100 protein-coding genes (2 of these 100 running past the window's edge) are annotated in these 114,964 nt (G+C 68.2%); 64 read left to right on the top strand and 36 right to left on the bottom strand.

All coding sequences use genetic code 11. The features are described 5' to 3' along the window. From N440_RS09330 to N440_RS09280, 11 genes are all read left to right on the top strand, one after another. Positions 1-1,846, top strand: the end of a protein-coding gene (locus tag N440_RS09330) for a nitrate reductase subunit alpha (protein ID WP_133934868.1). It extends 1,898 nt beyond the left edge of the window; 1,846 of the gene's 3,744 nt are visible here — the last part of the coding sequence; its start codon lies off the left edge, out of view; its stop codon occupies positions 1,844-1,846. Continuing rightward, complete coding sequence (gene narH / locus N440_RS09325) at positions 1,846-3,390, top strand: nitrate reductase subunit beta (RefSeq protein WP_008268109.1); 1,545 nt, start codon at positions 1,846-1,848, stop codon at positions 3,388-3,390. Before N440_RS09330 ends, narH begins: the two co-directional genes overlap by 1 nt. Continuing rightward, positions 3,390-4,070 carry a nitrate reductase molybdenum cofactor assembly chaperone gene (narJ, locus tag N440_RS09320; RefSeq protein WP_049457435.1) on the top strand — a complete coding sequence of 227 codons (681 nt, stop codon included), beginning with the start codon at positions 3,390-3,392 and terminating at the stop codon, positions 4,068-4,070. Before narH ends, narJ begins: the two co-directional genes overlap by 1 nt. After that, on the top strand, positions 4,067-4,774 hold the full coding sequence (gene narI, locus N440_RS09315) for a respiratory nitrate reductase subunit gamma (protein WP_006449390.1): 708 nt from the start codon (positions 4,067-4,069) through the stop codon (positions 4,772-4,774). Before narJ ends, narI begins: the two co-directional genes overlap by 4 nt. A gap of 3 nt (positions 4,775-4,777) precedes the next feature. Continuing rightward, on the top strand, positions 4,778-5,677 hold the full coding sequence (locus N440_RS09310; RefSeq protein WP_133934867.1) for a peptidylprolyl isomerase: 900 nt from the start codon (positions 4,778-4,780) through the stop codon (positions 5,675-5,677). A gap of 23 nt (positions 5,678-5,700) precedes the next feature. Continuing rightward, positions 5,701-7,032: a nitrate/nitrite transporter gene (locus tag N440_RS09305; RefSeq protein ID WP_133934866.1), complete on the top strand. Its 1,332-nt coding sequence runs from the start codon at positions 5,701-5,703 to the stop codon at positions 7,030-7,032. A 139-nt stretch (positions 7,033-7,171) separates the two neighbouring features. Next, the gene (locus tag N440_RS09300) at positions 7,172-8,386 is read left to right on the top strand and encodes a coproporphyrinogen III oxidase (RefSeq protein WP_133934865.1); all 1,215 of its coding nucleotides are present in this window, start codon (positions 7,172-7,174) and stop codon (positions 8,384-8,386) included. Between the two features lie 11 nt (positions 8,387-8,397). Then, positions 8,398-9,174 (top strand): helix-turn-helix domain-containing protein, encoded by a 777-nt coding sequence (locus tag N440_RS09295; RefSeq protein WP_008265167.1) that lies wholly within the window; start codon positions 8,398-8,400, stop codon positions 9,172-9,174. A 19-nt stretch (positions 9,175-9,193) separates the two neighbouring features. Further along, on the top strand, positions 9,194-9,937 hold the full coding sequence (gene modA / locus N440_RS09290) for a molybdate ABC transporter substrate-binding protein (RefSeq protein ID WP_133934864.1): 744 nt from the start codon (positions 9,194-9,196) through the stop codon (positions 9,935-9,937). A gap of 3 nt (positions 9,938-9,940) precedes the next feature. Then, positions 9,941-10,624 (top strand): molybdate ABC transporter permease subunit, encoded by a 684-nt coding sequence (modB, locus tag N440_RS09285; protein WP_006449309.1) that lies wholly within the window; start codon positions 9,941-9,943, stop codon positions 10,622-10,624. Next, entirely contained in the window at positions 10,614-11,282 is a 669-nt protein-coding gene (locus tag N440_RS09280; protein ID WP_133934863.1) for an ATP-binding cassette domain-containing protein, read from the top strand. Before modB ends, N440_RS09280 begins: the two co-directional genes overlap by 11 nt. 108 nt (positions 11,283-11,390) lie before the next feature. Here N440_RS09280 and N440_RS09275 read toward each other — a convergent pair whose 3' ends face one another. The 6 genes from N440_RS09275 to N440_RS09250 are packed head-to-tail and all read right to left on the bottom strand — an operon-like array spanning position 11,391 to position 17,541. Continuing rightward, positions 11,391-12,191: a class I SAM-dependent methyltransferase gene (locus N440_RS09275; protein WP_133934862.1), complete on the bottom strand. Its 801-nt coding sequence runs from the start codon at positions 12,189-12,191 to the stop codon at positions 11,391-11,393. Next, positions 12,188-12,964 carry an ABC transporter ATP-binding protein gene (locus N440_RS09270; RefSeq protein ID WP_133934861.1) on the bottom strand — a complete coding sequence of 259 codons (777 nt, stop codon included), beginning with the start codon at positions 12,962-12,964 and terminating at the stop codon, positions 12,188-12,190. Before N440_RS09270 ends, N440_RS09275 begins: the two co-directional genes overlap by 4 nt. Beyond that, a complete protein-coding gene (locus N440_RS09265) occupies positions 12,961-13,968 on the bottom strand; it encodes an iron ABC transporter permease (protein WP_243831319.1) in 1,008 nt (335 codons plus the stop codon). The genes N440_RS09270 and N440_RS09265 overlap by 4 nt, the downstream gene beginning before the upstream one ends. Before the next feature lie 8 nt (positions 13,969-13,976). Beyond that, entirely contained in the window at positions 13,977-15,014 is a 1,038-nt protein-coding gene (locus N440_RS09260) for an ABC transporter substrate-binding protein (RefSeq protein WP_133934859.1), read from the bottom strand. Beyond that, positions 15,011-15,553 (bottom strand): DUF2478 domain-containing protein, encoded by a 543-nt coding sequence (locus tag N440_RS09255; RefSeq protein WP_166671550.1) that lies wholly within the window; start codon positions 15,551-15,553, stop codon positions 15,011-15,013. The genes N440_RS09260 and N440_RS09255 overlap by 4 nt, the downstream gene beginning before the upstream one ends. Positions 15,554-15,555: 2 nt before the next feature. Further along, the gene (locus tag N440_RS09250; protein WP_133934857.1) at positions 15,556-17,541 is read right to left on the bottom strand and encodes a TonB-dependent receptor; all 1,986 of its coding nucleotides are present in this window, start codon (positions 17,539-17,541) and stop codon (positions 15,556-15,558) included. Positions 17,542-17,724: 183 nt separating this feature from the next. On the opposite strand from N440_RS09250, the gene N440_RS09245 reads away from it, so the two are divergent. Further along, positions 17,725-18,528 (top strand): TOBE domain-containing protein, encoded by an 804-nt coding sequence (locus N440_RS09245; RefSeq protein WP_133934856.1) that lies wholly within the window; start codon positions 17,725-17,727, stop codon positions 18,526-18,528. Between the two features lie 88 nt (positions 18,529-18,616). Here N440_RS09245 and N440_RS09240 read toward each other — a convergent pair whose 3' ends face one another. The 4 genes from N440_RS09240 to N440_RS09225 form a co-directional block, all read right to left on the bottom strand. Continuing rightward, the gene (locus N440_RS09240; protein ID WP_133934855.1) at positions 18,617-20,146 is read right to left on the bottom strand and encodes a sulfite reductase flavoprotein subunit alpha; all 1,530 of its coding nucleotides are present in this window, start codon (positions 20,144-20,146) and stop codon (positions 18,617-18,619) included. Further along, positions 20,143-20,571, bottom strand: a complete 429-nt coding sequence (locus N440_RS09235; protein WP_133934854.1) for a PAS domain-containing protein — start codon at positions 20,569-20,571, stop codon at positions 20,143-20,145. Before N440_RS09235 ends, N440_RS09240 begins: the two co-directional genes overlap by 4 nt. Before the next feature lie 185 nt (positions 20,572-20,756). After that, complete coding sequence (locus N440_RS09230; protein ID WP_133934853.1) at positions 20,757-21,071, bottom strand: AzlD family protein; 315 nt, start codon at positions 21,069-21,071, stop codon at positions 20,757-20,759. Continuing rightward, on the bottom strand, positions 21,068-21,802 hold the full coding sequence (locus N440_RS09225) for an AzlC family ABC transporter permease (protein WP_133934852.1): 735 nt from the start codon (positions 21,800-21,802) through the stop codon (positions 21,068-21,070). The genes N440_RS09230 and N440_RS09225 overlap by 4 nt, the downstream gene beginning before the upstream one ends. A gap of 126 nt (positions 21,803-21,928) precedes the next feature. On the opposite strand from N440_RS09225, the gene N440_RS09220 reads away from it, so the two are divergent. The 15 genes from N440_RS09220 to N440_RS09150 all read left to right on the top strand — a co-directional run bounded on the left by N440_RS09220 (position 21,929) and on the right by N440_RS09150 (position 48,653). Next, the gene (locus N440_RS09220; protein WP_008265929.1) at positions 21,929-22,393 is read left to right on the top strand and encodes an Lrp/AsnC family transcriptional regulator; all 465 of its coding nucleotides are present in this window, start codon (positions 21,929-21,931) and stop codon (positions 22,391-22,393) included. A 570-nt stretch (positions 22,394-22,963) separates the two neighbouring features. Then, the gene (locus tag N440_RS09215; protein WP_133934851.1) at positions 22,964-23,644 is read left to right on the top strand and encodes a TonB C-terminal domain-containing protein; all 681 of its coding nucleotides are present in this window, start codon (positions 22,964-22,966) and stop codon (positions 23,642-23,644) included. Between the two features lie 16 nt (positions 23,645-23,660). Beyond that, a complete protein-coding gene (locus N440_RS09210) occupies positions 23,661-24,191 on the top strand; it encodes a sigma-70 family RNA polymerase sigma factor (RefSeq protein WP_006449274.1) in 531 nt (176 codons plus the stop codon). A gap of 69 nt (positions 24,192-24,260) precedes the next feature. After that, entirely contained in the window at positions 24,261-25,241 is a 981-nt protein-coding gene (locus N440_RS09205; RefSeq protein WP_133934850.1) for a DUF4880 domain-containing protein, read from the top strand. Positions 25,242-25,299: 58 nt separating this feature from the next. Then, entirely contained in the window at positions 25,300-25,851 is a 552-nt protein-coding gene (locus N440_RS09200; protein ID WP_133934849.1) for a hypothetical protein, read from the top strand. Positions 25,852-25,970: 119 nt separating this feature from the next. Further along, the gene (locus N440_RS09195; RefSeq protein ID WP_166671549.1) at positions 25,971-26,555 is read left to right on the top strand and encodes a hypothetical protein; all 585 of its coding nucleotides are present in this window, start codon (positions 25,971-25,973) and stop codon (positions 26,553-26,555) included. A gap of 57 nt (positions 26,556-26,612) precedes the next feature. Further along, positions 26,613-27,050 carry a type II secretion system major pseudopilin GspG gene (gene gspG / locus N440_RS09190; RefSeq protein ID WP_008268276.1) on the top strand — a complete coding sequence of 146 codons (438 nt, stop codon included), beginning with the start codon at positions 26,613-26,615 and terminating at the stop codon, positions 27,048-27,050. 9 nt (positions 27,051-27,059) lie between these two features. After that, entirely contained in the window at positions 27,060-27,965 is a 906-nt protein-coding gene (gspK, locus tag N440_RS09185; RefSeq protein ID WP_133934848.1) for a type II secretion system minor pseudopilin GspK, read from the top strand. Then, on the top strand, positions 27,962-29,125 hold the full coding sequence (gspL, locus tag N440_RS09180; RefSeq protein ID WP_133934847.1) for a type II secretion system protein GspL: 1,164 nt from the start codon (positions 27,962-27,964) through the stop codon (positions 29,123-29,125). The genes gspK and gspL overlap by 4 nt, the downstream gene beginning before the upstream one ends. After that, positions 29,122-29,649: a type II secretion system protein GspM gene (gene gspM / locus N440_RS09175; RefSeq protein ID WP_133934846.1), complete on the top strand. Its 528-nt coding sequence runs from the start codon at positions 29,122-29,124 to the stop codon at positions 29,647-29,649. The genes gspL and gspM overlap by 4 nt, the downstream gene beginning before the upstream one ends. Next, on the top strand, positions 29,646-32,033 hold the full coding sequence (gene gspD, locus N440_RS09170) for a type II secretion system secretin GspD (protein WP_133934845.1): 2,388 nt from the start codon (positions 29,646-29,648) through the stop codon (positions 32,031-32,033). The genes gspM and gspD overlap by 4 nt, the downstream gene beginning before the upstream one ends. Next, positions 32,030-33,463 (top strand): type II secretion system ATPase GspE, encoded by a 1,434-nt coding sequence (gspE, locus tag N440_RS09165; RefSeq protein ID WP_133934844.1) that lies wholly within the window; start codon positions 32,030-32,032, stop codon positions 33,461-33,463. The genes gspD and gspE overlap by 4 nt, the downstream gene beginning before the upstream one ends. A 7-nt stretch (positions 33,464-33,470) precedes the next feature. Then, positions 33,471-34,670, top strand: coding sequence for a type II secretion system inner membrane protein GspF (gspF, locus tag N440_RS09160; protein ID WP_133934843.1), 1,200 nt, complete (start codon positions 33,471-33,473; stop codon positions 34,668-34,670). A 217-nt stretch (positions 34,671-34,887) separates the two neighbouring features. After that, a complete protein-coding gene (locus N440_RS09155) occupies positions 34,888-36,024 on the top strand; it encodes a substrate-binding domain-containing protein (RefSeq protein WP_133934842.1) in 1,137 nt (378 codons plus the stop codon). A gap of 233 nt (positions 36,025-36,257) precedes the next feature. Beyond that, on the top strand, positions 36,258-48,653 hold the full coding sequence (locus N440_RS09150) for a filamentous haemagglutinin family protein (RefSeq protein WP_133934841.1): 12,396 nt from the start codon (positions 36,258-36,260) through the stop codon (positions 48,651-48,653). A gap of 219 nt (positions 48,654-48,872) precedes the next feature. Here the strand turns inward: N440_RS09150 and N440_RS09145 are convergent, their stop codons facing one another. Genes N440_RS09145 through gspH form a run of 3 tightly spaced genes read right to left on the bottom strand, consistent with a single transcriptional unit; the run spans position 48,873 to position 50,289 of the window. Beyond that, on the bottom strand, positions 48,873-49,487 hold the full coding sequence (locus N440_RS09145) for a prepilin-type N-terminal cleavage/methylation domain-containing protein (protein ID WP_049457027.1): 615 nt from the start codon (positions 49,485-49,487) through the stop codon (positions 48,873-48,875). Next, the gene (gene gspI / locus N440_RS09140; RefSeq protein WP_133934840.1) at positions 49,484-49,846 is read right to left on the bottom strand and encodes a type II secretion system minor pseudopilin GspI; all 363 of its coding nucleotides are present in this window, start codon (positions 49,844-49,846) and stop codon (positions 49,484-49,486) included. The genes N440_RS09145 and gspI overlap by 4 nt, the downstream gene beginning before the upstream one ends. Next, complete coding sequence (gspH, locus tag N440_RS09135; RefSeq protein WP_133936010.1) at positions 49,843-50,289, bottom strand: type II secretion system minor pseudopilin GspH; 447 nt, start codon at positions 50,287-50,289, stop codon at positions 49,843-49,845. Before gspH ends, gspI begins: the two co-directional genes overlap by 4 nt. A gap of 103 nt (positions 50,290-50,392) precedes the next feature. Here gspH and N440_RS09130 point away from each other — a divergent pair, with 103 nt between their 5' ends. Next, entirely contained in the window at positions 50,393-50,866 is a 474-nt protein-coding gene (locus N440_RS09130) for a general secretion pathway protein (protein ID WP_208322803.1), read from the top strand. A 34-nt stretch (positions 50,867-50,900) separates the two neighbouring features. Here the strand turns inward: N440_RS09130 and N440_RS09125 are convergent, their stop codons facing one another. After that, entirely contained in the window at positions 50,901-51,236 is a 336-nt protein-coding gene (locus tag N440_RS09125) for a hypothetical protein (RefSeq protein WP_133934838.1), read from the bottom strand. A 201-nt stretch (positions 51,237-51,437) separates the two neighbouring features. On the opposite strand from N440_RS09125, the gene N440_RS09120 reads away from it, so the two are divergent. The 6 genes from N440_RS09120 to N440_RS09095 all read left to right on the top strand — a co-directional run bounded on the left by N440_RS09120 (position 51,438) and on the right by N440_RS09095 (position 58,216). Beyond that, a complete protein-coding gene (locus N440_RS09120) occupies positions 51,438-53,051 on the top strand; it encodes a ShlB/FhaC/HecB family hemolysin secretion/activation protein (protein ID WP_133934837.1) in 1,614 nt (537 codons plus the stop codon). Positions 53,052-53,089: 38 nt separating this feature from the next. Further along, positions 53,090-54,874, top strand: a complete 1,785-nt coding sequence (locus N440_RS09115) for a MotA/TolQ/ExbB proton channel family protein (protein WP_133934836.1) — start codon at positions 53,090-53,092, stop codon at positions 54,872-54,874. A 10-nt stretch (positions 54,875-54,884) separates the two neighbouring features. After that, positions 54,885-55,298 carry a biopolymer transporter ExbD gene (locus N440_RS09110; protein ID WP_005409874.1) on the top strand — a complete coding sequence of 138 codons (414 nt, stop codon included), beginning with the start codon at positions 54,885-54,887 and terminating at the stop codon, positions 55,296-55,298. 39 nt (positions 55,299-55,337) lie between these two features. Then, a complete protein-coding gene (locus N440_RS09105; protein WP_053449910.1) occupies positions 55,338-56,000 on the top strand; it encodes a cell envelope integrity protein TolA in 663 nt (220 codons plus the stop codon). Positions 56,001-56,042: 42 nt separating this feature from the next. Further along, positions 56,043-57,788 (top strand): putative porin, encoded by a 1,746-nt coding sequence (locus tag N440_RS09100; protein WP_133934835.1) that lies wholly within the window; start codon positions 56,043-56,045, stop codon positions 57,786-57,788. A gap of 98 nt (positions 57,789-57,886) precedes the next feature. Continuing rightward, positions 57,887-58,216: a hypothetical protein gene (locus N440_RS09095; protein ID WP_008264586.1), complete on the top strand. Its 330-nt coding sequence runs from the start codon at positions 57,887-57,889 to the stop codon at positions 58,214-58,216. A gap of 28 nt (positions 58,217-58,244) precedes the next feature. Here the strand turns inward: N440_RS09095 and N440_RS09090 are convergent, their stop codons facing one another. The 3 genes from N440_RS09090 to N440_RS09080 form a co-directional block, all read right to left on the bottom strand. Then, the gene (locus N440_RS09090) at positions 58,245-58,643 is read right to left on the bottom strand and encodes an OsmC family protein (protein ID WP_133934834.1); all 399 of its coding nucleotides are present in this window, start codon (positions 58,641-58,643) and stop codon (positions 58,245-58,247) included. Positions 58,644-58,704: 61 nt separating this feature from the next. After that, positions 58,705-59,385, bottom strand: coding sequence for an isochorismatase family protein (locus N440_RS09085; RefSeq protein WP_133934833.1), 681 nt, complete (start codon positions 59,383-59,385; stop codon positions 58,705-58,707). Between the two features lie 75 nt (positions 59,386-59,460). Continuing rightward, positions 59,461-60,327: a pirin family protein gene (locus tag N440_RS09080; RefSeq protein ID WP_133934832.1), complete on the bottom strand. Its 867-nt coding sequence runs from the start codon at positions 60,325-60,327 to the stop codon at positions 59,461-59,463. A gap of 151 nt (positions 60,328-60,478) precedes the next feature. On the opposite strand from N440_RS09080, the gene N440_RS09075 reads away from it, so the two are divergent. Continuing rightward, positions 60,479-61,405, top strand: coding sequence for a LysR family transcriptional regulator (locus N440_RS09075; RefSeq protein ID WP_133934831.1), 927 nt, complete (start codon positions 60,479-60,481; stop codon positions 61,403-61,405). 26 nt (positions 61,406-61,431) lie between these two features. Here N440_RS09075 and N440_RS09070 read toward each other — a convergent pair whose 3' ends face one another. From N440_RS09070 to N440_RS09055, 4 genes are read right to left on the bottom strand one after another with little or no spacing between them, the layout of a single operon-like run. Continuing rightward, positions 61,432-61,755 carry a DUF2149 domain-containing protein gene (locus tag N440_RS09070; protein ID WP_133934830.1) on the bottom strand — a complete coding sequence of 108 codons (324 nt, stop codon included), beginning with the start codon at positions 61,753-61,755 and terminating at the stop codon, positions 61,432-61,434. Beyond that, complete coding sequence (locus N440_RS09065; protein WP_075678079.1) at positions 61,755-62,231, bottom strand: MotA/TolQ/ExbB proton channel family protein; 477 nt, start codon at positions 62,229-62,231, stop codon at positions 61,755-61,757. The genes N440_RS09070 and N440_RS09065 overlap by 1 nt, the downstream gene beginning before the upstream one ends. Further along, a complete protein-coding gene (gene cobN, locus N440_RS09060) occupies positions 62,228-66,133 on the bottom strand; it encodes a cobaltochelatase subunit CobN (protein WP_133934829.1) in 3,906 nt (1,301 codons plus the stop codon). The genes N440_RS09065 and cobN overlap by 4 nt, the downstream gene beginning before the upstream one ends. 2 nt (positions 66,134-66,135) lie before the next feature. Further along, complete coding sequence (locus tag N440_RS09055) at positions 66,136-68,079, bottom strand: TonB-dependent receptor (protein ID WP_133934828.1); 1,944 nt, start codon at positions 68,077-68,079, stop codon at positions 66,136-66,138. A gap of 185 nt (positions 68,080-68,264) precedes the next feature. Between N440_RS09055 and N440_RS09050 the strand changes: the two genes are divergently transcribed. The 10 genes from N440_RS09050 (at position 68,265) to N440_RS09005 (ending at position 79,317) form a co-directional block, all read left to right on the top strand. Beyond that, the gene (locus N440_RS09050) at positions 68,265-68,768 is read left to right on the top strand and encodes an RNA polymerase sigma factor (RefSeq protein WP_014037388.1); all 504 of its coding nucleotides are present in this window, start codon (positions 68,265-68,267) and stop codon (positions 68,766-68,768) included. 82 nt (positions 68,769-68,850) lie between these two features. Then, the gene (locus N440_RS09045; protein WP_133934827.1) at positions 68,851-69,807 is read left to right on the top strand and encodes a FecR domain-containing protein; all 957 of its coding nucleotides are present in this window, start codon (positions 68,851-68,853) and stop codon (positions 69,805-69,807) included. Between the two features lie 182 nt (positions 69,808-69,989). Further along, positions 69,990-73,112 (top strand): TonB-dependent receptor, encoded by a 3,123-nt coding sequence (locus N440_RS09040; RefSeq protein WP_133934826.1) that lies wholly within the window; start codon positions 69,990-69,992, stop codon positions 73,110-73,112. 53 nt (positions 73,113-73,165) lie between these two features. Next, a complete protein-coding gene (locus tag N440_RS09035) occupies positions 73,166-73,930 on the top strand; it encodes a Slam-dependent surface lipoprotein (RefSeq protein WP_053449902.1) in 765 nt (254 codons plus the stop codon). Positions 73,931-74,020: 90 nt separating this feature from the next. After that, complete coding sequence (locus N440_RS09030; RefSeq protein ID WP_133934825.1) at positions 74,021-75,475, top strand: porin family protein; 1,455 nt, start codon at positions 74,021-74,023, stop codon at positions 75,473-75,475. 117 nt (positions 75,476-75,592) lie between these two features. Beyond that, positions 75,593-75,997 carry a response regulator gene (locus N440_RS09025; RefSeq protein ID WP_133936009.1) on the top strand — a complete coding sequence of 135 codons (405 nt, stop codon included), beginning with the start codon at positions 75,593-75,595 and terminating at the stop codon, positions 75,995-75,997. 9 nt (positions 75,998-76,006) lie between these two features. Continuing rightward, the gene (locus tag N440_RS09020; protein WP_133934824.1) at positions 76,007-77,593 is read left to right on the top strand and encodes a PAS domain-containing protein; all 1,587 of its coding nucleotides are present in this window, start codon (positions 76,007-76,009) and stop codon (positions 77,591-77,593) included. Positions 77,594-77,664: 71 nt separating this feature from the next. Beyond that, positions 77,665-78,006, top strand: coding sequence for a type II toxin-antitoxin system prevent-host-death family antitoxin (locus N440_RS09015; RefSeq protein WP_049457044.1), 342 nt, complete (start codon positions 77,665-77,667; stop codon positions 78,004-78,006). A 3-nt stretch (positions 78,007-78,009) separates the two neighbouring features. Beyond that, on the top strand, positions 78,010-78,636 hold the full coding sequence (locus N440_RS09010) for an AAA family ATPase (protein WP_133934823.1): 627 nt from the start codon (positions 78,010-78,012) through the stop codon (positions 78,634-78,636). A gap of 63 nt (positions 78,637-78,699) precedes the next feature. Further along, on the top strand, positions 78,700-79,317 hold the full coding sequence (locus tag N440_RS09005; RefSeq protein WP_133934822.1) for a hypothetical protein: 618 nt from the start codon (positions 78,700-78,702) through the stop codon (positions 79,315-79,317). A gap of 84 nt (positions 79,318-79,401) precedes the next feature. Here N440_RS09005 and proP read toward each other — a convergent pair whose 3' ends face one another. Together proP and N440_RS20550 are read right to left on the bottom strand one after the other, a co-directional pair. Next, complete coding sequence (gene proP, locus N440_RS09000) at positions 79,402-80,889, bottom strand: glycine betaine/L-proline transporter ProP (protein WP_053449897.1); 1,488 nt, start codon at positions 80,887-80,889, stop codon at positions 79,402-79,404. Between the two features lie 190 nt (positions 80,890-81,079). After that, positions 81,080-81,208 carry a hypothetical protein gene (locus N440_RS20550; protein WP_008265219.1) on the bottom strand — a complete coding sequence of 43 codons (129 nt, stop codon included), beginning with the start codon at positions 81,206-81,208 and terminating at the stop codon, positions 81,080-81,082. A gap of 182 nt (positions 81,209-81,390) precedes the next feature. Between N440_RS20550 and N440_RS08995 the strand changes: the two genes are divergently transcribed. Further along, the gene (locus tag N440_RS08995) at positions 81,391-81,807 is read left to right on the top strand and encodes a host attachment family protein (RefSeq protein WP_133934821.1); all 417 of its coding nucleotides are present in this window, start codon (positions 81,391-81,393) and stop codon (positions 81,805-81,807) included. 5 nt (positions 81,808-81,812) lie between these two features. Then, a complete protein-coding gene (locus N440_RS08990) occupies positions 81,813-82,136 on the top strand; it encodes a thioredoxin family protein (protein ID WP_006448591.1) in 324 nt (107 codons plus the stop codon). Between the two features lie 18 nt (positions 82,137-82,154). Here N440_RS08990 and N440_RS08985 read toward each other — a convergent pair whose 3' ends face one another. The 3 genes from N440_RS08985 to N440_RS08975 form a co-directional block, all read right to left on the bottom strand. Further along, complete coding sequence (locus tag N440_RS08985) at positions 82,155-82,751, bottom strand: NUDIX hydrolase (protein WP_133934820.1); 597 nt, start codon at positions 82,749-82,751, stop codon at positions 82,155-82,157. A 76-nt stretch (positions 82,752-82,827) separates the two neighbouring features. Then, positions 82,828-83,073: a hypothetical protein gene (locus N440_RS08980; protein WP_008267939.1), complete on the bottom strand. Its 246-nt coding sequence runs from the start codon at positions 83,071-83,073 to the stop codon at positions 82,828-82,830. Positions 83,074-83,488: 415 nt separating this feature from the next. After that, entirely contained in the window at positions 83,489-85,180 is a 1,692-nt protein-coding gene (locus N440_RS08975; protein ID WP_243831316.1) for an autotransporter outer membrane beta-barrel domain-containing protein, read from the bottom strand. A 543-nt stretch (positions 85,181-85,723) separates the two neighbouring features. Here N440_RS08975 and N440_RS20350 point away from each other — a divergent pair. Together N440_RS20350 and N440_RS08965 are read left to right on the top strand one after the other, a co-directional pair. Continuing rightward, positions 85,724-86,032, top strand: a complete 309-nt coding sequence (locus tag N440_RS20350; RefSeq protein WP_166671524.1) for a hypothetical protein — start codon at positions 85,724-85,726, stop codon at positions 86,030-86,032. 153 nt (positions 86,033-86,185) lie between these two features. Continuing rightward, positions 86,186-88,537, top strand: a complete 2,352-nt coding sequence (locus N440_RS08965; RefSeq protein ID WP_133934817.1) for a GH92 family glycosyl hydrolase — start codon at positions 86,186-86,188, stop codon at positions 88,535-88,537. Between the two features lie 382 nt (positions 88,538-88,919). Here the strand turns inward: N440_RS08965 and N440_RS08960 are convergent, their stop codons facing one another. After that, a complete protein-coding gene (locus tag N440_RS08960; RefSeq protein ID WP_133934816.1) occupies positions 88,920-90,302 on the bottom strand; it encodes a sensor histidine kinase in 1,383 nt (460 codons plus the stop codon). Continuing rightward, positions 90,295-90,969, bottom strand: a complete 675-nt coding sequence (locus N440_RS08955; protein WP_053449888.1) for a response regulator — start codon at positions 90,967-90,969, stop codon at positions 90,295-90,297. The genes N440_RS08960 and N440_RS08955 overlap by 8 nt, the downstream gene beginning before the upstream one ends. Positions 90,970-91,031: 62 nt before the next feature. Between N440_RS08955 and N440_RS08950 the strand changes: the two genes are divergently transcribed. The 4 genes from N440_RS08950 to N440_RS08935 all read left to right on the top strand — a co-directional run bounded on the left by N440_RS08950 (position 91,032) and on the right by N440_RS08935 (position 97,630). Continuing rightward, positions 91,032-92,279 carry a TolC family protein gene (locus N440_RS08950; protein ID WP_133934815.1) on the top strand — a complete coding sequence of 416 codons (1,248 nt, stop codon included), beginning with the start codon at positions 91,032-91,034 and terminating at the stop codon, positions 92,277-92,279. Continuing rightward, on the top strand, positions 92,276-93,448 hold the full coding sequence (locus tag N440_RS08945) for an efflux RND transporter periplasmic adaptor subunit (protein WP_133934814.1): 1,173 nt from the start codon (positions 92,276-92,278) through the stop codon (positions 93,446-93,448). Before N440_RS08950 ends, N440_RS08945 begins: the two co-directional genes overlap by 4 nt. Beyond that, positions 93,445-96,516: a CusA/CzcA family heavy metal efflux RND transporter gene (locus tag N440_RS08940; protein WP_133934813.1), complete on the top strand. Its 3,072-nt coding sequence runs from the start codon at positions 93,445-93,447 to the stop codon at positions 96,514-96,516. Before N440_RS08945 ends, N440_RS08940 begins: the two co-directional genes overlap by 4 nt. Positions 96,517-96,736: 220 nt before the next feature. Beyond that, positions 96,737-97,630 carry a LysR family transcriptional regulator gene (locus N440_RS08935; RefSeq protein ID WP_133936008.1) on the top strand — a complete coding sequence of 298 codons (894 nt, stop codon included), beginning with the start codon at positions 96,737-96,739 and terminating at the stop codon, positions 97,628-97,630. Here the strand turns inward: N440_RS08935 and N440_RS08930 are convergent. From N440_RS08930 to N440_RS08910, 5 genes are all read right to left on the bottom strand, one after another. Continuing rightward, positions 97,590-98,996, bottom strand: coding sequence for a heavy metal sensor histidine kinase (locus N440_RS08930; protein WP_133934812.1), 1,407 nt, complete (start codon positions 98,994-98,996; stop codon positions 97,590-97,592). The genes N440_RS08935 and N440_RS08930 overlap by 41 nt on opposite strands. After that, positions 98,993-99,691 carry a heavy metal response regulator transcription factor gene (locus N440_RS08925; protein ID WP_133934811.1) on the bottom strand — a complete coding sequence of 233 codons (699 nt, stop codon included), beginning with the start codon at positions 99,689-99,691 and terminating at the stop codon, positions 98,993-98,995. The genes N440_RS08930 and N440_RS08925 overlap by 4 nt, the downstream gene beginning before the upstream one ends. Before the next feature lie 45 nt (positions 99,692-99,736). Next, a complete protein-coding gene (gene copD / locus N440_RS08920; protein ID WP_133934810.1) occupies positions 99,737-100,621 on the bottom strand; it encodes a copper homeostasis membrane protein CopD in 885 nt (294 codons plus the stop codon). Positions 100,622-100,631: 10 nt separating this feature from the next. After that, a complete protein-coding gene (gene copC / locus N440_RS08915; RefSeq protein ID WP_133934809.1) occupies positions 100,632-101,009 on the bottom strand; it encodes a copper homeostasis periplasmic binding protein CopC in 378 nt (125 codons plus the stop codon). Between the two features lie 116 nt (positions 101,010-101,125). Then, positions 101,126-101,977 (bottom strand): helix-turn-helix domain-containing protein, encoded by an 852-nt coding sequence (locus N440_RS08910; protein ID WP_133934808.1) that lies wholly within the window; start codon positions 101,975-101,977, stop codon positions 101,126-101,128. Between the two features lie 188 nt (positions 101,978-102,165). On the opposite strand from N440_RS08910, the gene N440_RS08905 reads away from it, so the two are divergent. Continuing rightward, on the top strand, positions 102,166-104,298 hold the full coding sequence (locus tag N440_RS08905; protein ID WP_133934807.1) for a TonB-dependent receptor: 2,133 nt from the start codon (positions 102,166-102,168) through the stop codon (positions 104,296-104,298). A 110-nt stretch (positions 104,299-104,408) separates the two neighbouring features. Here the strand turns inward: N440_RS08905 and N440_RS08900 are convergent, their stop codons facing one another. Beyond that, positions 104,409-104,885 carry a MerC domain-containing protein gene (locus N440_RS08900; RefSeq protein ID WP_133934806.1) on the bottom strand — a complete coding sequence of 159 codons (477 nt, stop codon included), beginning with the start codon at positions 104,883-104,885 and terminating at the stop codon, positions 104,409-104,411. Between the two features lie 32 nt (positions 104,886-104,917). On the opposite strand from N440_RS08900, the gene N440_RS08895 reads away from it, so the two are divergent. The 8 genes from N440_RS08895 (at position 104,918) to N440_RS08860 (ending at position 111,565) form a co-directional block, all read left to right on the top strand. Continuing rightward, entirely contained in the window at positions 104,918-105,451 is a 534-nt protein-coding gene (locus N440_RS08895) for a DUF2796 domain-containing protein (protein ID WP_133934805.1), read from the top strand. Beyond that, a complete protein-coding gene (locus N440_RS08890) occupies positions 105,448-106,143 on the top strand; it encodes an ATP-binding cassette domain-containing protein (protein WP_133934804.1) in 696 nt (231 codons plus the stop codon). Before N440_RS08895 ends, N440_RS08890 begins: the two co-directional genes overlap by 4 nt. Further along, a complete protein-coding gene (locus N440_RS08885; protein WP_133934803.1) occupies positions 106,136-107,389 on the top strand; it encodes an ABC transporter permease in 1,254 nt (417 codons plus the stop codon). The genes N440_RS08890 and N440_RS08885 overlap by 8 nt, the downstream gene beginning before the upstream one ends. A gap of 2 nt (positions 107,390-107,391) precedes the next feature. Further along, entirely contained in the window at positions 107,392-107,952 is a 561-nt protein-coding gene (locus tag N440_RS08880) for a DUF3299 domain-containing protein (protein WP_133934802.1), read from the top strand. Beyond that, entirely contained in the window at positions 107,942-108,568 is a 627-nt protein-coding gene (locus N440_RS08875) for a DUF3299 domain-containing protein (RefSeq protein ID WP_133934801.1), read from the top strand. Before N440_RS08880 ends, N440_RS08875 begins: the two co-directional genes overlap by 11 nt. Continuing rightward, complete coding sequence (locus tag N440_RS08870) at positions 108,568-109,314, top strand: hypothetical protein (RefSeq protein WP_133934800.1); 747 nt, start codon at positions 108,568-108,570, stop codon at positions 109,312-109,314. The genes N440_RS08875 and N440_RS08870 overlap by 1 nt, the downstream gene beginning before the upstream one ends. A 153-nt stretch (positions 109,315-109,467) precedes the next feature. Continuing rightward, entirely contained in the window at positions 109,468-111,000 is a 1,533-nt protein-coding gene (locus N440_RS08865; RefSeq protein WP_133934799.1) for an MFS transporter, read from the top strand. 4 nt (positions 111,001-111,004) lie between these two features. Next, positions 111,005-111,565 (top strand): TetR family transcriptional regulator, encoded by a 561-nt coding sequence (locus N440_RS08860; RefSeq protein ID WP_133934798.1) that lies wholly within the window; start codon positions 111,005-111,007, stop codon positions 111,563-111,565. A 121-nt stretch (positions 111,566-111,686) separates the two neighbouring features. Here the strand turns inward: N440_RS08860 and N440_RS08855 are convergent, their stop codons facing one another. Beyond that, positions 111,687-112,577 carry an AraC family transcriptional regulator gene (locus N440_RS08855; protein ID WP_133934797.1) on the bottom strand — a complete coding sequence of 297 codons (891 nt, stop codon included), beginning with the start codon at positions 112,575-112,577 and terminating at the stop codon, positions 111,687-111,689. A gap of 106 nt (positions 112,578-112,683) precedes the next feature. Here N440_RS08855 and N440_RS08850 point away from each other — a divergent pair, with 106 nt between their 5' ends. Beyond that, a complete protein-coding gene (locus N440_RS08850; RefSeq protein ID WP_133934796.1) occupies positions 112,684-113,220 on the top strand; it encodes a carboxymuconolactone decarboxylase family protein in 537 nt (178 codons plus the stop codon). Positions 113,221-113,322: 102 nt separating this feature from the next. Here the strand turns inward: N440_RS08850 and fdhD are convergent, their stop codons facing one another. Further along, a complete protein-coding gene (gene fdhD, locus N440_RS08845) occupies positions 113,323-114,168 on the bottom strand; it encodes a formate dehydrogenase accessory sulfurtransferase FdhD (protein ID WP_133934795.1) in 846 nt (281 codons plus the stop codon). Positions 114,169-114,413: 245 nt separating this feature from the next. Between fdhD and N440_RS08840 the strand changes: the two genes are divergently transcribed. After that, positions 114,414-114,964: the start of an FdhF/YdeP family oxidoreductase gene (locus N440_RS08840; RefSeq protein ID WP_133934794.1), read on the top strand. Its footprint extends 1,735 nt past the window's final position; only the first 551 of its 2,286 coding nucleotides appear in the window; its start codon is at positions 114,414-114,416; its stop codon lies beyond the right edge, outside the window.

Here is a 114,964-nt window from a genome sequence, read left to right as displayed (position 1 = left end):
CGATGCCAGCAAGTACAGCGGCAGCCTGGCCGATCTGAACCTGCGCGCCGTGCGCATGGGCTGGTTGCCCTGCGCGCCGCAGCTGGACCGCAATCCGCTGCAGCTGGTGCGCGAGGCGGACGCAGCCGGCGTGGCCCCGGCCGACTATGCGCTGGGCAAGTTCAAGGACGGTTCGCTGGACTTCGCCTTCGCCGACCCGGATGCGCAGCAGAACCACCCGCGCATGATGTTCATCTGGCGCTCGAACCTGCTTGGTTCGTCGGGCAAGGGCCACGAGTACATGCTGCGGCATCTGCTGGGCACGCGCCATGGCCTGCAGGGCAAGGACCTGGGCGAGATGGGTGCGATCAAGCCGGAGGAGGTGAAGTGGCGTGACGAGGCACCGGAAGGCAAGCTGGACCTGCTGGTCACGCTCGACTTCCGCATGTGCACCACCGCGCTGTACTCGGACATCGTGCTGCCGACCGCAACCTGGTACGAGAAGGACGACCTCAATACCTCGGACATGCATCCGTTCATCCATCCGCTGTCCAAGGCGGTGGACCCGGCCTGGGAATCGCGCAGTGACTGGGAGATCTTCAAGGAGGTCGCCCGCACCGTGAGCGAGATGGCGCCGGGTGTGCTGGGCGTGGAAAAGGACCTGGTGCTGGTGCCAACCCTGCATGACACCCCCAACGAACTGGGCATGCCGTTCGGCGTGGCCGACTGGAAGAAGGGCGAGTGTGAGGCCCTCCCGGGCCAGACCATGCCGTCGATGACGGTGGTGGAGCGCGACTACCCGAACCTGTACCGCAAGTTCACCTCGCTGGGCCCGTTGCTGGACAAGCTGGGCAACGGCGGCAAGGGCATGAGCTGGGACACCAGGCACGAGGTCGAATTCCTCGGCAAGCTCAACCACACCGTGCACGACGAGGGCGTCAGCCACGGCCGCCCGGCCATTTCGACCGCGATCGATGCGGCCGAGGTGATCCTGCACCTGGCGCCGGAAACCAATGGCCACGTGGCAGTGAAGGCCTGGGAGTCGCTGGGTACCTTCACCGGCCGTGAGCATACCCACCTGGCGGTGGGCAAGGAGCACGAGGCGATCCGCTTCCGTGACATCCAGGCGCAGCCGCGCAAGATCATCTCCTCGCCGATCTGGTCGGGGCTGGAAGACGACAACGTCAGCTACAACGCCGGCTATACCAACGTGCACGAGCTGATTCCGTGGCGCACGGTGACCGGTCGCCAGCAGTTCTACCAGGACCACGAGTGGATGATCGACTTCGGCGAAGCCTTCATGGGCTACCGGCCGCCGGTCAATACGCGCACGGTGGAGCCGCTGTTGAACCAGCGCCCGAACGGCAACAAGGAGATCGTGCTGAACTGGATCACCCCGCACCAGAAGTGGGGCATCCACAGCACCTACAGCGACAACCTGATCATGCAGACGCTGTCGCGCGGTGGCCCGATCGTGTGGTTGAGCGAGGATGACGCGCGCAGTGCCGGCATCGTCGACAACGACTGGATCGAGCTGTTCAACGTCAACGGTGCGATCGCCGCGCGTGCGGTGGTCAGCCAGCGCGTGATGCCGGGCATGGCGATGATGTACCACGCCCAGGAACGCATCATCAATGTGCCGGGTTCGGAGATTTCCGGTACCCGCGGCGGCATCCACAACTCGGTGACCCGCATCGTGCTCAAGCCGACCCACATGATCGGCGGTTACGCGCAACTGGCCTACGGCTTCAACTACTACGGTACCTGCGGCACCAACCGCGACGAGTTCGTGATCGTACGCAAGATGGACAAGGTCGATTGGCTTGATGGCGAGGCCGTGCCGGCCGCCGCCAAGGAGGTGGTGTGATGAAGGTCCGTGCACAGATCGCGATGGTGCTGAACCTGGACAAGTGCATCGGCTGCCATACCTGCTCGATCACCTGCAAGAACGTCTGGACCTCGCGCGAGGGCGTCGAGTACGCCTGGTTCAACAACGTGGAAACCAAGCCGGGCATCGGCTACCCGAAGGAATGGGAGAACCAGGACAAGTGGAACGGCGGCTGGGTGCGCACCCGCGCCGGCAAGCTGGTACCGCGTGCCGGCGGCCGTTGGCGGATGCTGGCCAAGATTTTCGCCAACCCGGACCTGCCGCAGATCGACGACTACTACGAGCCGTTCGACTTCGACTACCAGAACCTGCACACCGCCAAGGACAGCCAGCACCAGCCCACCGCGCGGCCACGCTCGCTGATCAGCGGCGAACGCATGCAGAAGATCGAGTGGGGCCCGAACTGGGAGGAAATCCTCGGTTCGGAGTTCAGCAAGCGCTCGCGTGACTACAACTTCGACCAGGTGCAGAAGGAAATCTACGGCGCCTTCGAGAAGACCTTCATGATGTACCTGCCACGCCTGTGCGAGCACTGCCTGAACCCGGCGTGTGTATCGGCGTGCCCGTCGGGCGCGATCTACAAGCGCGAGGAAGACGGCATCGTGCTGATCGACCAGGACAAGTGCCGTGGCTGGCGCATGTGCGTGTCGGCCTGCCCGTACAAGAAGATCTATTACAACTGGAAGAGCGGCAAGTCGGAGAAGTGCATCTTCTGCTACCCGCGCATCGAGATGGGCGAGCCGACCGTTTGCTCGGAGACCTGCGTGGGTCGCATCCGCTACCTGGGCGTGATGCTGTACGACGCCGACCGCATTGCCGAGGCTGCCTCGGTGGCCGCCGAGAAGGACCTGTACCAGGCCCACCTGGACATCTTCCTGGACCCGAACGACCCGGCGGTGATCGCTGCCGCGCGCAAGGAGGGCATCCCGGACAGCTGGCTGGACGCGGCCAAGCAGTCGCCGGTCTACAAGCTGGCCATCGACTGGAAGCTGGCGCTGCCGCTGCACCCGGAATACCGCACGCTGCCGATGGTCTGGTACGTGCCGCCGCTGTCGCCGATCCAGTCGGCGGCCGAGCGTGGCCGGGTGGGCATGAGCGGCGAACTGCCGGACGTGGCCTCGCTGCGCATCCCGATGCGCTACCTGGCCAACCTGCTGACCGCCGGTGACGAGGCGCCGGTGGTGCGCGCGCTGGAGCGGCTGATGGCGATGCGTGCCTGGCGCCGGGCCAAGAACGTGGACGGCGTGGAAGACACTGCGGTGCTGGAGCAGACCGGGTTGAGCATTGCCCAGGTGGAAGAGATGTACCGCTACCTGGCCATCGCCAACTATGAGGACCGTTTCGTGATTCCGACCGGCCACCGCGAATATGCCAACGATGCCTTCGGCGAACGCGGCGGCTGTGGCTTCACCTTCGGCAACGGCTGCAACGGTGACAGCCCGGCCGATCTGTTCGGCCAGCGCAGCACCAGCACGTTCGTGGTGGACAAGGGGCCGAACCACCGTCGCAAGGAGGTGGTGTGATGAGCGTGCTCAAGCTGGTCGGGGTGCTGCTGGACTACCCCCGTGAGGAACTGTGGCAGCACGGCGAGGAACTGCTCGCCGCCTGCGACGACCCGGCGCTGAGCGCCGCCCGCCGCCAGCAGCTGCGCAGCTTCGTGCAGCAGCTGCTGGGCACCGATGCGCTGGATGCGCAGGCCGCCTGGCTGGCCAGTTTCGACCGTGGCCGTTCGATGAGCCTGTTGCTGTTCGAACACATCCATGGCGAATCGCGCGACCGTGGCCAGGCCATGGTCGATCTGGTCGAGACCTACCGCCGTAACGGCTTCGAGCTGGACGCACGCGAGCTGCCGGACTACCTGCCGCTGCTGCTGGAGTTCCTGGCCCATCGGCCCGGCAGCGAGGCCCGCGAGTGGCTGCACCACATCGGCCACATCGCCGGAATGCTGGCTGCGCGCGCCGCCGAGCGCGAGCTGCCGCACCGGGTGCTGTTCGAGATCCTGGTCGAAGCCGGCGACGGCAAGGCCGATCTGCAGGCGCTGCGCCAGCGTGCCAGTGAAGAAGTCCGCGACGATACCGCCGAGGCCATGGACCGCTTGTGGGAGGAAGAGGCGGTGCGCTTCGGCGCCGAAGCCCCTGCCGAAGACTGCAAGCCGCCCGTGCGTTCGCCGGCCCGTCCTTCGCATCGAGAGGTCCAGCCATGAGTTACTCCCTGCATCAATTCGCCTTCCAGTACTACCCGTACATCGCCGTGGCGGTGCTGCTGATCGGCAGCTGGGCCCGCTATGACAAGGCCATGTACACCTGGCGCACCGGCTCCAGCCAGATGCTCTCGGACAAGGGCATGCGGATCGGCAGCAACTGCTTCCACATCGGCATCCTGGCCATCCTCGGTGGCCATCTGGTCGGCCTGCTGACCCCGCATGCGGTGTACGAGCACTTCATCACCTCCTCGCAGAAGCAGATGCTGGCGATGGTGGTCGGCGGTGTGTTCGGCGCGCTGTGCTTCATCGGCATCAGCATCCTGCTGGTGCGCCGCCTGTTCAATGCGCGTGTGCGTGCCACCGGCAGTTTCGGCGATACCCTGGTGCTGGTGCTGCTGTTCGCCCAGCTGTGCCTGGGCCTGTACAGCATCCGCATTTCGGCCGGCCACCTGGACGGCGGGGTGATGGTGCAGCTGGCCGAATGGGCCCAGCACATCGTGACCTTCCGTGCCGGGGCCGCCGACTACATCGAGGGTGTCAGCTGGGTCTACAAGATGCACATCTTCCTGGGCCTGACCCTGTTCCTGATCGCGCCGTTCACCCGCCTGGTGCATGTGTGGAGCATTCCGATCAGCTACCTGTGGCGGCCCTACCAGGTGGTGCGCCGGCGCCAGGCCACGCTGCGCTACGGGCCGCGGGAGTAAGCCATGGGCAGCCTGCCGAAATTCCTGCCGATCACCGTGATCGACTCCGCCGCACCGGTGCCCGCCGAGGCGCATTCGCATCACCACGATGCGGCGGAGCAGGGGCCGCGTTCGCTCGGTCAGCCGGCACCGTGCCGGCTGTTCGTGGACGAGACCGCCATCAGCGAGGCCGAGATCGCCCGCGAGATGCAGCACCATCGGGCGATGCGCCCGGAACAGTCGCGCGCCGAGGCGGCGCGTGCACTGGTGGTGCGCGAGTTATTGAGGCTTGAGGCGCAGCGGCTGGGGCTGCAGGCGCCCGAGGGTGGCCGGGTCAGCGATGAAGAAGTGCTGATCCAGCAACTGCTGGAAGATGCGATCGAGGACCGTGTACCGACCGACGAGGACTGCCGCCGTTACTTCGAGCAGAACCCGGAGCGCTTCCGCTCGCCCGATCGCGTGCGCCTGCGCCATATCCTGCTGGCCGCACCGGCCGACGACGTGGCCGGGCGGTTTGCCGCACGCACCGAGGGTGAGCGGCTGGTGGGACTGCTGAAGGAATCGCCGCACCTGTTCGCCGATTTCGCTCTGCGCCATTCGCGCTGCCCCTCCAGCAGCGAGGGCGGTGACCTCGGCTGGCTGCAACGTGGCCAGACCACGCCGGAGTTTGATCGCCAGGTGTTCCGCCTGCGCGAAGGCCTGGCTGGCTTCCCGGTGGAATCACGCTGGGGCTACCACGTGGTCTGCGTCGATGCCCGCGAGGAAGGCCAGCCGCAGCCGTTCGACGCGGTGCTGCCGCAGCTGCGTGATTACCTTGAACTGCAGGTGCGCCAGCGCGAGGTGCAGGCCTACCTGTTGCAGCTGCAGGAACGCTATCCGGTGCGCGGGCTGGAAGAGATCGAAGCTGAAGCGGATATCGGCTGACCCACCTTGAACGAGGAGACCCCATGAACCAGGCTCTTGCCCCCGCCAGTGCCGGGCAGCAGCAGCGTGCGCTGTGGCTGAGCACTTTCGCTTTTACCGTGTGTTTCGCCGTGTGGATGATCTTCTCGATCATCGGCATCCAGATCAGCCAGCAGCTCGGACTGAACGACACCGAGTTCGGCCTGCTGATCGCCACCCCGGTGCTCACCGGTTCGGTCAGCCGTGTGTTCCTTGGCATCTGGTCCGACCAGTTCGGTGGCCGCAAGGTGATGGTGCTGGTGATGCTGTGTGGCGCCGTGGCCACCTGGATGCTGACCTATGCGCAGACCTACACCCAGTTCCTGTTCGCTGCGCTGTGCGTGGGCATCGCCGGTGGCAACTTTTCGGTCGGCGTGGCCTACGTGTCGAAGTTCTTCCCGGCCAGCAAGCAGGGCACCGCACTGGGCATCTTCGGTGCCGGCAACATCGGTTCGGCGGTGACCAAGCTGCTGGCGCCGCTGGTGATGGTGGCCGCCGGCTGGACCATGGTGGCCAAGGTCTGGGCGGTGGCGCTGGCCGTCACCGCCGTGTTGTTCTTCCTCTTCAGCAAGGAAGACCCGTCGCTGGAACAGCGCCGCCGCGAAGGCGTGAAGCCGGTGCCGTTCGCCGAACAGATGGCGCCGCTGAAGAATCTGCAGGTGTGGCGGTTCTCGCTGTACTACTTCTTCGTGTTCGGCGGCTTCGTGGCACTGGCACTGTGGCTGCCGCACTACCTGGTGGGCGCCTATGGCATGGACGTGGGCACCGCCGGCATGCTGGCGGCGTGCTATTCGATCCCGGCCAGCCTGTTCCGCGTGGTCGGTGGCTGGATGTCGGACAGGATGGGCGCGCGCCGGGTGATGTACTGGACCTTCGGTGTCTCGGCCATCTGTACCTTCCTTCTGGCCTACCCGGACACCGAGTACGTGGTGAAGGGCATCCACGGCCCGATCCACTTCCACCTGGCCATCGGCGTGGTGCTGTTCACCGTGCTGGTGTTCGTGCTGGGCTTCTTCATGTCGCTGGGCAAGGCCGCGGTCTACAAGCACATCCCGGTGTACTACCCGGATCGCGTCGGCGCGGTCGGTGGCGTGGTCGGCATGATCGGCGGCCTCGGCGGCTTCATCCTGCCGATCGTGTTCGGTGCGCTGAACGATGCGCTGGGCATCTGGAGCAGCTGCTTCATGCTGCTGTTCGTGCTGGTGGCCGCTGCACTGGCCTGGATGCATTTCGCCATCCGCCGCATGGAGCGCCGCCACTTCCCGCAGATCGACCGCGAGACCGACCTGCCTGAAGCCATCGATGCCGCCGCGGTCGATCGTGCGCGCGGCAGGTGAACGCGGTTGCCGGCCAGCGGCCGGCCCGACCGTGTGTGTGAAGGGGTAGTGCCGGCCGCTGGCCGGCATGAATCCGCGGATGCGTCGCGCTTGATTTCAATCAGGGCAACGCGAGGAGGGACGCCCGAAGATGTCTGCCATGAGCTTCCACGTTGACCAGAGTGAGGACACCGCGCTGCAGGCGGCATTGCTGCGGCAACCCCGGCATGTGCTGTTCCCGCCGGCTGACCAGTTCAGCACCGGCTTCGGCGAAAGTGGATGGCGCGCCGCGGTGCGCGCCAGCAACGAGCACCTGATCCCGCGCGGCCTGACCCTGGGTTTCCAGGCCGGCCGCGGCGGACGCGAGGTACCGCCGCAGGCCTATCTGGAGACACTGCTGCTGGCGTTGCGGTTGCAGGCCGATGCACTGGCCGAGGACCGCGAGGTGGTGGCCATGGTCCTGCAGCTGGGGCTGGCCGAAACGCTGCCACCGCCGCAGCTGGGCCAGCTGCTGGACGCGGTGCCGCAGCATCTGCGCACCGTGGCACGACCCCAGGTGGAGGTGCGGCTGGATGCAGGCAGCGCGTTGTCACCGGCACAACTGCGTGCGCTGGGGTGCACCCGCCTGAACGTGATCGACCGGGCCGACGCGCCGGGGCCGACCCTGCTGGCGCAGGCACGGCAGGTGGGCTTCACCGCGCGTTACTACCAGTTGCGGGTGCCAGCCTGCGAGGATGCAGGCTTCATCGAACGCCTGCATGAGGTGCTGGCCGAAGCGCCCGAGCGCGTGCTGCTGCCGGCACCGTGCGCGTTGCCGCAGCATCCGTCCGCCGCGAACTGGCTGCAGGCCTGGCGCCTGCTGCGCGCAGCGGGCTACGAGGCGATCGGGGGCGATCACTATCAACGGGGTGACCTGCCGAACCCGCACGGGCCTGGCGATGGCCAGCGCCACTGCGACCTGGCGGGCGTGCCGCGCCGTGACCGCAGCGATTTCATCGGCCTCGGCCTGTCTGCCTGCAGCCAGATCGGCGAGGTGTTCTACCGGCTGGAGGACGAATGGGATCAATGGCGCGCTCGGCTGCAGGCCGGGCACATCGGCGTGTCTGCCGGCCTGATCCTGTCTGAAGACGAGCGGCTGGCGGCCGAGGTGGCGCAGAGCATTGCCTGCGACCACGCGCTCGATGCCGCCGCCTTCGAATGGCGCAACGATGAACCGTTCGAGGAGTGCTTCGCCGCACAGCTGCCGGCCCTGTCGCCATTGCTCGCTCGCGGCTGGGCGCAGTGGGACGCACGCGTGCTGCGCCTGGCCGAAGAAGGTCGCCTGCTGTGGCGTATGATGGCTGCATGCTTCCGGCCGGCGGCCGCCATCGCTTGAGTCTTGCCTCGATGTCTCCGAATCCGCCCTCGCATGGCCGCCTTCGCCAGGCGACACCGAATCCCGCCGCTGCCGACGACGGCGACGCACTGCATTTCTGCAGCACCTGTGCGTTCTCCGATGCCTGCATGTCGCAGGGGTATGACAAGACCGCGCTGGGTGACCTGCATGTGCTGGTCGACCATGTCGGTCCGTTCCATGCCGGTGACTACATCTTCCGTGCCGGCGAATCGTTCGATTCGATCGCGGCGGTGCGCGCGGGCATGGTCAAGACCTTCGTCGATGACAGCCAGGGCAATGAGCAGGTGCTGGGCTTTAGCCTGCCAGGTGAGGTGATCGGCCTGAACGCGATCCATGGTTCGCGCTTCCCCTGCAATGCGGTCGCGCTGGATACCGTGCACCTGTGCCGCATCTCGTTCCCCAAGTTGAGCCTGCTGGCCACGCGCATGCCGGGGCTGCAGGCCAAGCTGTTCAGCCTGCTCAGTGCGGAGATCGGCAAGGTCGCCACGCTGGCGGCCAACCACCGCACCGAGGAGCGCATGGCCGCGTTCCTGCTGGACATGTCCGAACGTTATGCACGGCGCGGCTTCTCGGCCACGCGCTTCAACCTGACCATGGCGCGGACCGAGATCGCCAACTACCTGCGGATGGCGCCGGAAACCGCCAGCCGCGTGCTGCGCCGCCTGAGCGATGATGGGATCATCGCGGTGAAGCAGCGCGAGATCCTGCTGTTGCAGCCCGAGCGCCTGGCGGCGCTGGCGGTGGCTGACGAATCCGATCCGAACTGAACCTGGCCGGGAGCCGACCATGAAACGAGCGGGACTGTTGTTGCTGGGACTGCTGGCCACGATGCCGGCCTGGGCGGCCGACCTGACGGTGTCGGCGGCATCGAGCCTGACCGAGAGCTTCCGGGAGCTGGGCGCCGCTTACGAGAAGGCACACCCGGGAACCAAGGTCGATTTCAACTTCGCTGCCTCGGGCGTGCTGCTGCAGCAGATCAGCCGCGGCGCGCCGGTGGACGTGTTCGCCTCCGCAGATGAAACCACCATGGACCAGGCCCAGCAGCAGGACCTGCTGGCGGCCGGCACCCGCGAGGTGTTCGCGGTGAACGCGCTGTGGGTGGTGGTGCCGCCGCAGGCCACGGCCGCGCCGCGCAGCTTGAAGGACCTGGCCGGCGCCAGCGTGCAGCGCATTGCGCTGGGCAACCCGGACAGCGTGCCGGTCGGCCGCTATGCCAAGGGCGCGCTGGAGAAGGCTGGGCTGTGGCCGTCGGTGCAGGGCAAGACCATCACCACGCAGAACGTGCGCCAGTCGCTGGATTACGTGGCGCGTGGTGAAGTGGACGCCGGCTTCGTCTACGCCACCGATGCGCAGGCGATGCCTGACCGGGTGCGCCGGGCCTTCGCGGTGCCGGTGTCGGGGCGCATCGCCTATCCGCTGGCGGTGACCAAGGCCAGCGCGCAGCCGGTCGAGGCCAAGCGCTTCACGGCGTTCGTGCGTTCGGCACAGGGCCAGGCGATCCTGGCCAAACACGGGTTCGGCAAGCCCTGAGGCATGGATCTCGACTGGAGCGCACTGGGGTTGTCGCTGAAGGTGGCCGGTTGGGCCACCGCGATCAACCTGGTGCTGGGCGTGGCGCTGGGCGCGCTGCTGGCGCGGCGGCGCTTTCCTGGCCGTGAGCTGCTGGATTCACTGCTGACCCTGCCGATGGTGCTGCCACCGACGGTGCTCGGCTATTACCTGCTGGTACTGATCGGCCGCAACGGCCCGATCGGCGCATGGTTGCAGTCGTGGTTCGGCATCAACCTGGTATTCACCTGGCAGGCCGCGGTGATCGCGGCGGCGGTGGCCTCGTTGCCGCTGGTGTTCAAGCCGGCCCGCGCGGCGTTCGAGGGCGTGGACGGGCAGCTGGAGCAGGCCGCGCGCACGCTCGGCGTGTCCGAAGCGGCGGTGTTCTTCCGGGTCACGCTGCCGTTGGCCTGGCGAGGCATCCTTGCCGGCCTGCTGCTGGCCTTCGCGCGCGCGATGGGCGAGTTCGGCGCGACGCTGATGGTGGCCGGCAGCATTCCGGGCCGCACGCAGACGCTGTCGATCGCCATCTACGAAGCGGTACAGGCCGGGCAGGATGGCAAGGCCAACGCGCTGGTGATCCTGACCTCGGTGGTCTGCATCGTGATCCTGCTGCTGGCCGCACGGCTGGTCGGCGGGCGCCGCCGGGAGCTGCGTGATGTGGCTTGACCTGCGGGTGCAACGGCGCCTGCAGGCGGCCGGACAGGATTTCGTGTTGGACGTGTCGCTGCAGTGCACGCAGCGGCAGGTGGTGCTGTTCGGGCCCTCGGGCGCGGGCAAGAGCCTGACATTGAAGGCGGTGGCCGGGCTGCTGCGGCCCGGCCAGGGCCATGTGCGCGTGCAGGGGCAGACCCTGTTCGATGCGGCCACCGGCATGGATCTGCCGCCGCAGCGTCGCCGGCTGGGCTATGTGTTCCAGGACTACGCGCTGTTCCCGCACCTGAGCGTGCGCCAGAACGTGGCCTTCGGGCTGCAGAAGGGCTGGTTGAATCCACGCAGCAGCCAGCGCTTCGAGCCGGTGGAGCAGTGGCTGCACGCTTTCCGCATCGACACGGTGGGCGATCTGCTGCCGTCGCAGATATCCGGCGGCCAGCGCCAGCGCACCGCCCTGGCGCGTGCCCTGGTGACCCAGCCGCAGGCGTTGCTGCTGGACGAACCGTTTTCCGCGCTGGACCACGACCTGCGCCAGCACCTGCGCCAGGAACTGGAAACGGTGCTGGACAAGACCGGCATCCCGTTGCTGCTGATCAGCCATGACCCGCAGGACGTGGCCGTGTTCGGCCAGCAGGTGGCCCGTGTGGTGGACGGCCGCATCGTCGGCGAGTGACGCGTGATGGGCGCACTGGCGATGGTTGGTTGCCTCTGATGGTAGTGCCGGCCGCTGGCCGGCAACCATGAAATCCGTAGCAGCCGGCCAGCGCCCGGCGCTACCGGGTCATCCGTTCGTCTCCCACTGGATGAACGCCCAGCGCCGTGTCGGTGCCATGCCGAAACGATGCTGCGGTGAGCGTGCATGCCATGCGCGCACGCGCGCCTCCTCATCCGCATCCAGCGCACCGAACAGCTCCACGGCCTGGCGCACCAGGCCGTCGGCATCCTGGGCGACGTCGCGCACCGATTCGGGCAGGTAATCCACCTGCGGCGAGCGGCCCATGTCCAGCAGCATGTTGATCGGGTAGCGGTGATCGGGCATCGGCACCCAGTCGCGGCCGAGCAGCTCGGCCAGCTCGGGCACGCCGGCACGCGGGCCGGTGGCGAAGGTGATGCAGGCGCGCTGGCGGGCGTGCGCGTCCAGCCTGCGCAGCGCTGCCTCAAGGTCCGGCACCATCAGTGAGCGCGAGGCAATGGCAAGGTCGCAGCGCGGCACGGCGTGCCAGTCATCGGTCCACGACAGCGGCCACGGGGTGATATTGGAGACGCCGTCGCGCGCGATCGCGGCGCGCAGGCCGTCGAGCATGCCGCTGCTGTAGTCCAGGGCATGCACGTGCTGCACCTGTGCAGCGATGGGCAGGCTCAGCAGGCCGGGCCCGCAGCCGACATCCAACACCGTGGCCACACCACCCAGATCAAGCCGGGCCAGGAAGGCGTCGCTGTAGTCATCATGGCGGCGCTTCCAGCTGGTCTGCGCGGCGCGCGCATCCCAGGCACTGGCCGGCTTGGCCTGGAAAGCACAGGCCAGCAGGTGCTGGCGATAGCGCGCGGCGTGGTCGATCGGGGTGGGTAGCGGTGTACTCATGGGGAAGATCCAGAAGCGGACAGGGCGGCAGCGACGCGTGCCGCATCGACGCCATACAGGGTGGCGAGGCGTTCGGGGGTGGCGATCTCCTGCGCAGGGCCCAGCGCCTGCAGGCTGCCCGCCGCCATCAGTGCGATGCGGTCGGCCACCTGCAGCGCGTGCTGCGGTTGATGGGTGGACAGCAGCACGCCGATACCGCGGTCGGCCAGGCGACGCACGGTATCGAGGATGCGCAGCTGGTTACCGAAGTCGAGGCTGGCGGTGGGCTCGTCCATCACAAGCAACTGCGCCTGTTGGGCCAGCGCACGCGCGATCAGCACCAGCTGACGCTCGCCGCCACTGAGCGTGGTCACCGTGCGTTCGGCGAGCGCATGCAGCCCCAGTTCGCGCAGGCACTGCTCGGCAATGGCTTCATCGGCACGCCCGGGGGCGGCCAGCAGGCCCAGGTGCGCGGCACGCCCCATGGCCACCACCTCGCGCACGCGCCAGGCGAAAGGCATGGGTGAGGCCTGCGGCACATAGCCGATGCGGCGAGCGATGGCGGCGCGGTCATGCGCGCGCAGCGGCGTTCCCTGCAGCTCCACCTCGCCGCGCACAGCGGGCAGCAGGCCGAGCAGGGTGCGGAACAGGGTGGTCTTGCCACAACCGTTCGGGCCAAGCAGGCACAGCACCTCACCGGGGTGTACCGACAACGCGAACGGCGCACCCAGTGCCACGCCGGCATGGCCAATGACCAGTCCTCGCGCTTCCAGCAACGGCGCGTTGCCGCTCATGGCCGACGCTCGCTGCGCGCCAGTACCAACAGGAAGCAGGGCACGCCGACAAACGCGGTGAGGATGCCGAGCGGCAGTTCGATTGGCGCCAGCGTGCGCGCCAGCGTATCGGCCGCAAGCAGGAAGCTGGCGCCGAGCAGCAGGCTGGCCGGCAACAACCGACGGAAGTCGGCGCCGACCAGCAATCGCGCGATGTGCGGAACCACCAGCCCCACCCAGCCGATGATGCCGGCCAGCGACACCGCTGCCGCCGTGCACAGCGTGGCCGCGGCGATCAGTGTCCAGCGCAGCGGCGTGACCGCTACGCCCAGCGCGCTGGCCTCCTCGTCGCCGAGGCCGAGCAGGTTCACCCGCCAGCGCAGCAGCACCAGCGGCAACAGCCCGATCAGCAGCAGCGGTGCGGTGACTTTCAGGTCATCAATGACCACCGCGTTCAATCCGCCCAGCAGCCAGAAGGTGATCGACGGCAACTGCGTGTACGGATCGGCCAGCAGTTTCAGCAGCGAGATACCGGCACCAAGCAGCGCCGACACTGCAACACCGGCCAGCACCAACACCAATACCGGATCGTGCCGCCGCACCAGCGCCGCCACCAGGCAGACCAGGCCGACCGCACCCAGGCCGCCGGCAAAGGCGATGCCCTGCACCAGCAGCATCGGCAGGCCGAGGAACAGGCCCAGCGACGCGCCAAGACCCGCGCCCGCGGAGACGCCGAGGATGTCCGGCGACACCAGCGGATTGCGGAACATGGCCTGGTACGCCGCGCCAGCGGCGGACAGCACCGCGCCGATCAATACGGCGGCCAGCACGCGCGGCAGGCGGATGTGCCAGAGCGCCGCCTGCACCGCAGGCGCGGGGGGATCACCCATGCCGAACAGCTGCCAGCCGATGGCGTGCAGCAGCGCCGCCGGTTGCACCGGGAACTGGCCGACCGAGAACGCCAGCAGCAGCATCGCCAGCAGCAGGCTCCAGCCACCGGCATGCCAGGCCCAACGTGGAAGCATGCGCATGCTCAGGCGTTCGCCTGCAGGCTGCGCGCAAGCGCGGCGGGCAATGGCTGGCCCCACAGCAGCTGATGCAGCGCGCTGATGCGGTCGCGCAGGGCGGCAGGTGCCAGTGCGGGCGTCGCGCCGGGATGCAGCCTGGACAACAGCCAGGGCAGGCCGGGCAGGCGATTGATGCCGGGCGGGCCATCCAGCCATCCGAACGGCAATACCGGCGCGCAGTGCAGGCGGCGATCGCGCACAGCGCGCAGGGCGCGCCAGCGCGGATCCTGTGCTGCCCGTGCGGCGAAGCCGGCATCCTGGGTCAGGATCACGTCCGGGTCCCAGGCCAGCAGTTGTTCGAACGAAACGCGGGCCAGGCCGCCGGCACCGGCACTGGCCGCCACATTGCGCCCGCCACAGAACTCGATCACTTCGGTATTGATCGAGCCGGCCAGGCCGCTTTCCAGGCCATCGCTGCCGCGCCCGTAGTACACGCTGGGCCGCGCCGCCTCCGGCCGCATCGCCAACACCTCGCGGACCAACGCCAGCTGCGCCTCGGCGGCCTGCGCCAAGGCTTCGCCGCGTGCGGCCACGCCAAGCAACCTGCCGAGGTGGCGCAGCTGCGCTGGATGATCAGGCAGGCGCCCGGCAATCAGCTCGAAGGGAATCGCGGTCTGCTTCCAGACCCGCTCGGCCGAGTCGCGGTAGTTGGCATCGAAGTCACCGGCATCCAGCACCAGGTCCGGCTGCATCGCAAGCAGGCGCTCGAGGCTGACCGTACTGCCGCGCCCGGCCAGGCGGCCGACCACCGGCAATGCGCGTACGACCGCCGGCAGCTGCGCCAGCGCGTCGGGCGAGACCTTCATCGGCCAGCCCAGCAGGCGCTCGGGCGCCACCGCGGCCAGCAGCACCGCGGCCGGTGGACCGGCCGCGAACACGCGCCTGGGCGTGGCCTTGGGTGCGCCCAGCCGCAGCACACGCTGTGCCGGCATCGCCAGCAGCTCGGCACTGGCGATCAGCAAGGGCGCGAGCGCGAACGCCTGCAGCAGGGCGCGCCGCCTCATGCGGCCGCCTCGGGTGCTTTGCGGCAGGCATCCCACCAGGCCTGCACGGCCGCGTCCTCGGCGGGCAGCTCGATGGCCATGCCGCCGGTGAACTGCCGCCACGCGTCGAGGTAGGGCAGCTTCACCGCGGTCAGCAGCGGAATGCCCGCCAGCATCAGCGCCAGCAGCTCATCGGCCATGCCGCCACCTTCAGATTCCAGCGTGCCGAAGCGGTTGGCGATGGCCAGCTCCGCACGGTCCTGCAGCGCCCGGCGCAGCACCACGCTGGCATCGGCGATGCCACCCGGGTCGAGGTTGCAGCCACAGGACGCCGGGCCCAGCGCCTGGCTGATCGGGTAGCGTGAAGCGGGATCGGCCACGTCCATCAGCGCCATCCGCTTGCCGCCGTTGGCCGCGGGCTCGTGCGGCAGGTGCACCAGCCCGCGCACGCGATGTCCGGCGGCCAGCTGGCGCGCGGCGAAGGCGGCCAGCAGTCCATCGGGCTCGCCGCTGTGGTCATGCACGATCGCCGCGATGCGCGGTGTCGAGGACGCGGTCATGCTCAGAACCTCCAGTTGGCATTGGCGAACCAGGTACGCCCCGGCATCGGGTAGCCGTCGGCCAGTTCGTACCATCTGTCACCGATGTTGCGCACGCCGAGGTCGAAATCCCAGGCCTCGCGCGGGCTCCAGCTGGCCTTCAGGCCGGTGATGCCGTAGCCGGGCAACGCGCGTACCGGTCGCGCCGCGTCGGCGTAGCTGACCTTGCGGCCCTGTTCGGCTTCCAGCGTGGCCTGCAGCTTCCACTGCGGCAGCAGCTGCCAGCCCACCGCCATGAACAGCCGCTGGCGTGGGCTGTCGAGCAGGGCCACGTTGCGGTCCTGCAGGTTGGTGCGGCGCAGCCAGGTGTAGCTGGCCTGCAGGTCCCAGTCGTCGCCGATGCGCTGGCGCAGGCCCAGTTCCACACCCTGGTGGCGGGCCTTGCCGATGTTCTGCGCCTGGTTGCAGGTGCTGCCGCCGCACTCGCGCGACGCCACGACCGCGTTCTGGATCAGGTCATCGATGCGGCTCTGGAACAGGGACGCCTGCAGTTGGCCGCCTTCCCACCAGCGGCCACGCAGGCCCACTTCGAAGTGGGTGGCGTGCTCGGGCTTCAGGTCCGGGTTGGGCAGGGCCGCGCCCATGCGCGCCGAGTAGCGGTCCTTGATGGTCGGGAAGCGCGTGCGCCGCGCGGCGCTGGCGTACCACTGCTGGTCCGGTGCCAGCTGCTGCACGTATTCCACTACCGCATTGGTGGCATCGGTGCTGCCGGTCGGCCAGAAGTACACGCGCTTGGCGTCGCGCCGGTCATGGCCGATACCCACGCGCAGGTGCGAGGTATCGGTCAGTGCGATGCGGTCCTCGATCGCCACCGAGGTGGTGACATCACGGAAGTCCTTGGTCGGCGAGTGCGGGTTGCGTTCGCTGTGCTGGTCTTCCTTGTAGTGGATCGCGAACTGCAGTTCCTGGCGCGGCAGCGCCGTCGTGGCCAGGGTCACCGAGCCGCCCACGGTGCGGTCATCGTAGATGCTGGGGAAACTGCTGTTGTCCATCGCTACCTGGTAGGTGCCGTCGGTATAGGCGTCCAGGCCATTGCCATAGGTATCGCGGTAGACGCGGGTGCGCAGCGTGGTGTGCTCGCCCAGGCGGGTGTTGCCGATGAAGTACAGGCTGTCCTTGTCCCACCACGGCCAGCGCCAGTAGCGGATGCCGCTGCGCGCGGTGCCGGTGTAGACCGGGTTGTCCTTCTCGCCATCCTGGCGCGCGTAGCCGATCGCATACTCGTCGCCCTCGCGTGGGGTATAGCCGAGCTTGAACGACAGGCGACGGTCGTCGCGCGACGCGTTGCGGCGGTCCTTGCCGGTGTCGGTGGGCACCCGCTTGTAATCGACGAAGCCCTTCGGCAGCGGGAAGTCATCGGCCTTCAGGACCGATGCGCCCAGCTGGAAGTACCAGTCGCCGCGGCGGCCGCCAAGATTGACCGCCGCCTTGCGCTCGCCACCGTCGGCGATGCCCAGGCGCACATCACCTTCCAGCGGGCGCTCGGGACGGCGGCTGACCAGGTTGATCGCACCGCCCAGGATGTTCGGCCCGTACAGCAGCGAGGCCGCGCCGCTGGCGACCTGGATCTCGGCCAGGTCGAAGGTGGTGAAGCGGCCGAAATCCACGTAGCCGTCGTAGGGCACGTAGAGCGGAATGCCGTCGAGGAACACCGGCACCTGGCGGGCATCGAAGCCGCGCAGGTAGACCATGTCCTCGTTGCGCGAGTTTCGCGCCAGGCTGACGCCCGGCAGCACGCTGACCGCATCACCGACCGTGTTGCGGTCCAGCTGCTGTATGCGCTCGGCGTCGAGGCTGCGTTCGGCCACGGTGGGCGAGGTGCCGCGTTCGGCATGCACGTCGATTGTGCCCAGGGTGAATACCGGTGGCGGCGAGGCGGTGTCGGCCGCGGTGGCGGCCAGCGGCAGCAGCAGGGCAGACAGGGGTAGAACGAAACGACAGGTACGCATCCTCGCGAGTCCTCGGGTTCGTTATATCCAAGATGATATAACGGTTGGCAGGGGTCAACTTGATGACCGACCCGGGGATTCTCGGCGCCGGCCGGCGCGGCCACCTTGATCGATATCAAGCCCGGTGCAGGGGGGCGACGCCGTACACTGGCCGTTCGCGCGCAACGCAGGAAAACGAGCACGATGAGCGAGGCCGGGCCACCGTTGGAGCTGCAGGGCAACCTGTGGCTGAGCATTGCCGGACAGAGCGTGGGGGGCCGCGGGCGCTTCGCGCTGCTGGGCCTGATCGATGCCTGTGGCTCGATCAGCCAGGCCGCCAAGCGCATGGGCATGACCTACAAGAACGCCTGGGATGCGGTGGATGCGATGAACACCGCCGCCGGCGAGCCGCTGGTCGTGCGCAGTGTAGGCGGCCGTGGCGGAGGGGGTGCGCAGCTGACCGAGCGCGGCCACCAGCTGATCGCCCGCTTCGAAGAGGTCGAGCGCGCGCACCGCACCTTCCTGCAGTCGCTGCAGGCCACCCCCGGGCTGGACGAGGATCTGGCCCTGATCCGGAGAATCGGCATGATCACCAGTGCACGCAACCAGTTCCATGGCCGGGTCAGCGCGCTGGCCACCGGTGCGGTCAACGACGAAGTGCAGATTGAAGTGGCGCCGGGGCTGGCGCTGGTGGCCACGATCACCCACGGCAGCGTGGAAGCATTGGGGCTGGCGGTGGGCGTGCCGGCGTATGCGCTGGTGAAGGCCTCGTCGGTGATCGTCGCGCAGGGGGAGGGACGTTATTCGGCACGCAACCAGTTCAGTGGCACGGTGGAACGGCTCACCGAGGGCGCGGTGAACGATGAGGTGGTGGTGGACATCGGCCATGGCTGCAGTGTGGTGGCGGTGATCACCCGCACCAGCACCGCAGCGCTGGAGCTGCGCGAAGGCAGTACGGCAACGGTGCTGTTCAAGGCCTCGAGCGTGATCGTCGGCGTGCCCATGTAGAGCGGTCTTCGGCAGTGCCGGCTGCCGGCCGGCAGATTCATGGTGCGAAGCGTAGCCGGCCAGCGGCCGGCTCTACCCGATCGACGGATCAATACAGCTCGCAGTGCGTGCGGCCTTCGCCCCGCAGTGCGTCCCAGTGCCCGGCGCCACCGATGGCATCGATGGCGTCGCGCACCGCGCCTTCAAGGTGGCGCTTGTTGCCGCACAGGTACAGATGCCCACCGCGGGCCAGCACATCGTGTACCTCGCTGGCACGCTGCTGCAGCACATGCTGCACATAGACCTTGTCGGCCCCATCGCGCGAGAACGCCGTATGCAGGCCAGCCAGCGCGCCGCGTGCGTGCCAGTCCTGCAGCTGCTCGCGATAGAGGTAGTCGTGTTCGCGATGCTTCTCGCCGAACACCAGGTGCACTTCACGTTCGCAGGCGGTCGCCTGCAATTCCTGCATCAGGCCCATCAACGGCGCGATGCCGGTGCCGGTGCCGACCAGCAACAGCGGTGCTTGCCCGGTATCGGGCAGATGGAAGCCCGGATTGGAGCGGCAGTACACACGGGCGTGGTCGCCGCCGTGCAGCAGGCTGCCGGTGGCGGTGCCAAAGCGCTCGCGGCCACGCAGGGTGTAGCGTACCTCGCGCACGCACAGGCTGAGCTGGTCATCGCACGGGTGCGAGGCAATCGAATAGGCACGCGGCAGGCGTGGCGACAGCAGCTCGCGCAGGCGCGCCAGCGGAATGCTGTCCGGGGTGGCGTGATCCTGCAGTACGTCCAGCAGGTCCAGGCCGTGCAGGTACGCCTCCAGTTCGCGCTTCTGGCTGACCTTCAGCAGGCCCTTCAAGGTTTCGCTGCCACCGAGCCGGGCCAGTTCGCGCAGCACGTTCTTGCCCAGCAGGCGCAGCTCGCGGTCGTGCAGGGTGGCCACGGCGCCGGTGTCGCCGTACCAGTTGGCCAGCGCCTGCAACAGTGCAGGGTCGTTCTCTGGTACCACGTGCAGGGTGTCACCGGCCCGGTAGGCCATGCCGCTGCCGGCAATGTCCAGCTGCAGGTGCCAGGCCGCGGGATCGCTGCTGTTCAATCGGCGGCGTTCAACGATGCGCGCGGCAAAGGCGTTGTCTTCGCCATAGGCGGTCACCTGCAGGCGCAGGTCCTGGCCGGCGGCGGGGTTTCCGTCCAGCACCTGGCCGAGCACCGGCTGCCATTGCTGGAAGAACTGCTCGTAGCCGAGATCGGCATCCACGCGGTGCAGCAGCGGTTGTGCCTGACGCTCGCTCAGTGCGGCATCCAGGGCCTTGGTGAAGCCACAGAAGCGGGGGTAGCCGGTATCGCCAAGCCCGAACACCGCATAGCGCAGGCCGCTCAGCGTCGGGGTCTGGCGCAGTGTTTCGAAGAACTGCTCGCCGTTGGCCGGCGGTTCGCCGTCACCGAACGAGCTGGAAATCGCCAGCAGCACATCGCCGTGGCCGAGGCTGGCCACGTCGATGTCGTTGAAGGGAAGCACCTGCGGCGCGTGCGGCTGCAGGTCCGCGCCCAGGCGCTGGGCCAGGGCGCGGGCATTGCCCGACTCGGACGCGAAGCCCACCAGCAGGCGGCTGATGGCGGTGCTGGTCGGGACGGCGTTCACGCGGCCTCGTAGAAGTCGTCGAACTTTTCCTTGCTGAACTCGACCAGGTCGTAGTTCTGCATCAGGTCGTTCACCACGCGGCGGATGCTGATGTACGAGGTGATGTTGCCGTCGGCGTCGAACAGCGGCTGCACGGTGGTGTCGACCACGTAGAGCACGCCGCCCTTGCCTAGGTTCGGCACGATGCCGGTCCAGGTCTTGCCGGCCTTGATCGTGTCCCACATGTCCTTGTAGACCGCCTTGGGCACGTCGGGGTGGCGCACGATGCTGTGCGGCTGGCCGATCAGTTCTTCGCGGGCGAAGCCGGTAAGCGTGCAGAACAGATCGTTGGCGTAGGTGATGTTGCCCTGCAGGTCGGTGGTGGAGATCACCATGACGTTCTGCAGGGCGTTGAGGAGCTGGGCGTTGTCGGGGGTGTAGCTCATCGCAGGGTCCTTTTGGATGCCGGAAACGCCGGCGTGTTCGGGTCCTGCATAGAAATACGCCCGCGCAGCGGCGGGCGATTTGATATTGGTCAAGTGACCGACGGGATCGGCTGCGACCGGGTGTCGCAGGGAGTTACCTGTGGAGCCGGACATGGGCTCGGCTCCACCCAGGAAGGCCGAGCGCGTCAGCCCATCAGGTAGCGCAGTACACCCGCCGAGACCACGCCGATCAGCACCGTCGGCAGCATCGACAGGCGCGTGGCGGCCAGCAGGGTGATCGCCAGTGCCGCCAGATCGGCCGGCTTGTCGGCGACGAAGTCCGGTGCGATCACCGAGATCAGCACGCAGCCGGGTGCGGCTTCCATCACCGTGACCGCGCGCTTGCTCAGCGTACGGTTGCGCAGCGCCAGGAATCCGACGATGCGGGTGAGGTAGGTGGCGGCTGCCATCAGCACGATGGTCAGCACCGAGGACCAGTGGATCAAGCCATTGAAGATCATGCTGCCTCCTCCGCCAGCAGCCAGGCCGCCGCGAGGCCCGCCAGCGCACCGCTGGCCACGTACCACGCGCCGGGAACCAGCAGGTAGGTGGCAGCGGCCACCACCAGGCTCACCAGCCACGGACGCGCGGCCTTCATGCCCTGCCACATGCCGCGCAGCAGTACCAGGAACACGGCGGGGAACGCCATGTCGAACCCGTAGGCGTGAATGTCACCGAGCATCGGGCCGATGATCGCTCCGAGCGCGGTGCAGGCCACCCAGACCGTGTACAGGCCGGCCGAGACGCCCAGGTAGTAGGCAAGGCTGAAGCCGAGGGCGCGGCGGCGTGCGTCGGCCACGCCCATCGCCCAGCTCTCGTCGCACATGAAGAACAGCGCGGGCAGCACCCGGCGGCGCGGAAGGTGCTGCAACAGCGGTGCCAGGCTGGCACCCATCAGCAGGTGGCGGCTGTTGACCAGCGCGGTGATCGCCACGATCAGCGCGATATGCGGCGGCGAGGTCCACAGTTCGACCGCGGCGAATTCCGAGCCGCCGGCAAAGTTGAGGCCGGTCATCAGAAGTACTTCAAGGGCGGTCAGGCCCTTCTGTGCGGCCTGGGCGCCGAGCACCAGGGCGAAGGGAATGAAGCCGATCATCACCGGCACAGCGGCGCGCAGGCCGCGCAGGAATTCGGCACGCGGGGCGGTGTCGCAGGCGGCGTCAGGCAGGGGGAGGGTGGTACGGGCGTCCATGGAACGACACAACTGAGTGGGGTGGCCCATCCTAGCGGCCTGATCGCGAAATCGGGTTGCGTTGATGCCACTGGATTGGTGAGGATTGGAATTTCATGCGGCCTGTGTCGCCAAGGGTGGAATTTCATGCAGTACCAGCTCGACAATCTCGATCGGCGCATCCTCGACGCTCTGCAAGGCGACGGGCGCCTGCAGAACCTGGAGCTGGCGCGTCAGGTGGGCCTGTCGCCGTCGGCCTGCCTGCGCCGGGTGCGGCTGCTGGAGGAAGGTGGCTACATCGATCGCTACGTGGCGCTGCTGAACGAGGCCAAGGTCGGCCGGGGGTTCACCGTATTCGTGCGGGTGTGGCTGCGCGGGCAGGACGAGGACACCACCAATCACTTCATCAACAGCATCAAGTCTTTCCCGGAAGTACTTGAATGCCATCTGATGGCCGGTGACTGCGACTTCCTGCTGCGGGTGGCGGTGGCCGACCTTGATGCCTACCGGCAGTTCCAGATGCAGCACCTGAACCGGATTGCCGGGGTGCAGAACACCAAGACCGAGATTCCGATGCAGCGGATCAAGCAGACCACCCGCCTGCCGCTTTGAGGGCTGGGGGCTGGCCGGGTTGCACCCGGCACCCGCGGTCGTGCCGGCCGCTGGCCCGCACCCCAGGAGCAACAGCAACAGCGGCTTCCTGGGGGGACGGGGCGGCGTGGCCAGGCAGGACACGCCGTAAACCCATCCATGGGGGCTCGATGGCGCCATCCATGGCGCCAACGGTCCTGCCTGGCCACGCCGCCCCGCCACCTGACAGTTTCCTGCGATGTGCCGGAACGGCACGAGCTGCTCTTGGCGAGTGTCGACCTTAGCTGCTCCTGGTGGATGTCGACCTTAGCTGCTCCTGGTGGGTGCCGACCTCAGCTGCTCCTGGTAGGTGCCGACCTCAGCTGCTCCTGGTGGGTGTCGACCTTGGTCGACACGCTTTGGTCGGCATGGGGCCGCGTCCCGTTGCTTCACAGCGGGCTCCGCACAGCCGGGCTCGCTCTCGGCCATGGGCGCTGGTCATCGCAATGACATGTGCTGCCGGTACGGTTTGAACCCGCTTGCTGGTCGCGCGGGCCGGGGTTCCGGTCGTACCGCGCGTGCACTGCAGCTGCTGTCGCTGCCGAGGGTCATGTGTTCTACGTCAGGGGGCTGAATGGACACCATGCGGTCAGAACTTGGAGGGTGGCCATCGCCGCATGGCTGCTGCTGTCCTTCGCGGCCGCCGCACAGGACGGTGTTCATGCCTACGACATCCCGGCGCAGCCGCTGGAGCTGGCCGTCGAGCGCTTCAGTGTCGTCAGCGGGTGGTCGGTGATGTACCCGGGTGACCTTGCCGCCGGGCGCAGCAGCCATGCACTGCGTGCCAGCCTGCCGCCCATGGCAGCACTGCAGGCGTTGCTGCAGGACACCGGCATCGAGGCCGAGGTGATCGGTGAGCAGCGCGTGGTGCTGCGCCGGGGCGCGCCATCCGCGAATGAAATGACACCAGGCAGCGAACCTGCCGACGCCGAGCGGCGCCGTCGCTATGGCGACGTGCAGCAGCGCCTGCGCGAGGCGTTCTGTGATGACCCGGGCATCGCGCCGGGTCGTTATGCGGCAACGCTGCGCTTCCGCATTGACAGCGACGGCCAGGTGCACGCGCCCGAGCTGGTATCCGGCACCGGCAATGCAGGCCGCGACGCGCGCCTGCTGCAGGCGCTGGCGCAGCTGGTGCTGGCACCTGATGCCGCTGCGCTGCCGCAGCCGGTGACGCTGCAGATCCGACCTTCCGGCATCGACCACGACTGTGGCCGGCGCTCGCCCCTTCCATGACTTCAAGGATTCGAACATGAGCAACGGTACGGCTGGGGCAGTTGACCTGATGGACCACCTTCTAGGGGCCTATGACGAGCTGAAGCGGCGGCTGGTGCGTAAGCTGGGCTCGGAGGAGCTGGCAGGCGATGCGCTGCAGGATACCTGGATGCGCCTGAGCGCCCGCCGCGATCGGCTGGACGCGGTGCAGAACCCGGCGGCCTACCTGCTGCGCATGGCGATGAACACCGTGATCGACCGCCAACGCGCCGACCATCGGCTGCTGAGCCTGGATGAGGTGGATGCGCTGATGGACCTGGCCGATCCGGCGCCGGGCCCGGCGCAGGCCGCGGAACTGGACTTCGCGTTGCAGGACATGGTCGCCCTGCTGCAGCGCATGCCCGAGCGCCGCCGCCGCATCCTGCTGGCGATCCGCGTCGATGGCCTGCAGCAGCGGGACGTGGCCGAGCACCTGGGGGTGTCGCTGCGATTGGTGCAGCGCGAACTGAAGGCGGCCCAGGACTACCTGGCCGAGCGCAGCGGGCAGGGGCGCCAGGTGCGGTTCTGAGCGCCGGCATCCGTCTACACTTTGACGCCGAGCAGAACCCCGCAGCGTGCGGGTCCGGCATGAGCCCCCATGGACGCTGACGATCGCCCGCAACGCCCGCTGGATGCCGTCGAGCGTCAGGCCCATGCGTGGGTGGTGCGGCTGACCTCGGGCGAGGCCACCGCCGCCGATGGGCGCAGGTTCCGCGCGTGGTGCGACGCCGATCCCCGCCATCGGGAGGCGTTTGGCCGTGCACGCCGGCAGTGGGACCAGGTGCGGCTGGCGGGCGAGCAGCTGCCCGCCGCGGCGCGCCAGCCGGTCGCGCCGGGCCGTGCACAGCGCTGGAGCCGGCGTGCCTTTCTTGGCGCTGCGATTGCCGCGCCGGCCAGCCTGGTGGTGGTCGCCGCGATCCGCCCGCCGCTGGGCCTGTGGCCGCCGGTCACGGCAATGGCCGCCGATTTCCACACCGGCACCGGCGAGCGCCTGCAGATCACGCCGGTGCCGCAGCTGAAGATCGATCTGGATACGCAGAGCAGCCTGCGCCGTCGCGCCGCCGCCGATGGCGAGGGCTTTGAGCTGGTGCAGGGCCAGGCCGCGATCGAAACCCGGGCCGGGCTGCGCCTGGCGTTGTTTGCCGGGCCGGGCTGCGTGATCGCCGACGAAGGTGCGGTGCGCCTGGACGTGCGCAACACCCACGGCCAGGTGCGGGTCACCTGCCTGCACGGCAGCGCCCGCATCGAGCACCCGCAGGGCCGCCTGCAGCTGCAGGCGGGGCAGCAGACCCGCTACGACGAGCGGCTCAGTGGCGTGGTGGCCGAGGCGGTGGCCTCGGAGGTGAGCGCCTGGACCGAGGGCATGCTGGTGTTCCGCCGCGCGCCGCTGCGTGAGGTGGTGGACGAGATCAACCGCTACCGCCGCGGCAGGATCGTGCTGGGTGAATCGGCGTTGGCGCGTGCGCCGGTCAGCGGCCGCTTCCGCATCGATGATCCGGACGCGGCCCTTGAACAGCTGCGACAGTCGATGTCGCTGGATCTGCGTCGCTTTCCGGGTGGCATCGCCGTCCTTGGTTAGATGATGACGCTGGCCCCGCGCTTCACGCAGGGCCGTTGCAAGCAAGGAGAGGCCTGGGGTGCGCAACGAGACCATCGGTGTGCTGGATCTGCGTCGCAATCTGTCGGCGTTGCTGGAGACCACCCAACGACGACCGTTGATGGTGCATCGCTATGGATCACCGTGGGTGTGCGTGGTATCCGAAGCGCAATGGCAGCAGCAGGCGGTGCTGCTGGAGTTCGATCCGCAATCGCATCCGTTGGCGATGCTGCTGCGCCTGCAGCAGCAGGTACTTCCGCTGCCGGAGGCGGGTGCGCTGGCATCCGCGGCGATGGCAAGGGCGCTGCTGCTGATGGGCATGTACGCAATCGATGAGCTGGCGCAGCTGCACGACCAGGTGCAGCACCATCGGCTGTGGCACTGGTTTGTGGCTGGCGGCCATGGCGTGATGGAGGGCTGGCAGCTTTCGCCGTTGCGTGCTGCGATGGCGTCATGGCTGGATGACGTGGCGATGACCGATGCGCTGGCGGCCTTCGCGCAACGCAGCGAGGTGGCCGTGCTGGCGCGTCGCTGTGGCGGCGACGTGCCGCGCCTGGAGCGCGAAGCCTGCAGGCGGATGACGCTGCGATGACGCCGATGATGAAGCGCTACGCAGCGCACAGAGAAGCATTCGCGCTGTCGCTTCATCCGCCCTGCCGACGTCTTTCCTGAGTACGGCGCATCACGCGTCGCAGAACGCAGGCGATGCCGATGGCAGACAGTCGCAGTGTCACCATGCTGGAACTGGACCGGCACCTGAGCCAGACGCTGGAGCAGGCACGGCATGCGCCGATGAACGTGCAACGCTATGGACGCTCGTGGGTATGGATGCTGTCCAGCGATGCGTGGGCGGATGCAGCGCGTTGGGCAGCCCAGGACAGCAGCGCGCATCCGTTGTTGGCCCTGCGCAGGGTGCTTGATGCGCAGTTGCGGCCCTGGCCCGAGACCGTCATGAACCTGCTGCCGTTTGATGCAGGCGATACGCGCGCGCTGCAACGCGCCGCGTTGCTGGTGGTGCTGCGCGATCTGAACAGCGCGCAGCGGGTGTTTGATGATCTGCGCTACCACCAGGTCTATCGGCTGTTCGTTGGCCTCGGCCACGGCACGGCATGGTCGCCGATGCAATGCGTGCGGCTGCTGCAGGCATGCGCGCAGCCGCTGCTGCGTGCCTGTATCGAAGACACGCTGGGCGAAGTGCCTGCACCACTGCTGGAAGCCGCGTGCGTGCCTGCAATGCGCGCAATGCCACAGCAGGTGCAGGCACTGCGAATAGCAGGCGGATGTTTATCGTACTGACACATGCACCGCTGACCATGGCGCAGCGGTCTCTTCCAGGATGACGGGGGCGGAACAATGGCAAGGCAGGTTCGTGGTCGCTGGGCTCGGCAGCAGGGTTTCAGCCTGATCGAGATCATGGTGGTGGTGGTCATCATTGGCATCCTCGCCGCCTTGATCGTGCCACGCTTGATGGATCGTCCTGACCAGGCGCGCGTGGTGGCGGCGCGGCAGGATATCGCTGCGTTGATGCAGGCATTGAAGCTGTTCAAGCTGGACAACGGACGCTACCCCACTGCCGAGCAGGGGCTGAAGGCACTGGTGACGCCACCGCAGGGCGGCGGCGCAATGCCGGTGACGCCCTATCTGGACCGCCTGCCGAATGACCCGTGGGGCCATCCCTACCAGTACCAGATTCCCGGCACCCACGGCGACATCGATGTGTTCTCGCTGGGCGCGGACAGCAAGCCGGGCGGCGAGGCCGGCAATGCGGACATCGGCTCCTGGCAGCTGTGAGGCCCGCCGATGGCAACCCGGATGCGTTCGGTGTCGTGCGCCGGCCAGCGTGGCATGGCGGTGATCGTGGCGATGCTGGTGGTGGCCCTGGTGGCGGTGATCGCCACCGCGCTGCTGACCCGGCAGTCGGCGCAGCTGCGCATGCTGCGCGGCGACCAGCTGCGCGCGCAGGTACGCATGACCGTGGACGCCTCGCTGGAGCGCGCGGCACAGCAGCTGCGTGAGGACGCACGCGAGCAGGTGACGACGGTGCGCGGCGGGCGCTGGGCGCGGCCGCTGCAATCGCAGGTGCCGCTTCCGGTGCAGCTGCAACTGGTCGATGCGCAGTCGATGTTCAACGTGCGCAACCTGCTGGCACACGGCAGGCCGGACCCGGACGCACGGCACGCGTTCATCACCCTGTGCGCCGGGCAGGGGCTGGGGCAGGGCGCCTGCGCCGCTGCGGCCGAGCACATACAGGCGCGCCTGCGCGATGGCGACATCCAGGCGCAGGCGCCACTGCCGCGCGAATCATTGATCGAGCAGGCCTTTGCGGGGTCGGATCCGCTGGCCGTACAGGCGCTGGCGCGGCGCACCGTGGTGCTGCCGGCGCAGACCCTGGTCAATGCCAACACCAGCGATCTCAGCGTGCTGCAGGCGGTCACGCCCGAGGTCGAGCGAGGGCGCCTGCAGGCGCTGCTCGGAGAGCGTGACGGTGGCCACTGGCTGCTCAATCGCGGTGACATCGCCAATCGACTCCAACTGAGCAGCGCGCAGATGGCCCTGGTGCCCCTTGGCATTCATAGTGAGTGGTTTCTCGCCGTCGGCCAGGTACAGGCCGACGGCCAGGCGGTCGACTTCCGGGCACTGATCTGGCGTGAGTACCGCGATGACGGTGTGCGCGTGCAACGCGTGTGGACGAGGATCGGCGCATGAGCATGCAGTTGAGGATCTGCCTGCCACCGCTGGAGCGCCTGCGCACCGACAATGAGGTCGATTGGGCGCTGCTGCACAAGGGCGCCGTGCAGGCGCATGGTCGCGGGACGCTGATGACACTGGGCCAGCGCCATCCACAGGCCGAGGTGCTGGCCTGCCTCGATCCGCACGATCTGATCCTGCTGGAGCTGCAGCTGCCGCCACTGACCGGGCGCAGGCTGCAGGCTGCATTGCAGGGCGAAGTGGAAGCGATGCTGCTGGACGACCTGCAGGAGGTGGCCCTGGCGCATGGCGCGCAGGCCGACGACGGCAGCGTGCCGGTCGCCTGGCTGGGCCAGCAGGCGATGGTGCAGGCACAGCAGCTGCTGGAAGCGTGCGGCCTGCGGCTGCGGGCACTGTACCCGACGCCGCTGCTGCTGCCGTGGAACAGCGGGGAAGCGACGCTGCGGGTCTGCGGCGAGCACCTGCTGGTGCGCAATGGCCGCGATCGAGGTGGCGTGCAGTGGTGCGGCGGGCGTGACGCGGGCGCGGTGATGCAGGCGCTGGCGGCGCGGCTGCAGCAGTCCGGCGTACAGGCCGTGCAGTGGATCGGCAGCGTACCGTCCACGTGGCCGGAAAGCCTGCCTGCAACGGCGGTCGCGCAGGAACTGCAGGCCTGCGGACCGCTGCCGGGGTGGTCTCTGCCTCTGCCCAGTGCGGCCCGGAAGCGGCCGCGGCTGGCGATCGGGCTGGCATTGGCCGCGGTGCTGCTGGCGGCACTGGGCCTGCAGCTGCAGGTTTCGCGTTGGCGCAGCGAGGGCGAGGCGCTGCAGCAGGACATGGCGCGGCAGTTCAGCGCGCGCTTCCCCGAGATCACCGACGTGGTGGACCCGGTACTGCAGGCGCGGCGTGCGCTGGCCACGCCAGCGCCGATGCCGTCGTTGCCGGCGGTGCAGCGGCAGGTGGCCAGAACGCTGCAGGCGATTCCGGAACTGGGCGGCCAGGTTCGCGGCCTGCACTACCAGCCGGGCCAGCTGGACCTTGAACTGGACCCCGATGTGCAGGCGCTGGCCGACGACGCGCAACGGCTGCAGCAGTGGCAGCAGGCAGCCCAGGCGCAGGGCCTGGAGCTGGCACGCGCGAACGATGGGCGCCTGCGCGTGAGCGGGGGCGACCGGTGATCACACCGACCCTGCGCCGGGGTGCGGGCCTGGCAGGCCTGCAGCAGCGCTGGCAGCGCCTGCCGCCTCGTGAGCGGTTGATGCTGGGCGTGATGATGGGCGCGCTGCTGATGGCAGGCCTGTGGTCGTTCTGGCTGGAGCCGCTGCTGAAGCAGCGCACGCACTGGCAGGCAGAGCTGCCGCGGCTGCAGGCACAGGCCACCGCACTGGCGCCGCTGTTGCGCGCCCGCGAACGTCAGCAGCAGGCCCGGGATCAACGCCCGACGCTGGCCGGGCTGCGCGAACGGATCAGGTCCGCTGGCCTCGCCGAAGGACTGCATATCGAAGCACGCGACGGGCGCTGGCACCTGCAGGTGCAGGGCGTGCCCGCCGACGCGCTGTGGAACTGGCTGCTGCCGGTGCTGGCCGATCCGGCCATCGAACTGCAGCAGCTGCAACTGACACGTACAGGGGATGCGAACATGCCGGTGGCACGGATTTCCGGAAACATCGTGATGGCGCCCGCTGCGGGTGGTCATTCATGAGAGCGACGCGCAGTCTCGCCTGCAGCAGCGCGCTGGCCCTGATGGTGGGCATGGCGCATGTTCCGGCTGTGGTGCTGGCGCAGGACGCCCGCGATGAACCGGTGCAGTTGAACCTGGTGGATACCGATATCGGTGGCGTGCTGCGCATGGCAGCGCGCTTCACCGGCCGCCAGTTCCTGGTCGACCCGCGGGTGACCGGCAAGATGACCGTGGTCTCCGAGGGGCCGGTCAGCCGTACCCAGGCCTACCAGCTGCTGCTGGGCGCGTTGCGCATGCGTGGCTTCGCCGTGGTCGAGAACGGTGGGGTGAGCCGGGTGGTGCCACAGGCCGACGCCAAGCTGCTCGGCGGACGCGTCGGTGCGGGTGGCGCCGGCGGCGAGGTGACCACGCGAACCTTTGCGCTGCGCTACGAGAACGCGGCTGCACTGGTGGCGGTGCTGCGGCCGATGATCAGCCCGGACAACCCGATCACGGCCAACCCGGGCAACAACACTCTGGTGATCACCGACTACGCCGACAACCTGGAGCGCATTGCGCGGGTGATCGCCAGCGTGGACACCCCGGCTGGCGTGGACACCGATGTGGTCAAGCTGCAGCAGGGCATTGCGGTGGACGTGGCGGCGATGGTGGCGCCGCTGCTGGATGCACAAGGCGCCGAGCCGAGCCAGAAGGTGGTGGTGATGGCCGATCCGCGCAGCAACAGCGTGCTGCTGCGTTCCAGCAGCCCCGGTCGCACGCGCCTGGCGCGGCAGTTGGTGGAGAAGCTGGACAAGGCCCAGGACGAGTCCGGCAACCTGCACGTGGTGTATCTGCGCAACGCCCAGGCCAACCAGCTGGCCGGGGTGCTGCGCGGCGTGGTGGCCGGGCAGAGCGATGCACCGGCAATGGGCAGCAACGAAGGCATCACGCCGCTGCCCGGCGATGCCAGCCGCAGCACGCCGTCACAACCGTCGCAGGCGCAGGCGCAACAGGCAAAGGCCGGCGGCAATGCGCTGGAATCACAGCGGCTTGATCCCAACCGCCGCGACCCGATCGAGGCCGGCAGCACCGGCTTCAGCCAGAACGGCATCTCGGTGCAGGCCGACGTGGCAACCAACACGCTGCTGATCTCGGCCCCCGAGCCGGTGTACCGCAACCTGCGGCGGGTGATCGACCAGCTTGACCAGCGCCGCGCGCAGGTGCTGGTGGAAAGCCTGATCGTGGAGGTCAACCAGACCGACGCGGCCGAACTGGGCGTGCAATGGATGCTGGGCAATGGCCGCACCTTCGGCGGCACCCACTTCGGGGGAACCACGGGTGGCAGCGGGCTGAACACCGCCGCGCGCACCACTCTGGACGTGCTGCCCAAGGATGGCCTGAAGATCGGTGTCATCGACGGCACCATCAACCTGCCGGGGGTCGGCCAGATCCTCAACATGAAAGCACTGGCCAATGCGCTGCAGAGCCGGGGCGGTGCCAACATCCTGTCCACGCCCAACCTGATGACGCTGGACAACGAGGCGGCCAGCATCATGGTCGGCCAGACCGTGCCGTTCGTCAGCGGTCGTTACGTGACCGACGGCGGGGGCGGCAGCAACAACCCGTTCCAGACCATCGTGCGCGAGGACGTCGGCCTGAAGCTGCGCGTGCGCCCACAGATTTCCGAGGGCGGCACGGTGAAGCTGGACATCTACCAGGAAGTCAGCAGCATCGACGCGCAGAGCGCCAGCAGCACGGCCGGCATCATCACCAACAAGCGTGCACTGGACACCAGCGTACTGCTGGACGATGGCCAGATCATGGTGCTCGGTGGGCTGCTGGAGGACAGCGTCAGCCATGGTCGCGATGCGGTGCCGGGGCTGGGAAAGATCCCGGTGCTGGGGGCGCTGTTCCGCAGCGATACGCGCAAGCGCGCCAAGACCAACCTGATGGTGTTCCTGCGCCCGCACGTGGTGCGCGACCCGGCCGCCGGGCAGCGTCTGACCCGTGACCGCTACGACTACATGCGCAACGCGCAGGCCGGTGCACAGCCGGCGCAGAGCTGGGCGCTGCCCGCGCTTTCCGCGCCGCAGCTGCCGCCGCAGGATCTGCCCGTGCTGGGGCAGGGCAATGTGCGCGATGGCCAGGGCCAGCCGTTGCAGAACACCAGCCTGGCGGCGTTGTATCCCGCAGGCGAGAGTGATGCACAGCTGGTGCAGTTCGCGCAGGGGCTGGACGTGGCACGCGCCAGCCAGGGCGTGGCGCAGGCACGGGCGCTGGGATTGCGGGCCTATGCCGAGGCCACGCCGGGCGGGAATGGGCAGCGCCTGCGGGTGCGGCTGCCACGCGATCCGTCAAAGCTGGACCCGGCCTTGCAGCAGCTGCGCGGGCTGGGCTACACGCCGGAACTGGTGATCGGTCCGTGAGCACGACCGCGCCGTTGCCGTATGCCTGGGTGCGCAGCCATGGCGTGATGCTGGCCGAGGCCGGCGGCGAGCCGGTGCTGCTGGGTACTGCCGAAACCGCCGCCTGGGCGGTGGCCGAACTGCGCCGCCGGCATGGCCCGCTGCCGTTCCAGGCGCTGGATGCCGCCGCATGGCAGCAACGGCTGGGGGAGCAGTATCGCGACGGCGGCGATGCCGCAGCGGTGGTCGGTGCCGCTGAAAGCGAAGTGGATCTGGACCGCCTGATGCAGGACATGCCCGAGGTCACCGATCTGCTGGACGCGCAGGACGATGCGCCGGTGATCCGGATGATCAACGCGCTGCTGGCGCAGGCCGCACGCGATGGTGCCAGCGACCTGCACATCGAGCCGTTCGAGACCCATTCGGTGGTGCGCTACCGGGTGGATGGCACCCTGCGTGACATGGTGCAGCCACGCCGTGCACTGCATGCGGCGCTGGTGTCGCGCATCAAGATCATGGCGCACCTGGATATCGCCGAGAAGCGCCTGCCGCAGGACGGCCGCATCGCGATCCGTGTCGGTGGCCGGCCACTGGACATCCGCGTGTCCACGGTGCCGACCGGACATGGCGAGCGCGCTGTGCTGCGCCTGCTGGAAAAGGATGCCGGCCGCCTGCAGCTGCAGCGGCTCGGCATGGCCGACGACACCCTGGCGACCTTCACCGGGTTGATCCGGCAACCGCACGGCATCGTGCTGGTGACCGGCCCGACCGGCAGCGGCAAGACCACTTCGCTGTATGCGGCGCTGGGCCAGCTCGACAGCAGCACCAGCAACATCCTGACCGTGGAAGATCCGGTGGAGTACGACTTCGCCGGTATCGGCCAGATCCAGGTCAATGCACGCATCGGCATGAGCTTCGGCACCGCGCTGCGCGCGATCCTGCGCCAGGACCCGGATACGATCATGATCGGCGAGATCCGCGACCTGGAAACCGCGCAGATCGCGGTGCAGTCCTCGCTGACCGGCCATGGCGTGCTGGCCTCGCTGCACACCAACGACGCGATCTCGGCGGTGACCCGCCTGGCCGACATGGGTGTGGAGCCGTTCCTGCTGGCCTCTTCGCTGCGCGGCGTCCTGGCGCAGCGGCTGGTGCGGCGCCTGTGCACCCAGTGCCGACATGCAGAGGTGGATGGCGAGGGCCGTACCGTGTGGCGCGCGGTGGGCTGCGCGGCGTGCGCGAACAGCGGCTATCGGGGGCGCACGGGTATCCATGAACTGTTCGTGGTTGATGAGCGCGTGCGCGCCCTGATCCACGAAGGGCAGGGCGAGCCGGCACTGCGGGAGGCGGCGCGGCGTGCCGGCATGCGCAACCTGCGCGAGGATGGCCAGCGCTGGGTCGACAGTGGCGTGACCACGCTGGAAGAGATCCTGCGCGTCACCGGCGACGCCTGAGGCGACGATGGCACTGTTCGACTACCAGGCCGCCAATGCGCAGGGCCGCATCGAAAAAGGACAGCTGGATGCCGACAGCCCGCGCAGCGCGCGCCAGCTGCTGCGCGGACGCGGGCTGACACCGGTACAGGTGAGTGCGGCACGCGCCGCGGGCGGTGGCTGGGGCGCGCGCCGGCTGTCGGCCAGCGAGCTGGCCTGGGCCACGCGCCAGTTGGCCAGCCTGCTGGCTGCAAGCCTGCCGCTGGAAAGCGCGCTGAGCGCGGTGATCGAGCAGGCCGAGCGCCCTCACGTCGCGCAGGCGCTTACCGCGGTGCGTGCCGACGTGCGCGCCGGCCAGCGCCTGACCGTGGCACTGGCCGCGCGGCCGCGTGATTTCCCGCCGATCTACCGTGCGCTGGTCGGTGCGGGCGAAGACTCCGGTGATCTGGCCCGGGTGATGGAGCGTCTGGCCGACTACATCGAGGAGCGCAATGCACTGCAGGCCAAGGTGCTGACGGCCTTCATCTACCCGGCGGCGATCAGCCTGGTATCGGTGGCGATCGTGATCTTCCTGCTCAGCTACGTCGTGCCGCAGGTGGTGACTGCGTTCGTGCAGGCGCGGCAGACGCTGCCGATGCTGACCCAGGTGATGCTGGCTGCCAGCGCGTTCGTGCGCAACTGGGGCGTGTGGGTGGCACTGGTCAGTGGCGCGCTGGTGGTAGCGTGGCGGCTTGCTCTGCGCCGGCCAGAGCTGCGCCTGCGCTGGGATGCGATGCTGCTTCGGCTGCCGATGGTCGGGCGTTTTGTTCTGGGCGTGAACAGTGCGCGCTTTGCCTCGACGCTGGCGATCCTGCTCGATGCCGGCGTGCCGCTGCTGCGTGCCCTGGAGGCGGCGCGGCAGACGTTGGGCAATGCATTGCTGGCGCGCTGCGCCGACGATGTATCCGCGCGGGTACGCGAAGGTGCGGCGCTGGGTGCTGCGCTGAAGGTGCAGAAAGTCTATCCGCCGATCCTGGTGCACCTGGTGGCCAGTGGCGAGAAGACCGGTTCGCTGGCGCCACTGCTGGATCGCGCTGCACAGACCATCTCACGCGAGATCGAACGCCGGGCGATGGCACTGACCGCACTGCTGGAACCGACCATGATCCTGGTGATGGGCGGCGTGGTACTGACCATCGTACTGGCGGTGCTGATGCCGATCATGGAGATGAACCAGCTGGTGCAATAGATCCACGCCATGCGCGGATGGATCACCCGATTCTCCACACAATCCTCCACACCTTTTCCTGATCTTCCACAGGTTTCTTAAGCGGCCTGTCATCGGCGCGGACCAGCATGGACACGTCGCCGCAGAGTGGGCTGGGAGGCCCTCGGCGGCAGCAGGCGTGAAGTGACCGTTCCTCCCTTGGTGTTTCCCTTCGCAGTAAACCCTTCAGGAGAAGATCATGAACAAGTACAAGACCCTGGCCGCGCTGGTTGCCACCGCACTGCTGGCTACCGCAGGTGCCGCCTCGGCGCAGTCGCTCGTGCAGGGCGGTGGCGCTTCGCTGCCGGCCAAGCTGTACAAGGGTTCGGCCGACAGCATCCTGCCGGCCAACTTCAGCTATGAAGTGACCGGTTCGGGCACCGGCAAGCAGGCCTTCCTGGAAAACCGTGCCGACCTGTTCAAGACCACCGGCACCGTGCATTTCGCCGGCAGCGACTCGGTGCTGACCGACGCTGAGATCGCCGCTTACGCCGCCAACTTCGCCCCGACCTACGGCCCGCTGATCCAGATTCCGTCGGTCGGCACCTCGGTCACCGTTCCGTTCAACAGCGCCGGTGGCAATCTCGACCTGAGCGTCACCCAGCTGTGCGGCGTGTTCTCCGGCAAGATCACCAACTGGAGCACCCTGGATGCGAATCGTTCGGGCCCGATCACCGTCGTGTACCGCAACGAGAAGAGCGGCACCACCGAACTGCTGACCCGCTTCCTGGCCAGCGCCTGCTCGGCCAGCGACACCGCCGGCAGCACCCTGATCGGCGGCAAGTTCAGCACCACCCAGGAGTTCTGGAAGCAGTTCTCGTCGCTGCCGGCGAACTTCACCACCGCTTCGGCGCTGGGCAGCCAGCCGCTGTATGACAAGGTCTACGCCACCACCGGTGCGATCGGTTACATCGGCCCGGACGTGGTACCGAACCTGAGCGACGCCACCAAGATCGCCAAGGTGCGTGGCTTCTCGCCGAACGACCCGAGCGTGCAGGCCACCCTGGACACGGTGCTGCCGCCGACCGGCGCTGCTGCCAATGACGTGCGCAACTGGGCCCCGGTGTTCACCAACCCGCCGTCCGTCGGTTACCCGATCGTGGGTTACACCACCTTCGAGCTGGGCCAGTGCTACAAGGCCGGCAACGTTGCGCTCGCCCTGCGCGGCTTCCTGCTGGGCCACTACAACGGCAACAACGATGCCGCTTCGCGCGCCCACGGTTTCGTTCCGCTCACCCCGGCCTGGCGTGATGCCATCCGCAACCGCTTCGTGCTCGCCAGCAGCGTCAACGGCGTGAACAACGCCAGCGCCTGCGCCGGCCTCGGCCGCCCGTAATCGCGTCGAACGCAGTGCTTTAACCGAGCGCCGGCCGTGAGGCCGGCGCTCTCTTGCGTGTGGCTGCCGGCCCCGGACCGGGCAGGCATCCGGCCCATTCCTGCACCGGCGGCGCTGTCTTTTGATGTCGGCTTCACGCAGCCGTCCCCGTCTTACAGAAGCAGGGCGCGTGCCGCCCGATCCTTCAGAGCGCGCCGTGATCGCGGCCGCCCAACCAGGTTGACGAGGTTCAGATGTCGCATCCGCTCACGACCGCTTCGCGCCCGTCCACGCTGCGCCGCAGCCACCCGATGGCCTGGGCCGTCGCCGTCGCGCTTGGCACGGTGGTGGCGCCGGCCAGCCAGGCCCAGCAGGCCTTCAGCCCCGCCTGGTTTGCCGACCGCGGTGCGGCCCAGGGCGCGGCCGCGCAGAGTGGACGCATGCCCAGCGGGGTGCCGATCCAGTTCCAGCTGCCCGCGCAGCAGCAGGATGCGGCCCGCCAGCAGCTGCAGCAGTCGATCGACAACCTGGGGACCGCCGCACAGGCCATCGCGCTGCAGCAGCGGCTGCAGCAGGAAGCCAGGCAGGCCCGGCGTGACGCGGGATTCGTGGTGGCCGACGGGCTGGGCAAGGACGGCCTGAAGGTGGATGAGAACCCGCTGACGCGGGGCTGGACCAACGCGCGTGAGGCCATCCAGGCGCAGGGCGCCGACGGCCGCGTGCAGGTCACCATCGAACAGACCGCGGACAAGGCGATCCTGAACTGGGAGACCTTCAACATTGGTGCCAACACCACGTTGAACGTCCTGCAGAACGCCGACTGGGCGGTGTTGAACCGGGTCAACGATCCCAACGCGCGGCCCAGCCAGATCCTCGGCCAGCTGAAGGCCGACGGCAGCGTGTTCGTGGTCAACCGCAACGGCGTGATCTTCGGCAGCAACGGCCAGGTGAACGTGCGCAACCTGGTGGCGGCGGCCGCGCGGATCAGCGACACGCAGTTCCGTGACGAAGGCCTGTACAGCGTCAACGCCAGTTCGGATGCGCTGACCGAGGCGTTCGGCAAGGTGATGGTGGAGCGTGGTGCGCGCATCGCCACCCATGAGCCCACCACGGCCACGCGCGGGGGCGGCTATGTCCTGCTGGCAGGGCGCAGCGTGGAGAATGCCGGCCAGATCGACACCCGCAAGGGACAGACCCAGCTCGCCGCCGGCGACAGCTTCGTGATACGGCGTGGCGTGGGCACGGCTCAGAACACGTCCTCCACCACCGGTGGCAACGAAATCGCGCCGCGCTTCGTGGCAGGCAGCACGGCAGGCGATGTGCGCAACAGCGGCCTGATCCAGGCACGCGAAGGCGACATCACGCTGGCCGGACGCCATGTCGAGCAGGCCGGCGTTGCGGTTGCCACCAGCACCCTGAACCAGCGCGGCACCGTGCACCTGCTCACCTCCGCCAGCGATGGCAAGGCCAGCGTGACCCTCGGCCGCGATGCCACCACGGCCATCCTGCTTGAGGACGATGGCAAGACCACCGCGCTCGACAGCCAGCGCCAGGCGCTGCTGAACGAGTCGTCGGCCCAGGACAAGGTGCGCAGTACCGCTGCACAGGGCGCGTTCGACAACCTGTCGCGGCTGCAGGATCGGCGTGACCAGTCGCGCGTGGAAATCGTCTCTGGTGGCACGGTCGAGGCCCAGGCCGGGTCGCTGACCCTGGCGACCGGTGGCCAGATCGTGGTCGACGCACGCCAGCGCACGCTGCTGGGCGATGGCGCACGCGTGGATGTATCCGGTGCCACCGGGGTGAAGGTGGCGATGGAGAGCAACCAGCTGGAAATCAACGTGCAGGGCAACGAACTGCGCGATGCCCCGGACGTACGCGATGCCGGCACGCTCAACAGCAGCCGGGTCTGGGTCGACCGGCGCGGCCTGATCTACGTGCCGGCCGGTACCGGCGGCCATGAGGGCGAGCGCTGGTATGCCGGTGGAGGGCTGCTGGAAGTGAGTGGCTACCTGGGCAACCAGCGCCACTCCATCGGCGAATGGGCCGCGCAGGGCGGCACCGTGCAGCTTGCCGGCAGTGAAGTGGTCAGCGCCGCGGGTTCGCGGATCAACCTGTCCGGCGGCAGCCTCGATGTGGCCAGCGGCATGCTCAAGGAGAGCTGGCTGCGCGGCAACGATGGACAGATGTATCGCCTGGACGACGCGCCGGTGGATCGTGGATTCGCCGGCCTGTATCGCGGTTTTGAAGTGGAACAGGCGCGCTGGGGCATCACCGAGGCCTGGCGCAATCCGTTGATCGGCAATGAATCGCGTTACGAGAACGGCTACACGGTGGGGCGCGATGCCGGGCGGCTGCTGGTTTCGGCGCCGACCGCGGTGCTCGAGGGGCAGATCGATACTGCCGTATTCAATGGCGTGCGGCAGACGCGGGCACCGGGCAGCAGCACCGATGGCTACGTGCAGTCGCAGACGGCGGTGGCACGTGGCGCGCAGCTGTGGCTGGGGCGCTACGACGGTACCGGCCGCAATGCGGTGTTCGACTCGCAGGTGCGTATCGGCACGCCTCCGGCGGCCACCGCCCGCTGGAGCCTGCAGGGCGCGCTGGATGAGAGCCGGCGCAACACCGTCTGGCTCGATGGTGCACAGTTGAGCGCGCAGCAGTGGGGCCGGCTGGACCTGGCGACGGCAGGTGGCATCCGCATCGACGGCGAACTGGCGCTTGCCGATGGTGGGCAGCTGAACCTGGTCGGTGGCCGCGTCGACATCAACGGCCAGGTCCGGATTGCCGGGGGCGGTCTGACCGCCAGCAATCTTCTCGCCGACGCCACCGGCCGCATGCAGGTGGTGCAGGCCAACGGTCGTGGTGTGGTCACATTGGGCGAAGCGGCGGTGATCGACCTGGACGGCCGCTGGGCAAACCAGCGCCTGGACGGTGGCGCCGGCAGCGCGCAGGCGTGGATCAACGGCGGTCGCGTGAACCTGGAAAGCAGCCATGATGTGTCGTTGGCCGCAGGCAGTCGCATCAGTGTGGATGCGGGGGGACGCGTCGACCTGCAGGGCAAGGCCCGCGCAGGCAAGGGCGGTGACATCGCCCTGCTGGCCGACAGCAGCCAGGTGACCACCGACGGCAGTGGGCGCTTGCAGCTGGACGGGCAGATCAGCGGCATGGGCAGCAGCGGTGCCGGCACCCTGCAGCTGGCGACCGGAGGCAAGGTGAGGTTGGCTGACCGGGCCCGCGACGATGGCAGCCTGTGGCTGTCGCCGACGCTGCTGCGCAGCGGATTCGGCCAGTACGACATCAACGGCCATGCCGGGCTTGAGGTGGCCGATGGCACCCGGCTGGACGTGCGCGCACCGACGTTGCGCGTGCGCCAGGCCGCTGCCGATGCAGCGACCGCAGGCGAAGGCCTGGAGGCCTGGACGGCACCGCTGTATGCCTTCGACCCGGGCAGCGGGTCGGTTACCCAGCGGCAGGGCGCAAGCGTGCTGCTGCGCTCGCAGCGCAATACGCTGGGCGGTGATGTAAGGATCGGCAACAACGCGGTCGTGCAGGTCGATGCCGGACAGTCGATCGAGCTGCGCGGCGGTGGCAACATCGACGTGGCCGGTGCACTGATCGCCAAGGCAGGCAGCATCCGCCTCGACGATGTCCGCGACAACCAGCAGCGCTACCAGATCGGCGGCACCCCGTTGCGCTATCGCATCGGCAGCAACGCGCTGCTGGATGTGTCCGGCGACAGCTTCGCCGCGGAGGACGCTGCAGGTCGCCGCCAGGGCGTGCTGCATTCGGGTGGCAGCATCGGGATCGGCGGTACGCTGGACTGGGAGTCGCGCGACGCGCTGGAGAACCGCCCGCCGGATGCCTTCGTGGTGGTGGAGCGGGGCGCGGTTCTGGATGCGTCCGGTAGCCGTGAGACGCTGACAGTGGATGGCAGTGGCACCCGTTCCGTGGCCAGCGACGGCGGCACGATCGTGCTGCGCTCGGCCAATGGCCTGTACCTGGATGGCACGTTGCGGGCGGCGGCCGGTGGCGTGGGCGCGCAGGGCGGCACGCTGGGCGTGGCCTTCGGCGGTGGGGTGTACGAGCGCCGGGCGGGGGCTGCGGAGCTTGGCCCGCGTGCAATCACCCTGGTGCAGCAGTCCAGCGATGCAGCCCCCGGCTCGTCCACGCCATTGCAGCACGGGCACGCCGAGCTGTCGGCGGCACAGGTGCAGGCCGGTGGCTTCGACCATCTTTCGGTGTTCGGCGATCTTCGCGCCGAAGGCAATGTCGACCTGCGCGTGGGACAGAGCCTGCGCTTGTACGGGCTGAGCGATGCCGCGATGGGCATGGCCACGGGCAGCGCGGCGGGAACGGCCTTGCACGTGCAGGCGCCTTATGTGCGCCTTGCGCAGGCACGCTGGTTCCGTGACACCTCGGACAATCCCTTTGTGGCGCCGGTGGCAGCCCGTGCCGATGCCGGTGACCACAGTTTCAGCGCCTCGGCGCAGGTGCTGGACGTACGCGATACGGTCGATCTGGCCGGCTTCGGCAGCGCCCACCTTGCCAGCAGCGGCGACCTGCGGCTGCTGGCGAAAGTCAGTGGCAACAGCAACTTCTTCGATACCCAGCTGCTGGCGCCGTCGAGCCTGGACATCACGGCCGCACAGATCTATCCGGTTGCCGGGACCAAGGGCCGCATCGCGGTATCGATCTACGATGTGCTGGGTGGACAGAACAACTGGACCGATGCCAAGGGCGTGCTTCGCATCCATGGCACCGGCGCCACGCCACCTGCGGCCGATTCGGTGTTCGGTTCGCTGGCGTTGGTTGCCGCCACGGTCGAGCAGGGAGGCGTCGTGCGCGCGCCGCTGGGACAGCTGGTGATCGGCGGCCTGGGCCCAGGCAATGTCGCGTCGCGTATCACGCTGTTGCCCGGCAGTGTGACCTCAAGCAGCGCCGCCGGCCTCAGCGTTCCCTTCGGTGGCACCGTGGATGGACAGCGCTGGCGCCTGAACGGCAAGGATGTCAGCCCCAGCCTGGTGGGCATGATCAACACCGTGGATACGGTGGGTGTCGACCTGCACGCCAACAGTGTCGACATCCAGGCCGGTGCGCTGCTGGACCTGTCCGGTGGCGGCACGCTGACCGGCGCAGGGTTCGTCAGTGGCCGCAGCGGCTCGGTGGACGTGCGCAGCCACGCACTGCGTGACGCCAATCCGGCCTACACCTTCAGCGCCAGCAGCAACGCGGTGTACGCCATTGTTCCGTCCTACCGCAACGGCATCGCGCCGCTGGGCCTGGCCGACGGCAGCACCGACCCGGGCATCGGCCAGCGCATCACGGTGCCTGACGGGGTGCCGGGCCTGGCGGCGGGCACCTATACGTTGCTGCCGGCGTCCTACGCGCTGCAGCCAGGCGCGTTCCGGGTGGAAGTGGGCGCGCAGGGCACGCAGCAGGCGCTGGCCACCGCCACCGGAACCGGCTCGTGGAAAGTCAGCGGCCAGCAGGCGCAGGGGCTTGCGCCTTCCGCATCGCCGTTGTGGACGGACCTGGTGCTGACCCCGGCCGACGTGGTGCGCCGCCACTCCGGCTACAACGAAACTGGCTACAACGCGTTCGTGCAGGACGATGCGGCGCGCCGCGGCATCGCGCGTGGCATGCAGTCGGTGGACGCCGGCACGCTGCGGCTGACGCTGGGCGCAGGTGCAGGCCTGGGCACCACAGACGCACTGCGCATGCAGGGCATGACACGTTTCGCGGCCGAGGCTGGCAGCAAGGGCTTCGGCGGTACGGTGTCGGTGGTCGGCAATGGTGGCCCGAGCACGCTGGAAGTGCTGGGTGCAGGCCAGCGCGCCAGCGCGGGCAGCATGGCGGCCATTTTCGCCGACGCGCTCACGGCGTTGCAGCCCTCGCGCCTGATGGTCGGTGTGACCCTGCGTCCGGACGCCACTCTGCCCGGCACGTTGAACGTGAGATCGGAAGACGGCGGCGTGCTGGTTCGTTCCGGTGCAACGCTGAGCGCCCCCGAGGTGATCCTGGGCGCAGCAGCCGGTGGCGCGGGCGTGGTGATCGAGCAGGGCGCCGTGATCAGTACGGTCGGGCGTGGAAAGCCCGGCTACGACGCCACCGATGGCTACCTGATGAAGCTCGATGCGATCACGGGCGTGCTGGCCGTGTCCAACGGCCAGACCAACCTGCTGTCGGGAGGCGCGGCGGCCCGCGTTGCAATCGATGTGGGCGCCTGCCGCAGCGACAGCTGCACCGGGCAGACCCGGTTGCTGTCCGAGGGCAGCATCAATGTCAGTACCGAGGGCGGGTTCCAGCTGCGCGACAATGTCAGCTATGGCACACGCCGGTTGGGCCTGTCGATGACCGCCATCAACCTCGGTGATGCTGCATCGCTGCAGGCGATGGCCGCACAGGGTGCGCTGCCGCAGGGGCTGGCGCTGAACCAGCAGACCCTGCAGCAGCTGCTGCGGGGCAATACCGCGCTTGGCACGCCCGCGCTGGAGACACTGAGCCTGTCCGCGCGCGACGCAATCAATGTATTCGGCAGCGTGGACCTGGACACCCGCAATCCGGCCACCGGCAACAGCAGCCTGCGCGAGCTGGTGCTGGGGGCGCCGGCGATCCATGGCTACGGCAAGGCCGGTGACCAGGCCCGCATCTATGCCGACACGCTGGTATGGGATGGCACACAGGCGGTGTCGACGGTGCTGACCGACGGTACCCCGCAGGCGCCGGGCGCGGCGATGGTCGATCGGCTCGGCCATGGACAGCTCGAGCTCAACACCCGCTCGCTGATCCTCGGACGCGCGCCCTATACACGCCCCAGTTCGGAAGTGCCGGCCAACCGCCAGGTGCTCGGGTTCGACGGCGTCTCGCTGCGGGCCACGCAGCAGGTGCAGTTCGCCGGCAAGGGCACGCTGGACGTCTACCAGGGGCAGGGCGCCTACCAGGCCGGCACGGGCTGGCAGTACAGCGGCGGCGCACTGGACATCCAGGCACCGCTGCTGACCGGCGCGGCCGGAAGCACCCTGCAGGTACGCAGCGGGGGGGATCTGCGCATCAGCGGCGCCGGCCAGACCCAGGGGCACGACGCGCTGGGCGCCGAACTGGGGCTGCAGGCACGCAACATCCTGATCGACTCCGCCGTGGCGCTGGCCTCGGGCCGCCTGCAGGCCAGGGCGGATGGCGACGTGGTGCTGGGCAGCAACGCCCGCATCGACCTGGCCGGGCGCCGCATCCGCATGGACGATCTGGACAAGTACAGCTGGGGTGGCGACGTTGAACTCACCGCGCGCCAGGGCAACGTGCTGGCCGCCGCTGGTTCGAGCATCGACGTCTCGGCATCGAACAACCGCGCAGGCCGGATCACCGCCAATGCGCTGGGCGAAAACGCGGGTCGCATCGAGCTGGCCGGGACCCTGCGTGGCAGCGCGAGTGGTCGCCAGGCCACCGGTGGCAGCACGGTGCCCTATGACAGCGGCGAACTGGTGCTGCGCGCGCAGCAGCTTTCCGACTTCGCCGGCTTGAACCGCCAGCTGGATGCGGGCGGCTTCTTCGGTACCCGCAGCTTCCAGCTCAAGCAGGGCGACCTGACCGTGACCGACACGCTGAAGGCGCGCAACGTTGCGCTCAGCATCGACGGCGGCAGCCTGCATGTGCTCGGCACCATCGACGCCAGCGGAGAGCAGGTGGGAAGCATCCGCCTGGCCGCGCGTGACCGCCTGCAGGTGGATGGGCTGCTGGATGCACACGGCAGCGCGCTGCGGGTGGACAGCTACGGCAAGATCATCGACAGCAGCAACCGTGCGCTGGTGGAGCTGGGCAGCCGCGACGGCGAGGTGGTGCTGGGCAGTGCCGCGCGGGTTGACCTGCGCAGTGGCACCGCGGTTGCACAGGGCACCGCGCCCGGCCAGAACGATGGCGTCGCACGAGGCACCTTCACCCTCAATGTGCCGCGACGGGGTACCGACGATGCAGCAGTGCGCGCCGAGTCCGGTGCGTCGGTCACCGGCGCGCGGGATGTGCTGGTCAATGCCTTCCGGCGCTATACCGACGCGCCGCTGGCAGCAACGCCGGACGTCAATGGCCATCGGCCGCAGCTGGTCACCCAGCAATGGCTGGACACGGTGGTCGATCCGCACAACCAGGCATGGATGAACGCCGCCCTCGGCAATGCCGATCTGGCGGCGCGCACTGCGGCACTGGGCAAGGTACGCCTGCGGCCCGGCGTGGAGATCGTGGGCCAGGTGTCGGCCGACAATCCCACCGGCAACCTGACCGTGCGCGGCGACCTGGACCTGTCCGGCTACCGCTATGGCCCGCAGGCCAATCGCAATGACCCCCTGCGTCGTGGATTCGGCGAGTCGGCTGCGCTGGTGCTGCGTGCAGCGGGCGACCTCAGCATCTACGGCAGCATCAATGATGGTTTCGCGCCGCCCCCGGCCAATCCCGATGAGTCGGGCTGGATGCTCGGAGAGACGGCCGATGCCAATACGCTGCGCATCACGCCGCTTGGCGGCGACATCGTGGTGCCCATCGATGGCGTGACGCTGCAGGCCGCGACACGGTTCCCGAAGGGCGCGGTGCTGAACTACGCGATCCCGGTCACGCAGACCGATGTGCCCGCCGGCACCGTGCTGCCGGCGGAGATGCGGCTGGGCGCCCTCCTGCTGCTGGCGGCGGGCACGGTGCTGCCGGCAGCCGTCACCCTCGCCGACGGCACCGTGCTGGCCGCGGGCAGCCTGCTGCAGCAGCCGTTGCAGCTGGCTGCCGGTGATCGGCTGGGCGCCGGCTTCCGGCTCGCCTCGAAAGCAACGCTGGCGGCGCAGCTCTGGCCGGCAGGCGCGGCGTTGCCGGAGGCCATGGAGTTGTCCGGCGCGGTTGCACTGGCACCGGGCTCGCTGATTCCGTCGATGACCGCGGTGAAGCTGCCCGGCGGCAAGCCGGTCAACCTGCGGCCGGCCGATGCCAACGGCAGGCAGGGCCGCAACTGGGCGTTGGCGGCAATGTTGCCGGAAGGCACCACGTCGTGGGATGTCACTGCCGTGGCCGGTGCCGATACGTCGGCCGCCGATCCGCGCCTGCGCCGGCTGGATGCCAAGGGCGACCTGATCCTGGCCGACAGCCACTATGGAACGATCGGCACCGTGCAGAAGACCAGCGAGTGGATCGGCGAGCGGGTGCTCACCCTGGATGGCGCGCTTGCGCTGATCGGTGATCCCTCCTACGCCAATCGACCGTTGAAGGAAGTGGCCGAAGAACTGGGCGTCGACGAGCAGACCCTGTGCGACGCCGGCGAAGGCTTCTGCGGCCTGGCCCCGCGCCTGGTGGCCAAGCAGGCCTCGCTGGACCTGGTGGGCGACGAGTCGGCGGTGGGCATGTCGGCGAAGGAATTCGCCGAGATCTTCGGCATGACCGAAGAAAGCTTCTGCGCGATCACCAACTACTGCTATGGCGGTGGCGAACTGATCGAGAAGACGATCTATGGCTCGAAGTTGGGCACGCCGTTGTGGAGTGTGCTGCGCACCGGCAAGGGCGACCTGCAGTTGTTGGCCGGCCGCGACGTGCGGATGATGTCGGGCTTCGGTGTGTACACCGCCGGCGCCCCGACATCGCTCGGCAACGGGCGCGATGCAGCGTTCAATCCGGGCCGGGCGCCGGCACCGGGGCTGTCCACCGTGCTTGGGCCGACCGATGCGGACGGGCGCTATGCAGCCGCCTTGGGGGCATGGCAGGCCTGGTATCCGGACCAGGGCGGAAACCTGACCGTTTCCGCGGGCCGCGACATCCGTGGCGACCTGTGGGACAGCGCCGGCCAGGTCGGATTCGATGTCACGCCGCGCAGCCAGAGCGAAGGCGCGGGCTTTGCCCCCAGCGCAGTGGGCAACTGGCTGTGGCGCCAGGGCAGCCCGGGCGTGGCCGGGGCGCCGCCCACGGCGACCAGCTGGTGGGTGAACTTCGGCAGCTACACCAGCCTCCCGACGCTTACCGGTGCGCGCATGGTGGGCTTCATGGGCTTCGGCACACTGGGTGGCGGCAACCTCACCCTCGAGGCCGGCCGTGACGCGGGCGTAGCCAGCGGAACCGTGGTCAATTCACTGGCACGCCATTCGTCCGGCGTGGTGGCAGCGGTGGGCTCGACCGGGCGCGTCGAGGCCGACGGTACGCTGCACCTGACCGGTGGCGGCGACCTGGCGGTGCGCCTGGGTGGCGCGCTGAATCCGAACCTTGCACTGGCAACCAGCGATCCATCATTGAACCAGCCCAACCTGCCGCTCAGTGGTGCGCTGGTGAACCTGCGCGGTCGCATGCAGCTGGACGCGGCACGCATCGGTGGCATGGTCACCAATGTGGCGCACTACGTGGCGCCGTACAGCGGCCTGAGGCAGGAAGATCCGTTCCGCGCGCAGCTGGGCGATGCCATGGGCGGGCCGGTGCTGGTGCTGGGTGACGCGGTGGCGACCCTGCAGTCACGAGGCGACCTGGTGCTGGCCGGCGTGGCCGATGCCGGCCGGGTACCGGTGCCCAGCTACAACGCACTGGCGCTGGGCGATGGCCGCACCGCCGCTTCCAGCAGCTGGTTCTCGCTGTGGACCGCCAATACCGCGGTGGACCTGATCTCGGCCGGTGGCGACCTCGCACCTGGCCAGCAGAGGGGAACCGTGATGGCCACCGCCGAGTCCGGCGAACTGTTCGCCGAGGCGGTGAAGCAACGTGGCGGTGCCGATCTTCGCTACTGGCTGTATCCCTCGCAGCTGCGGATGCTGGCCGCCAGCGGCAGCATCCGCCTTGCGGAAACATCGACCACGGGCGGTGATGCGCGCGATGTGCTGCTGACCGCACCCTCGGCACGCGGTTCGCTGGAAGTGCTGGCGATGGACTCGATCCTGGTGCCGATGCGCGGTGCCGACATCAGCAGCTCCGGCGCCGATGTGCGCTTGCCGTCGCCGTTCGCACCGGCCTTCACCGCCGAGGTGGGCGCCACGGTGATCGGCAACGCTTCGGTGGATGGCGTGGCAGGCAATCCGCGCGCCTCGCTGCCGCTGTTCACGTTCGGCCCGAATGCGCCGCTGGCGCGGGAACTGCGCGAAGGCACCAACGCGCCGAATCGATTCTATGCAGTGCGGGGTGACATCGTCGGCCTGAGGACCGGTGGGCAGTGGACGCTGGACAATGCCATGGGCACGCGCAGCCTGCTCAACTGGAGCGATCTTTCCGCCCCGGTGCAGGTGCGCGCCGGTGGCGACATCCTGGTGTCCAGCATCGGCGCGATGAACACCACTGCCACCGACATCACCGTGGTGCAGGCCGGGCGCGATGTGGTGCGCAGTACGGTGCACGTGGCCGGACCGGGCAACGTTGATGTCAGCGCGGGTCGCCAGCTCCGCTTCGAGGACGCGGGCAGCGTGACCACCACCGGCGGCCTGATCCAGGGCGACACCCGGCCGGGTGCCAGCGTGTCCTTGACTGCTGGCGACCAGCACATCGCCTTCGATGCCGTGCGTGCGCGCTACCTGGGGGCTGCCAATCTTGCCGATCCTGCGCAGCCGCTGGCATCGCAGCCGGGGAAGGTGGCCAAGGTCTACGACGCCGAACTGAAGCAGTGGCTGTCGCAGCGGTTCGGCATGCGCGTCGACGACGGCTCCGCGCTGGCCGCCTTCGATGCGCTGCCGAAGGAGCAGCAGCACATCTTCCTGCGCCAGGTCTTCTATGCCGAACTGCGAGAGGGTGGCCGCGAGTACAACGATGCCGAGGGACCGCGCTTCGGCTCCTACCTGCGCGGGCGCGAAGCCATCGCCACCCTGATGCCGGACAAGGATGCGAACGGTGCGATCCTCGACCGGACCGGCGACATCGTGATGTTCGGTGGCTCCGGCGTGCGTACCGAGGCCGGTGGCAACATCGAGCTGCTGGCGCCGGGCGGCCAGATCGTACTGGGCGTGGCGGGCGAGGTTCCGCCTGCCAGTTCCGGCCTGATCACCCAGGGGCGCGGGGATATCCGGCTGTTCAGCCAGGACAGCGTGCTGCTGGGGCTGTCGCGGGTGATGACCACCTTCGGCGGTGACATCCTGGGCTGGTCGGAGCAGGGCAACATCAACGCCGGGCGCGGCTCGCGCACCACGCTGCTGTACACCCCGCCGCGCCGCGTCTACGACCGCTGGGGCAACGTCGTGCTGTCACCGCTGGCGCCTGCGACCGGCGCCGGCTTTGCCACCCTGAATCCAATTCCGGAAGTGCCGGCCGGCGACGTCGACCTGATCGCACCGCTGGGCACCATCGACGCGGGCGAGGCGGGCATCCGCGTCTCGGGCAATATCAACCTGGCCGCACTGCAGGTGCTCAATGCCGCCAACATCCAGGTGCAGGGAGAGAGCAAGGGCCTGCCGGTGCTGGCCACGGTGAACGTCAACGCGCTGGCGGCAGCCAGTGCAGCGGCAAACAGTGCCAGCCAGGCTGCACAGGACGTGATGCGCAAGAGCCAGGACGACGCACGGCGCAACCAGCCGTCGGTGATCAGCGTGCAGATCCTCGGCTTCGGCAGTGGCACCAGCAGCATCCAGCCGCCGGCGCGTGGCAACACCGCCAGCAGTGGCTACGACGACAACAGCGCCTTCCAGTTCCCGCAGGCCAGGCGCGACGAAGGCAAGCAGCGCCGCTGAGCATCGATCGGCGCAGCAGACGGCAGCATCGGGCCAGCCGCCATGGAAAGGTGGCGGCCCCAGCCAGGACGGCACGGAGGGCAGGGAGCGGCCATCAGCGGTGAGGACCACCGACACGGCGCCGCCGGGTGCAGGAGTGCGCCCGGCGGCAGAAGGGCAGTGCATCGTTGCCTGCCAGTAGATCCACGCCATGCGTGGATGCATCAGCCGCGAGACATCCTAAAACCCCAGCACCCGCCGATAGCTCAACGCACCGCGCCCGTCGCGCAGCTCCAGTCGCAGCTCCAGGCCGGTGGCCGGCAACACATCGCCTTCGCCCGGCAACGACGCCCAGCCCGCCCCGGGCTGCCACGCACGCACCTCGAAGCGCTGCACCGCGCGTGCCACCACAATGCCCTTCGACGGCTCGGGTGCGGGCAGCGGGTAACGATCAGTGGCAGCGCCGCTGGCCCGCCACACCGTGTCCCCCTGCCGCCACCAGCGCACGCGCTGCCAGCGCAGTCCGTCGCTGCCCACGCTGCGGGTGATTTCCAGCGCGAAACTCCCATCCGGATGGCGTTCGCTGACCAGCGAGGGCGGCAGCAACCGTTGCGGCTGATCCGCCGGACGCACCGCGCCGTTCATCAGCGCATCATCGGCCCGCATCTCGACATCGCGCTGGAACTGCTGCAGCGCGCGCAATGCATGGGTGGTCTCCGCATCGGCCTGGCGCAGGCGCTGGTCGCTGCTGGCCACGCTGTCGATGGCCCGCCAGCAGATCAGTGCCAGCACGCCCATGATGGTGATCGCGATCATCACTTCAATCAGGGTGAAGCCATGCACCGGGCGCTTCATGGCGTTGCCGTCCAGGGCAGCTGCATCCGTGCCAGCGACTGCCGCGGGGCCTGTTCGGCCACCACGCTCAGTTCCAGCTGCGGCTGCCCATCCGCCCCGGTGCCCAGATGCTGCAGCACCAGGAACCGGCTGCGCCCCTGCAGGCAGCGCTGGCGTACCTCCTGCGGTACCTGTCCGGCCAGGCGCAGTTCCTGCCATCGATCCTGCGCACACATCAGGGCCAGCCGACGGTCGCGCAGGCGCGACTGATCGTCGGTGGCGACCGCGACCGATCGCATCACCGCGGCCAGGGCAATCGACACGATCGCCAGTGCGATCAGCACTTCGATCAGGGTGAATCCGCGCGGGTTCCGTTTCACTGCACGACCTGCAACTGTCCGCTGCCATCATCACGAAGACGCAGCTGGCGACCGTCCAGCGACAGCCGCACTTCCCAGGCAACGCCGATCCATTCCGGGCTCAATTCGATGGCGGTGGCCGGCTGCACCGAAATGCCGGCGGCCTGCCACGTCTGCGGCCGCAGCAGGTCGTCGCGCTCCATGTCCACCCAGCGGCTGCCTTCGCGGCGGCTGAAATGGTAACCGTCGGCGTTCGCCTGCCAGCGCACGGTGTTGCCATCGATGCGGGCCTCGTCGCGCGCAACCTGCAGGCGTTGCGCCAGCCGCTCGGCCTCCTGCCGCAGCTGCCGCGCCGGGTCGAGCAGGCTGCCCAGGCCCAGGCCGATGCCGGCCGTGCAGATGCCGATGATCACCAGCACCACCATCAGTTCCAGCAGAGTGAAGCCACGCGGAATGTGCAGCATCGACATTGCCTCCGGTCCTTGCCGATGCCTGCCAGCGTATGCGCGCATGATGAAACAAAAGCGTCAGCGCCAGCTGCTAGCGTGGGCGGACACGAACGTGGCGATGGTGCAGGACATGGACAGGCGCTGGGATCGCAATCGGCTGTTGACCGCGCTGGCAGCGACGCTGCTGCTGGCGGTGGTGGCCTACTGGACGGTGACCCTGTCTGCCGTCGCGCCAGCGGCGGTGGCCAGCGAGGCGCCTGCCGAGGCCGCTGTGCGGCCGATGTTCGCAGCGGCGGCCAGCCTGCCCCTGGTGCGCCTGCTTTCGCCCGGCGCCGTCCAGACCGAAGTGGTGGTGTTGGGCGTGATGGCCGGCGACCATTCGCCGCTGGCCCTGCTTTCGGTCGATGGCCGTCCTGCGGCAGCGTACGCCCCCGGCCAGCGGCTGGGGCCCTGCACGGTGCTGGCCAGCATCGGCGCCAGCACGGTGGAACTGAACCAGGCCGGGCAGTCGCGCAGCCTGCCGGTGCCGGAGCTGCCACCGGTGCCGACGGATGGCATCGTGCCGGCCGCTGCGCAGGGCGACGCCCCGTAGCGCCGAGCCCACGCTTGGCTGCAGATGCACGGGCTCAGCGCGCCGGACGCTGCGGCACCACCGAACGACCAAAGGCATCGCCCATGCGCTGCCGCGTGCCTTCCAGGTTGTACTGCATCAGCTGGTTGCCAGGCTGCCGCATCAGGCGCTCGGCTTCGGGCCGGGCCGGTGACTTCGCCTGTTTCGGCGCCGGTGCCAGCTTGCGCTGCAGGCAATCCCAGGCAGGGATGCGCTCGCCGTTGACCTGCACTTCGATGCACGGTGCGGCATCGTCCTGCTGCTTCGCTTCCCCGGCGTGGAGCGCTGGCACCACCAGCAGCAGTGCCAGGGCGAGGGCAGGGCGCAGGCCCGTCTTCAATGAACTGCTCATCTCGAATCTCCTGCGGCAACCGGTGTTCTTCAGCGAAGACGTATGGCGAAGGCAGTGTCCGCCCGCGAGGGTTCCGGCGCTGTCAAAAGATGACAGGGCTGTCACAAAACTGTTGGCGGCTTTGACGCGACGTGCACGTCCTGTTGGTAGATCCACGCTCCGCTCCATGGCCATTCCCTTCGATACGACGCGATGCCTTCGATGACTCCTGTTCCGTCCCGAGCCGTCCGCCTTCCGCTGCGCCTGCATCCGTTGGTGCTGGCGCTGGCCATGATGCCGCTGCCGTTGTTCGCACAGCAGGCGCCCGCGCCCAGCGTGAACATCAACGAATACATCGTGCGCGGCAACACCGTGCTCGATCCGCGCCAGATCGAACGTGCAGTGGAGCCGTTCCTCGGCCCGGGCAAGACCCTGGCCGATGTCGAGAAGGCGCGCGATGCGGTCAATGCGCTGTACCAGCAGGCCGGTTACCAGTCGGTCTACGTTGAACTGCCGGAACAGCAGGTCAGTGGCGGCGTGGTACTGCTGAAGGTGCAGCAGACGCCGATCGGCCAGCTGCGCGTGGTCGGCACGAAGCACGAGTCGCCCGAACGCATCCGCGAGCGCGTGCCGGCGCTGGCCGAAGGCAAGGTGCCCGATTTCGAGCAGGCGCAGAAGGAACTGACCGCGCTCAACGAAGGCGGGCGCCGGCAGGTGATGCCACTGGTGCGCGAAGGCCAGGTGCCCGGCACCATGGACGTGGACCTGCAGGTTGAAGAGAAGTCGCCGTGGCGGATCAGCGCGGCACTGAACAACGATCGCAGCGCCGATACCGAGAAGCTGCGCCTGAGCACCTCGCTGGCCTACGACAACCTGTGGCAGCGCGGGCACAGCGTCAACGTCGGCGTGTACCTGGCGCCGCAGGACACCCAGCAGGCCAAGGTGTTCTCGGCGTCGTACATGATGCCGTTCGAAGGCACGCCCTGGAGCCTGGAAGCTTCCGGCTACAAGTCCGACAGCCGGGTGCTGAATGCCGGCGCGCAGGTCGGCACCGGGTCCGGCACCAACGTGATCGGCAATGGCCATTCGATCGGCCTCAAGCTCAACTATCGCCTGGCCGGCAGCCGCCAGTGGTGGCGCCAGCTCAGCCTCGGTGTGGACTTCAAGGACACCGAGGAAGACACGCAGATGGAAAAGGGCAGCCTGAAGACGCCGTTGAAGTACGCGCCGATCACCCTCGCGTTCGTCGGCGTGCGCCAGGGCGAGCAGGACCAGTTGAGCATCAATACCCAGCTGGTGGCCGGCACCCGCCGCCTGCTGGGCTACGGCAGCGATGCCACTGCATTCGGGCAGAAGCGATTCTGGGCCGATCCGAGTTTCGTGGCCTTCAAGGCCGACGTGGCCAACACCCATACCTTCGGCAGCGACTGGCAGTGGTATGCGCGCGGCTCGCTGCAGGTGACCGACGCGCCGCTGGTGTCGGCCGAACAGTTCGCCGCCGGCGGCATGTACACCGTGCGCGGCTATCTGTCGGCCGAGGCGATCGGCGACTACGGCGGCCTGGCCAGCCTGGAATGGCGCACGCCGGCGTGGTCGCTGTGGAGCGGCACCGACCTGCGCGTCTACAGCTTTGCCGACGCGGCCTACCTGCGCCTGCGCCAGCCGCTGCCCGATCAGCGTGACAAGTACAACCTGGCCTCGGTCGGCCTGGGCGCGCAGCTGCGCCTGGGCGAACACCTGCAGCTGCGCCTGGACTACGCCTGGCCCTACGCCGACGGCCCGGTCACGCGCAAGGACGACCCGCGCCTGCATTTCAACATCAGCACCAGTTACTGACCCTTCCCTTGAACATGCGTTCTCCGGAGACCCTTCGCATGGACCGTTTGCTTTCCCGAGTGTTGTTGCTGCTGGCCGCGCTAGTGGCGCTGCCCGCCGCTGCGGCCGATGCCAATTGGTGGCAGGCCGAATGGAAGTACCGCAAGCCGATCACCGTCGACGCCGGCCCGCAGGGCGCCGGCCTGGCCGGTGACCCGGGCCGCACGCCGCTGCTGCTGCGCCTGCATACCGGCAACTTCGGCTTCGATGGCACCCAGGATGCGGGCAGCGACCTGCGTTTCGTCTCGGGCGATGGCCGCACCGTGCTTGCCCACCAGATCGAACAGTTCGATCCCAAGCTCGGCCTGGCACTGGTCTGGGTCGATGTGCCGGCGGTGAGTGCCGCGGCGCCGCAGACGATCTGGATGTACTACGGCAACGACAAGGCCCCGGCCAGCGGCAATGGCCAGCAGGTGTTCGACCCGGACTACACGCTGGTCTACCACTTCGCCGAAGCCAATGCCCCGGCCCGCGATACCACCGCCTATGGCAACAATGCCGGGGCCGTGGTGCCGCCGTCCGAAGGCTCGGTGATCGGCCGTGGCGTGCAGCTCGGCGGCGGTCCGCTGCCGCTGCCGGCCAGCGCCTCGCTGGCGCAGCAGGCGGGCGCGCCGTTGACCGTTTCCGCGTGGATCAAGCCGGGCAGCAACAGTGCCGCACAAGCGATCTATGCCCGCCGCGACGGTGCGGCCGAGCTGGTGCTCGGCATCGAGAACCGGGTGCCGTTCGTGCAGCTCAACGGCCAGCGCAGCACGCCTGCGCAGCCGATTCCGGAAGGGCAGTGGGCGCATGTCGCGCTGACCGCAGAGAAGGGGGCGCTGCAGCTGTACCTCAATGGGCGCGTGGTCGCCCAGCTCAGTGGCGATCTGCCGGCCCTGAACACCGCCGCCGTGGTGGGCGCCGATGCTGCGGGTGCGGCGCAGCCGCTGGCCAACTTCGAAGGTGCGCTGGATGAGCTGCGCATCTCGCGGGTGGCGCGCCCGGCGGCGCTGCTGCTGGCCGATGCCACCGCGCAGGGCGCCGATTCGCGCCTGATCAGCTACGGTGCCGACGAGCAGTCGGCCGGGCAGAGCCACTTCGGTTTCATCCTCAAGGCGATGCCGTTCGACGCCTGGGTGGTGGTGGCCATCCTTGGCCTGATGATGCTGCTGTCGTGGGCGATCATGATCGCCAAGAGCCGCCACTTTGGCCGCACCAGCAGGGCCAATGCCGTGTTTACCGAGAGCTTCGGCAAGCTGTCCGGTGTGCCGCTGCGCACCCTGTCCGACATGGATCGCCAGGGCAAGGCACCGACCGCCATGCACGAGGGTTCGCTGTGGCGCATCTACCAGGTCGCCATCGATGAAATGCAACAGCGCCACCAGCGTGATGGCAACAGCGGCTACCTCAGCGCGGCCACCATCGCCGCCATCCGCGCCTCGATGGATGCGGTGATGGTGCGCGAGCAGGAAGGCATGGCGCGGCGCATGAACTGGCTGTCGACCACCATTGAAGGCGCACCGTATGTGGGCCTGTTCGGCACCGTCATCGGCATCATGCTGGTGTTCGTGGTGGCGGCGATGGCCGGCGCGGTGGACATCAACTCGGTGGCGCCGGGCATGGCTGCGGCGTTGCTGTGTACCGCGGCTGGCCTCGGTGTCGCGATCCCGGCCCTGTTCGGCTACAACTACCTGGGGGCGCGCGCCGAGGCGATCGGCGCGGACATGGCGGTGTTCATCGACGAATTCGCCGCGCGCCTGGCTGAAGAGCAGGACGGGCGCGGCCCGGCCGCGGTCCAGGGCTGAGGGGCGCGCCATGGGCCAGAAGGCGAAGTTCGGCATCAAGAAGCGCGAGAAGGGCATCAACGTGACGCCCTTCGTCGACGTGCTGCTGGTGGTGCTGGTGATCTTCATCCTGACCAGCAACGCCTCCATCCCCGGTATCGAGGTCAACCTGCCGAAGGCCAGCAACAGCGTGGCGCTGGAGAAGCCGAAAACCAAGGCGATCACCATCGACCCCAGCGGCCAGGTGTTCCTCGATGCCTACCCGGTGACGATGGCTGAACTGGAAGACCGCCTGCGCACCGAACGTGCGACCACGCCGGACTTCCCGGTGATCGTGCGCGGCGATGCGCAGGTGCAGTACGCGCGCGTGGTCGAGGTGCTGGACCTGCTGCGGCGGCTGGAGCTGGCCCAGGTCGGGCTGGTCACCGGCAAGGCGCAGGGCTGAGGCATGACGGCCCATCAACCCCCTCGGCCGGAGCCCGGCATGCGCGGTCGCCAGCTGCTGGTGACCGTGGCGCTGGTGCTGGCCGCGCTGTTGGTGCTCGGCATCGCGGTGTGGTGGCTGCTGTTCAAGGACACCGCCAGTACCCGCAGGCCGGTGGTGCAGCCGCCGATGCTGGCGCTGCCGCCCCCTCCGCCACCGCCTCCGCCCCCACCGGAAAAGCCGCCCGAGCCGGAAACGCCGGAAGAAACGGTCCCCGAGCCCGAGCCGCTGGATCAGCCGACCCCGGCGGAAGAACCGACGCCGACCCCGGACAACGCCGACCCGGTAACGATGAATGCCGACGCGCAGGCCGGCGGCGACAACTTCGGTATCCAGTCCGGCACAGGCGGCGGCACCTCCGGCGTCGGCCGCGGCGGTGCCGGCAATGCCACCTACGGGCGCTACCTCGGCTACCTGATGCAGCAGGCGATCGCGCGCGACGACAAGGTCAAGCGCCTGGCGTTCCAGCTGCAGGTGAATGTGTGGCTGGCCGCCGATGGCCGCCTGGAAAAGGTCGAGCTGGTGCGCGGCAGTGGCAACGAGGAGGCCGATGCGGCCGTGCTCGATGCGCTGCGTCGCATCGGCAAGGTCGACCAGGCACCGCCGCCGTCGCTCGATTTCCCCGCCCGCGTCCTGATCCAGGGCCGCCGGCCCGGGGCCTGATTCCCGACTTCCGTGATTTCCACTCTTTCGATGAGAACCGTGATGAACGACCACGACCGCGCACGAACCGACTCCCGCCGCCCGCGGCCGGCCCGACGGGCGCTGCTGTGCTGCGCCGTGCTGCTCAGCCTGGCGGCCCCGGCCGGTGCGATGGCCGCAGAAACCACCATGGTCAAGCTGATCAAGGGCCTGATCGCCAGCGGCGCGCTGAAACCCGAAGACGGCCAGGCACTGTTGGTGCAGGCCGAAGCCGAAGCGGCCGCCGCCCAACGCACCGCCGCCAGCGGTAGTGCGGCCGCCAGCGGCGGCGTGGCCCTGGAAGCCGGCGACGTGCGCGTGCCTTACGTGCCGCAGAGCGTGCGCGACGGCATCCGTGACGAGGTGCGCCAGGATGTGATGGCGCAAGCGAAATCGGAAGGCTGGGCGGCGCCGAACGAAGTGGCCGAATGGACCAAGCGCATCAAGGTCACCGGTGACATGCGCGTGCGCAGCGAATCGCGCTTCTATTCCGAGCGCAACAGCGACATCGTGAGCAACTGGCCGGCGATCAATTCCGGCAATGGCTTCGATACCAACACCAACACCAACCTGCAGCTGCCGCCGCTGCTGAACAGCCGCCAGGACCGCCGCAACCTGTGGCGCATCCGTGCCCGCCTGGGCATCGAAGCGACCATCGGCCAGCACACCACCGCCGGCGTGCGCCTGGCCAGCGGCAGCAGCAATGGCCCGGTGTCGACCACCGAACAACTGGGCGGTGGCCTGAGCAAGAAGGATGTGTGGCTGGACCAGGCCTGGCTGGCCTACAGCCCGGCGGACTGGGTGACGGTGCGCGGTGGCCGCTTCGGCAATCCGTTCTGGACCAGCGATACGCTGTTCTCCAACGACCTGAACTTCGACGGCCTGGCCGCCAACCTGAAGTACGACTTCGACGGCGGTGACCTCGACCTGTTCGGCAACCTGGCGGTGGTGCCGCTGGAGTACACCTCCGACAGTTCACCCAGCCAGAGCCGGGTCAAGACCCCGAACGAGAACAAGTGGCTGTCCGGTGCGCAGGTGGGCGTGAACTGGCGCTTCAACGATGACAACACGCTGCGCGCGGCGCTGGGCTACTACGACTTCAAGAACATCAGCGGTCGCCTGTCTTCGCCGTGCGCACTGTATGCAGGTGCGGTGGGCTGCGATACCGACTGGTCACGCCCGGCCTTCATGCAGAAGGGCAACACCCTGATGCTGATCCGCGACATCGCGCGCAATCCGCTGGACCCGGCCAACACGCCCACCCCGCAGTACGTCGGCCTGGCCTCGGCGTTCCGCCTGGCCACGCTGAACCTGCGCTGGGATACGCAGCTGGCGCAGGGCATCGGCCTGCGCCTGGACGGTGACTACATCCGCAACCTGGCCTACGACAAGCAGGCGATGTTCAGCCGTGCCAACAATGGCATCGTCAACAACTACGACGCGGGCGGCACCGCCAGCATCAACACCTTCCACAGCGGCGATACCGCGTGGATGGTGCAGGCCACCTTCGGTGCCACCGAGCTGAGGAAGAAGGGCCAGTGGCAGGCACTGCTGGGCTACAAGCACATCGACGCCGATGCGCTGCCGGATGCCTACAACGACCCCAACTTCCACCTGGGCGGCACCAACGCCCGCGGCTACTACGTGGGCGGTGCCTACGCGCTGGATGCGCGCAGCTGGATCAGCGGCAAGTGGATGGCGGCCAAGGAAGTGTCCGGTGCGCCGCTGTCGATCGACGTGTTCCAGCTGGAGTTCAATACCGGCTTCTAGCCGGATCGCGTGATGCAGATCACGCCGGGTGTGGCGGGGGCGCAGCGATGCGCCCGTCTAAGGAAAGGAGACCACGCGTTGCACCAAAGGAGAAGTGGATGAGCCGTCGCAAGCTGTTTGAAAGTCCTGAGCCGTCCAGCCAGGTGCTGGGTATCGGGCCGGCCTATGTATCGGTGGAAGGGCTGCGCCAGCATCTGGCGGAGTTCCTGCTGTATGCCGGCCGGCCGGTGGTGATCATGCGCGGGCGCAGCGAAGTGGGCTACTTCCTGCCGGCGCGCTGCTGGCGCCAGCGCGATGATGATCCGCTGGCGGCGGCCGCCGCCGACCAGCTGCTGGATGCGGCCGGTTTCCAGGCCGAGGACATCCAGCAGGTGGAGCAGGAGTTCAACGCCATGCGCCAGCGCACCGTGCTGCATTCACGGCGCTGAAGTAGATCCACGCCACGCGTGGATGGGGTTACGCCGCACCCCCACGCTCACTGGTGATGCGTGCACCCTCGCGCATCACCAGGGTCACCGGGGTCTTCTCCACCACCTCCAGCAAGCGCTGCCACTGTGCATCGCTCAGCTCCGCGCTGGCATGCAGGACGCGGTGCACGTGGAAGCGTCCCTCCTCGTCACGCTCGGAGCGTAGTTCGGCATGGAACTCACCCAGTTCCCAGCCCTTGCGCTGCGCGTACATGCGCAGGGTGATGGCGGTGCAGGCCGCCAGCGAGGCCAGGTACAGGTCGAACGGGGCGAAGCCCTTGCCCTGGCCGCCCAGCGTTGCGGGCTCGTCCGCATCGACATCGAAGCTGCCATTGCTGATGTGGTGCAGGTAGTTGTCGCCGGTTGAAACAATGCGTGCGTAGGCCATGGGGATCTCCTCTGTAGCGCCGGGCCGTGCCCGACGCGTTGGACTCTACCGCCTTGCGCGCTCAGCTGCGCTGCGAATCCAGCGGCTCGTGGTTCTTCTGCACGTCCTGCGCCTTCAGGTAGCTCTCGATCAGCAGCTGGTAGTTCGGGAAGATCTTCGTGTAGACCTCGGCCCACTGCTGCGCATCGTCGCGGTTCCAGCTGCGCTGGATCTCCGAGGCCACCGCGGCGGTGTCCATCGGCACCACGCCTGCCTGTACCACGCGCGCCAGGGTGATCTCCTCGGCCATCTTCGAATAGGTGCCCGAGGCATCGATCACCGCGAACACCTGGTAGCCATCGGCGGCGGCGGCGATCGACGGGAAGGCCATGCACACGCTGGTGATGGTGCCGGCGATGATCAGCTGTCTGCGGCCAGTGGCCTTCACGGCGGCAACGAATTCGGGATTGTCCCAGGCATTGATCTCGCCCTTGCGCGCCACGTACTGCGCATGCGGCGCTGCGTCGTGGATCTCCGGGATCAGCGGGCCATTCGGGCCCTGCGGCACCGAGGCGGTGGTGATCACCGGCATCCGGGCCAGCGTGGCCATCTTCGCCAGTGCAGTGGCGTGCGCGCGCACGGTGCTGAACGGCATGTCCGCGATGGTCTGGAACAGGCCGCTCTGGTGGTCGATCAGCAGCATCGCGGCGTTGTCCGGATCGATCACCGGGCGTGCGCCGTTGAAGTTGGCGGGGGTACTCATGGTCAGTCTCCTGTGGGGGAAGGGCCGGTGGTGGCCCGTTGGCGCGGCGGGTGATTGCCCGCCGCGCGGAAGCGCTCAGTGCGCGATCTGGCCGAAGCGGCCGCTGTTGAAGTCGTTGACCGCCTGCGCGATCTCGGCCTGGCTGTTCATCACGAACGGGCCATAGCCCACCACCGGCTCGTCGATCGGCTCGCCGCTGAGCAGCAGTACCGTGGCGTCGCTGTCGGCATCGACAAACACGTCCGTGCCAGCGCGGTCGAAGGTGACCAGCTGTGCCTCGCCGACCGGCGGGCCGCCGTTGACCCGCACCGAGCCCTTCAGCGCCACCAGCGCCAGCGTGCGGCCATCGGCCACCGGCAGTTCGGCGTGGTGGCCCTGGCGCAGGCGGATGTCCCAGACATCCATCGGCGTGTGGGTGCGCGCCGGGCCGGCGTGGCCGTCGAAGGTGCCCGCGATGACCCGCACGCGGCCAGCGCCCTCAGGCAGATCCACCGAGGGAATTTCTGCGTCGAGGAGAGTCTGGTAGCCCGGCGCACCCATCTTGTCTCGGGCCGGCAGGTTCACCCACAGCTGCACCATGTCCAGCGTGCCGCCGCGCCGGCTGAATTCCGGCGTATGGAATTCCTCGTGGAGGATGCCGGAGGCGGCGGTCATCCACTGCACGTCACCCGGGCCGATGGTGCCGCCGGCACCGGTTGAATCGCGATGGGCGACCTCGCCCTCATAGACGATGGTGACCGTCTCGAATCCACGGTGCGGATGCTGGCCGACCCCGCGCGGCGTATCGCTGGGGGAGAAGGTGTAGGGGCCGGCATAGTCCAGCAGCAGGAACGGGCTCAGGTGCTGGCCGTGGGTGTTGTAGGAAAACATCGAGCGGGCGGGAAATCCGTCGCCCACCCAGTGCGGGCGGGGGGCGCTGTAGGTACCGGTGACACGCTTCATGGCGATCTCCTGGCCGGGGCTGCCGGCCGCTGTTCTTCGTTGCGGGAGACGATATCGCCGCGACAATAGGGTCGGTAGACGCCAATATTTGCCGTCATAGTCCTATCTGGTGAACAATGGGTGCGCGCCTTGGGCCACAGGAGATCGCCCCGTGTTCATCGCTGATATCCGCCGTTGCGACCTCAACGACCTGTTCTACTTCGCCATGGTGGTCGAGCACGGTGGCTTCTCGCAGGCTGGCCGGGCGCTGGCGATGCCCAAGTCGAAACTGAGCCGGCGCATCGCGCTGCTGGAGGAACGTCTCGGCGTGCGGCTGATCCAGCGCTCGACGCGGCGCTTCTCGGTCACCGAGGTCGGCCAGGACTACTACCGCCACTGCAAGGCGATGCTGGTCGAGGCCGAAGCAGCCGAAGAAGCCATCGCGATGTCACGTGCCGAGCCGCGCGGCACGATCCGCCTGGCGTGCCCGATCGCGATCCTGCACGCGCGCATCGGCCCGATGCTGGCCGACTTCCTGGCCCTGCATCCGCAGGTGACGGTGCAGCTGGACGCCACCAACCGCCGCGTGGACGTGGTGGGCGAGGGCGTGGACGTGGCGATCCGGGTACGGCCACCGCCACTGGAGGACAGCGACCTGGTGGTGCGCGTGCTGGCGCGCCGGGTGTGGTGCACCAGTGCCAGCCCGGCGCTGCTGCAGCGGCTGGGTACGCCGCAGGTGCCGGCCGACCTGGCGATGATGCCGACCGTCGACCTGGCCTCGCCCAGCCAGCAGCATGCCTGGGAGTACACCGGGCCGGACGGCGTGCAGGCCAGCGTGCACCACCGCCCGCGTCTGGTCAGCGATGACATGATCGCGCTGCGCGCCGCCGCGGTTGCCGGGGTCGGGGTGTTGATGCTGCCGCGGATGATGATCAGCGAGGAGCTGGCCCGTGGTGCGCTGGTGCCGGTGTTGCCCGCGTGGGTGCCCAGGCACGGCATCGTGCACGCCGTGTTCCCATCGCGGCGTGGATTGCTGCCGGCCGTGCGGGCGCTGCTCGATTTCCTGGCCGAGCGCTTCGAGGCGTTGGATGAACCGTAGGCTCCGCATCCACGCATGGCGTGGATCTACCGGGCCGGGGCGGCTCCCTCCGGCACATACACCATGCGCCCGTCCGGCAACCGATAGGTCACGCCGGCCTTGACCCCGCCACCTTCGCCGATCTCGCCGGTGGACTGGTAGCGGGTCAGTTCCTCGCCCTGCTTCACGGTGATGCGCATGTTGGCTTGGCCGGGGTTCTCGATCACGGTCACGTCCTGGCTGGTGAACGGATTGAGCGGGTTGCGCACGATCACGATCATCAGGATGCCGGTGACCACCAGGAACAGGTCGATCAGGTTCACCACCGACAGGATCGGGTCATCGGCTTCGTCGTCGTCCATGAAGCGCATCAGTGCGCCTCCTGCAGGCGTTCGAACATGCGCAGTTCCTGCAGCAGCCAGCGCCGGCGCACGGTCAGCACCAGGTAGGTCAGGCTGGCGGCCACCAGGGCCAGGATCACCGACGAGAAGGCCACCACCATGTTCTCGCCCACGCCCTGCGCGTCGCTGCGGGTCAGCGCCAGCAGGGCGGGCCCCATCGGGATCATGGTTGCCACCAGGCCCAGCATCGGTGCGGTTCGCGAGACGATGCGCAGGCCTTCCAGGCGCTTGAGGATATGCAGTTCCAGATCGTCACTGCTGCCGCCGTGGCGGGCCTGCCAGGCCAGCAGTTCGGGCCGGTGGCGGCCACGCCTGCGCTGCAGGCCTTCCCACAGGAAGGCGCCGAAGCTGAGGAAGGCGTAGGCCAGCGACAGCAGGATCAGCAGCAGGACCGGAGCCAGGAACAGGTGGGAGAGATCGTAGAGCGTGGATTCAAGCGCGTTCATGCGGAAGCCGGGTTGGAAGGAGAAGGGGAAGGGTCGGCGCGCCGTGCGTTGCGCCGCGATTGCAGCACGGCGCCTGCGCCGAGCAGGCCCAGCAGCACGGCGAGTGCCCAGCGCGTGGCCGGCGCGTGCGGGGCAGGCGGCGGCACCTGCCGCATCACCCGGCCACGCACGCTGGGCGAGGGGGCCGGTGCCGGCTCGACGGTGGCGGGTTGTCGGGCGGCGGCGGCTACATCGGGTGCCGGTGGGGCGGCCGATGCGCGGCCGAGCCCATAGCCCGGATGCACCTGCGTCGGTACCGGCTCCGATGTCGACGACGCCTGCAGCTGCTGCAGCCGCGCCTGAAGCTCCGCGCGGGTGCGGTCATCGGCGTGCCAGTAGCCGCGCGAGATTGCTTCCTGCAGGCGCTCGATCATCTGCACCTGGGCGCTGGCGTTGTGCTGCTCGAACCACTGCGCCAGGCCCAGCTGCCGGCTGTCGCGCACGAAGGTGTCATGCACCGCCTGCCACTGGTCGGTGCGGACGGTGTCCGGCGCGGTCACCTGCCAGCCGAACAGGTTGTCGACGTTCTTCAGCACTTCCAGCGTGCCGGCGTAGCCCTCGGCCTGCATCGCACCGATCCACTGCGGGTTGAGCGTCTGCGCGCGCAGCTCGTCGGCGAGGAAGCGTGCGGTGCTGCGCGTGCGCGGTGCGGGTTCGCGCAGGTCGGAGACGTACAGCGCCGGGCTGGCACCATCGAGGTGGCGCACGGCCAGCGCCAGCCCACCCAGATACTCGAAGGGGTGGTCGGTGCTGAGCAGCCCATGGGTGTTGGAGGAGCGCGACAGTACCGCCGCCTGTACGCCGCGCAGTTGTTCGGCGAACAGGTTGCCACCGGGCAGGGTGCTCGCCTGGCCATCACTGCCGTAGCCATGCTGCAGGCGATCCAGGAAGCCGCTGGCCAACGCCGCATCGTCCTTGCCGGCCGTGCTGCCGCGCGCCAGCACGGCATGGTTCAGGCCGCTGCCATACTCGCCGGGGGCGTTGCTGAAGATGCGCAGGCGCGACAGACGCTGCGCCTGCTCCGCAGGAACGCCGTCGCGCTGCAGGCGTTGCTGCACGGCCACTGCATTGCCGGCAATCGGATTGCTGGGCGAGGCCGGCATCGCCGCCAGCTGCTCGATGGCGCCAGCCAGCAGCCGCAGGAACGGATCGAACTGGTCGCGGTAGACGCTGGTGGCCTGGATCACCACGTCGATGCGCGGGCGTTGCAATTCCGCATCGGGCACGATGTCGAGGGCGATCACCTTGCCAGCACTGTCCCAGCGTGGGCGCAGGCCCAGCGCGTGCAGCACCTGCGCCTCCAGCACGCCGAGGTGGCGGATGGCCTCGCTCGACCACAGGCTGATGGCCAGCTTGCGTGGCAGCTGCCCATCGTGATCATCACGATAGGCCTGCAACAGCTGCTGCAGGGCCAGCTCGCCGGTGTCGAACGCTGCGCGGGTGGGAATGCGGTCGGGCTCGAACGCGAACAGGTTGCGGCCACTGCGCAGTTCCGGCGTGCGGATCGGATCGCCGCCGGCACCAGGCAGCACGAAGCCACCACGCAGGCCGCGCAGCAGCGATTCGACCTCCTGTGTATCGGCCAGGGCTGCATCCAGTTGCACGGCATGCTGCAGCGCTGCGCGCAGATCGGGGGTGGCGACGCTGGCGATCGGCGCACCTTCGCGCAGATGACGCGCCAGCGTGCGATAGGCGAGGCCCTGCTGGATCTGCTGGTAATCCACCGCAGTGGCCTCCATCGGGTCCTCGCCCAGCGCCTTCAGATAGCCGGGCCCCAGCTGCTGCATCACCATCAGCAGGCGGTGTTCGGGCGAAGCCGGTTCGCCGAAGGTATGCAGCCCCAGTGGCAGGTTGCGCCGGGCAAGTTCGTGCAGGTGGTCGTGCAGCACCGGCAGGAAGCTGTCGAAGCGCGCCTGCATGTCCACCGCGCTCCAGCCCAGGTCGGCGGCGATGCCGCTGTCGGTGGCCAGCGTGCGCAGGCGTGCGGCAGTGGCATCACGCACCGGCCCCTGGTCCAGCTGCTGCAGTTCGTGCACCACCGCGTGCAGGTCGCGCAGCTCGTCGTACAGCCCGGACGGCGCGAACGGCGGGGTCTGGTGGCTGACCACCACGGCACGGCCACGACGCTTGGCCTGGATCGCCTCGCCGACGTTGTCCTGGATGTACGGGTAGAACACCGGCAGTTCACCCACTGCCAGCCATGGATAATCGGCGGCCCACAGGCCGCGGTCCTTGCCCGGCGTCCATTCCTGCGTGCCGTGGGTGCCGAAGTGGATCAGCGCATCGGCCTTCCACTGCTGGCGCAGGTAAAGGTATGCCGCCAGGTAGTAATGGCTCGGCACCGATGCCATATCGTGGGTGGCCTCACCGACACGGCCCGCTCGCGGCGGCTGCGGCATCAGCAGTACGTTGCCCAGGCGCAGCCGCGGCAGCACGAACACCGCCTGTCCCTGCCGCTGCCGAACGGCAGGGTGGTGCGCAGGATCGCCCCACTGTGCGTGCAGTTCGTCGCGGCGCGCGGCGGGCAGGGTCGCCAGCCAGCGGCGGTAGTCCGCCACCGGCAGGGTATCGGCCAGCCCGGCATCGAGCAGCGCGTCCAGCCGCTCCGGATGGTAGTAGCCCCCCAGCAGTGCCTGCAGTTGCTCGATCAGGGTCTTTTCATCCACCGCCTGCGTCGAATACCCGGCCTGTGCCAGCCGTGGCAGCAGCGCCTCGATGCTGCGCGGTACATTGAGATGCGAGGCGGACAGGTTGCGCTCGCCGTCCGGTGCATTCCAGAACAACAGCGCCACGCGCTTGTCGGCCGCGGCGGTGTGGCGCAGCGCCGCCAGCCGCTGCAGTTTGGCTGCCAGTGCATCGATCTGTTCGGGAATCGGCTGCAGTTCACCGCGCGCATTGGCCGAGACCACGATCGGATCACTGGCGCCCCAGGCTTCGGGCACGGCGACGAAGGTCGCCAGGGTCGCCATCGGAATGCCGGTGGTCGCCGCGCGCCAGTCATCCGCATCGCCTTGCCGATGGTTCAGCGCCTGCAGCACCGGCACGTCCAGCGTGGAAAATTCGGCGGCACGCGCGATGCCGTTCTGCAGATGGGTCAGGTTGACCAGCGCATCCACCTCGATGCCGCGCAACGCCTGTTGCAGGGCGTCGTCGGCGGCGGCATCGAACCAGACGCCGAACAGCGCGATCCTGCGTGCGCGCCCGGCCTCGATCAGCGCGTCCAGCACCTGGGTCTGCATGCCGCTGAGCATGCTGCCGGAGATCAGCACCGCCACCTTCGGCCATGTTGCCTGATTGTCGCGCTGCCACTGCGCCTGCAATGCGTGCGGGCTGTCCAGCCACTGGCTGCCGGCCGTGCTGTAGCCGGTGGCCGGCAGCACCTGCGGCAGCGGCAGTCCGTCGGTTCCGGCATCGCTGCGCCAGGCCTGCAGGTATGCAGCCAGCGTGCGGATGTTGGCTTCGCCACCGTTGCCGTAGTAGCCGGCGATCCTGCGCGCCACCTCGGCGGGCAGCTGCCCGGAGGCCGGCGCGCTGCCCCCCACGCGCAGCCATGGCACCTTGCCGTTCTTCAATGGCTCTTCAACCACGGCCATGACCTGTTCGACATCCGCTGGTCGCGGCGTATCCAGCAGCACCAGGTCGCTGCCTGCCGGCCAGTCGTGCGGCAGCGCGGTCGCAGGGTCGACCACCCGCTGCCGGAAGCGCACCCCTGCGGGCGCGCCCAGTGCGTCCAGGCGGGCGATTTTGCCGGGCAGCACGAAGCTGCTGCTGACCACGTCCACCTGCAGTGGCTCAGGCTCGGCATGGGCCAATGCGGCCGGCATCAGCCACCCGAGCAGCAGCCATGTCCACCCGCTGCGCATGGTCAGAAGGCCAGTTCGATGCCGGCATGCACGTAGCGGCCGGTTTCCGGGTACGGGTACAGCGCACCGGTTTCGTCCAGCCGCTTGTCGGCCAGGTTGTCGATGCCGGCCACCACGCTCACCGCCGCGGTGACGCGCCAGCGCGAATCCAGCGACCACAACCAGTAATCAGGCAGGGTCACCTGGCTGCTGCCGGCCACCTGCTGCTGCGGGCCAACATACTCGCCGCGCACGGCGGCCTGCAGCGGGCCGCGCTGCCAGTTCAGTGCGGAGGCGCCGCTGCGTCGTGGGCGCTCCGGCAGCCACTGGTCGGTCTGGCGGTCGCGTGGGTCCAGCCAGCTCCAGTTCGCTTCGAAGGTCAGATGCTCGGTGATCGGCGCGGTGCCGGCCAGCTCCAGGCCACGGATGCGGGCACGGGCCACGTTGGTGTAGTTGCGCAGTTCGCGGCCGCGCACGCCGCAGGCACGCACGCAGGTGGTCTGGATCAGGTCCTTGAGGTCATTCTGGAAGGCGGTCGCCTGCACTGACCAGCGTTGTTGCTGCCAGGCCACCGACAACTCGGCGCTGGTGTTCTGTTCCGGCTTCAGCTGCGGATTGCCGACAATGGTGAAGCGCCCGCCGCCGCCCACCGCGGAATACTCCGGCGACAGCTGCTTCAGGCTCGGCGCCTTGAAGCCGCTGCCGATGCCGCCCTTGATCGTCAGTGCTTCGGTGGCATGCCACACCGCATAGGCGCGCGGGCTGTGGTGCCAGCCGAACTCGGGATGGCGGTCGCCGCGGCTGCCGAACACCAGCGAGAGCGCGTCGCTCACCTGGATCTCGTCCTGCACGAACAGCGCGCTCTGGTCCGATTGCAGGTGTCCACTGCGTGCGCCGGCCGCATCGTCCAGTTGCTGGCGCCGCCATTCGCCACCGATGCTGACGCGGTGGCGCGCACCCAGCGCAACGGTGGCGCGGGCATCGACGATCTGGTCGGTCAGCTGCTGCGGCCGCGAAGCCTCACCGCGGTCGCGACGGTTGTCGCGGTCCAGCGTCGCGCGGTAGGCACTCACCCGGGTTTGCCCCCAGTCCCAATCGCCCTGATGGCTCAGCGTGGTCTGGCGGCGACGGATGTCGTCGATGGTTTCGTACACATAGGGCGCGGCACCGGCCTGCAGCGCATGGCGGCGTCGTTCCTCGCTGCCCTGCAGGTGCGACAGGTCAATGCGCTGGTGTGCATCCGGAGTCCAGGTGAGTACCGCGCGGCCGGTGTTGGCGCGGCGCCCCTCCTGCTCGTCCAGGCGGTCGTCGCTCGGATCGCGGCTGGCATCCTTCTGCCGGTGTTCGGCAAACACGCTCAGGCCCAGCGTGCCGGGCAGCAGTGCGCCACCCGCATAGAAGCCGGCCTGGGCGGTGTTGCCACCACGGTCACCGCCGACCACGCCGGCGTTGTAGACCAGGTTGCCCTGCCAGTCATCGGTGGCGCGGCGGCTGATCACGTTGACCACGCCACCCAGCGCCTCCGAGCCGTACAGCGAGGACATCGGGCCGCGTACCACCTCGATGCGTTCGATCGCCGCAGCCGGCAGCCAGCCCAGGTCGAAATCCGAATGGGCGATGGCATCGGCCGACGCACTGACGCGCTGGCCGTCCAGCAGCACCAGCGTGTAGCCAGGGTCCATGCCGCGGATGCGGATGCCGCGGCGGCCGAAGCCGACCCCGGCCACGGTCACGCCCGGGCTGCCGCGCAGCGCATCGGCCAGGTCCAGCACCGGCCGCAGCTGGATCTGCTCGCGGGTGATCACGCTGATCGAGGCAGGTGCGTCGCTGGCCAGGCGATCGGTGGCGGTTGCGGTGACCACGATCGGGTCCAGCTGCGAAGGGGCGTCGGCCGCCGCTGCCAGTGCGGGGGCCAGGGCAAGGAGGATCGCGCCGGACAGGCGGCGGGCGGGGGTGAACCGGGACATGGGAAGGGGTCGCTACGAATGTGACGATATAACATAGCATTACCTTCACGAAATCTTCATAGGCCGAAGGTCCTGCTCCCGGCGACATCGCTGAACAAGGGTGCGGTATCGCGGCGAGGCGCCTACAATCCGGGCTCGGACCGTCGCCATCACGCCCATCATTCCCCGGTCCGGCCTTGGCACCTATGTCTCCCAATGCCCTGGCGCTGGTCGAGCTGCTGATCCGCGAGCGCCGTGCGTTGTCTCGCTTCATCGCGCGCTACCTCGACCCGGCCAGTACCGAGGACACCCTGCAGAACCTGTACCTGAAGGCCAGCAGCGTGCCCGGTGATCCACCGATCCTGGAGCCGCGCGGCTATCTGTACCGGATGGCCTATCACCATGCGCTCAACCGCAGCCAGGCCGATGCCCGCGAGCGGCGCGCGATGGCCGAGTACGCCACCGACATGGCCGAGGCGGGCCACGACGGCGAGGCTCAGGCGCTGGACCAGGCGCAACTGCGCGAGATCACCCAGACCATCCTCGCGCTGCCGGTGCAGGTCCGCGAGTGCTTCGTGCTCAACCGCTACCTGGGCCTGAGCGAACGCGAGATTGCCGCGCGCCTGGGAATCTCCAAGAGCCTGGTCGGCAAGCATGTGCTGCGCGCCGCGCTGTTGATCCAGCAGCATCAACAGGGAGCGCGCCGATGACCGGCGTTTGCCGTGGGCAGATCGCGCCCGCCGTTGTCACAACAGGAAAGCGCGCCCGTTCGCGGTGCGGCAGGCCACAACCATGACCACGTCCGAACCCTCGCCGCGTCAGGCCAGGCAGGCGTTGCGCTGGGTGATCCGGTGCAGTGCAGGCCCGCTGCCGGAACGCCAGCAACGAACCCTGCAGCGCTGGCTGCAGGCCGATCCGCGCCACGCGCTGGCCTGGCGCCAGCAGCAGGCGTTCTGGCAGGGGCTGGATGCCGCCGGGCCCGACGTGCTGGCGGCGCTGCCCGGGTTGACGGCTGATCGCCAAGGGCTGCGTCCGATCACGCCGCGCCGCCGCCTGCCGTGGCTGCTGGCCAGTGCTGCCGCGGTGGTGCTGATGGTTGCCGCTGCGCCGCACGCGCTGCTGCTTGCTCGTAGTGACCTGCGCAGCAGCGATGCGCCGCGCGTGGTGCAGCTGGACGACGGCAGCACCGCCGTACTCGACGCTGGCACCGCACTGGCGATCGAGTTCGATGGCCAGCAGCGCCACCTGCGCCTGCTGCGCGGCCAGGCCTGGTTCCAGGTAGCGCACGAGGCTCGCCCGTTCCAGGTCGAGGCGGCGGGCGGCGTGGTCCGTGACGTCGGCACCGCCTTCAGCGTGTCGATGCTGGATACCACGGTCACCACCCAGGTCAGCGAGGGTGTAGTGGATGTGCGCCCGGGCGATGGCAGCGTGCAGCGCCTGCATGCCGGACAGGCGCGCGTGTTCCGTGACGGGCGCTGGCTGCAGCCGGTGCAACTGGAAGATCCGGAGAGCATGGCGCCATGGCGGCGTGGCGAGGTGGTGATCGATGATCAGCCGGCCGCGCAGGCCATCGCCGATCTGGCGCGCTACCGTCGTGCGCCGGTCTGGGTACTGGGCGGGCAGGGTGCACGCGTACGGGTCAGTGGCCTGTTCCATCTGCAGCAACCGGAGACCGCCATCGATGCGGTGGCCGCGCAGGCGGGACTGCGCGTGCAGCGTCTGCCTGGCGGAGCGCTGGTGTTGTGGTGAGGTGCAGCCGGTTGATGACAGAAAGCGCCGCATGAAAAAAACATGAAAAAACCGTGGGCACTCGCCGTGCCCCGTTGTCTATAGAGGTATAGCCAGAGCGAAACACCGTTTTTCCTCAAGCCAGACACACCACCGGCACCGGATGTGCCGATGGTCCCGCCCCGCTTGAGGAGTTCCTGTCCATGCCGTCCACGGCATCCGCCTGTCATCGCCGCGCCACTGTCCTGGCCCTGGCCATCTCCACCGCATTGCTGCCGCTGGCCTGGGTGCCGGCCGCGCAGGCGCAACCGGCGGTCGTCGCGCCGCTGCGCCAGTACGCCATTCCCGAGCAGCCGCTGGCCGATGCCGTGCGTGCGTTCGGCCGCCAGGCCGATGCCCAGGTGGTGTTCCGCAGTGATCTGGTGGAAGGCCGTCGTTCCAGCGCGGTGAGTGGCGAGTACAGCCAGATGCAGGCCCTGCAGCAGCTGCTGCAGGGCAGCGGGGTGCGCGCACAACGCGGCATGGACGGCACCTGGAGCCTGCGTGCCGCAGCGGAGGCGGGTGAAGGGGAAGGGGTGCGGGTGACCGAGACACTGGACGTGGCCGGTCGCCTGCAGTCGGAAGGGGGCGAGGCCCGCGATCGGCGCGGCTACGATGATGTGTTCGCGCTGGACCTGACCACGGCGTATTCGGGGCGCGACCGGGTGGAACGCTATCGCGGCTCCAACCCGGCCGACGTGGTCAAGGATCTGGTCGGCGTGTTCAGTGGCGATGCGCGCAACAGTGGCGCACTGGACATCAACATCCGCGGCATCCAGGGGCCGGGGCGGGTGCCGGTCAGCATCGACGGGGGCGAACAGGCGTTGACCGTCTGGCGCGGCTACAACGGCGTCAGCAACCGCAACTACATCGATCCCAACCTGATTGGTGGCATCCAGGTCATCAAGGGGCCAGGGCTGGTGCGCGATGTGCACAGCGGGATCGGTGGTGCGCTGGTGATCAAGACCATCGACGTTGACGACATTGTTGCGGCCGGCGAGCGCTTTGGCGGGGAGCTGAAGATCGAAGGCAGCAGCAATGCGGTGGCACCGCGCCTGCCGCGGCTGCATACCGGCGAGGACTACCGCACGGTGCCCGGCTTCCCGCAGGGGTCGCCGAACTCGCCCTATGACGACCGCACCCTGGTGGTGCCGGTGAAGTCGCGCAGTGGCAACAACCCCTTCGACGGCGAGGACCAGGCCTGGCGCCTGGCGCTGGGCGTGCGTGGCGACAACGTCGACCTGATGGCCGCCTACGCCTGGCGCAAGCGCGGCAACTACTTCTCCGGCAGCAAGGGCAGCAGCTACTACGACCAGGACCCGCGCGAGAAGTACGAATACCAGGGCATCGACTACATCACCACGCTGGCGCGCTACTTCAAGCCGGGCGATGAAGTGCCCAACACCTCCAGCGAGCAGGAATCGTGGCTGGTCAAGGGCAGCTGGCAGATCAACGACGATCAGCAGCTGAAGGCCACCTGGCGGCGCACGCTGTCGCACTATGGCGAGATCATGCCGTCGCGCATCCTGTCCGCGCCGGACTATGGGCGCATCCAGTGGCCGCTCAGCCGCGTCGATTCGGATGCCTGGAACCTGGAGTACCGCTTCCAGCCAGCCGGCAGTCGTTGGCTGGACCTGTACGCCAACCTGTGGCGCACGGAAACGGAAAGCGACACCTACACCGCCGGTGGCTTTCCCAACTTCGCAGTGGGCAACCCGGCATGGAACCCGGACGCCAGCCCGATCCTGCGCAACACCGCGCTGGCCAACGCGCGCAACGACCGCACCGGCCTGATCCTGAGCAACCGTTTCGCCCTGCATTCGACCCTGGACCTGACCGTGGGCGGCAACTGGCAGTACGAGAAGCTGGGTTCGCGCGATCCGTACTTCGGCACGACCGATGGCTGGCGCATGTTCCCGCGTGCCGGGCGTCGCCAGGAGGGTGAAGGCTACCTCACCCTGGAGTGGCGCCCGGTCGACTTCCTCACCCTCAATGCAGGCGTGCGTTACAGCCGCTACTGGGCCTTCGATGATTTCCTCGAGGCGCACCCCGAACTGCTGACCAAGGGCGTAGGTGGCAAGGAAGCGCAGTACACCGTGAACGAGTTGCTGCCCCGTCCGGCAGACCTGCAGTCACGCATCGATGCACTGGAAGCGCGCCGCGCCGTCTGGGAAAAGCGGGGCATGGGCTGGTTCATCGACCAGAGCATCCGCAACCTTCTGGCGCCGTACGAGACCCCGCGCCCGGTGCAACATACCCGGCCCTGGCTGCCCGATGCCGATGGCAACTACACGCGCGCAGGCAACCCCTGCCTCAATGGCGAAGTGGCGGCCATTCCCGGCGTGCAGCCGGTGTTTGCCGGCAGCGACCAGGTCTGCAACATCGGCAACAGCGTGCAGTCGCGGCCGGTGGATGGACGCAACAGCCGCCGGCGCGACCATGCATGGCTGCCGACCTTCTCGGCCACGGCACACCTGTCCCCGGCGGCCCGTGCCTACGTGCGTTACAGCGAAGCGGTGCGGTTCCCGAGCATGTTCGAAAGCACCATCGCCTTCTCCGGCAGCCTCAATCCCCTGTACGCGCTCAAGCCCGAGCACGCCTACAACTACGAGATTGGCTACGTGCACAACCTGTCGGCCCTGTTCGGCAACACCGCCGATGCCGACGTCAAGCTGGCGTACTACGTGCACAAGACCCGGGACGTGATCGAGCGCGACGGCAACTTCCTGTTCGACAACATCGACAAGCAGACCATCCGTGGCATCGAGCTGCAGGCGCGCTTCGACAACCGGCGCTTCTTCACCGATCTGGGCATCACCCGCACGCTGGAAAACGAAGTGTGTGACGAGAGCACGGCGGTGCTGCTGGACGCGAACCGCGGCCTGGTGCCGAACTGCGTGCAGGACGGCTTCGTCGGTGGCTACCTGCTGACCCAGGCCATCCCCAAGCTGTCGATCAACTGGTCGCTGGGCACGCGCCTGTTCGATGAGCGCCTGGAACTGGGCAGCCGCATCGTGCACTACCAGCGCCACGAGAACCCTGATCTGCAGGCCTACCGTGACCGCCTGCTGAGCGGCGGCAGCGGCCTGCTCTGGCAGAACGTGCCGTTCACCTGGGGCAACATCACCACCGTTGATGCCTATGCGCGCTGGCGCTTCAACGAGCATGCCAGCGTCGAACTGGTCGGCAGCAACCTCGGCAACCGCTACTACGTCGACCCTGCCACGCGCTCCACGCTGCCGGCGCCGGGCCGCACCCTGAAGCTCGGCGTCACCGCGCGCTTCTGATCTCCCACTTTCAAGCGTTGTACCCGTAGTTCCCTCAATCAAGGAGCAATACCATGAAAATGATCTCCCGTTCGGTTCTCGCCGTTGCCGCCTCGCTGGCTCTGGTCGGTGCCGCGCATGCTGCCGACATCGTCGGTGCCGCCAGCGCCAAGACCGATGCCGAGCTGTACGTGGCGGTGGGCGAATCGCAGGTCAATGGCGGCCCGCACCGCGCTGGCAAGGCCGGTATCGGTGTCGGCACCGTGTCCCAGGCCAAGCCGGTGGACTTCCAGGGCCTGAGCGCCTACTCGGCACCCACCACCGTCAATGGCGTGACGGTACGTACCCTGGCCATGCCGATCACCGGCGCACCGGGCAGCCACGCCGGCATGGGCCACTTCAACTTCGTCAAGGTCGGCAGTGGCGATGTCTGGTTCGGTGAATGGTCCAAGGATGGTGCCGCCGGTGGCTTCAACAACCGCCAGGTCTACTTCGTCGGTGACCGCGCCGGCACCACGCTGCCCGCCGGTGTGGCGTCCTACACCGTGGCTGGCCTGAACAAGTTCAACGGCAGCAACCTGCTGAGCGGCACCTTCGACGCCGACTTTGGTGCCGGCACCCTGGATGGTGCACTGTCCGGCAATGGCCTGAACCTGGCCATCGTTGCCAACATCAACAGTGCCGACGCATCGTTCGCCGGTTCGGCCAACGTCAATGGCAGCGTCAACGGTACCACCCAGGGCCAGTTCTTCGGCGCCAACGCCGCCACCCTGGCCGGCATCGCCACCTTCGCCGGCAACAGCCAGTACGACACCGCCTTCGGCGGCAGCAAGAACTGATTGCCACGCCCCTGACGGGGCAGGGCAGGGACAAGCCGCGATCCGCCAGTCCCTGCTTCGGCCCGCTGCATGCACCACCACGGATCGACCATGCGCCATCCCATTTTCCTTGTGATCCTGTTGCTGGCGGCTGCCGATGTGCGCGCCCAGCAGGATGACCTTCGTCGCGTGCTTGAACAGGGCAGCGAACTGCGCCACCAGCAACAGGACCAGCAGCGCCTGCGGCAGGCCGAATCGGAGCGGCCGACCATCACCATCGACGGCCAGACCCTGCGCGTGGAGCGCACCGTCGACGATCTGGGCCAGGCGCTGTACCTGTCGCTGCAGCATCAGCAATGGGCCGCCGCGCAACGCTTCCTGGATGAATACATCGAACTGCCCGGCCACGACCCGTTGCTGCGCCACTACGCGCAGGGCGGCCTGGCGCGGGTAGCCGGCAATCACCGCCGCGCGGCCAGCGAGTACGAGGCGCTGCTGGCGGCACAACCGGATTTCCTGCCGGCCCGTCTCGAACTGGCGCGCGTCTATGCCGAAGACCAGCGCGACCGCGATGCCGTGGCGTTGTTCACGGCCATCGCCGGTGGCATCAATGCCGACGACCCCGCCACCGCAGGGGTGCGCGGACGGGTGGACGCCTACCTGGCCGCGCTGCAGGCGCGCGAGCGCTGGAAAGGAGCGCTGGCCGCCGGCCCGGCGTGGAGCGACAACATCAACCGAAGCTCGGCCAGCCGCACCTGCCTGTTCGGCGTCGGCGAGACCTGCATCATCCAGCGCAATCTTCCCGATGCCCAACGCGCGATGGGCCTGGACTACGACGGCAACCTGGAACGTCGCTGGGCGCTGGCCGGCCATCATGGCGTCTATGTGCGCGGGCTTGCGTTCGGCCAGGCCTGGCGCGGGCACAGCGCCTACAACGAACTCAATGCCAGCGTGCAGGCCGGCTACAGCTGGCGCAGCGCACGGCATACCCTGCAGATCGCGCCGAGCTATGACTACCAGGGCCTGGGAAATCGAGCCCTGCAGGGCGGCAGCGGGCTGCACGGCGAATGGCAATATGCGCTGGACGCGCGCAGCCTGCTCAAGCTGGAGGCCGACTGGAAGCGCCAGCGCTATCGCCAGCGCGGCCTGGCCAGCAATTACGACGGTGAGTTGGCTGCGGTGTATGCCACCTGGTTCCGTGCGCTCAACCCGCGCTGGACGCTCTTTGCCGGACTGGACCTGAGTGACAGCCGTGCCGCCAATCCGGCCAACGGCTACCGCCAGCGAGGCCTGCGCCTGGGGGCCGCGCGCCAGTGGACGGGTACCACCGCCACCGTGTTCGTTTCATTGCGCGAGCGTGACTACGATGCCTGGAGCCCGTTGCTGGAGGCGCGGCGCGAGGACAGCGAACAGAACCTCATCGCCATCGTGCGCAGCGAACGGCTGGCGGTCGCGGGGCTGGTACCCAGCCTGAGCCTGCGTTACGCCCGCATCGACAGCAACGTCGGCTGGCTGTACAGCCATGACCGCAGCCTGCTCAGCCTGAAGTGGGAGCGCGCGTTCTGAGGTAGAGGCCGGCAGTACCCGTTCTTCGTTGATCGTCACGCGCTCTTGTAGGCCGGATCGCGCATCCTGCCCTCGTTGCGACCGCAGGCGGGTCGCGTGCATCGAGGAGTGCAGGGCGTGCTGGAAGCCGGTAACAAACCAGAGGGCCTGAAAGGGCTGCGCGTGCTGGTGGCGGAAGATGAATTCGCCATCGCGATGTTCCTGGTCGACTACCTGGAGCTGAAGGGCGCACAGGTGATCGGCCCTGCCGGAGACCTGCAGGCATTGGGGCGGCTGGTCGATACCCATCCGATCGATGTCGCATTGCTCGACATCAACCTCGGCGGCGAACAGGTCTATCCGTTGGCCGATCGCCTGGCGGAGGCAGGGACGCCGTTCCTGCTCACCTCCGGTTACGACGACAACCTGCCGAGCCGTTTCGCTGCTGCCCCGCGCTGCACCAAGCCCTATCACATCGAGGCGTTGGTCGAGCAGCTGGCCGGGCTAGTCGCTGCACCGCAGGCGTCTGCGGGCATCGCCTGACCGGGCCGTATGGGGCGCCGTATCGAAGGTTTCCACGCCGCCGACCGGCAGGCCGGCATGCCGCCGGCGCTGCGGCTGCACGCCCGCCACGACGGGATGGCTGCGCGCATTGCCCGCCATGACTGGGCGTCGACCGGGCTGGGCGGGATGGACCGCTGGCCGCCGCACCTGCGCGCCACCGTGGACCTGATGCTGGCCCACGGCTTCCCGATGATCGTGCTGTGGGGCGAGCAGCTGGTTCAGCTCTACAACGACGGCTATGCCGAGATCCTCGCCGACAGGCATCCGGCCGGGCTCGGCCAGCCGACCCGCGAGTGCTGGCCCGAGGTCTGGCACATCAATGGGCCGCTCTACACCCGGGTCTGGCAGGGCGAAACCCTCACCTTCGAGGACAAGCTGTTTCCGCTGGCCAGGCACGGCCGCCTGGAGGATGTCTGGTTCACCATCACCTACAGCCCGATCCGTGGCGAGGAAGGGCGCATCAACGGCGTGCTGGTGACGATGTTCGAGACCACCGCCGCGCATCTGGCGCAGGCCGCGCGCGAGCGCGAAGAACTGCGTCGGCGCGAGAGCGAGCGTCGCCTCGAGCTGGCCTTCAGGATGCTGCCGGTGGGGTTGTGCATTGTCGATCTGGACGGTCGCATGCTGTTGTCCAACGACCAGATGCGCGCCTATCTGCCCACCGGCAAGGTGCCCTCGGCCGATGCAGACAACCAGCACCGGTGGCGAGGCTGGCACACCGACGGCAGCGCCATCGGGCCCGACGACTTCGCCATTGCCCGCGCGATGCGCGGTGAAACCGTGGTGCCCGGGCTGGAGTTCCAGTACCTGCACGACGATGGCCGCGCGCGCTGGACGCGGGTTGCCGCCGCGCCGTTGCGCGATGCCGATGGCGAGGTCAGCGGCGTGTTCGCCATTGCCGTGGACATCGACGACCTCAAGCGCGCCACCGAGCGCCAGTCGGTGCTGCTGGCCGAACTGCAGCACCGGGTGCGCAACATCATGTCGACCATCCATGCCCTTGCCTGGCGTACCCGCGCGTCGGTCGGCAGCGTGGATGAATATGCCGAGCGCCTGTGCGGGCGCCTGATGTCACTGGCGCGCACCCAGAGCCTGCTGACCCGCGGCGCCAACGCCGGGGTCTGCCTGCGCGGCATGCTCAACGAGGAAATCGCGGCGGAGACGCCGTCGATGGCCGCCTACCGCCTGCAGGGCGAGGATGTGCTGCTGCCTCCCAAGGCGGCCGAAGTGCTGTCGCTGGCCATCCACGAACTGGCCACCAATGCGCTCCGTCACGGTGCGCTGAGCCATGACAGCGGCCGCATCGAGGTGTCCTGGCATCTGCAGGTACAGGATGAGCACCCCTGGCTGGGCCTGCACTGGTGCGAGCGCCATGCCGAGGTGGACGGCTGGGCGCTGCCCAGGCAGCGCGGCCTCGGCCGCACCCTGATCGAGCAGCGCGTACCGTATGAACTGGCCGGCACTGGCGAGCTGCGCTTCAGTCCGCACGGGCTGGACGCCTGGATCCGGTTCCCGCTGCGCGAGCGTGACAGCCTGCTGCAGACCGATGCGCCGCAGCCCGGGCCGGCCCGGTGAAACCCGGTTTATCCCCAATTTGGCCAAATTGGGTATAGTGGCCATAGTCCACCTCTACCCGGAGCTGTGCCATGACCCTGCCGCTGGATCTGCCCGGCCTTGAAAAGGCCCCGGCCTCGTCGGTGAAGACCCGCGGTTGGCCGAGCCTGATGCGCACCGTGCGCGAGAAGCAGGCGCTGGTCATCACCAACCACAACCACCCCGAAGCGGTGATCGTGGACATCCGCACCTATCAGGAACTGCTGGCCAAGGCGGCCGGCGGTGATGCCGGTGAACGCAGCGAAGAGCTGATGCGCCTGCGCAGCGAGTTCGACCAGACCCTGGCCGGCCTGCAGCGCGGCGAGGGGCTGGGCAAGGTGCTGGGCCAGCCGATCCGTCGCGGCCGCAAGGTCACCCTCGGCCGTCCGCTCTGACCGATGGGGCGGATCCTGGTGCTGGCCGGCGTCAATGGCGCCGGCAAGAGTTCGCTGCTGGGCACCTGGCTGGAGGCCGAAGGGCTGAGCTGGTTCAACCCGGATGCGTTCACCCGGCGCCTGGTGGAGGCCGGCTGGCCGTTGCCCGAGGCCAACGCCGAAGCCTGGCAGGAAGGCACCCGTCGCCTGCGCCAGGCGATGGCCGACGGCACCGACTTCGCTTTCGAGACCACGCTGGGCGGCAACACCATTCCGCGCCTGCTGCGCGAGGCCTGCGAACGGCACCACGTCGCGATCTGGTTCTGTGGCCTGGCCGATGTCGAACTGCACATCGCCCGTGTAGCCGCGCGGGTGGCAGCCGGGGGCCACGACATTCCGGTCGAGAAGATCCACGCGCGCTTCGATTCCGCGCGCGAGAACCTGCTGGACCTGCTGCCGCACCTGGCCGAACTGCATGTCTACGACAACAGCGCCCCGGCCGATGCCGAGGGCTGTGTCGAACCGCTGCCGGTGCTGGCAATGGCGCAGGGCCAGCTGCAATACCCGGTGTCGGTGGCCGAGCTGCTGCACACCCCGGACTGGGCCAAGCCCATCGTGATGCGTGCGATGGAATTGAATACCTCGCGGTAGACCGACGCCATGCGTGGATGCCTTGGCTGCGGCTAGACTGACCGCATAATCAAGGAGGATGGCATGCACGGACCTGCGACGTTCCGCTCCACTTCGATCTACCTGGTGCTTGCTGCGCTGGCGCTGTCGAGCCTGCCGGCGATGGCCGGACAGCCTGCCGTCAAGCGCACGGTGCCGCCGCCCAGCATGGTCCAGGCGTTCCGCGGCGCTGAAGCCAACTTGCGGCTGATTCCCGGCGACGACATCGAATCCGATTTCCGTCCGGTGTGGACCGCTGTTGCCGACCTCGATGGCGATGGTCGTTCCGAAGTTGTGTACTTCTACACTTCTACCTACACCGGTGGCAGCTTCGCGCAAAGCAATGTGGTGGCGGTAATGACAGCGCTGACGGCAAACGATCCGCGCGGCCAGGAAAACCCGAAGAGCCTGTCGCCGGTGGAAGCAGAGGACTATGCCGCCATCCGCAGGTATGGCTATGGTGACGACGCGGCTGAACAGATTCCAGGCGCCATCCGTGCCATCCGCATCCAGGGTGATCGCATCATTGTCGATTTCACGGTCACTGCCGGGGCAACAGTCTGCGAATGGAAGAGCCCCAACCGCCATGTCTGCCCGCCGGACGGTCACTACACCTGGACGCTGCGCTGGACACCAGGGAAGCTGACCCGCATCAGGAAGTAGCGCCAGGTAGCGCCGGGCGTATCGGCCCGGCGCTACCTGGCAAGTAGATCCACGCCCTGCGTGGATCGCGTTTCGCGCTGGGCCTCAGGCCGGCTTCACCTGCTCGGGCTCCGCAACGTCGGGCAACGGCGGCAAGCTCGGGTCCACCGTCACCGGCACGTCGCTCTTCAACAACGCGGCCGCTTCCTTGTCGCTGCCCACCGCCGGCGGTGAACCGCGCAGCGGCAGGCCGGCGGTCTCCTTCACGAACAGCATGGTCACCAGCCCGATCACCGCCGCGCCCATCAGGTAGTAGGCCGGCACCAGCGGATCGCCGGTACGCTCCACCAGCCACGCGGTCACCAGCGGCGTGGTGCCACCGAACAGCGACACCGACACGTTGAAGGCGATCGACAGCGCGCTGTAGCGAACCGGGGTATAGAACAGCGCCGGCAGCGTGGACGGCATCGAACTGGTGAAGCACACCAGCGCCAGGCCCAGCAGCATCAGGCCGAGGAAGATCATCCAGTCGTTGCCGCTGCCCACCAGCAGCAGGCACGGCACCGCCAGCACCAGCAGCGCGATGCAGGCACCGATGATCATCGGGCGGCGGCCCAGCTTGTCACTGAACAACCCGCCGACGATGTTCAGCGGCATCATCACCAGCATCACGATGATGATCAGCAGCAGGCCCTTGCTCTCGGCGTAGCCCATGGTGACGCTGAGGTAGCTGGGCATGTAGGTCAGCAGCATGTAGTCGGTGACGTTGAACACCAGCACCAGGCCCATGCACACCAGCAGCTGGCGGCCGTGCACCTGGAACAGTGCGCCCAGCCCCGGCCGGTCATGTTCGCGCTTCTCCGCTTCCTCGGCGAAGGCGCGGAACGCCGGGGTTTCCTCCAGTTTCATGCGCATGTACAGGCCGAGCAGGCCCAGCGGGCCGGCCACCAGGAACGGAATGCGCCAGCCCCAGTCCAGCATCTGCTCGCTGCTCAGCAGCATGTGCAGTGCGGTCACTGTGCCGGCGCCGGCGATGTAGCCGCCCAGCGTGCCGAACTCCAGCCAGCTGCCCATCAGGCCGCGGTTGCGGTCGGTGGAGTACTCGGCGATGAAGGTGGCTGCCCCGCCATACTCGCCGCCGGTAGAAAAGCCCTGCACCACGCGCGCCAGCAGCAACAGCACCGGCGCCCAGATGCCGATGCGCTCATAGGAGGGAATCAGGCCGATGGCAAAGGTGCCCAGCGCCATCAGGATCATGGTGAACGCCAGCACTTTCTGGCGGCCGTAACGATCGCCCAGCGGGCCGAACACCAGGCCGCCCAGCGGCCGCACCAGAAATGCCACGGTGAAGGTCGCGAAGGCCGCGATCACCTGTGCGGTGGGATTGCTGGAGGGGAAGAACACCTGGCCGATGGTGACGGCCAGGTAGCCGTACACACCGAAGTCGAACCACTCCATGGCATTGCCCAGTGCAGCGGCGCCGACGGCGCGCTTGAGCATGGGCTTGTCGACAACGGTGATCTCATCGACCTTCAGGTGGCGGCGGCGTTTGAACCAGCCGAAATGAGCATGTGAATCGGGGGTGTCCTGCATGGAGGCTCCCTGTCAGGTGGGGGAATGAGCGATGGGGTGTGTTCCGGGAACAGGCGCAGGCGCGATGCCACGCGCACGGCACGGCACCGCCGCAGGGGCGGAAACACGGAAACGGGATCACCGCGGCAGCGCAGTCAGCGGCCGGGTGTCACATCAGCGTGGGGAGTGCAGGCAGAAGGGCCTGCGAGCGTCAGCCGCCAGGATCCAGCGCGAGGCGATGGAAATGCAGGGCGGGAACATGCGTGGCAAGCGAAGCGCCGGTCGGCAGTGCTTCCCACGTAACAGGTGCGCCCGTCACGTAGTGGGTCGTGTCGATCATCCGTTCATCATAACGGCATCGGCGTGAGCGTGCAGCGAAGCAGGCTGAGCTGCACGCTGTGTTCCATCACGCCTGTTCATCTGCAGCGCGTCTGCGATGACATGCGTTGAACGAACTGTGGCCGCGCCGCTCACGCACGGCTGGCTACGGTGCAGGTGAACGCACTCCACAAGGAACATCGCATGACCCGTCGCATTCCCGAAGGCACCCTCATCATCGTCGCCGATGGCGGCTCGGCCCGTGTGTTCACCAACGTCGGCAGCGAGCATCAACTGGCCTTGAAGCAGGAAGGTGAGCTGCGCCTGCAGGACATCAGCGAGCAGGGCATCTCGGGGCAGGGGCCGGCCGGCGCGGTGCCGAAAGACATGTCGATCTCGCAGCTCAATGAAGCCACCTTCGCCAAGCAGGTCGCCGAGCAGCTCAACGACGATGCCTTGAACAACCGCTATGCACACCTGGTGCTGGTGGCCGACCCGACCACGCTGGGCCGCATCCGCCCGCTGCTGCACAAGGAAGTTCAGTCGCGCCTGCTGGGTGACATCGCCAAGGATCTGACCAACGCACCGTTGGCCGATATCCAGAAGGCGCTGGCGGCGTAACGCACATGCCGTTCATGCGTGATCACCTCTCGGCAGAGCCGGCCCATGCGGATGTGGAAGCACAGCCGGGCTGGCAACTGCTGGAATTTGGCGCACCGTGGTGCGGCCACTGCCAGGCCGCGCAGGCGGCATTGCAGGCCTTCGTCGATGCCAACGATCTGGTGCATTGGAAGATCGAAGATGGCAAGGGCAAGCCGCTGGGCCGTGCGTTCAAGGTGAAGCTGTGGCCGACCGCCGTGCTGTTGCATGACGGCCACGAGGTGGCACGGGTGGTGCGGCCGTTGGACAGTGCCGACCTGGCAACCCTGCAGGCGGCACTGCCGGATTAGGCGCGGCTACGCGCGAGGCTAGCGCAACGGGTAGAACGGCTCGATCAGCTCGGTGCCGGTGGCTTCATCGCCCTTGAACGACAACTCGAAGGCACCGCCCCACAGTGATTCGGGGTGGTCGAGTACCTGCAGGGTTTCCATGCGCAATGCCTGCATTCCAATCAGGGCAGCGGCTTCGTCGCGGCTCACCCAGCGGTACTGCTTTTCCGCGGTCGTGCCCGGTGGCTGTCCACTGCGTAGCGTGGCGCGATAGTGCTGCCGGAACGATACCGCGTCGTGCGTTGGGTCGGGCGGGTCCTCGTTGAAACGATAGCTGTAGAGGGCCGCCAGCGTGAACGGTGACACCTGCAGGCCAAGCTCCGTTGCCAGCTGCCGCAGTGCTTCCTGCACGCTCTGCCTGCGGTTGGCGCGCACGGCAGGCGTCATCCAGCCGCTGCGGTTGTGTTCCAGCAGCAGGCGGCCCTGATCGTCGGTGACCAGCAGGCGCAGGATGGTGTAGTCGTCCTGCGCAGTGCGGGCAACGGCCGGTGGCGGTGGGGGCGGATCGGCATGGACGGCAGAGGCGGTGGCGATCATTCCTGCAATCGCGATCCATCGTGCAGCGCGGCGGGCCATGCGGGCTCTCCCTGGTCTGGGCGCAGGGTAGGGCGGCCCAGAGCGTCGGGCAAGTGCCGGCTCAACCCCGTCGGGATCAATGAAGCGTCACCTTCTCCGCCTCCTCACGCAGCGCCTGCAGCAGGCAGCGCCCGTGCTGGCTCAGCATGATCATCGCGGTGGCGATCTGCTTCGGGTTGTAGCCCATCGGCGCGGGCGGTTTCGGCTCCGGGCCATACTGCTCGCCGATGAGGATGGCCATGCCCTCGGCGCTGTTGAAGGCCTGTTCGATGCGATGGAGCAGCGACTCCATGGCCGGGCTGAGCGGACGTTCGTGGATCATGCGGGGAACTCCCTGGGTGTGATGGCCACCGCGAGGGTGGCGGGCGATGCGTGCTTGGAACTCCCGGACAAAAAAGAGAAAGCCGGAGGGCCTGACGGCCACACGCAGCGCCCGCCGTAATCACGTCGAGCAATCTCTTCTTTGTTTTTCGGGGGTTCCAATCCCGGCAGCGGTATGCCCGCTGCGGCGCCATCCTGCACACGTCACGCTGCGAACGCCCATTGATTGTCTCTGCCAAACCGGCAGGATCGAAAGATCACATCATTCACCACATCAGGTTCCTACAAAATCATGTCAGGCGCGACCCTCCCTGTCGCGCCTTCCATGCAATGGCCGCGAACGCCTGTTCAACGGCCACACCTCTCGCCCCGTTATCAGCCCTCGATCGAACTGGCGGCGGGCCGAAGACGACGCATTACCAGCTGTAACTGACACCCACCTGCGCACTGGTCTGGTGGTAGCCGCTGGCCCGTTGCAGCGACAGGCCGCCCCAGGCGCCGATGCCGTTGCTGAACTTCACCGAGGCACCGCCGCTGAACTCGCCACGGCTGCGCGGGATGCGTGCATCCACCCGCTCGTCATCCATGCGGATCTGCGATTCGGCGCGGGTATGCAGCCAGTTGGCGGCGAGGTAGGGCTGTACTTCCGCCGCACCGTTGCCCCAGCGGGTCACGCCGGACAGGCGCAGGCCCGCACGGCCGAACAGGCCGTTGGCGTTCTCGGCGCCCACTACCGTGCCGTTGGCTTCGGTGTGGCGGTTGCTGTCCCAGCGGCTGTAGCCCACCTGCAGCTGCGGCTCCAGATAGAGGCCGCCATTGCTGGCGCCGCCCACGCGGAACGCGTAGCCGGTTTCCACCGCACCCTGCCATGCCCGGCTGTCGTAGCGCTCGGCAGCCAGGCCGATGCCTTCCACGCGGTTGCGGAACTGCGCGCGCTGCAGCGAACCATCCACATAGAAGCCTGCATAGGGGTCGGCACCGTTGCCGCCACGCCAGGTGCCATAGATACCCAGCGCTTCGCCCTTCACCTTGCCGCGCGCGTAGTAGCCGCTCAGTTCATTGGTGGAGGTGCTGCTGGCATTACCACTGGACAGCATCACACCCGCGCTGCTGCCCGATTCATGACGCCACAGATCGGCGCCGACGGTCAGCGCCTGGCTGTTGCCATGGATGTCGAGCTGGCGGCTGATGGCATCGAAGCCATTGCGCGAGCCGTCCACCCGTGCCCAGGCACGGCCGCCGTTCTGGCCGGCGTGGCGGTCGTGGTAGCCGAGTCGGAACATGGTCTGCGCGGCCTGCAGGTTGGCCAGGTAGGCACCCGGTTCCGGGCGCAGCACCGGGTCCGGAATGTCCGGGTTGCACTCGGGCAGGGTCGGGTCCACATCGCACGGGTCGGGCTGGGTCGGCAGCTGCGAACGCAGGTACCAGTTGCCGTCGGCACCGGTGCCCTTGAACAGGAAGTACTCGTACTGGCCACCCACGGCACGGCCGGCCAGGTTGAACTGGCCATTGGACGCGCCGCCGACCTGGATCAGCTGGATGCCCTGGTTGGTCTGCGCACCGGCACCGCCCACGTTGTTGACGCGCACGTTGGCGGTACCGCTGGTGTCGCCGCCGATGATCAACTTGTCGGTGGCCGCATCATCGCCGGCCAGCACGGTGTTGAAGGCGAGGGTGCCGCCGTTGCCGGTGAAGTTGCCGGCCACGTTGAGGGTGTGGAAGGCCGAGCCGTCGCCGAGGGCGACCACGCCACCGTTTTCGACGGCCAGGTTGGCTACATCACTGTTCTTGTTGAGCTGCCACTGGCCGCCCTGGCTGAGCGCAACGTCGATTGCCCCGGTCATGCCACCGACCAGCGATGCGTTGTCGCGCAGTGCCAGCGAGCCGGTGGCGCCGGTACCGGCGCGGATGTCGCCGCGCAACTGGCTGTTGCTGACATCCACGTCGGCGTGGACCTTCAGTGCCGGGGTGCTGGTGTTGGGCTGGATGTCGATCAGGACGCCGTTGCCGGCGACCAGCTCGGCGCCGTTGCGCAGCGTGATGTCAACATCAGTGTCCTTGATGCCTTCAGAGCCGACATAAACTGCACTTCCCGAAGTGCCTTCCATACGAGAGCCATCCACGATCAGCACCGAAGGTCCATCAGGTTTGCCGGCCAGCTGATCTGAGCGAACCAGTGCACCGTGCTGCTCTCCGCGCACAATGCTGCCCTGCATGATATTGGCGGTCCCCTGATAGAGATTGAGGCCATTGCCATCCGTGTCCCCGCCGGTCCCCTCGCGCCTGCCCTCCACCGTGGAGTTGGCCAGCATCAAATCGCTGTGCCCTGCAAGAACGATTCCGGCTCTGAACCCAGAGATGTAGGACGAAGCGACGGAGACGCTAGATGCGGGGCGTGTCGGATTGATAAAGTTGCTGCCAGCTGTCAATCCCACTGAGCCATCAGAGACGATGCGGCTGCCGATGATTGTCGCGGACGAGCTACTGAGGCCTATGGCCTCAAACCTTCCGCCGGCAACATCCGCATTGGTCATCTGCAGGTGGCTCTGTGTATTGACACTTATCCCATTGGCGGTAGCGCCAGACGCGAGAATCAGCGTAGCGCCATTGCGGACGAGCCATCCGTCCAGCGGGTCGCCAGGCAGAATAGTGTGAGTGGCACCATTGTCCACAATGGCCGCGTGCGTGTTGAGAGACAAAGCAAGCGCACCGGCCAGCAGGCACGGTGCAAGCAGGGTAGGGGAACGACGAACGGCGATCTTCATGACGGAACTCCTGTGGGTATCGAACTTCAGGAAAGGAACCGCATTCACTTCGTCGGTGTGAATGAAGCGCTGAGATTGCGTGAAGACAAAGTGATTCCGGTGCGCTTTCCTGCCCCGTCGGCGCAAAGTGCGATAACGGTCACGTTACGACCGGGGATGTCGCAGGGCACCTTCTCGGGCCGCTTTTGGGCTTGACACCAGTCTGGTGAGCGTCAACGACCCAAACCATGCAATTAGTTGCATAGGAAATCGGACAACTTCTGTCGCCTTTGGATTCATTCAGCCGCAGCGCAACATGCGATGCCTGAATGCCGGTGCTAGCATCGGCCATCGCCTGAATCGATCCAAATGCCGATGCCCACGCTGGACCGTCGTTTCCTGATCGCCGTTGCCGCCACTGCCATGCTGGCTTCCGGTGCCGCCCTGGCCGCCACGCCGAAATCCGCTGCAGAGCGCGCCTACGCGGCGGTCGACCCGTTCATCGGTACCGGCGGCGAAGGCCACACCTATCCCGGTGCCACGGTGCCGTTCGGCATGGTCCAGCTCAGCCCGGACACGCGCATCCAGCCGCGCGAGAAGGCCTATGGCTGGGCGGCCGGCTACCGTTACGACGACAGCAGCATCGTCGGTTTCTCGCACACGCATTTGTCCGGTACCGGTCATTCCGATCTGGGCGACATCCTGCTGATGCCGTTCACCGGCACGCCGGGGCTGGAGCGCGGCGATCCGGAAAAGCCGCGGAGCGGTTATGCCTCGCGGTTCCGCCACGACGATGAGAGGGCCGAGCCGGGCTATTACGCGGTCACCCTGGACGATTACAAGGTGCGCGCCGAATTGACCACCAGTGCGCGCGTGGGCGTGCATCGCTATGCGTTCCCGAAGGGCGCCGACGCCAAGGTGCTGCTGGACATGCGCACCAGCATGTACGACTACCCGGGCAAGGTGCTGTGGTCACGGGTGCGGGTGCGCGCCGATGGCACGGTGACCGGCTTCCGCGAAACCCGCGGCTGGGCACCGGGCCGCCAGCTGTACTTCGCGATGCGTTTCTCGCGTCCGCTGGCCGGGCATGAACTGCACAACACCGAGCAGGATATCGTCTACAAGGGCTTCCCGCCGCCGGGCGAGAAGGACCCGGCGCAGCGTGCGCAGATCGAGGGCCGGCAGCTGGTCGGCACGTTCGCCTTCGGCAAGCTGGACGCACCGCTGGTGGTGAAGGTGGCCATTTCGCCGGTCAGCGAGGCCGGCGCCATCGCCAACCTCGACGCCGAAGTGGCCGACTTCGATTTCGACCGGGTGCGCGCGCAGGCCAAGCAGGAATGGACGCAGGCGCTGTCGGTGCTCGATATCGATGCCCCGGAACATGCACGCCGCAGTGCCTACACCGCGCTGTACCACACCATGCTGGGGCCGACGCTGTTCATGGATGCCGACGGCCACTACCGCGGCCCGGACAACGCCGTGCACAAGGCGGAGGGCTACACCCACTATTCCACGTTCTCGCTGTGGGACACCTACCGTGCGCTGCATCCGTTGCTGACCCTGGTGCAGCCGGAGAAGCGCAACAGCGACTTCGTCAATTCCATGCTCGCCCACCACGACCACAGCCCCTACGGCATGCTGCCGGTGTGGTCGTTCCACGGCCTGGAAGACTGGTGCATGATCGGCTACCACGCGGTGCCGGTGATCGCCGATGCCTACGTGAAGGGCATCCGCGGCTTCGATGCCGACAAGGCACTGAAGGCGATGGTCGAGACCGCGAACTACGGTCCCTATGACGGCATCGCGCAGTACCGCGAGCTGGGCTATGTGCCGATCGACGAGGAAGGCGAAGCGGCCAGCAAGACGCTGGAGTACGCCTTCGACGACTGGACCATCGCGCGCATGGCGCAGGCGATGGGCAAGACCGATGTTGCGGCCACCTTCGACAAGCGCGCCGGCAACTGGCGCAACGCCTTCGACAAGGACACCGGATTCATGCGCGCACGCAAGCGCGATGGCAGCTTCCGCACGCCGTTCGACCCCAGTGCCAGCGGCTACGGCACCGACTACACCGAAGGCAATGCCTGGCAGTATTCCTGGTATGTGCCGCAGGACGTGGCCGGCCTGGCCGCTGCGCACGGGGGCAGCGACAAACTGCTGGCGCGGCTGGATGAAGTGTTCAACGCCAAGGTCGATCCGTCCATTTTCGAGCACATGGAAGACATCACCGGCCTGATCGGCTGGTACGCGCACGGTAACGAGCCCAGCCACCACGTGGCCTACCTGTATTCGTACGCTGGCCAGCCGTGGCGCACCCAGGCGCGCCTGAAGCAGATCATGGACACCCAGTATGCCGATCGCCCCGATGGATTGGCGGGCAACGATGACGTCGGCCAGATGTCGGCGTGGTACGTGTTCACCGCGCTGGGCTTCTATCCGGTGGCGCCGGGCTCGGGCGAGTACATCCTGGGCTGCCCGTTCCTGCCGAAGACCGCGATGCGCCTGCCGAACGGAAAGACCTTCACCATCGTGGCCGACGGATTGGACGACAAGCACACCTATGTGGGTAGCGTGAGCCTCAACGGCACGCCATTGCCGCGCACGTTCCTGCGCCACGACGAGATCCTGGCCGGTGGCGAACTGCGCTTCAGCATGCAGGCCGAGCCGAACAAGGACTGGCCGGGGCAGGGCGCGCAGGCGCCGTATTCGATGACCCGGTGATTGGGGGCTGACCCCGTCCGCCTGCATCACCGCGCCCTGGGTAGGTGCCAACCTTGGTTGGCACGCGGGAGAGCAAGAGCGCCCACCGCGTCGGCATTACCGCGCCTTTGGTGGGTGCCAACCTTGGTTGGCACGCGGGTGAGCGAAAGCGCCCACCAAGGTGGGCATCTACCGGAGCGAAACCGCAGCCCCACCGCGTCGGCATTACCTGCCTTTGGTGGGTGCCAACCTTGGTTGGCACGCGGGTGAGCGAAAGCGCCCACCAAGGTGGGCATCTACCTTTTTTAATCTTTTCCATACCCGCGTCGGCATTACCTGCCTTTGGTGGGTGCCAACCTTGGTTGGCACGCGGGAGAGCGAAAGCGCCCACCCAGGTGGGCATCTACCAGCAGCGGAACTGCAATCCCACCCGCGCGCCACCGATCGGGGCGGTATCGATCACCAATGCCGCATCATGCCGCTGTGCGATCTCTGCCACGATCGCCAGCCCCAGTCCGCAGCCGTCGCCTTCGCTGCTGGCCCGGTAGAAACGTTCCGTGACACGCCCGCGTTCGGCCTCGACGATGCCGGCGCCGTCGTCGTCCACCCACACCTGCACGCCTTCGGCGTTCTGCTGCAGGCCGAGCGTGATCACCCCGCGCACGCTGCCATAGCGCAGCGCATTGTCCAGCAGATTGCCAAGCGCTTCGCGCAACAGCTGAGGATCACCCGCGATCGACACGCCCTCGTCGGGCCCGTCGTAACCCAGGTCTACGCCTGCGGCCAACGCCCTGTCCGCATAGCGCTCCACCACACCGCGCGCCAGCACCGCCAGATCCACCGGCTGCAGCGGCAACGCGCTGCCTTGCGGATCTTCGGAACGGCTCAGCATCAGCAGCTGGTTCACCAGGTGCTGCAGCCGCGCCAGCCCGGCGAGCGTGCCGGACAACGCCAGCTGCTGCGCCTGCGGATCATGCTGGCGCAAGGAACTCTCCAGCTCCACCTGCATCGCCGCCAATGGCGTGCGCAGCTGATGCGCGGCATTGCTGACGAAGCGCCGTTGCGCGGCCTGCATCGCGTCCAGGCGCTGCAGCAGCGCGTTGTAGGCCTCCACCGCCGGCCACAGTTCGCGCGGCGCCTCCTGCGCGGGCTCCAACGGCGCCAGCGGGTCGGGGCGCGGGCTGGCCAATCGCCGCGCCACTTGGTTGGCATGCCGCGCGGCGGCGCCGGTACCCGACCACGCCAGCCACGCGGCCAGCGCGAGGATCGCGGTCTGGAACGGGATGCTGGTCATCAGCAGCTTGCGTTCCAGCCGGTGGCGCTTGCGCAGCGTTTCAGCCACCCGCAAGCGGATCTCGTGGCCGGGCCCGGCGCTGACCACTACTTCGACCATGCGCACCGGCTGCCCACGCAGTCGCGCGTCGTAGTAGACGGCCTCGCCATCACCTCCGGCGGCAACGGCGGGGCGCGGCAATGCTTCGGGCAGGTCGCCATACAGGCGTCCGCCTCCGGCATCGACCACTTCGCCATGCACTTCATCGGTGGTGTCCCACGTGAACATGCGCGACACCGCCGGCGTGATCTCGATCGAGGCGCGTCCATCCTGCACCTCCACCAGTTCGGACAACGACATCGCCGAGTCCAGCAGCCAGCGGTCGTAGACCTGGCCGGCGTAGAAGCGCGCCAGTGCGAATGAACCCACCGCGCTACACAGCATCAGCACCAGCAGTGGCAACCACAGGCGCCGCAGCAGCAGGCCACGCAGGCTGTGCACGCGCTCAGTCACCGCCGGCCTCCAGCCGGTAGCCGAGGCCGCGCAGCATGCGGATGCCAACGCCGGCACGCGCCTGTTCCAGCTTGCGGCGCAGGCGGCTGACATGCACCTCGATCACCGACAGGTTGGCCTCGTGGTCCCAGCTGTACAGCGCATCGAACAGGCGCTGCTTGGTGACGGTGCGGCCGGGATGCTGCATCAGCGCCTCGACCAGCGCCAGCTCACGCGCGGTCAGTTCGACACGCTGGCCATCCACCTGCGCCTCGTTGCGGATGCTGTCGAAGCACAACCGGCCCAGCCGCTTCTGCGCCGGTGCATCGCTGCGGCGGCGTGACAGCGCACGCAGCCGCGCTTCCAGCTCACCCAGTGCGAAAGGCTTGGCCAGGTAATCATCGCCACCGCGGTCCAGCCCCAGAATGCGGTCGTCGACGCCATCGCGCGCGGTCAGGATCAATACCGGCAGGGTGACACCGTCGTTGCGCAACCGCGACAGCAGGTCGAGGCCATCGACATCGGGCAGCGACAGATCGAGCACCATCACATCATACGGCGCACTGGCCAGCGCGGCCGGCGCATGCAGCCCGCGCGAAAGGTGGTCGCACAGATGCCCGGCGCCCTGCAGGGCGCGGATCAGCCCATCGGCCAGGGCGGCATCGTCTTCGATCAGCAGGATTCGCATTGCAAGCTTCGTGCAAGGTTGGGGCAAGTTTGGCGCAAGTGCGTCACCTTACCGTGACGCGCATGAATTTCTCCCTTCGACTTGCGGCTGTGCTGGCCGCCCTCGCGTGCGCGCCCACAGCTTCGGCGCTGTCCCTGGCGGACGCGCAGCGCGCCATGGAGGCGCACAACCCGGACCTGCGTGCGGCGGCACTGGAGCTGCGCGGTGTACAGGGTGATGCGCAGACCGCCGCCCTGCGGCCCGCAGCCGAGCTGTCGATCGGCAGCAGCAAGATCAGCCCCAAGCATGGCATCGGCCCCGGCCGCTGGCAGGACAAGCGGGTGGACAGCACGCTGGGTGTGGGCTGGACCTGGGAGCATGGTGGCAAGCGAGCGCTGCGCATCCGCCAGGCGGACGCGTTGCTGCAGGTGGCCGGGCTGGAAATGCTCGATACCCGACGCCGCCAGCAGGTGGCGCTGCACGAGGCCTATTTCGGCCTGAAGAGCGCGCAGGAGCGGGCGCAGATTGCCGAGGCCAACCGCCAGAGTTCGAGCGAACAGATGGCGGCGGCGGACAAGCAGGTCGCAACCGGGGCGATGGCACCGGTGGATCGTGCGCGGTTGGCGGTGGACGACCTTGCCGTGGCCGATGCCGCGCGCGAGGCGGCGCTGGATCTGCGCGACGCCCGGCACGCGCTGGGGCTGCTGCTCGGCAGCGATGACAGCAGCAGTCTCAGTGCCGACGACCCGTGGCCCGACACGCGCAGTGTGGCTGACACGCGTGCGTTCGATCCGCAGCAGCGTGCCGATCTGCGTGCCGCACAGTCGCGCCTCGCCGCGGCCGACGCCGGTGTGGCGCTGGCCCGCAGCGAGCGCCATCGCGACATCCAGCTGGGGGTGGAGGCCGAGCGTGAGCCGACCGACATCAGCGGTGTCACTTGGGGGGTGTCGTTGACGATTCCGCTGGGTGGACCGTCGCGCGCACGCGGTGCCATCCAGCGCGCCGAGGCAGATCGGGACAGTGCGGCACTGGAACTGCAGGTGTTGCAGCACGAAGCGCGCGCCGAACTGGACCAGCTGCAGGCCAGCGCGCAGTTTGCCGCGCAGCGCCGCACCGATTACGAAGGGCTGCAGTCCGACGCCGCGCGCAAGGCGGTGCAGGGCATCGAGCTGGCCTACCGCCGCGGCGCCGCCAGCCTGACCGACCTGCTGGATGCGCGCCGCAGCTGGCGCGACTTCGAGGCCGCGCTGATCGAGGCGCGTGCCGACCATGCCATTGCCCTGGCGCGCTGGGAAGCCGCCACATCCGTTGCCGAAGGAGAGTCCCGATGAAGCCAACCGTCGCCCATCGCCCGCGCGCGCGCCATGCGCTGTTGCCGGTGTTGCTGGCACTGGCCCTGCTCAGCGGCTGTGGCCGCGAGCCGGCGTCGTATAGCGAAGATGCGCCACAGGTCAGTGCCGGCCAGATCCAGTTCCCGGCCGACAGCCGCCAGCTGGACGTGCTGCGCAGCGAGGCGGTGACCGCCGGTGCCAGTGCCAGCCTGCAGCTGCCGGGCCGGGTGGTCTGGGATGAGACCCGCTCCAGCGCATTGCGCACGCCATTGCCGGGGCAGGTCGCGCGCATCGAGGTGCAGCCGGGCCAGCAGGTAAAGGTGGGCCAGGTCATCGCCTGGATCACCTCGCCCGAGTTCGGCCAGGCCCAGGCCGAGGGCGCGCGTGGCCGTGCCGAACTGCAGCAGGCACGCAAGGAGCTGCAGCGCACCCGCGAGCTGCACGCCGCTGGCGTGGCGTCCGGGCGCGAGCTGGACGAGGCCGAGGCCAACTTCGCCGGCAGCCAGGCCGATCATGCGCGCGCAACGGCCTTCGCCAAGGCGTATGGCAACGGCCAGCACGTCGATCAACGCCTGCCGCTGCGTGCGCCTATTGATGGTCTGCTGGTGGAACGGCGGATGAGCCCGGGCATGTCGGTCAGCCCCGACAGCGAACAGCCGCTGGCGGTGATCGGCGATCCGGATCGCCTGTGGCTGTTGCTGGACATTCCTGAAAGCCTGGCCGGGCGATTGAAGCCCGACATGCCGGTGAGCGTGCCCGGCGCCGATGGCAAACCCCTGCAGGCCACGCTGCAGCATGTGGATGACTTCGTCGACAGCGAGCGCCGCGTGGTGCAGGCCCGCGCCGAGCTGGACAACCGCACGCGCGCATTCAAGGCCGGGCAGTATGTGCGCGCACAGGTGGCGCTGCCGGCCGAGGGCGGCGTTTCGCTGCCCGATGCGGCGGTGCTGTTGATCAACGGCACGCAGGTGGTGTTCGTGGAGGAAGGCAAGGGCCGCTTCGTGCGCCACGCCGTGCACGCCGAAGAGCTGGGCGATGGCCGCCTGTGGGTGCGTGAGGGCCTGGCGGCAGGCAGCAGGGTGGTGGTCGAGGGTGGCCTGCTGCTGCAGCAGCTGGTCGACAGTGCGCCGACGGCGGCCAGCAGCGGCACGGGGCACGCCGCCCCATGATTGATCGCCTGATTGCCTATTGCCTGCGCCAGCCGCTGATGGTGATGCTGGCGTTGCTGTTGTTCATCGGCGCGGGCATCGCCGCGTTCCGCGTGCTGCCGGTGGAAGCCTTCCCGGACGTGTCCGACACCCAGGTGACCGTGGTCTCGCTGCACCCGGGCCGCGCCGCCGAAGAGGTGGAGCGCGAGGTGACGATGCCACTGGAGGTGGCGCTGTCCGGCATTCCGCATTCGGTGCGGGTGTTCTCGCATACCCAGTTCGGCCTGTCGATGATCATCCTGACCTTCGATGACAAGGCCGATGATTACTTCGCGCGCCAGCAGGTGCTGGAACGCCTGCAGGGCGTGGAGCTGCCGGAAGGGGTGACGCCGGAACTGGAGGCGATGAGCTCGGCGGTGGGCGAGATCTACCGCTACGTGCTGAAAGGCCCGCACCTGACCTCGACCCAGCTGCGCACCGTGCAGGAATGGACGATGGAGCGCAGCCTGCGCACCGTCCCTGGCGTGGCCGATGTGATCAGCTTCGGTGGCTTCGCGCGGACCTTCCAGGTCAAGCCGGACCTGGACAAGCTGCGCGACCGCGGCATCAGCCTCGGTGAGTTCGCCGAGGCGCTGGAGAAGGGCAGTTCGAATGCCGGCGGCGGCTACGTGGAGCGTGGCCAGCAGCAGTTCCTGATCCGCGGCGTGGGCCTGATGCGCTCGCCGGCCGACATCGGCAACGTGGTGGTCGGGCAGCGCGGCGGCACGCCGATCCTGGTGCGCGACCTGGCCAGCGTCGCCGACACCGGGCTGCCGCGGCAGGGCCTGGTCGGGCAGGATGACAACGACGATGCGGTGTTCGGCATGGTGCTGATGCGCAAGGGCGAGAATCCGTCCGACGTGCTCGACGCCTTGCATGCGCGCATCGCCGAGATCGAGGCGAACCAGTTGCCGGCCGGGGTCAGCATCGAGCCGTTCTACGACCGCTCGTGGCTGGTCTCGACCACGCTGAAAACGGTGTTCCGCAACCTGCTGGAAGGTGCAGTGCTGGTGTTCCTGGTGCTGTGGCTGTTCCTGTACAACGCCCGCGCGGCGTTGATCGTGGCGGCCATGATGCCGCTGGCCCTGCTGTCGACCTTCCTTGGCCTGCATCTGTGGGGCGTGCCGGCCAACCTGCTGTCGTTGGGGGCGATGGACTTCGGCATCATCATCGATGGTGCGGTGATCGTCACCGAGCACATCGTCTCGCGGCTGTCGAAGCTGCCACCCACGGCAGACAGGAAGACGCGCTTCTCCACCATCCTGTCGGCGGCATCGGAAGTGGGGCGGCCGACGTTCTTCTCGATGATGATCATCATCGCCGCGCATATCCCGATCTTCACCCTACAGCGCCAGGAAGGCCGCATGTTCGCGCCGATGGCCTATTCGGTGACGTCGGCGCTGATTGGCGCGTTGATCCTGGCGCTGACCGTGGTGCCGCTGTTCTGCTACTGGTGGCTGCGGCGCGACCGCATGCGCGACGGCAATCCGCTGATGGACCGCTTGACCGGGTGGTACAGGCCGGTGCTGGAGCGTGCCCTGGCCCGCCCGCGCGCGGTGGTGCTGACCGCGGTAGCGCTGCTGGTTGCTACGCTGGCACTGGGCACCCGGCTGGGCTCGGAGTTCCTGCCCGAGCTGGACGAGGGGTCGATCTGGCTGACCGCCACGCTCGACCCCAGCACCAGCCTGGCCGAGGCGCAGCAGCAGTCGCGGCGTATACGCGAGCTGGTCGGCACGTTCCCGCAGGTATCGACGGTGGTGGCCAAGCTGGGGCGCCCCGAAGATGGTTCCGATGCCAAGGGCGCCAACCAGATCGAGGCGTTGGTGGCATTGAAGCCGGAGAAGGAATGGCCGAAAGGTGTGGACAAGCGGCAGCTGGTGAGCGACCTGCAGCGCACGCTGGAGCAGCGCATACCCGGGCCGGAATTCTCGATCTCGCAGCCGGTGCGCGACAACATCCTGGAGAGCATCTCGCAGATCAAAGGCCAGGTGGTGATCAAGGTCAGCGGCTCGGACCTGGACGTGTTGAACCAGCAGGCGCAGGCGATCCTGGGCCAGGTGCGTGGCGTGGAGGGCGTGGAGAGTGCCTTCATCGACCGCGACGGCGCGTTGCCGCAGCTGCAGATCGAGATCGATCGTGACCGCGCCGCGCGCTATGGCCTGAATGTGCGCGACATCGACGAAGTGATCGAGACCGCACTGGGCGGGCGCCAGGTCGGCGAGCTGTGGGAGGGCGACCGCAGGTTCCCGATCACCCTGCGCCTGGATGACGCCGACCGCGACCTGCAACGGCTGCGCACGGTGCCGGTCGGCATCGGTGACGGCCATGCGGTGACGCTGTCCGACGTGGCCGAGTTCCGCATGGCCAGCGGCGCCATCAACATCTCGCGCGAGAACGCGCAACGGGTGAAGGCGGTCAGCATTTTCATCGCCGGGCGTGACATGGGCAGCGTGGTGGCCGACATGCGCAAGCGCGTGGACGCCAGCGTGCAGCTGCCGGAGGGCTATCGGCTGGAGTGGTCCGGGGAGTTCGAGAACCAGCAGCGTGCGATGAAGCGGCTGGGCTGGGTGATTCCGCTGTCGGTGCTGCTGATCTTCGTGCTGCTGTTCGATGCCTTCAAGGACATCAGCAGTGCGGCGCTGATCCTGGCCAACGTGCCACTGGCGATGATCGGCGGCATCCTGGCGCTGTGGCTGACCGGCATTCCGTTGTCGGTGTCGGCGGCGATCGGCTTCATCGCATTGTTCGGGCAAGCCGTGTTGAACGGGGTGGTGATGCTCAGTCGCTTCGCCCAGCTGCGCGAACAGGGCATGGACCTGCTGCAGTCTGTGGTGCAGGGTTCGCTGCAGCGCTTGCGCACGGTGCTGATGACCGCGCTGCTGGCGATGTTCGGCCTGCTGCCGATGGCGACTTCGCACGCGATCGGTGCCGAGACCCAGAAGCCGCTGGCGGTGGTGGTGATCGGCGGCCTGCTGTCGGCGATGCTGCTGACCCTGCTGGTGCTGCCCACGCTGTACTACTGGGTGCACCGCCGCCGCGAGGCGCGGTAGATGCCAACCTTGGTTGGCGCGTGCGGAACGCCCACCAAGGTGGGCGCCTACCGGGGTGGATGCCAACCTTGGTTGGCATGTTGCCAATCGCCCACCAAGACGGGCGACGAACAGCGTGCCGTGCCCTGGTAGATGCCAACCTTGGTTGGCATGCGCCAAGGCGCCTGCCCACGGCGGACAATCGTGCATAATCAGCCCACACCATCCGGACAGCCGAACAATCGACCGCTTTACGGCCATGCGCGCCTTCGTCCGTATCGTCGAGCGCCGCAGTTTCACCCGCGCCTCCGAGGACCTTGGCCTGCCACGGGCCACGGTGACCGACGCGATCAAGGCGCTGGAACAGCGCTTGGGCGTGCGCCTGTTGAACCGGACCACGCGGCTGGTGGCACCGACCCTGGAGGGTGAAGCCTTCTACGGTCGTTGCCTGCGACTGATCGCCGACATGGACGACGCCGAGGCCGCGTTCCGTGACGTGCCACCGCGTGGCCTGCTGCGCATCGAGGTGCATGGCACGCTGGGCCGGCATCTGCTGTTTCCGCACCTGCCGGACTTCCTGCAGCGCTACCCGGACATCGAGCTGGACGTCAGTGAGGGAGATCGCTATGTCGACCTGCTGCGCGAAGGCGTGGATGCGGCGGTGCGGGTCGGCGCGCTGGCCGACAGCGACCTGGCGGCGCGACGGCTGACGCTGCTGCGCGAGGTTACCGTGGCCTCGCCGGACTATGTGCGGGCCCGGGGCCTGCCCGTGGATATCGACTCGCTGAAAGACGGCCACGCCATGGTCGGCTATCGTTCCAGCGCCACTGGCCAGCTGATTCCCCTGGAGTTCCAGCAGGACGGGCAGATCCGCTACGTGCCGTTGCCGGCACGGGTGCTGGTGTCCGGTGCGGATGCGTTCCTCGGCGCTGCGCTGGCGGGGCTGGGCATCATCCAGGCACCGCGTTACCGCATGGACCCGTACATTGCGCGGGGCGAGCTGGTAGAACTGTTGCCGCAGATGCCGCCAACGCCGAGCCCGCTGAACCTGGTCTACCCGCGCAACCGCACGCCCTCACCGCGATTGCGGGTGTTCATCGACTGGGTGGCGACGCTGTTCGAGCGGACGCCGTAGTGCCGGCCGCTGCGCCCGGCAGCAGCAGTTCGAACACGGTGCCGGTTTCATCCGAGGCAACGCTGACGCTGCCGCCATGGGCCTGGGCGATGGCGCGGGTGATCGCCAGGCCCAGCCCGGCGCCTTCATGGCGGCTGCGCTCGCCACGGTAGAAGCGGTCGAACAGGCGCGGCAGCGCTTCGGCGGCAATCGGCGTGCCGATGTTGTGCACGCTGATCCTGCACCGGCCAGCCCGCTGTTCCAGTCGTACCCGCACCTCGCTTCCCGCGCGGGCGTGTTTCAACGCATTGGACAACAGGTTGGCGATCGCACGGTGCAGCATCAACGGGTTGCCATCGACGCGCGCGATACCGTCGCGGCGCAGCGTCAACTGCCGGTCCTCGGCCAGCAGCCCGTAGAACTCCAGCAGCGAATCCACCACCGCATCCAGCGCCAACGGCTCGCGCGAAGGCAGTACACCGGGTGTCTCGGTCTGTGCCAGGTACAGCAGGTCACCCACGGTCTGCGCCAGCTGCTGCAGTTCTTCCGCACAGGAGGCCAGCGTCTCCCGATAGGCCTCGCTGCTGCGTGGATGGGCCAGCACCACCTGAACCTGGGTCAGCATGTTGGTGATGGGCGTGCGCAGTTCGTGGGCAAGGTCGCCGCTGAACTCGGTGAGGCGCGCGAAATCCTGCTGCAGCCGGGCCAGCATGGCGTTGAGGGCCTGCGCCAGCTGCTCCAGCTCGGCCGGCGCCCGGCGTGCACTCAAGCGCCGCTGCAGGCGCCCGGCGGTGATCTCGCGGGCGTCATCGGCCAGCGTGCGCAGGGGGCGCAGCGTGCGCTGTACCACGTAGCCGCCGAGCAGGCTGCTGGCCACCGCAGCGGCGACGATCGCACTGGCGAGCAGATGGCGGAAGCGCTGCAGGAACGCGGCATGGCGGGCATCGTCGATGGCCAGCAGGGTGACCAGCTGGCTGCCGTCGGCCAGGGTCTGGCGCAGGTGCAGGGCATGCATGCAGCGGCCGTCGGCAAGCGTCCAGTCATGCCGGCGCGGTACCGTATCGACGGGTTGGAGGCGGGCATGTTCGCGCAGCAGTGCCGGTGCCGTGGAAAACAACACGCCGCCGCGATCATCGGCAATATGGAAGGCGATGTCGGGATGGTGGCCCAGTGCTTCGGCCAGTCGCTGCGCGCGTGCATCGGCCGGTCCACGGCTGGCCAGATCATTGATCAGCGCCACCTTGTTCTCCAGTTCGATGAAATCCTGCGCGACCAGATCGTGGCGGGCGCTGACATAGATCGCCATGCCCAGCGCCGCCAGCACCGCCGTGGCCACGATGGCGAACAGCACCGTCAACCGCACCGCCATGGAACGGCGCAGGCTCATCCGTCGCGCGCAGCGCCGTCCTCCGGCGCTTCCAGTACATAGCCCATGCCGCGCACGGTCACGATCAGCTTGGCGTCGAACCCGTCGTCGATCTTCGCGCGCAGGCGGCGGATGGCCACATCGATCACATTGGTGTCGCTGTCGAAGTTCATGTCCCACACCTGCGAGGCGATCAGCGAGCGGGGCAGCACTTCACCCTGGCGGCGCGCCAGCAGTTCCAGCAAGGTGTATTCCTTCTGGCTGAGCGCGATGCGCTGGCCAGCCCGCTCCACCCGGCGGCGCAGCGTATCGACCACCAGATCGGCGATGACGATGCGCTCGGCCTGCGGCAACGCCTGGCCTCGGCGCAGCAGGGTGCGCACGCGTGCCAGCAGCTCGGCGAAGGCGAAGGGCTTGGCCAGGTAGTCGTCGGCGCCCAGCTCCAGCCCCTGCACCCGGTCGGCGATGCTGCTGCGTGCGGTAAGGAACAGCACCGGCAGCGGCCAGCCATCCGCGCGCAGCCGCGACAGCACGTTCCAGCCGTCCAGCCCGGGCAGCATCACGTCGAGGATGACCAGCTGGTACTCGCCGGTGCCGGCCAGATGCAGTCCATCGACACCATTGCAGGCCAGGTCGACCACGTAGCCGGCTTCGATCAGGCCCTGGCGCAGGTAGTTGCCGGTCTTGGGTTCGTCTTCGATGATCAGCAGTTTCATGGTGCGCCCATCATCGCAGCTTGCGCCTGCATCGGGCCGGGCCGCTCATGCCAGCGGATCCAATGTGCCCAGCACCGCCACGCAGGCCAGCACCAGCAGCACCAGCACCGACTCGCAGGCCAGGCTGTGGCGCAGGGCGCGCAATGGGCGCGGCTGCCAGCCGCCGCGGATGGACACCGCCAGCGCGGGTACCAGCCGCCAGCGATGCAATGCGGCCAGCGCCAGCATGCCGCCCACCAGCGCCAGCTTGAGCAGCAGCCAGCGTCCATGTGTGGTGCCGGCCAGGGTCTGCACCGATCCCCCAAGATCGACATAGGTATAGGTGCCGGTCATCGCCAGCGTCGCGACGATGAGCGTGCCGGGCAGGGCGAAGCCGTGCGCCGCCCGCCACAGTGCATGGGTACGCTCGCGCAGGCCCACGCCCTGGGGACGCAGCGCCAGTTGCAGCAGGGCGGCGATCGCGCCCACCCAGGCGCCCGCGGCCAGCAGATGCGCGAGGCCGGCGATCAGCCGCAGCGTGCCGCCGGGGCCGTCACCGGCGGCGGCATGGCCGTTCCAGGCCAGGCTGGCCAACGCGACCGCCGACAGCAGCATCAGCGCGGCACGCCATCGGCCCTGCAATGGGCGGTTGATCGCCAGCAGCGGCAGCATCGCCAGCAGGGTCGCACCCCGCAGCAGGCCTGCCTGGCCCACCGGCGTTCCGGTGAGGAACCAGTGTGCGGTCGCGCCATCGATGTCGGTTGGCGCGATGCCGAGCACGCCGGAAAGCCGGGTCAGCGCGTCGACGGCCACCAGCAGCAGCGCGATGAAGGTCATCGCCAGCAGGGCGACGCGCGGCAGCACCGGGCGCACGAACAGCGTGCGCCCGAACAGCAGCATCAGTGCCACATACAGTGCCAGCCTCAGCCCATACGGCGAGAGCTCGACCACAAGCGCGGCCTTACTTCACGGTAAAGCGGTAGGTGCCGGTGACCGGATGACTGTCCTGGCCGACTGCACGCCATTGCAGTGCGTAGCGGCCTGCGGGCAGCGGCTTGCCGAAGCGCGCGCGCAGGGTGTGGCCGTCTTCGGAGACCTCCTGCGCGGTGGTCGGCATGGCCATCTTCATGCGGCCGTGGTCCATGCTCAGCTCGATGCGGGTGGCACGCGGCATCACCTTCTCACTGAACTGCAGCTCGATCTGGCTGGCCGGGGCCACGGTGGCATCGGCGGCCGGCGTGGCCCGCAGCAGGCTGGGATGGGCCAGCGCCAGTGGCGCGATGGCGAGGCCGGCCAGCATCAGCATGAGCGGGGCGGGACGCAGCAGGGAACGGATCATTGCGGAGCACCTGTGGGGACTGTGGCCCTCAGGGTGGAGGCCGGCACCTTTCGATGGCCTGACCTGGACATTACCGGTCTGTAAGGTTGGCCGGTGCTGCACAGCGGCGATCCGGATCAGCGGCTGCGCGCCTGCGCGATCCAGGCCGAGGGCGAACAGCCAAGCACACGGCGGAAGGCCGCGCTGAACTTGCTGGGGTTGGCGTATCCGCTGGCCAGGGCCACGTCGGTGACGGTGCGGCCCTGTGCCAGTGCGGCACGGGCCCAGTGCATGCGGTGCCGGGTCAGGAACGCGTACGGCGGCAGCCCGGTGGCGGCGCGCAGGGCGCGGCTGAAGCTGGACGGCTGCATCTGCACGGCGGCAGCCAACTGGACGACGCCCAGCGGCTGGCCCTGCTGTGCATCGATGTAGTCCTTCAACTGCAGCAGCCGTTGTGCCGACAGCGGCGTGGCCGTGCCAACCACCTCGCGCCGTTGGCCGGCAAGCTGGCCCAGGCGATGCAGCAGCACCTGCGCGCCGTGTTCGAGAAAACCGGGCAGGCACGCACCGGCCTGCGCGCTGCACCACAGCGCCTGCAGCACCGAGGCCACCACCGGATCCTGGTGAAGCCGCGCCGCCAGCGGCTGCAGCTGCTGCAGCGCCCGCGCGTGCGGGTACGCGCGGGTGTCGATGGCAATGCCGAGCACGTCGACGGCGGGGCTGGCGTAGGTGCCGCTGTCGCCAGGCAGGACCAGGTTGAACTGGCCCGGTCGCCACGGTGCCTGCAGCACGCCGTTGAGCGTGCGCTGCTGCAGCCAACCCCCGCCGGCCATGGCCATGCCCAGGCGCAGTTGCTGCGGATGCCCCATTTCGCCTTCGTTGGCCTCGAAGCGGTGGCGCAGCAGGACCACCGCCCCGTCCGGGTTGACGTGGGCGGCCGCTGGCTGGGAGCCGGTTTCGCGCAGCAACTGGTCGGCGAGGGCGGGCATCACGGATCCGGAAATGGAGCGGCGCTGCCGCGAATGGAGTGGCGGGATGGCACGAATGTTACAGGATAACACTCTTGACCCGCGCTGCCGCCGCCCGCGCGTCCGCCTTTCCATCCGTTGAGGTCCGTCCGTTGAAGTCGTCCACGCCTGCTGCCGCCCTTGTTGCGGCATCCCTGCTCATTCCTGCCATGCCCGCGCTTGCCCAGCAGGCCGACCCGGCCACGCTTGACGGTGTCCGTGTCACCGGCTCCAAGCGCGATACCCCGTACCTGAAGAGCGACCTGTCGGTCACCGTGCTTGATCGGCAAGCGCTGAAGGAGGCCGGTGTCACCGAGTTCCGTGACCTCGACAAGCTCGCCCCGAACGTGAAGTTCAATGCGATGGGCCAGCTGAGCAACATGTTCATCTCGATCCGCGGCATCGAGTCCAATCCGTTCCTGGTCAACCGTGCGTCGGTCTATATCGATGGCATTCCGTTCCGTGAACTGAGCAATGCCGTGCTCAACCGGGTCGAGTCGGTGGAGGTGCTGCGCGGTCCGCAGGGCACGCTGTATGGGGCCAACAGCGAGTCCGGCCTGGTGCTGGTGCGCACGCGGGGGCCGGCCGATGCGCGCGAAGGCGAACTCAATGTGCGCAGTACCTGGTTCGGCAATGGCAACGGCACGGCACTGGATGGCTTCCTGGCCGGCCCGTTGAGCCGCGATGGCCGCCTGTCCGGCTCGGTGGCGTTCATGGGCTCGGACGAGGATGCCTACCTGAAGAACCTCACGCCCTCCGGTGCGCGCGGCAGGGTGGGCGAGGGCTACCTGCAGGGCAAGCTGCGCTGGCGGCCGAGCGACTATGTTTCGGTGAATGCACTGGCCTACCATCTTCGCACCCGCGCGCCGGGCATGTTCGAGTACGAGTACCTGCCGCTGGATACCGGCCTGTACAACCGCACCTACGGCAGCTCGCTCAACGGCGGCCGTCGCGCCGGTGATTTCACCTACATCAATGACGCACCCAAGCGCACCGGGAAGGACGAGTCGGTGGCGGGCCTGAGCGCGCAATGGCAGCTGCAGGCCGGCACGCTTGACGTGGCCGCCTCCTGGCGGAATGAGGAAGTGACCTCGGCCGGCTACGACTTCGACATGACCCAGAGCCCGGCACTGGCAGGCCGCATCTACGACCGGAAGAATGAATGGACGGCCGAGGCGCGCTTCAGTTCGCCCAGTGACCAGGCGCTGACCTGGATGGCCGGTGTGTCCACCTACCGCAACAGCAAGGATTCGATCCTGGGTACGTTCGTCGGCCCTGCGCTGCGCGGGCTGGACAGCTACAACCTGGCGCCGCGGCAGACCTCGAAGGGGGAGGACTACAGTGTGTTCGCCACCGCCAGCTACACCTTCCCGTCGCTTCCGCAACTGACCGCAAGTGCGGGCCTGCGCCATGAGCAGGCGCGGCGTTCCACCGAGCAGCGTGCCGGTGCACTGGACCTGGGTGCCGGCGGCCGCGTGCTGTACCGCGATGCTGCGCTGGCGCATACCTTCTCGGCCACACTGCCGCGGGTGTCGCTGCGCTATGACGCCACCGACGATCTGTCGTTCTATGCGGCCTCGGCCAAGGGCTATATTCCGGGCGGCTTCAATCTGGCCGCAGCGCAGAGCGATGTGGTCAACGACAAGGTGCTGCGCTATGAATCCGAACGCATGTGGAGCCATGAGCTGGGCTTCAAGATGAACCTGGCCGGTGGCCGTGGCCACATCGGCGGTGCGCTGTTCCACATCACTTCGGACAACTGGCAGGAGATCCAGGTCGCCACCGATGCCAACGGCCGCCCGATCTCGTCGGACTACGTGGGCTCGGATGCGTCGATCCGTTCGCGCGGCGCGGAACTTGAAGGTGTGTTCGACGTGATGCCCGGCTTCACCCTGATGGCCAACGTGGGCTATGTCGATGCCAAGTACACCAAGCTGTGGGTCAGTGTCGACCAGAACCTGGCCGGCAAGCGGGTCAAGCTGACCCCGCATTACACCGGCTATCTGGCGGCGCGCTACCAGTTCCAGTCCGGCCTGTATGCCCGGTTGGAATCGCAGTTCACCGGTTCCAGTGCGCTGGACGAACGCAACCGCGCGTTCCAGCCGGCCGTCGCGGTGCTGGGCGCGCAGTTGGGCTATGAGCGCGGGCCGTGGAGCACGCGCGTGTTCGTGCAGAACCTCACCAACAAGCGCCGCATCAACGGCCTGATCTTCGACAACCTGGCGTCCGGCCGCGACGGCAACTACTACGGCCCGGTCGACAGCCCGCGCATCGTCGGCGCGGAAGTGGGCTATCGCTTCTGACGAGGCGGGGACGCCGGCCAGCGGCCGGCACTACCGGTGGTGGTGCGGCGCAGACGGCCCGCGCTTCCAACGGACGGTAGTGCCGGCCGCTGGCCGGCATCTTCGCAGCGCTACCGGTGCTGGTGCAGTGCCCGCCGGTTGCCGATATGCGCACAGGCCAGCAGCACGCCACCGCAGGCCGTTGCCACGCCATGCCACAGCAATGATTCCTTCAGCGGCAGGTACAGCGACGCCGACAGCAGCAGGCCGGCGCCCACGCAGGCCAGGCGCAGCGGCCACCGGCGGCCGTGCCGGCGCAGCCCCGCCATCGTGCTGGCCAGCGCCAGCGCCGAGGCCACCAGCGCGAACAGCCACTCCCAGCGCGACATCAGCAGCAGCAGCGTCATCGCGCCATGGCCGGGATGCTGGAACGAGCGCAGCGCCATCATCGCGGCCGGCACGAACGCCAGCAGCAATGGCAGGGCGACGCAATGGGCGGCGCAGGCCAGCGATAGCCAGGCACCGGCCAGATCGAGGCGGGGATGCCAGCGTGCCGAAGCTGGCGGCTGGGCCAGGGCCCTTGCGGGCATCGAGGGGATATGGTCCATAATGTTACATAGTAACAATTGGAGTCTCCCCCATGAAGCTTCCCGCTGCTTTTTTCCTGCTGCTGGCTGCCAGCGCCGCGCAGGCCCACGACGTCCGCCAGCTCGGTGCGCACGTGCACGGCCAGGCCACTGTTGATCTCGCGCTCGATCAGGGCGTGCTGGAACTGGCCCTGCATGCGCCGGGTATCGGCATCCTCGATTTCGAACGACCGCCGGCCAACGCCGCTGAACGGGCATCGCTGGCACGCGCCACCGCGGTGCTGAAGAGCGGCAGCTGGGTAACGCTGCCGACGGCGGCGCATTGCCGGCTGGCCCGCAGCGATGCCAGCGCCGAGGGCTTCGATGCAACCGCTGCGGCACCGGCTGCCGGGCAGCACCGTCACGCCGGCTTCAGCGCCAACCTGCAGTACCGCTGTGCCAATCCCGCAGCGTTGCGCGCCCTGGTGATGCGGCTGCCGGCGGTATTCCCCGGTCTGCACGAGGTCATCGTCAACACCGCAACCGATCGTGGCCAGGGCCGCAGCGTGCTGACCGCCACCCAGCTGCGCGTGGTACTGGCACCGTGAGCAGCGCTGCGGTGATCAGGCTGGATGAGGTGCAGTTCGGCTACGGCCTGCGCCTGGTGCTGGACATTCCGCAGCTGTGGATCGAGCAGGGCAGCAGCGTGCTGCTGCGCGGGATCAGTGGTGGCGGCAAGAGCACGCTGCTGGGACTGCTGGCCGGGGTGCTGCTGCCCGGCAGGGGCCGCGTCGAGGTGGCCGGGCAGGCGTTGCAGGCCATGCGCGGCGCCCGGCGCGACCGTTTCCGCGCCGACCACCTGGGCGTGATCTTCCAGCAGTTCAACCTGCTGCCGTTCCTCAGTGTGCGCGACAACGTTGCGCTGGGCCTGCGCTTCTCGCACCTGCGCAGCGAGCGCATCAGCGGGCCGCTGGACGCCGAGATCGCGCGCCTGCTGGGCGCCCTGCAACTGGACCCGGCGCTGATGCAGCGGCGCGCGGGCACCCTGAGTGTCGGCCAGCAGCAGCGCGTGGCGGCCGCTCGTGCGCTGATTGGCCGGCCGGCGGTGCTGCTGGCCGATGAACCGACCTCGGCGCTGGACCGGGAGGCCGCCACGGCCTTCCTGCAGTTGATGTCCGCACAATGCCAGGCGGCCGGCACCACCGTGGTGGTGGTCAGCCACGATGATGGCCTGCAGCCGCTGTTCGACCGCACGATTGCCCTGGCGGAGATCAACCATGCAGGTGGCGCCCATGCTTGAGCTTGCCTGGGCCAGCCTGCGCAGCCGCGCGTTGAGCGTTGGCCTCACCGTACTGGTGATCACGCTCAGCGTGGTGCTGCTGCTGGGCGTTGAACGCGTGCGCACGCAGGCGCATGAAGGTTTTGCCAGTACGGTGTCGGGTACCGACCTGATTGTCGGTGCGCGTTCGGGGCCGGTGAACCTGCTGCTGTATTCGGTATTCCACATTGGCGACCCCACCAACAACGTGTCCTGGCAGTCCTACCAGGAGCTGTCCGCGCTGCCGCAGGTGAAGTGGGCGGTGCCGTTGTCACTGGGGGACTCCTGGCGTGGCTACCGCGTGGTCGGCACCAGTGGTGGCTACTTCGATCACTACCGTTACGGCGCCGGTCACGCATTGGCGTTCGCGCAGGGGCGGCCGTTCGACGATCTGTACGACGCGGTGATCGGAGCCGAAGTGGCCGCTGCGCAACGGGTCGGTGTTGGCGACGAGATCGTGCTGGCGCATGGCACCGGCGCGGTCACCCTGGCCACCCATGCCGACAAGCCGTTCCGCGTGGCCGGCATCCTGCAGCGTACCGGTACGCCGGTGGATTCATCGGTCCTGGTCTCGCTGCCGGCCATCGAGGCGATCCATGTGGATTGGCGCTCGGGTGTGCAGCTGCGCAGCCAAAGCGTCAGCGCCGAGCAGGCGCGTCACCTGGATCTGACCCCGACCAGCATCACGGCGTTCATGCTCGGCCTGAACTCGCGCATCGCCACCTTCTCGGTGCAGCGCAGGATCAACGAGTACCCGGAAGAGGCGATGCTGGCGATCCTTCCGGGCGTGACCCTGCAGCAGTTGTGGCAGTCGCTGGGCACGGCCGAACGTGCCCTGCAGCTGATCAGCGCGATGGTGGTGCTGCTGGGCATGGTGTCGCTGGTGGCGCTGCTGGTTTCGACCCTGCAGGAACGGCGGCGTGAGATGGCCGTGCTGCGTGCGATCGGTGCGCGGCCGGGTTACATCGCCGCCCTGCTGGTGGTTGAAGCGGTGGCGACCAGCGCGTTGGCCTGCGTGCTCGCGCTGGCCGCGCTGGCCGTGGCCAGCCTGGCGGGCCGCGCGTGGGCGCTGGCCAGCTTCGGGCTGTCGATCACCCATGTCTGGCCGGACGCTCGCGAGCTGGCGTGGGCAGCAGGCGTGCTGGTGATCAGCGCGGTGGCCGGGCTGGTGCCGGCAGTGCTGGCCTATCGGCGCACGCTGGCCGATGGCCTGTCGCCGGGAGGCTGAGCATGCGCTGCTTGTGGATGTTGCCGACGCTGCTGTTCCTGACTGCCTGTGAGCGGCCGGTGGATACCGGCGTGCAGGCGCTTCCGCCGTCGCCGGTGGTGGATGGCAATGGCGCCGCGACGGCGGGCACGACCGAAGAACAGGAGCTGGACTGGCTGGAGATGATGCCCGGTGATGAGCTGGCCGCGCTGGAGCGGGGCGAGGGCCCCGAGGTCGAGCACAACGGCAACCGGCGCATGCCGCAGTTCGGCACCTTCCGCACCGTGGACGCGGTGCTGGAACGGCCGGTGCGCCTGCCGGGCTACGTGGTGCCGCTGGCCAACGCGCAGGACGGGCGCCTGACCGAGTTCCTGTTCGTGCCGTACTACGGCGCCTGCATCCACGTGCCGCCGCCACCGCCCAACCAGATCGTGCACGTGCTGCTGCCACGCCCGATCGACATGCCGGACATGTATTCGCCGTTCTTCCTGGCCGGCACCCTGCGCGCAGAGCGGCTGGACGACGACCTGGCCGGCTCTGCCTACACCATGCGCGATGCGCACCTGAGGCCCTATGAACCGTGAGCACGTCGCCCTGCTGGTGGGCTGCCTGTGCCTGGCGGGTTGTACGCAGCCGGTGCCGACCGCTGCACCTGCCAGCACCGCGCAGACCACGCATTCCACGAAGCCGACGGTGGCCGATGCCCCCATCAACCGTTGGGACGCGCTGCGGCCCGATGAGGTGACCTATCAGCGGCCGCCACCGCAGATCGGCCTGTCACGCAATGGCATGGACGGCGTGGGCGGTTTGATCGACGACAGCGGTTCCGGCACACCGCCGGGGCAGGAGATCGACCATTCCAGCCCGGACCGCGCCAGGCAGTTCGGCTCGTCGCAGGTGGTCGATGCCGCCGATGGCCGCGCCGTGGATCTGGACGGCTACGTGGTGCCGTTGGGCACCAACGATGCCGGGCTGGTCGATGAACTGCTGTTCGTGCCGTTCTACGGTGCGTGCATCCATGTGCCGCCACCGCCCCCGAACCAGATCATCCATGTGACCCTGGCCACGCCGATCGCGCTCGGGGACCTGTGGGACCCGTACCGGCTTGCCGGCCGCCTGCAGGTGAAGCGCTTCGATGCGGATATCGCCAGCGCATCCTACGACGCCGCAGCGGCAACGCTGACGGCGATCCACAACTGATGCGTGCGCGCTGGGTCATCGTTGCGGGCGTGCTGGTGAGCGGCGTGGTCTTGGCCGTGTGGTGGCAGCGGCGTGCCGCGGTCTCCGAGCCACCGGCGATCGCGTTCCCGGCGCCCGCGGCGGATGCGCGCCAGCGCATCGAACAGCGCATGATCGAAGAGCCGGCCTTTCGCAACGACGTGCTGTTCCTGTTGGCGGCCACGCTGCGTGATCGCTGCCAGCCGGCACAGGCGGGGCTGCTGGCGCGCATGGCCAATCGTGCGTCGTTGCCGGTGCTGGCGGCGGTCAGCGCGGTGACCCAGCAGGATCCCACGCTTGACCGGCCGATCTACCAGTACATCCAGCATCGCGCCGATGCCCTGCGCTGTGGCCAGCCGTTGCAGATGCCGCTGGCGGCGGGCCGCAGCATGGAGGTGGACGTCGAGCAGTACGCACGCACCTTCCCCGACAGCTATTTCGATCCGCAGCGCAGCAGTGAACCGCGTGACTTCGCTGGCCTGTCGTTGCAGCAGCGTGCGGGCAATGCCTGCAACAGCGTGGTGTATTCGGTGCTGCCGCTGGGCGGCACCGATTGGCGCTGCAGCAGCCTGCGCGCCAACGCACGTGCACGGGTGCGCGGCCTGTGCGAGGACGAACTGCGCCGCCAGCACGGCGGCATCGGCGGCGAGCTGGACATGGCCGTGGGGCAGGGCATGCAGGCGGCCGTGGTGTCCGCGATGGCCGCATTGCCGGAAGACTGCCGGTGAGTGCTCACCCGTAGCGCCGGGCCCTGCCCGGCTGGGGCGTCCGGCCGAGCAGGCGCGCCTCTACAGAAGCTGAACCGGTCGATCCTGAAAGCCATAACTATACAGGACATCCTGTATAGTTATGGCGGTACTTCACCCCATCAGGTTTCCCCCATGGCTCTGTCCCAGCCCTTGGCCGGTGCTCCGGCCCTGTCGCGCGCCCGTCGCTGGGCGCTGTTGTTCACCGTTGCCGCCGGCCTGCTGCTGGTCACGCTGGACAACTCCGTGCTCTACACCGCGCTGCCCACGCTTACCGAAGAACTGTCGGCCAGTGCCGGCCAGGCGCTGTGGATCATCAATGCCTATCCGCTGGTGATGGCCGGCCTGCTGCTCGGCGCCGGCACGCTCGGCGACCGCATCGGCCATCGCCGCATGTTCCTGATCGGCCTGGTGGTGTTCGGTGTTGCCTCGCTGGCCGCGGCATTCGCGGAGAGTGCCGCGCAGCTGATCGCCGCGCGCGCGTTCCTGGCGGTCGGCGCGGCGGCGATGATGCCGGCCACGCTGGCGCTGATCGGCCTGAGCTTCCATGAAGAGCGCGAGCGCAACATCGCCATCGCGATCTGGGGCTCGGTGGCGATCGTCGGCGCCGCGCTCGGCCCGATCATCGGTGGCTGGCTGCTGCAGCATTTCTGGTGGGGCTCGGTGTTCCTGATCAACGTGCCGGTGGTGCTGGTCGCCTTCGTGGCCACGCTGCTGCTGGCGCCGGAAGGCCAGCGTGATACCTCGCGCCCATGGGATCTGGTGTCCTCGGTGCTGGCGCTGGCCGCGCTGTCCGGGTTGGTCCTGGCGATCAAGTCGCTGATTGCCACGCCGCCGTCGTACGCGTTGGGCGCGGGCGCGCTGCTGCTGGCGGTCATCAGCGGTGCGGCGTTCGCGCGGCGCCAGCAGCAGTTGCCGTACCCGCTGCTGGACTTCGCGATCTTCCGCAATCCCGCGTTCCTGGCCGGTACGCTGTCGGCGGTGTTCACCCTGTTCGCGATGGCCGGCCTGCAGCTGGTCACCACCCAGCGCTTCCAGCTGGTGGCGGGCTTCACCCCGTTGCAGGCGGGCCTGCTGGTGTCGGTGGCGGCGCTGGGTAGCCTGCCCAGTGCGTTGCTGGGCGGCAGCATCCTGCACCGGGTCGGCCTGCGTCCGCTGATCTGCGGTGGCCTGGCCGCTGGCGCGGTGGGTGTCGGCGTGGTTGCGTTCGGCTTCCCGCACGGCCTGGGCTGGGTGGTGGCCGGCATGGCCATCACCGGCTTCGGCATGGGCTCGGCCATCTCGGTGGCGTCCACTGCCATCCTCAACAACGTGCCGGCGCACCGTGCGGGCATGGCCTCGTCGGTGGAAGAGGTGTCGTACGAATTCGGTGGCCTGCTGGCGGTGGCGATGCTGGGCAGCCTGAGCGCGGCGATGTACAGCGCCTTCCTGCCGGTCTCGGCCGACATGCCGGCGCTGGCCCGCGAGGGCTTCACCCAGGCCCTGCATGTGGCACGCGAGAGCGGGCAGGGCGAGTGGTTCACGCTGGCCACGGCCGCGTACGACCGCGGCTACCAGATCGTGCTGCTGGTGATCACGGTGATGCTGGCGGTCGGTGCGACGATCATCGCGCGCCTGCTGCGTGGCCGCGTCGGCAGCCGCGAGGGCGCGGCCGATCGCGTAAAATGACGCGATGAGAACCAGCAAGCGCGACCGCATCCTCGACGCCGCCGTCAACGTGATCAATCGTGACGGTGTGCGTGCGGTCACCTTCGAGTCGGTGGCGGCCGAGGCCCAGCTCACCCGCGGCGGCCTGCTGTACCACTTCCCCTCGCGCGAGGCGCTGCTGCGCGGCATCGACGAGCACCTGGTGCAGGCCTGGGAAGCGTCGATGGAGGCGCTGCTGGGCAAGCGCGCCGGCGAAGCGACGGCGCTGGAGCGCTACCAGACCTTCGTGCGGGTGTCGGCGCAGAGCGCCACCCGTGCCGAGCTGATGTTCATGCTCGAATCGGCTGACCCGGATGCCGATGAACGCCCGTGGGGCCCGGCGGTACGACGCTGGGCGCCGTTGCCGCCTTCACCCGGGCAGGACGACCCGGCCGCGCTGGACAACTTCGTGGCGCGGCTGGCGGCCGATGGCCTGTGGATCTACGAAGCAATGTACGAAGGGCAGCTGGATGAGGGCGTGCGTGCGCAGGTGGCCGAACGCATCGCCGGGTTGCTGGCGAAGCCCGACGGGTCACCGCCCTTGTAGAGTCGAGCCATGCTCGACTGCTCTGTAGAGTCGAGCCATGCTCGACTGCTCTTCATTCAGGTCACAAAATCCCACGCTTCGCGCGAAAGTCGACCGGCGGTCGACTCTACCCCTCACCCATTTACCCGACCTGTGCTGCGTTCGCCGCCAGCCACGCCCGTGGCGACGCCCCCAGCCGCTTGCGGAAGGCCTTCGACAGCGACGCGGTATCGGCAAACCCCACCTCGATGGCGACCTGCTTGACCGCTACGCCTGCCCGCAGCTGCGCGCAGGCCAGGCTCAGCCGCCAGTCCAGCAGGTAGCTCGCGGGCGTCGCCTGCATCACCTCCTTGAACACCGCCGCGAAGGCGCTGCGCGACATGCCGGCGGTGGCCGCCATGCGTGGCAGCGTCCATTCGTGCTGTGGCGCCTGATGCATGGCGACCAGTGTGCGCGCCAGCCGTGCATCGGACAGGCCGCGCATCAGCCCATGGCTGACACCCGCTGCATCCGGGTGGTCGACCACCCAGCGCAGGATCTGGATCAACGCCACCTCGAACAGACGGTTGGTCAGCAGCCGTGAACCACAGCGCTGGCGATCAGCCTCGGCAAACAACAGGTGCAGGGTGTCGTCCAGTTCGCCGATCGCCGCCAGTGGCACCACCATCACCGGCGGCAGTGACTGCACGATCGGATTGCGCGCACCGCCATCGAAATCCAGCGTGGCGCAGGTGAAATCCGGGCCCTCCAGCGGCGCGTTGTGGAATACGTGGTGCAGCGGCTGCGGGTACAGCAGCAGGCTGGGGCTGTCGATCTTCAGGCGTGGCAGTGCGGTATCGCCATCGGGATGGCGGACCTCCATCTCGCCCTGGCGAAGGATGTGCAGGAACGCGCGCCCTGGCTGTGGCGCGAACACGTGGCGTCCACACAGCGGCCCGCTGTGGAACAGCGCGGCCTGCACGCGAAAACGCTCCAGCAGCGAGGACAGCCGGTCAGGCGCGGAGGCATCTGTCTGGGTTGGAGAAGCGCTCATGGACGAATGGACAATACAAGAAGCCGATATGGCCTGATGTGTCCATGGAGTCTACCTAGGATGGCCGGGTCGTCCAATCCCGGGCGCTATCCCAAGGAGATCCACCATGTCCCGTGTCCCCCTGATCGATGCTTCCGCCACCACCGCCGACCGCCAGGCCCTGCTGGGCCAGGTGCATGCCGCCTTTGGTGCCACCCCGGCGATGTTCCGTGCCGTGGCCAACTCCCCGGCCGCGCTGCAGAGCATGTGGGGGGCGTTCGGTGCGCTGGGCGCTGGCCGCCTGTCACCGTTGCTGGGCGAGCAGATCGCCGTGGCCATCGCCAACCGCAATGCCTGCGAGTACTGCCTGGCCGCACACACCGCGCTGGGTCGCAAGGCCGGCGCCAGTGGCGAACAGATGGCCGCCGCGCAGATCGGCCAGTCCAGCGATCCGGTCACGGCCGCCGCACTGGACTTCGCACTGAAGGTGGTCGAGCAGCGCGCGCAGATCACCGATGGTGATGTGCAGGCGCTGCGCGCGGCGGGTTTCGACGATGAGCTGATCGTTGAAATCCTCGCCCATGTAGCACTCAACCTGTTCACCAACTACGTCAACGTAGCGTTCGACGTGCCGGTGGACTTCCCGAAGGTGGCGCTGCGCTGACGTGACGTCCGGCCCTTCGGTAGGGTCGACCGCTGGTCGACTGCGTTTCGTTCAGTTGGCGAAAAGCCCGCGCTGCGCGCGTTAGTCGACCAGAGGTCGACTCTACCGAGCTGGTTCGTCGGCCTGCAGCCGTTCGGGATGGGTGTACACGTTGAATCCGTTTTCGCGCGCGAACCCGACCAGGCACAGCCCGGCGCTGCGGGCCAGGTCGATCGCCAGCGCGGTCGGCGCAGACACCGCGGCCAGTACGCTGGCGCCGGCGCGCACCGCCTTGCTGACCATTTCGTAGCTGGCGCGGCTGGAGATCACCAGCAGGCCGCCGTCGATGACGTGTTCGTTGTGGTGCAGCGCGCCGATCAGCTTGTCCAGCGCATTGTGGCGGCCGACGTCTTCGCGCACCCAGCCGATCCTGCCGCTGGCGTCGGCCCAGGCCGCAGCATGGGTGGAACCACTGACTTCGTTCATCGGCTGGTGTTGCGACAGGGTGGCCAATGCCCGTTGCAGCGCGGCATGCGGATAGGTGCGGCGTCCGCGGATCTGCGGCAGCGGACGCAGTACGTCCTCCAGCTGGCGCGTGCCGCACAGGCCGCAGCCGCCACGGCCCGGCAGCAGGCGTCCGTTGGCCGGGTCCAGATCGGCGCCGGGTGCATCGTCGGTCACGGTCATCTGCAGCTCGATGCCCTCCAGCTGTGGCCGTACGTCGATGGTCACCAGCTGCGACGGCGCGGTGATCAATCCTTCACTGAGCGAGAAGCCCAGCGCGAAATCTTCCAGGTCGCAGGGGGTAGCCATCATCACCGCGAAGGCCGCGCCGTTGTAGCGCATCGCGACCGGCACTTCCTCGGCCACGACGTCGACCTGCTGCTGTTGCCCCTCGCTGCGCCAGCGCTGCATCGGGCGCTGGGCCGTGCCGGCAGGCGGGGTGTGCGGCGGGGTCGAGTCAGGCATGCAGCGCATCCGGGCAAGAGGGAAACGCAGGTGGTGGACCACCCACGGCATCGAGAATAGCGCAGTGGCCGAGCGCTGACGCGGCGGTAACCGTTGTCATGACACGCTGCGCTGCAATCGGTTCCAGCCTCTGGCGCCGTTGCGTGGACCATGCTTGACTGTAGGGCTTGGCGAGCGGCCGAATGGCAGCACGCCCGCATTCCGCGCCGTTCTGTTGTTGCGTTCCTCCCGCCAGGTTCCCGAACATGTCCGAGCAGAAGCCGCCGCGCTACAAGCCCTACAACCAGCCGGCCGGTGGCTGGGGTGCCGCGGGCGCCACCGCCAAGGTGCTGCTGCAGCAGAGCGTGATCGGCAAGGGCTCGAAGGCGCTGCTGGCGATGAACCAGCCGGGCGGGTTCAAGTGCCCGAGCTGTGCGTTTCCCGATGCCGACGAGCGCAGGAAGCTGGAATTCTGCGAGAACGGGGCCAAGGCACTGGCCTGGGAAGCCACCCAGTTCCGCGCGGGACGTGAGCTGTTCGCGCAGCACACCGTCACCGAGCTGATGGCGCAGACCGACTACTGGCTGGAGATGCAGGGCCGGTTGACCGAGCCGATGCGCTACGACGCGGCCACCGATCACTACGTGCCGTGCAGCTGGGAGGAGGCCTTCGCGCTGATCGGCCGCCACCTGCAGGCGCTGGACAGCCCGCACCAGGCCGAGTTCTACACTTCCGGCCGCACGCCCAATGAAGCGGCGTTCCTGTACTCGATCTTCGTGCGCGAGTTCGGCACCAACAACTTCCCGGACTGCTCGAA

Origin of the sequence: Stenotrophomonas sp. CC22-02, assembly GCF_004365115.1 — a bacterium.
Classification (GTDB): Bacteria; Pseudomonadota; Gammaproteobacteria; order Xanthomonadales; family Xanthomonadaceae; genus Stenotrophomonas; species Stenotrophomonas forensis.
This window is presented reverse-complemented; position numbering and strand designations above follow the sequence as displayed.

What these genes read in the sequence shown, in the direction of transcription:
- narH (WP_008268109.1), top strand. Translation starts at nt 1,846, where the DNA reads ATGAAGGTCCGTGCACAGATCGCGATGGTGCTGAACCTGGACAAGTGC.
- narJ (WP_049457435.1), top strand. Translation starts at nt 3,390, where the DNA reads ATGAGCGTGCTCAAGCTGGTCGGGGTGCTGCTGGACTACCCCCGTGAG.
- narI (WP_006449390.1), top strand. Translation starts at nt 4,067, where the DNA reads ATGAGTTACTCCCTGCATCAATTCGCCTTCCAGTACTACCCGTACATC.
- N440_RS09310 (WP_133934867.1), top strand. Translation starts at nt 4,778, where the DNA reads ATGGGCAGCCTGCCGAAATTCCTGCCGATCACCGTGATCGACTCCGCC.
- N440_RS09305 (WP_133934866.1), top strand. Translation starts at nt 5,701, where the DNA reads ATGAACCAGGCTCTTGCCCCCGCCAGTGCCGGGCAGCAGCAGCGTGCG.
- N440_RS09300 (WP_133934865.1), top strand. Translation starts at nt 7,172, where the DNA reads ATGAGCTTCCACGTTGACCAGAGTGAGGACACCGCGCTGCAGGCGGCA.
- N440_RS09295 (WP_008265167.1), top strand. Translation starts at nt 8,398, where the DNA reads ATGTCTCCGAATCCGCCCTCGCATGGCCGCCTTCGCCAGGCGACACCG.
- modA (WP_133934864.1), top strand. Translation starts at nt 9,194, where the DNA reads ATGAAACGAGCGGGACTGTTGTTGCTGGGACTGCTGGCCACGATGCCG.
- modB (WP_006449309.1), top strand. Translation starts at nt 9,941, where the DNA reads ATGGATCTCGACTGGAGCGCACTGGGGTTGTCGCTGAAGGTGGCCGGT.
- N440_RS09280 (WP_133934863.1), top strand. Translation starts at nt 10,614, where the DNA reads ATGTGGCTTGACCTGCGGGTGCAACGGCGCCTGCAGGCGGCCGGACAG.
- N440_RS09275 (WP_133934862.1), bottom strand. Translation starts at nt 12,191, where the DNA reads ATGAGTACACCGCTACCCACCCCGATCGACCACGCCGCGCGCTATCGC.
- N440_RS09270 (WP_133934861.1), bottom strand. Translation starts at nt 12,964, where the DNA reads ATGAGCGGCAACGCGCCGTTGCTGGAAGCGCGAGGACTGGTCATTGGC.
- N440_RS09265 (WP_243831319.1), bottom strand. Translation starts at nt 13,968, where the DNA reads ATGCTTCCACGTTGGGCCTGGCATGCCGGTGGCTGGAGCCTGCTGCTG.
- N440_RS09260 (WP_133934859.1), bottom strand. Translation starts at nt 15,014, where the DNA reads ATGAGGCGGCGCGCCCTGCTGCAGGCGTTCGCGCTCGCGCCCTTGCTG.
- N440_RS09255 (WP_166671550.1), bottom strand. Translation starts at nt 15,553, where the DNA reads ATGACCGCGTCCTCGACACCGCGCATCGCGGCGATCGTGCATGACCAC.
- N440_RS09250 (WP_133934857.1), bottom strand. Translation starts at nt 17,541, where the DNA reads ATGCGTACCTGTCGTTTCGTTCTACCCCTGTCTGCCCTGCTGCTGCCG.
- N440_RS09245 (WP_133934856.1), top strand. Translation starts at nt 17,725, where the DNA reads ATGAGCGAGGCCGGGCCACCGTTGGAGCTGCAGGGCAACCTGTGGCTG.
- N440_RS09235 (WP_133934854.1), bottom strand. Translation starts at nt 20,571, where the DNA reads ATGAGCTACACCCCCGACAACGCCCAGCTCCTCAACGCCCTGCAGAAC.
- N440_RS09230 (WP_133934853.1), bottom strand. Translation starts at nt 21,071, where the DNA reads ATGATCTTCAATGGCTTGATCCACTGGTCCTCGGTGCTGACCATCGTG.
- N440_RS09225 (WP_133934852.1), bottom strand. Translation starts at nt 21,802, where the DNA reads ATGGACGCCCGTACCACCCTCCCCCTGCCTGACGCCGCCTGCGACACC.
- N440_RS09220 (WP_008265929.1), top strand. Translation starts at nt 21,929, where the DNA reads ATGCAGTACCAGCTCGACAATCTCGATCGGCGCATCCTCGACGCTCTG.
- N440_RS09210 (WP_006449274.1), top strand. Translation starts at nt 23,661, where the DNA reads ATGAGCAACGGTACGGCTGGGGCAGTTGACCTGATGGACCACCTTCTA.
- N440_RS09205 (WP_133934850.1), top strand. Translation starts at nt 24,261, where the DNA reads ATGGACGCTGACGATCGCCCGCAACGCCCGCTGGATGCCGTCGAGCGT.
- N440_RS09195 (WP_166671549.1), top strand. Translation starts at nt 25,971, where the DNA reads ATGGCAGACAGTCGCAGTGTCACCATGCTGGAACTGGACCGGCACCTG.
- gspG (WP_008268276.1), top strand. Translation starts at nt 26,613, where the DNA reads ATGGCAAGGCAGGTTCGTGGTCGCTGGGCTCGGCAGCAGGGTTTCAGC.
- gspK (WP_133934848.1), top strand. Translation starts at nt 27,060, where the DNA reads ATGGCAACCCGGATGCGTTCGGTGTCGTGCGCCGGCCAGCGTGGCATG.
- gspL (WP_133934847.1), top strand. Translation starts at nt 27,962, where the DNA reads ATGAGCATGCAGTTGAGGATCTGCCTGCCACCGCTGGAGCGCCTGCGC.
- gspD (WP_133934845.1), top strand. Translation starts at nt 29,646, where the DNA reads ATGAGAGCGACGCGCAGTCTCGCCTGCAGCAGCGCGCTGGCCCTGATG.
- gspF (WP_133934843.1), top strand. Translation starts at nt 33,471, where the DNA reads ATGGCACTGTTCGACTACCAGGCCGCCAATGCGCAGGGCCGCATCGAA.
- N440_RS09155 (WP_133934842.1), top strand. Translation starts at nt 34,888, where the DNA reads ATGAACAAGTACAAGACCCTGGCCGCGCTGGTTGCCACCGCACTGCTG.
- N440_RS09150 (WP_133934841.1), top strand. Translation starts at nt 36,258, where the DNA reads ATGTCGCATCCGCTCACGACCGCTTCGCGCCCGTCCACGCTGCGCCGC.
- N440_RS09145 (WP_049457027.1), bottom strand. Translation starts at nt 49,487, where the DNA reads ATGAAGCGCCCGGTGCATGGCTTCACCCTGATTGAAGTGATGATCGCG.
- gspH (WP_133936010.1), bottom strand. Translation starts at nt 50,289, where the DNA reads ATGCTGCACATTCCGCGTGGCTTCACTCTGCTGGAACTGATGGTGGTG.
- N440_RS09130 (WP_208322803.1), top strand. Translation starts at nt 50,393, where the DNA reads ATGGTGCAGGACATGGACAGGCGCTGGGATCGCAATCGGCTGTTGACC.
- N440_RS09125 (WP_133934838.1), bottom strand. Translation starts at nt 51,236, where the DNA reads ATGAGCAGTTCATTGAAGACGGGCCTGCGCCCTGCCCTCGCCCTGGCA.
- N440_RS09120 (WP_133934837.1), top strand. Translation starts at nt 51,438, where the DNA reads ATGACTCCTGTTCCGTCCCGAGCCGTCCGCCTTCCGCTGCGCCTGCAT.
- N440_RS09115 (WP_133934836.1), top strand. Translation starts at nt 53,090, where the DNA reads ATGGACCGTTTGCTTTCCCGAGTGTTGTTGCTGCTGGCCGCGCTAGTG.
- N440_RS09110 (WP_005409874.1), top strand. Translation starts at nt 54,885, where the DNA reads ATGGGCCAGAAGGCGAAGTTCGGCATCAAGAAGCGCGAGAAGGGCATC.
- N440_RS09105 (WP_053449910.1), top strand. Translation starts at nt 55,338, where the DNA reads ATGCGCGGTCGCCAGCTGCTGGTGACCGTGGCGCTGGTGCTGGCCGCG.
- N440_RS09100 (WP_133934835.1), top strand. Translation starts at nt 56,043, where the DNA reads ATGAACGACCACGACCGCGCACGAACCGACTCCCGCCGCCCGCGGCCG.
- N440_RS09095 (WP_008264586.1), top strand. Translation starts at nt 57,887, where the DNA reads ATGAGCCGTCGCAAGCTGTTTGAAAGTCCTGAGCCGTCCAGCCAGGTG.
- N440_RS09090 (WP_133934834.1), bottom strand. Translation starts at nt 58,643, where the DNA reads ATGGCCTACGCACGCATTGTTTCAACCGGCGACAACTACCTGCACCAC.
- N440_RS09085 (WP_133934833.1), bottom strand. Translation starts at nt 59,385, where the DNA reads ATGAGTACCCCCGCCAACTTCAACGGCGCACGCCCGGTGATCGATCCG.
- N440_RS09080 (WP_133934832.1), bottom strand. Translation starts at nt 60,327, where the DNA reads ATGAAGCGTGTCACCGGTACCTACAGCGCCCCCCGCCCGCACTGGGTG.
- N440_RS09070 (WP_133934830.1), bottom strand. Translation starts at nt 61,755, where the DNA reads ATGCGCTTCATGGACGACGACGAAGCCGATGACCCGATCCTGTCGGTG.
- N440_RS09065 (WP_075678079.1), bottom strand. Translation starts at nt 62,231, where the DNA reads ATGAACGCGCTTGAATCCACGCTCTACGATCTCTCCCACCTGTTCCTG.
- cobN (WP_133934829.1), bottom strand. Translation starts at nt 66,133, where the DNA reads ATGCGCAGCGGGTGGACATGGCTGCTGCTCGGGTGGCTGATGCCGGCC.
- N440_RS09055 (WP_133934828.1), bottom strand. Translation starts at nt 68,079, where the DNA reads ATGTCCCGGTTCACCCCCGCCCGCCGCCTGTCCGGCGCGATCCTCCTT.
- N440_RS09050 (WP_014037388.1), top strand. Translation starts at nt 68,265, where the DNA reads ATGTCTCCCAATGCCCTGGCGCTGGTCGAGCTGCTGATCCGCGAGCGC.
- N440_RS09045 (WP_133934827.1), top strand. Translation starts at nt 68,851, where the DNA reads ATGACCACGTCCGAACCCTCGCCGCGTCAGGCCAGGCAGGCGTTGCGC.
- N440_RS09040 (WP_133934826.1), top strand. Translation starts at nt 69,990, where the DNA reads ATGCCGTCCACGGCATCCGCCTGTCATCGCCGCGCCACTGTCCTGGCC.
- N440_RS09035 (WP_053449902.1), top strand. Translation starts at nt 73,166, where the DNA reads ATGAAAATGATCTCCCGTTCGGTTCTCGCCGTTGCCGCCTCGCTGGCT.
- N440_RS09030 (WP_133934825.1), top strand. Translation starts at nt 74,021, where the DNA reads ATGCGCCATCCCATTTTCCTTGTGATCCTGTTGCTGGCGGCTGCCGAT.
- N440_RS09020 (WP_133934824.1), top strand. Translation starts at nt 76,007, where the DNA reads ATGGGGCGCCGTATCGAAGGTTTCCACGCCGCCGACCGGCAGGCCGGC.
- N440_RS09015 (WP_049457044.1), top strand. Translation starts at nt 77,665, where the DNA reads ATGACCCTGCCGCTGGATCTGCCCGGCCTTGAAAAGGCCCCGGCCTCG.
- N440_RS09010 (WP_133934823.1), top strand. Translation starts at nt 78,010, where the DNA reads ATGGGGCGGATCCTGGTGCTGGCCGGCGTCAATGGCGCCGGCAAGAGT.
- N440_RS09005 (WP_133934822.1), top strand. Translation starts at nt 78,700, where the DNA reads ATGCACGGACCTGCGACGTTCCGCTCCACTTCGATCTACCTGGTGCTT.
- proP (WP_053449897.1), bottom strand. Translation starts at nt 80,889, where the DNA reads ATGCAGGACACCCCCGATTCACATGCTCATTTCGGCTGGTTCAAACGC.
- N440_RS20550 (WP_008265219.1), bottom strand. Translation starts at nt 81,208, where the DNA reads ATGATCGACACGACCCACTACGTGACGGGCGCACCTGTTACGTGGGAA.
- N440_RS08995 (WP_133934821.1), top strand. Translation starts at nt 81,391, where the DNA reads ATGACCCGTCGCATTCCCGAAGGCACCCTCATCATCGTCGCCGATGGC.
- N440_RS08990 (WP_006448591.1), top strand. Translation starts at nt 81,813, where the DNA reads ATGCCGTTCATGCGTGATCACCTCTCGGCAGAGCCGGCCCATGCGGAT.
- N440_RS08985 (WP_133934820.1), bottom strand. Translation starts at nt 82,751, where the DNA reads ATGGCCCGCCGCGCTGCACGATGGATCGCGATTGCAGGAATGATCGCC.
- N440_RS08980 (WP_008267939.1), bottom strand. Translation starts at nt 83,073, where the DNA reads ATGATCCACGAACGTCCGCTCAGCCCGGCCATGGAGTCGCTGCTCCAT.
- N440_RS08975 (WP_243831316.1), bottom strand. Translation starts at nt 85,180, where the DNA reads ATGGAAGGCACTTCGGGAAGTGCAGTTTATGTCGGCTCTGAAGGCATC.
- N440_RS08965 (WP_133934817.1), top strand. Translation starts at nt 86,186, where the DNA reads ATGCCGATGCCCACGCTGGACCGTCGTTTCCTGATCGCCGTTGCCGCC.
- N440_RS08955 (WP_053449888.1), bottom strand. Translation starts at nt 90,969, where the DNA reads ATGCGAATCCTGCTGATCGAAGACGATGCCGCCCTGGCCGATGGGCTG.
- N440_RS08950 (WP_133934815.1), top strand. Translation starts at nt 91,032, where the DNA reads ATGAATTTCTCCCTTCGACTTGCGGCTGTGCTGGCCGCCCTCGCGTGC.
- N440_RS08945 (WP_133934814.1), top strand. Translation starts at nt 92,276, where the DNA reads ATGAAGCCAACCGTCGCCCATCGCCCGCGCGCGCGCCATGCGCTGTTG.
- N440_RS08940 (WP_133934813.1), top strand. Translation starts at nt 93,445, where the DNA reads ATGATTGATCGCCTGATTGCCTATTGCCTGCGCCAGCCGCTGATGGTG.
- N440_RS08930 (WP_133934812.1), bottom strand. Translation starts at nt 98,996, where the DNA reads ATGAGCCTGCGCCGTTCCATGGCGGTGCGGTTGACGGTGCTGTTCGCC.
- N440_RS08925 (WP_133934811.1), bottom strand. Translation starts at nt 99,691, where the DNA reads ATGAAACTGCTGATCATCGAAGACGAACCCAAGACCGGCAACTACCTG.
- copC (WP_133934809.1), bottom strand. Translation starts at nt 101,009, where the DNA reads ATGATCCGTTCCCTGCTGCGTCCCGCCCCGCTCATGCTGATGCTGGCC.
- N440_RS08910 (WP_133934808.1), bottom strand. Translation starts at nt 101,977, where the DNA reads ATGCCCGCCCTCGCCGACCAGTTGCTGCGCGAAACCGGCTCCCAGCCA.
- N440_RS08905 (WP_133934807.1), top strand. Translation starts at nt 102,166, where the DNA reads ATGCCCGCGCTTGCCCAGCAGGCCGACCCGGCCACGCTTGACGGTGTC.
- N440_RS08900 (WP_133934806.1), bottom strand. Translation starts at nt 104,885, where the DNA reads ATGGACCATATCCCCTCGATGCCCGCAAGGGCCCTGGCCCAGCCGCCA.
- N440_RS08895 (WP_133934805.1), top strand. Translation starts at nt 104,918, where the DNA reads ATGAAGCTTCCCGCTGCTTTTTTCCTGCTGCTGGCTGCCAGCGCCGCG.
- N440_RS08885 (WP_133934803.1), top strand. Translation starts at nt 106,136, where the DNA reads ATGCTTGAGCTTGCCTGGGCCAGCCTGCGCAGCCGCGCGTTGAGCGTT.
- N440_RS08880 (WP_133934802.1), top strand. Translation starts at nt 107,392, where the DNA reads ATGCGCTGCTTGTGGATGTTGCCGACGCTGCTGTTCCTGACTGCCTGT.
- N440_RS08875 (WP_133934801.1), top strand. Translation starts at nt 107,942, where the DNA reads ATGAACCGTGAGCACGTCGCCCTGCTGGTGGGCTGCCTGTGCCTGGCG.
- N440_RS08870 (WP_133934800.1), top strand. Translation starts at nt 108,568, where the DNA reads ATGCGTGCGCGCTGGGTCATCGTTGCGGGCGTGCTGGTGAGCGGCGTG.
- N440_RS08865 (WP_133934799.1), top strand. Translation starts at nt 109,468, where the DNA reads ATGGCTCTGTCCCAGCCCTTGGCCGGTGCTCCGGCCCTGTCGCGCGCC.
- N440_RS08860 (WP_133934798.1), top strand. Translation starts at nt 111,005, where the DNA reads ATGAGAACCAGCAAGCGCGACCGCATCCTCGACGCCGCCGTCAACGTG.
- N440_RS08855 (WP_133934797.1), bottom strand. Translation starts at nt 112,577, where the DNA reads ATGAGCGCTTCTCCAACCCAGACAGATGCCTCCGCGCCTGACCGGCTG.
- N440_RS08850 (WP_133934796.1), top strand. Translation starts at nt 112,684, where the DNA reads ATGTCCCGTGTCCCCCTGATCGATGCTTCCGCCACCACCGCCGACCGC.
- fdhD (WP_133934795.1), bottom strand. Translation starts at nt 114,168, where the DNA reads ATGCCTGACTCGACCCCGCCGCACACCCCGCCTGCCGGCACGGCCCAG.